Origin of the sequence: Actinoallomurus oryzae, assembly GCF_039541955.1 — a bacterium.
GTDB lineage: Bacteria > Actinomycetota > Actinomycetes > Streptosporangiales > Streptosporangiaceae > Actinoallomurus > Actinoallomurus oryzae.
The window spans coordinates 170,565-284,854 of the sequence record NZ_BAABHF010000015.1 but is presented as its reverse complement, the minus strand read 5'-3'; the positions used below and the strand labels follow the sequence as shown (position 1 = coordinate 284,854).

The 114,290-nt window shown below is 71.6% G+C and carries 106 protein-coding genes (2 of these 106 cut by a window edge); 58 read left to right on the top strand and 48 right to left on the bottom strand.

Annotated features, from left to right (window positions below; translation table 11 throughout):
* The 6 genes from ABEA10_RS10315 to ABEA10_RS10290 all read right to left on the bottom strand — a co-directional run.
* Positions 1-808 carry the beginning of a bifunctional sugar phosphate isomerase/epimerase/4-hydroxyphenylpyruvate dioxygenase family protein gene (locus tag ABEA10_RS10315; RefSeq protein WP_345460773.1) on the bottom strand. Its footprint begins 1,016 nt before the window's first position, so only the first 808 of its 1,824 coding nucleotides appear in the window; its start codon is at positions 806-808; its stop codon lies beyond the left edge, outside the window.
* 158 nt (positions 809-966) lie between these two features.
* On the bottom strand, positions 967-1,137 hold the full coding sequence (locus ABEA10_RS10310; RefSeq protein ID WP_345460770.1) for a hypothetical protein: 171 nt from the start codon (positions 1,135-1,137) through the stop codon (positions 967-969).
* Complete coding sequence (locus tag ABEA10_RS10305) at positions 1,134-2,129, bottom strand: D-ribose ABC transporter substrate-binding protein (RefSeq protein WP_345460767.1); 996 nt, start codon at positions 2,127-2,129, stop codon at positions 1,134-1,136. Before ABEA10_RS10305 ends, ABEA10_RS10310 begins: the two co-directional genes overlap by 4 nt.
* A gap of 70 nt (positions 2,130-2,199) precedes the next feature.
* The gene (locus ABEA10_RS10300; RefSeq protein WP_345460764.1) at positions 2,200-3,279 is read right to left on the bottom strand and encodes an ABC transporter permease; all 1,080 of its coding nucleotides are present in this window, start codon (positions 3,277-3,279) and stop codon (positions 2,200-2,202) included.
* A gap of 117 nt (positions 3,280-3,396) precedes the next feature.
* Positions 3,397-4,989, bottom strand: a complete 1,593-nt coding sequence (locus ABEA10_RS10295) for a sugar ABC transporter ATP-binding protein (protein WP_345460761.1) — start codon at positions 4,987-4,989, stop codon at positions 3,397-3,399.
* Positions 4,986-5,636 carry a DUF2291 family protein gene (locus tag ABEA10_RS10290; RefSeq protein ID WP_345460758.1) on the bottom strand — a complete coding sequence of 217 codons (651 nt, stop codon included), beginning with the start codon at positions 5,634-5,636 and terminating at the stop codon, positions 4,986-4,988. Before ABEA10_RS10290 ends, ABEA10_RS10295 begins: the two co-directional genes overlap by 4 nt.
* Positions 5,637-6,045: 409 nt before the next feature.
* On the opposite strand from ABEA10_RS10290, the gene ABEA10_RS10285 reads away from it, so the two are divergent.
* The 5 genes from ABEA10_RS10285 (at position 6,046) to ABEA10_RS10265 (ending at position 11,796) form a co-directional block, all read left to right on the top strand.
* Positions 6,046-7,065 (top strand): sugar-binding transcriptional regulator, encoded by a 1,020-nt coding sequence (locus tag ABEA10_RS10285; protein WP_345460755.1) that lies wholly within the window; start codon positions 6,046-6,048, stop codon positions 7,063-7,065.
* A gap of 424 nt (positions 7,066-7,489) precedes the next feature.
* Positions 7,490-8,371, top strand: coding sequence for a transketolase (locus tag ABEA10_RS10280; protein ID WP_345460752.1), 882 nt, complete (start codon positions 7,490-7,492; stop codon positions 8,369-8,371).
* The gene (locus tag ABEA10_RS10275; RefSeq protein ID WP_345460749.1) at positions 8,368-9,330 is read left to right on the top strand and encodes a transketolase family protein; all 963 of its coding nucleotides are present in this window, start codon (positions 8,368-8,370) and stop codon (positions 9,328-9,330) included. The genes ABEA10_RS10280 and ABEA10_RS10275 overlap by 4 nt, the downstream gene beginning before the upstream one ends.
* On the top strand, positions 9,317-10,798 hold the full coding sequence (locus ABEA10_RS10270; protein ID WP_345460746.1) for an FGGY family carbohydrate kinase: 1,482 nt from the start codon (positions 9,317-9,319) through the stop codon (positions 10,796-10,798). Before ABEA10_RS10275 ends, ABEA10_RS10270 begins: the two co-directional genes overlap by 14 nt.
* Positions 10,795-11,796, top strand: coding sequence for a sugar phosphate isomerase/epimerase family protein (locus ABEA10_RS10265; protein ID WP_345460743.1), 1,002 nt, complete (start codon positions 10,795-10,797; stop codon positions 11,794-11,796). The genes ABEA10_RS10270 and ABEA10_RS10265 overlap by 4 nt, the downstream gene beginning before the upstream one ends.
* Positions 11,797-11,855: 59 nt before the next feature.
* Here the strand turns inward: ABEA10_RS10265 and ABEA10_RS10260 are convergent, their stop codons facing one another.
* From ABEA10_RS10260 to ABEA10_RS10250, 3 genes are all read right to left on the bottom strand, one after another.
* Positions 11,856-13,433 carry a DUF1593 domain-containing protein gene (locus ABEA10_RS10260; protein WP_345460740.1) on the bottom strand — a complete coding sequence of 526 codons (1,578 nt, stop codon included), beginning with the start codon at positions 13,431-13,433 and terminating at the stop codon, positions 11,856-11,858.
* A 148-nt stretch (positions 13,434-13,581) separates the two neighbouring features.
* A complete protein-coding gene (locus ABEA10_RS10255; RefSeq protein ID WP_345460737.1) occupies positions 13,582-15,117 on the bottom strand; it encodes an MFS transporter in 1,536 nt (511 codons plus the stop codon).
* 506 nt (positions 15,118-15,623) lie between these two features.
* Positions 15,624-16,601 carry a helix-turn-helix transcriptional regulator gene (locus ABEA10_RS10250; RefSeq protein ID WP_345460734.1) on the bottom strand — a complete coding sequence of 326 codons (978 nt, stop codon included), beginning with the start codon at positions 16,599-16,601 and terminating at the stop codon, positions 15,624-15,626.
* Here ABEA10_RS10250 and ABEA10_RS10245 point away from each other — a divergent pair.
* Together ABEA10_RS10245 and ABEA10_RS10240 are read left to right on the top strand one after the other, a co-directional pair.
* Positions 16,591-17,031: a VOC family protein gene (locus ABEA10_RS10245; protein WP_345460731.1), complete on the top strand. Its 441-nt coding sequence runs from the start codon at positions 16,591-16,593 to the stop codon at positions 17,029-17,031. The genes ABEA10_RS10250 and ABEA10_RS10245 overlap by 11 nt on opposite strands.
* Positions 17,031-18,131, top strand: a complete 1,101-nt coding sequence (locus ABEA10_RS10240) for a hypothetical protein (protein WP_345460728.1) — start codon at positions 17,031-17,033, stop codon at positions 18,129-18,131. The genes ABEA10_RS10245 and ABEA10_RS10240 overlap by 1 nt, the downstream gene beginning before the upstream one ends.
* Positions 18,132-18,355: 224 nt before the next feature.
* Here the strand turns inward: ABEA10_RS10240 and ABEA10_RS10235 are convergent, their stop codons facing one another.
* The gene (locus tag ABEA10_RS10235) at positions 18,356-18,778 is read right to left on the bottom strand and encodes an STAS domain-containing protein (RefSeq protein ID WP_345460725.1); all 423 of its coding nucleotides are present in this window, start codon (positions 18,776-18,778) and stop codon (positions 18,356-18,358) included.
* Positions 18,779-19,087: 309 nt separating this feature from the next.
* Entirely contained in the window at positions 19,088-19,534 is a 447-nt protein-coding gene (locus ABEA10_RS10230) for an alpha/beta fold hydrolase (protein ID WP_345460722.1), read from the bottom strand.
* Between the two features lie 377 nt (positions 19,535-19,911).
* On the opposite strand from ABEA10_RS10230, the gene ABEA10_RS10225 reads away from it, so the two are divergent.
* Complete coding sequence (locus ABEA10_RS10225) at positions 19,912-20,127, top strand: hypothetical protein (RefSeq protein ID WP_345460719.1); 216 nt, start codon at positions 19,912-19,914, stop codon at positions 20,125-20,127.
* Between the two features lie 217 nt (positions 20,128-20,344).
* On the opposite strand, the gene ABEA10_RS10220 is transcribed toward ABEA10_RS10225, so the two are convergent.
* Complete coding sequence (locus ABEA10_RS10220) at positions 20,345-21,163, bottom strand: ABC transporter permease (protein ID WP_345460716.1); 819 nt, start codon at positions 21,161-21,163, stop codon at positions 20,345-20,347.
* Positions 21,160-22,101 (bottom strand): ATP-binding cassette domain-containing protein, encoded by a 942-nt coding sequence (locus ABEA10_RS10215; protein ID WP_345460713.1) that lies wholly within the window; start codon positions 22,099-22,101, stop codon positions 21,160-21,162. Before ABEA10_RS10215 ends, ABEA10_RS10220 begins: the two co-directional genes overlap by 4 nt.
* Positions 22,102-22,201: 100 nt before the next feature.
* Between ABEA10_RS10215 and ABEA10_RS10210 the strand changes: the two genes are divergently transcribed.
* Both ABEA10_RS10210 and ABEA10_RS10205 read left to right on the top strand, forming a co-directional pair.
* Positions 22,202-22,981, top strand: a complete 780-nt coding sequence (locus tag ABEA10_RS10210; RefSeq protein WP_345460710.1) for a TetR/AcrR family transcriptional regulator — start codon at positions 22,202-22,204, stop codon at positions 22,979-22,981.
* Between the two features lie 96 nt (positions 22,982-23,077).
* Positions 23,078-24,121, top strand: coding sequence for a helix-turn-helix transcriptional regulator (locus ABEA10_RS10205; protein ID WP_345460707.1), 1,044 nt, complete (start codon positions 23,078-23,080; stop codon positions 24,119-24,121).
* Positions 24,122-24,253: 132 nt separating this feature from the next.
* Here the strand turns inward: ABEA10_RS10205 and ABEA10_RS10200 are convergent, their stop codons facing one another.
* Positions 24,254-24,670 carry a hypothetical protein gene (locus ABEA10_RS10200; RefSeq protein WP_345460704.1) on the bottom strand — a complete coding sequence of 139 codons (417 nt, stop codon included), beginning with the start codon at positions 24,668-24,670 and terminating at the stop codon, positions 24,254-24,256.
* Between the two features lie 80 nt (positions 24,671-24,750).
* On the opposite strand from ABEA10_RS10200, the gene ABEA10_RS10195 reads away from it, so the two are divergent.
* The 3 genes from ABEA10_RS10195 (at position 24,751) to ABEA10_RS10185 (ending at position 27,837) form a co-directional block, all read left to right on the top strand.
* A complete protein-coding gene (locus ABEA10_RS10195) occupies positions 24,751-25,347 on the top strand; it encodes a class I SAM-dependent methyltransferase (protein ID WP_345460701.1) in 597 nt (198 codons plus the stop codon).
* A 66-nt stretch (positions 25,348-25,413) separates the two neighbouring features.
* The gene (locus tag ABEA10_RS10190) at positions 25,414-26,346 is read left to right on the top strand and encodes an aminotransferase class I/II-fold pyridoxal phosphate-dependent enzyme (RefSeq protein ID WP_345460698.1); all 933 of its coding nucleotides are present in this window, start codon (positions 25,414-25,416) and stop codon (positions 26,344-26,346) included.
* A 24-nt stretch (positions 26,347-26,370) separates the two neighbouring features.
* Positions 26,371-27,837 (top strand): MFS transporter, encoded by a 1,467-nt coding sequence (locus tag ABEA10_RS10185; RefSeq protein WP_345460695.1) that lies wholly within the window; start codon positions 26,371-26,373, stop codon positions 27,835-27,837.
* Here ABEA10_RS10185 and ABEA10_RS10180 read toward each other — a convergent pair.
* From ABEA10_RS10180 to ABEA10_RS10150, 7 genes are all read right to left on the bottom strand, one after another.
* Complete coding sequence (locus ABEA10_RS10180; protein ID WP_345460692.1) at positions 27,816-28,502, bottom strand: DUF917 domain-containing protein; 687 nt, start codon at positions 28,500-28,502, stop codon at positions 27,816-27,818. The two genes, ABEA10_RS10185 and ABEA10_RS10180, sit on opposite strands and share 22 nt — an antisense overlap.
* Positions 28,495-29,289 (bottom strand): phosphopantetheine-binding protein, encoded by a 795-nt coding sequence (locus ABEA10_RS10175; RefSeq protein WP_345460999.1) that lies wholly within the window; start codon positions 29,287-29,289, stop codon positions 28,495-28,497. Before ABEA10_RS10175 ends, ABEA10_RS10180 begins: the two co-directional genes overlap by 8 nt.
* The gene (locus tag ABEA10_RS10170) at positions 29,279-30,178 is read right to left on the bottom strand and encodes a condensation domain-containing protein (protein WP_345460689.1); all 900 of its coding nucleotides are present in this window, start codon (positions 30,176-30,178) and stop codon (positions 29,279-29,281) included. Before ABEA10_RS10170 ends, ABEA10_RS10175 begins: the two co-directional genes overlap by 11 nt.
* Positions 30,179-30,189: 11 nt before the next feature.
* Entirely contained in the window at positions 30,190-30,378 is a 189-nt protein-coding gene (locus ABEA10_RS10165; RefSeq protein WP_345460686.1) for an MbtH family protein, read from the bottom strand.
* Between the two features lie 189 nt (positions 30,379-30,567).
* Positions 30,568-30,945, bottom strand: a complete 378-nt coding sequence (gene crcB / locus ABEA10_RS10160; RefSeq protein WP_329236533.1) for a fluoride efflux transporter CrcB — start codon at positions 30,943-30,945, stop codon at positions 30,568-30,570.
* The gene (locus ABEA10_RS10155) at positions 30,942-31,289 is read right to left on the bottom strand and encodes a DUF190 domain-containing protein (RefSeq protein ID WP_329236534.1); all 348 of its coding nucleotides are present in this window, start codon (positions 31,287-31,289) and stop codon (positions 30,942-30,944) included. The genes crcB and ABEA10_RS10155 overlap by 4 nt, the downstream gene beginning before the upstream one ends.
* Positions 31,286-31,768, bottom strand: coding sequence for a fluoride efflux transporter FluC (locus ABEA10_RS10150; protein ID WP_345460679.1), 483 nt, complete (start codon positions 31,766-31,768; stop codon positions 31,286-31,288). Before ABEA10_RS10150 ends, ABEA10_RS10155 begins: the two co-directional genes overlap by 4 nt.
* 275 nt (positions 31,769-32,043) lie before the next feature.
* Between ABEA10_RS10150 and ABEA10_RS10145 the strand changes: the two genes are divergently transcribed.
* Complete coding sequence (locus tag ABEA10_RS10145; RefSeq protein WP_345460676.1) at positions 32,044-33,249, top strand: cytochrome P450; 1,206 nt, start codon at positions 32,044-32,046, stop codon at positions 33,247-33,249.
* Positions 33,250-33,252: 3 nt separating this feature from the next.
* Here ABEA10_RS10145 and ABEA10_RS10140 read toward each other — a convergent pair whose 3' ends face one another.
* Positions 33,253-34,206, bottom strand: coding sequence for an aldo/keto reductase (locus tag ABEA10_RS10140; protein ID WP_345460673.1), 954 nt, complete (start codon positions 34,204-34,206; stop codon positions 33,253-33,255).
* An 8-nt stretch (positions 34,207-34,214) separates the two neighbouring features.
* A complete protein-coding gene (locus tag ABEA10_RS10135) occupies positions 34,215-35,432 on the bottom strand; it encodes a cytochrome P450 (RefSeq protein ID WP_345460670.1) in 1,218 nt (405 codons plus the stop codon).
* A 244-nt stretch (positions 35,433-35,676) separates the two neighbouring features.
* Between ABEA10_RS10135 and ABEA10_RS10130 the strand changes: the two genes are divergently transcribed.
* The 11 genes from ABEA10_RS10130 (at position 35,677) to ABEA10_RS10080 (ending at position 49,504) form a co-directional block, all read left to right on the top strand.
* Positions 35,677-37,206, top strand: coding sequence for an FAD-dependent monooxygenase (locus ABEA10_RS10130; protein WP_345460667.1), 1,530 nt, complete (start codon positions 35,677-35,679; stop codon positions 37,204-37,206).
* A gap of 35 nt (positions 37,207-37,241) precedes the next feature.
* Positions 37,242-38,114, top strand: coding sequence for a phytanoyl-CoA dioxygenase family protein (locus ABEA10_RS10125; protein ID WP_345460664.1), 873 nt, complete (start codon positions 37,242-37,244; stop codon positions 38,112-38,114).
* Positions 38,115-38,192: 78 nt separating this feature from the next.
* Positions 38,193-39,242, top strand: coding sequence for a ketoacyl-ACP synthase III family protein (locus tag ABEA10_RS10120; protein ID WP_345460661.1), 1,050 nt, complete (start codon positions 38,193-38,195; stop codon positions 39,240-39,242).
* Between the two features lie 87 nt (positions 39,243-39,329).
* Positions 39,330-40,391, top strand: a complete 1,062-nt coding sequence (locus ABEA10_RS10115; RefSeq protein ID WP_345460658.1) for a ketoacyl-ACP synthase III family protein — start codon at positions 39,330-39,332, stop codon at positions 40,389-40,391.
* Positions 40,391-44,149, top strand: a complete 3,759-nt coding sequence (locus ABEA10_RS10110) for a type I polyketide synthase (protein ID WP_345460655.1) — start codon at positions 40,391-40,393, stop codon at positions 44,147-44,149. The genes ABEA10_RS10115 and ABEA10_RS10110 overlap by 1 nt, the downstream gene beginning before the upstream one ends.
* Complete coding sequence (locus ABEA10_RS10105; RefSeq protein WP_345460652.1) at positions 44,139-44,996, top strand: transketolase; 858 nt, start codon at positions 44,139-44,141, stop codon at positions 44,994-44,996. Before ABEA10_RS10110 ends, ABEA10_RS10105 begins: the two co-directional genes overlap by 11 nt.
* Positions 44,989-45,936 carry a transketolase family protein gene (locus tag ABEA10_RS10100; protein WP_345460649.1) on the top strand — a complete coding sequence of 316 codons (948 nt, stop codon included), beginning with the start codon at positions 44,989-44,991 and terminating at the stop codon, positions 45,934-45,936. Before ABEA10_RS10105 ends, ABEA10_RS10100 begins: the two co-directional genes overlap by 8 nt.
* Before the next feature lie 28 nt (positions 45,937-45,964).
* Complete coding sequence (locus ABEA10_RS10095; protein ID WP_345460646.1) at positions 45,965-47,368, top strand: trehalose-6-phosphate synthase; 1,404 nt, start codon at positions 45,965-45,967, stop codon at positions 47,366-47,368.
* Positions 47,365-48,156 carry a cupin domain-containing protein gene (locus ABEA10_RS10090; protein WP_345460643.1) on the top strand — a complete coding sequence of 264 codons (792 nt, stop codon included), beginning with the start codon at positions 47,365-47,367 and terminating at the stop codon, positions 48,154-48,156. The genes ABEA10_RS10095 and ABEA10_RS10090 overlap by 4 nt, the downstream gene beginning before the upstream one ends.
* A complete protein-coding gene (locus ABEA10_RS10085; protein WP_345460640.1) occupies positions 48,153-48,794 on the top strand; it encodes a D-sedoheptulose-7-phosphate isomerase in 642 nt (213 codons plus the stop codon). The genes ABEA10_RS10090 and ABEA10_RS10085 overlap by 4 nt, the downstream gene beginning before the upstream one ends.
* Positions 48,795-48,832: 38 nt before the next feature.
* Positions 48,833-49,504 (top strand): TetR/AcrR family transcriptional regulator, encoded by a 672-nt coding sequence (locus tag ABEA10_RS10080; RefSeq protein WP_345460637.1) that lies wholly within the window; start codon positions 48,833-48,835, stop codon positions 49,502-49,504.
* On the opposite strand, the gene paaE is transcribed toward ABEA10_RS10080, so the two are convergent.
* The 6 genes from paaE to ABEA10_RS10050 all read right to left on the bottom strand — a co-directional run bounded on the left by paaE (position 49,492) and on the right by ABEA10_RS10050 (position 55,103).
* Positions 49,492-50,583 (bottom strand): 1,2-phenylacetyl-CoA epoxidase subunit PaaE, encoded by a 1,092-nt coding sequence (gene paaE, locus ABEA10_RS10075; RefSeq protein WP_345460634.1) that lies wholly within the window; start codon positions 50,581-50,583, stop codon positions 49,492-49,494. The two genes, ABEA10_RS10080 and paaE, sit on opposite strands and share 13 nt — an antisense overlap.
* Before the next feature lie 137 nt (positions 50,584-50,720).
* Positions 50,721-51,218 carry a 1,2-phenylacetyl-CoA epoxidase subunit PaaD gene (gene paaD / locus ABEA10_RS10070; RefSeq protein WP_345460631.1) on the bottom strand — a complete coding sequence of 166 codons (498 nt, stop codon included), beginning with the start codon at positions 51,216-51,218 and terminating at the stop codon, positions 50,721-50,723.
* The gene (gene paaC, locus ABEA10_RS10065) at positions 51,215-52,132 is read right to left on the bottom strand and encodes a 1,2-phenylacetyl-CoA epoxidase subunit PaaC (protein WP_345460628.1); all 918 of its coding nucleotides are present in this window, start codon (positions 52,130-52,132) and stop codon (positions 51,215-51,217) included. The genes paaD and paaC overlap by 4 nt, the downstream gene beginning before the upstream one ends.
* 10 nt (positions 52,133-52,142) lie before the next feature.
* A complete protein-coding gene (paaB, locus tag ABEA10_RS10060) occupies positions 52,143-52,436 on the bottom strand; it encodes a 1,2-phenylacetyl-CoA epoxidase subunit PaaB (protein WP_285622867.1) in 294 nt (97 codons plus the stop codon).
* Entirely contained in the window at positions 52,433-53,392 is a 960-nt protein-coding gene (gene paaA / locus ABEA10_RS10055) for a 1,2-phenylacetyl-CoA epoxidase subunit PaaA (RefSeq protein ID WP_345460621.1), read from the bottom strand. Before paaA ends, paaB begins: the two co-directional genes overlap by 4 nt.
* A gap of 154 nt (positions 53,393-53,546) precedes the next feature.
* Positions 53,547-55,103: a GMC family oxidoreductase gene (locus ABEA10_RS10050; protein ID WP_345460618.1), complete on the bottom strand. Its 1,557-nt coding sequence runs from the start codon at positions 55,101-55,103 to the stop codon at positions 53,547-53,549.
* A 136-nt stretch (positions 55,104-55,239) separates the two neighbouring features.
* Here ABEA10_RS10050 and ABEA10_RS10045 point away from each other — a divergent pair, with 136 nt between their 5' ends.
* A complete protein-coding gene (locus tag ABEA10_RS10045) occupies positions 55,240-55,707 on the top strand; it encodes a GbsR/MarR family transcriptional regulator (protein ID WP_345460615.1) in 468 nt (155 codons plus the stop codon).
* A 7-nt stretch (positions 55,708-55,714) separates the two neighbouring features.
* Here ABEA10_RS10045 and ABEA10_RS10040 read toward each other — a convergent pair whose 3' ends face one another.
* Positions 55,715-56,224 (bottom strand): Lrp/AsnC family transcriptional regulator, encoded by a 510-nt coding sequence (locus tag ABEA10_RS10040; protein ID WP_329236589.1) that lies wholly within the window; start codon positions 56,222-56,224, stop codon positions 55,715-55,717.
* Positions 56,225-56,344: 120 nt separating this feature from the next.
* Here ABEA10_RS10040 and ABEA10_RS10035 point away from each other — a divergent pair, with 120 nt between their 5' ends.
* The 3 genes from ABEA10_RS10035 to ABEA10_RS10025 are packed head-to-tail and all read left to right on the top strand — an operon-like array spanning position 56,345 to position 59,926.
* Positions 56,345-57,475, top strand: a complete 1,131-nt coding sequence (locus ABEA10_RS10035) for a thiamine pyrophosphate-dependent dehydrogenase E1 component subunit alpha (protein WP_345460610.1) — start codon at positions 56,345-56,347, stop codon at positions 57,473-57,475.
* A gap of 1 nt (position 57,476) precedes the next feature.
* A complete protein-coding gene (locus ABEA10_RS10030; RefSeq protein ID WP_345460607.1) occupies positions 57,477-58,493 on the top strand; it encodes an alpha-ketoacid dehydrogenase subunit beta in 1,017 nt (338 codons plus the stop codon).
* Positions 58,490-59,926 carry a dihydrolipoamide acetyltransferase family protein gene (locus tag ABEA10_RS10025; protein ID WP_345460604.1) on the top strand — a complete coding sequence of 479 codons (1,437 nt, stop codon included), beginning with the start codon at positions 58,490-58,492 and terminating at the stop codon, positions 59,924-59,926. Before ABEA10_RS10030 ends, ABEA10_RS10025 begins: the two co-directional genes overlap by 4 nt.
* Before the next feature lie 6 nt (positions 59,927-59,932).
* On the opposite strand, the gene ABEA10_RS10020 is transcribed toward ABEA10_RS10025, so the two are convergent.
* Positions 59,933-61,084 (bottom strand): sensor histidine kinase, encoded by a 1,152-nt coding sequence (locus ABEA10_RS10020; protein WP_345460601.1) that lies wholly within the window; start codon positions 61,082-61,084, stop codon positions 59,933-59,935.
* 23 nt (positions 61,085-61,107) lie between these two features.
* Positions 61,108-61,764: a response regulator transcription factor gene (locus tag ABEA10_RS10015; protein WP_345460598.1), complete on the bottom strand. Its 657-nt coding sequence runs from the start codon at positions 61,762-61,764 to the stop codon at positions 61,108-61,110.
* A gap of 159 nt (positions 61,765-61,923) precedes the next feature.
* On the opposite strand from ABEA10_RS10015, the gene ABEA10_RS10010 reads away from it, so the two are divergent.
* The 6 genes from ABEA10_RS10010 (at position 61,924) to ABEA10_RS09985 (ending at position 67,252) form a co-directional block, all read left to right on the top strand.
* The gene (locus tag ABEA10_RS10010) at positions 61,924-62,469 is read left to right on the top strand and encodes a hypothetical protein (RefSeq protein ID WP_345460595.1); all 546 of its coding nucleotides are present in this window, start codon (positions 61,924-61,926) and stop codon (positions 62,467-62,469) included.
* Positions 62,466-63,599, top strand: a complete 1,134-nt coding sequence (locus tag ABEA10_RS10005) for a peptidoglycan-binding protein (protein WP_345460592.1) — start codon at positions 62,466-62,468, stop codon at positions 63,597-63,599. The genes ABEA10_RS10010 and ABEA10_RS10005 overlap by 4 nt, the downstream gene beginning before the upstream one ends.
* Positions 63,596-64,261 (top strand): ABC transporter ATP-binding protein, encoded by a 666-nt coding sequence (locus ABEA10_RS10000; protein ID WP_345460589.1) that lies wholly within the window; start codon positions 63,596-63,598, stop codon positions 64,259-64,261. Before ABEA10_RS10005 ends, ABEA10_RS10000 begins: the two co-directional genes overlap by 4 nt.
* Positions 64,258-65,469 (top strand): ABC transporter permease, encoded by a 1,212-nt coding sequence (locus tag ABEA10_RS09995; protein ID WP_345460586.1) that lies wholly within the window; start codon positions 64,258-64,260, stop codon positions 65,467-65,469. Before ABEA10_RS10000 ends, ABEA10_RS09995 begins: the two co-directional genes overlap by 4 nt.
* A gap of 381 nt (positions 65,470-65,850) precedes the next feature.
* Positions 65,851-66,528: a class I SAM-dependent DNA methyltransferase gene (locus ABEA10_RS09990; RefSeq protein WP_345460996.1), complete on the top strand. Its 678-nt coding sequence runs from the start codon at positions 65,851-65,853 to the stop codon at positions 66,526-66,528.
* A gap of 145 nt (positions 66,529-66,673) precedes the next feature.
* Positions 66,674-67,252: a phosphotransferase family protein gene (locus ABEA10_RS09985; RefSeq protein WP_345460583.1), complete on the top strand. Its 579-nt coding sequence runs from the start codon at positions 66,674-66,676 to the stop codon at positions 67,250-67,252.
* A 78-nt stretch (positions 67,253-67,330) separates the two neighbouring features.
* On the opposite strand, the gene ABEA10_RS09980 is transcribed toward ABEA10_RS09985, so the two are convergent.
* From ABEA10_RS09980 to ABEA10_RS09940, 9 genes are all read right to left on the bottom strand, one after another.
* Positions 67,331-68,350, bottom strand: coding sequence for an ABC transporter ATP-binding protein (locus tag ABEA10_RS09980; protein ID WP_345460580.1), 1,020 nt, complete (start codon positions 68,348-68,350; stop codon positions 67,331-67,333).
* The gene (locus ABEA10_RS09975) at positions 68,347-69,381 is read right to left on the bottom strand and encodes an ABC transporter ATP-binding protein (protein ID WP_345460577.1); all 1,035 of its coding nucleotides are present in this window, start codon (positions 69,379-69,381) and stop codon (positions 68,347-68,349) included. The genes ABEA10_RS09980 and ABEA10_RS09975 overlap by 4 nt, the downstream gene beginning before the upstream one ends.
* A gap of 16 nt (positions 69,382-69,397) precedes the next feature.
* A complete protein-coding gene (locus ABEA10_RS09970) occupies positions 69,398-70,279 on the bottom strand; it encodes an ABC transporter permease (protein ID WP_345460574.1) in 882 nt (293 codons plus the stop codon).
* A 64-nt stretch (positions 70,280-70,343) separates the two neighbouring features.
* A complete protein-coding gene (locus ABEA10_RS09965; RefSeq protein ID WP_345460571.1) occupies positions 70,344-71,270 on the bottom strand; it encodes an ABC transporter permease in 927 nt (308 codons plus the stop codon).
* Positions 71,270-72,346, bottom strand: a complete 1,077-nt coding sequence (locus ABEA10_RS09960; RefSeq protein ID WP_345460568.1) for a LacI family DNA-binding transcriptional regulator — start codon at positions 72,344-72,346, stop codon at positions 71,270-71,272. The genes ABEA10_RS09965 and ABEA10_RS09960 overlap by 1 nt, the downstream gene beginning before the upstream one ends.
* A gap of 19 nt (positions 72,347-72,365) precedes the next feature.
* Positions 72,366-73,910 carry an ABC transporter substrate-binding protein gene (locus ABEA10_RS09955; protein ID WP_345460565.1) on the bottom strand — a complete coding sequence of 515 codons (1,545 nt, stop codon included), beginning with the start codon at positions 73,908-73,910 and terminating at the stop codon, positions 72,366-72,368.
* A gap of 13 nt (positions 73,911-73,923) precedes the next feature.
* Positions 73,924-74,283: a hypothetical protein gene (locus ABEA10_RS09950; RefSeq protein WP_345460562.1), complete on the bottom strand. Its 360-nt coding sequence runs from the start codon at positions 74,281-74,283 to the stop codon at positions 73,924-73,926.
* Between the two features lie 11 nt (positions 74,284-74,294).
* On the bottom strand, positions 74,295-75,230 hold the full coding sequence (locus ABEA10_RS09945) for a DUF6772 family protein (protein ID WP_345460559.1): 936 nt from the start codon (positions 75,228-75,230) through the stop codon (positions 74,295-74,297).
* Positions 75,227-76,336, bottom strand: a complete 1,110-nt coding sequence (locus ABEA10_RS09940) for an endonuclease/exonuclease/phosphatase family protein (protein ID WP_345460556.1) — start codon at positions 76,334-76,336, stop codon at positions 75,227-75,229. Before ABEA10_RS09940 ends, ABEA10_RS09945 begins: the two co-directional genes overlap by 4 nt.
* 254 nt (positions 76,337-76,590) lie before the next feature.
* Between ABEA10_RS09940 and ABEA10_RS09935 the strand changes: the two genes are divergently transcribed.
* Both ABEA10_RS09935 and ABEA10_RS09930 read left to right on the top strand, forming a co-directional pair.
* Positions 76,591-77,472 (top strand): helix-turn-helix domain-containing protein, encoded by an 882-nt coding sequence (locus ABEA10_RS09935; RefSeq protein ID WP_345460553.1) that lies wholly within the window; start codon positions 76,591-76,593, stop codon positions 77,470-77,472.
* Positions 77,469-77,603: a DUF397 domain-containing protein gene (locus ABEA10_RS09930; RefSeq protein ID WP_345460550.1), complete on the top strand. Its 135-nt coding sequence runs from the start codon at positions 77,469-77,471 to the stop codon at positions 77,601-77,603. Before ABEA10_RS09935 ends, ABEA10_RS09930 begins: the two co-directional genes overlap by 4 nt.
* Before the next feature lie 83 nt (positions 77,604-77,686).
* On the opposite strand, the gene ABEA10_RS09925 is transcribed toward ABEA10_RS09930, so the two are convergent.
* The 3 genes from ABEA10_RS09925 to ABEA10_RS09915 form a co-directional block, all read right to left on the bottom strand.
* The gene (locus tag ABEA10_RS09925) at positions 77,687-78,616 is read right to left on the bottom strand and encodes a sugar phosphate isomerase/epimerase family protein (protein ID WP_345460547.1); all 930 of its coding nucleotides are present in this window, start codon (positions 78,614-78,616) and stop codon (positions 77,687-77,689) included.
* A 24-nt stretch (positions 78,617-78,640) separates the two neighbouring features.
* Positions 78,641-80,257, bottom strand: a complete 1,617-nt coding sequence (locus tag ABEA10_RS09920) for an OmpL47-type beta-barrel domain-containing protein (protein ID WP_345460544.1) — start codon at positions 80,255-80,257, stop codon at positions 78,641-78,643.
* Positions 80,258-80,348: 91 nt separating this feature from the next.
* Positions 80,349-84,332, bottom strand: a complete 3,984-nt coding sequence (locus tag ABEA10_RS09915) for a ThuA domain-containing protein (protein ID WP_345460541.1) — start codon at positions 84,330-84,332, stop codon at positions 80,349-80,351.
* A gap of 585 nt (positions 84,333-84,917) precedes the next feature.
* On the opposite strand from ABEA10_RS09915, the gene ABEA10_RS09910 reads away from it, so the two are divergent.
* From ABEA10_RS09910 to ABEA10_RS09900, 3 genes are all read left to right on the top strand, one after another.
* Positions 84,918-85,883, top strand: a complete 966-nt coding sequence (locus tag ABEA10_RS09910) for a multicopper oxidase domain-containing protein (RefSeq protein WP_345460538.1) — start codon at positions 84,918-84,920, stop codon at positions 85,881-85,883.
* A gap of 149 nt (positions 85,884-86,032) precedes the next feature.
* Positions 86,033-87,220, top strand: coding sequence for an ROK family transcriptional regulator (locus tag ABEA10_RS09905; RefSeq protein WP_345460535.1), 1,188 nt, complete (start codon positions 86,033-86,035; stop codon positions 87,218-87,220).
* Between the two features lie 28 nt (positions 87,221-87,248).
* Positions 87,249-88,766: a sugar ABC transporter ATP-binding protein gene (locus ABEA10_RS09900; RefSeq protein ID WP_345460532.1), complete on the top strand. Its 1,518-nt coding sequence runs from the start codon at positions 87,249-87,251 to the stop codon at positions 88,764-88,766.
* A gap of 45 nt (positions 88,767-88,811) precedes the next feature.
* Here the strand turns inward: ABEA10_RS09900 and ABEA10_RS09895 are convergent, their stop codons facing one another.
* Entirely contained in the window at positions 88,812-89,222 is a 411-nt protein-coding gene (locus tag ABEA10_RS09895) for a zinc ribbon domain-containing protein (RefSeq protein ID WP_345460529.1), read from the bottom strand.
* Between the two features lie 3 nt (positions 89,223-89,225).
* On the bottom strand, positions 89,226-89,447 hold the full coding sequence (locus ABEA10_RS51060; protein ID WP_425550888.1) for a helix-turn-helix domain-containing protein: 222 nt from the start codon (positions 89,445-89,447) through the stop codon (positions 89,226-89,228).
* Between the two features lie 191 nt (positions 89,448-89,638).
* On the opposite strand from ABEA10_RS51060, the gene ABEA10_RS09890 reads away from it, so the two are divergent.
* The 13 genes from ABEA10_RS09890 to ABEA10_RS09830 all read left to right on the top strand — a co-directional run bounded on the left by ABEA10_RS09890 (position 89,639) and on the right by ABEA10_RS09830 (position 104,662).
* On the top strand, positions 89,639-90,751 hold the full coding sequence (locus tag ABEA10_RS09890; RefSeq protein ID WP_345460526.1) for an ABC transporter permease: 1,113 nt from the start codon (positions 89,639-89,641) through the stop codon (positions 90,749-90,751).
* A gap of 40 nt (positions 90,752-90,791) precedes the next feature.
* A complete protein-coding gene (locus tag ABEA10_RS09885) occupies positions 90,792-91,841 on the top strand; it encodes a substrate-binding domain-containing protein (RefSeq protein ID WP_345460523.1) in 1,050 nt (349 codons plus the stop codon).
* Between the two features lie 85 nt (positions 91,842-91,926).
* Positions 91,927-93,159, top strand: a complete 1,233-nt coding sequence (locus ABEA10_RS09880) for a Gfo/Idh/MocA family protein (RefSeq protein WP_345460520.1) — start codon at positions 91,927-91,929, stop codon at positions 93,157-93,159.
* Positions 93,160-93,249: 90 nt separating this feature from the next.
* Positions 93,250-94,026 carry a ThuA domain-containing protein gene (locus ABEA10_RS09875; RefSeq protein WP_345460517.1) on the top strand — a complete coding sequence of 259 codons (777 nt, stop codon included), beginning with the start codon at positions 93,250-93,252 and terminating at the stop codon, positions 94,024-94,026.
* Between the two features lie 100 nt (positions 94,027-94,126).
* Complete coding sequence (locus tag ABEA10_RS09870; RefSeq protein ID WP_345460514.1) at positions 94,127-96,589, top strand: PQQ-dependent sugar dehydrogenase; 2,463 nt, start codon at positions 94,127-94,129, stop codon at positions 96,587-96,589.
* Between the two features lie 134 nt (positions 96,590-96,723).
* Positions 96,724-97,890, top strand: a complete 1,167-nt coding sequence (locus ABEA10_RS09865) for an inositol-3-phosphate synthase (RefSeq protein ID WP_345460511.1) — start codon at positions 96,724-96,726, stop codon at positions 97,888-97,890.
* Positions 97,887-98,792, top strand: coding sequence for an SCO3242 family prenyltransferase (locus ABEA10_RS09860; protein WP_345460508.1), 906 nt, complete (start codon positions 97,887-97,889; stop codon positions 98,790-98,792). Before ABEA10_RS09865 ends, ABEA10_RS09860 begins: the two co-directional genes overlap by 4 nt.
* A complete protein-coding gene (locus ABEA10_RS09855) occupies positions 98,789-99,637 on the top strand; it encodes a sugar phosphate isomerase/epimerase family protein (RefSeq protein WP_345460505.1) in 849 nt (282 codons plus the stop codon). Before ABEA10_RS09860 ends, ABEA10_RS09855 begins: the two co-directional genes overlap by 4 nt.
* Positions 99,634-100,248, top strand: coding sequence for an EboA domain-containing protein (locus tag ABEA10_RS09850; protein ID WP_345460502.1), 615 nt, complete (start codon positions 99,634-99,636; stop codon positions 100,246-100,248). The genes ABEA10_RS09855 and ABEA10_RS09850 overlap by 4 nt, the downstream gene beginning before the upstream one ends.
* Before the next feature lies 1 nt (position 100,249).
* The gene (locus ABEA10_RS09845) at positions 100,250-101,107 is read left to right on the top strand and encodes a TatD family hydrolase (protein WP_345460499.1); all 858 of its coding nucleotides are present in this window, start codon (positions 100,250-100,252) and stop codon (positions 101,105-101,107) included.
* Position 101,108: 1 nt separating this feature from the next.
* Positions 101,109-102,236, top strand: coding sequence for a metabolite traffic protein EboE (eboE, locus tag ABEA10_RS09840; RefSeq protein WP_345460496.1), 1,128 nt, complete (start codon positions 101,109-101,111; stop codon positions 102,234-102,236).
* Positions 102,233-103,630 (top strand): alkaline phosphatase family protein, encoded by a 1,398-nt coding sequence (locus tag ABEA10_RS09835; protein WP_345460493.1) that lies wholly within the window; start codon positions 102,233-102,235, stop codon positions 103,628-103,630. Before eboE ends, ABEA10_RS09835 begins: the two co-directional genes overlap by 4 nt.
* A 21-nt stretch (positions 103,631-103,651) precedes the next feature.
* A complete protein-coding gene (locus ABEA10_RS09830) occupies positions 103,652-104,662 on the top strand; it encodes a sugar phosphate isomerase/epimerase family protein (RefSeq protein WP_329236668.1) in 1,011 nt (336 codons plus the stop codon).
* Between the two features lie 70 nt (positions 104,663-104,732).
* Here ABEA10_RS09830 and ABEA10_RS09825 read toward each other — a convergent pair whose 3' ends face one another.
* Positions 104,733-106,241 (bottom strand): alpha/beta hydrolase, encoded by a 1,509-nt coding sequence (locus ABEA10_RS09825; protein ID WP_345460490.1) that lies wholly within the window; start codon positions 106,239-106,241, stop codon positions 104,733-104,735.
* 141 nt (positions 106,242-106,382) lie between these two features.
* A complete protein-coding gene (locus ABEA10_RS09820; protein ID WP_345460487.1) occupies positions 106,383-108,572 on the bottom strand; it encodes an ATP-binding cassette domain-containing protein in 2,190 nt (729 codons plus the stop codon).
* Between the two features lie 132 nt (positions 108,573-108,704).
* Between ABEA10_RS09820 and ABEA10_RS09815 the strand changes: the two genes are divergently transcribed.
* The 5 genes from ABEA10_RS09815 to ABEA10_RS09795 form a co-directional block, all read left to right on the top strand.
* The gene (locus ABEA10_RS09815) at positions 108,705-109,667 is read left to right on the top strand and encodes a helix-turn-helix transcriptional regulator (protein WP_345460993.1); all 963 of its coding nucleotides are present in this window, start codon (positions 108,705-108,707) and stop codon (positions 109,665-109,667) included.
* A gap of 56 nt (positions 109,668-109,723) precedes the next feature.
* Positions 109,724-110,269, top strand: a complete 546-nt coding sequence (locus tag ABEA10_RS09810) for a nitroreductase family deazaflavin-dependent oxidoreductase (protein ID WP_345460485.1) — start codon at positions 109,724-109,726, stop codon at positions 110,267-110,269.
* A gap of 84 nt (positions 110,270-110,353) precedes the next feature.
* Positions 110,354-111,991 (top strand): IclR family transcriptional regulator domain-containing protein, encoded by a 1,638-nt coding sequence (locus ABEA10_RS09805; RefSeq protein WP_345460483.1) that lies wholly within the window; start codon positions 110,354-110,356, stop codon positions 111,989-111,991.
* Between the two features lie 69 nt (positions 111,992-112,060).
* On the top strand, positions 112,061-113,866 hold the full coding sequence (locus ABEA10_RS09800; protein ID WP_345460481.1) for a sensor histidine kinase: 1,806 nt from the start codon (positions 112,061-112,063) through the stop codon (positions 113,864-113,866).
* Positions 113,867-113,955: 89 nt separating this feature from the next.
* Positions 113,956-114,290, top strand: partial view of a lactonase family protein gene (locus ABEA10_RS09795; RefSeq protein WP_345460478.1) — the 5' portion only. It continues 289 nt past the right edge of the window; 335 of the gene's 624 nt are visible here — the first part of the coding sequence; the start codon lies at positions 113,956-113,958; the stop codon falls past the right edge of the window.

The following is a 114,290-nucleotide window of genomic DNA, read 5'->3' as shown; positions in this document are numbered from 1 at the left end:
CGGAGACGGACTCCTCCAGTGCGACCAGGGAACGCATGGCGTCACGAGCGGTACGGCCGGCGTCGGCCTGGCGGAAGACGTCGTTGAAGACCTCCAGCGACAGGGGTCCCCGGTAGCCGGCCCGCAGGACGTGGCCTACCAGGCCGGCCACGTCGAAGGCGCCCTGCCCGGGGAAACAGCGGTAGTGGCGGCTCCACTGCAGGACGTCCATGGACAGGTGCGGTGCGTCGGCGAGCTGAAGGAAGAAGATCTTCTCCGCCGGGATCTCCTCGATGCCGGCGGGGTCCGAGCCTCGCGACAGGATGTGGAAGCTGTCCAGGCAGAGGCCCAGGGCCGGGTGGTCGGCCAGCTCCACGATCCGCCAGGCGTGCCGGTAGTCGCCGACCTGCCGGCCCCACGCGAGGGCTTCGTAGGCGACGCGGATGCCGTGCCCGGCGGCCCGGCCGGCGAGGAGACGCAGCTGTTCCGCGGCGAGCAAGTCGTCGGCGATCGCGGCGGGCGAGACGTTCGAGCACACCAGGAGCAGGTCCGCGCCGAGGCGTTCCATCACCGCGAACTTGTGCTCGGCGCGGCGCAGGTTGCCGCCGAGGACGTCGTCCGGCACCGCCTCGAAGTCCCGGAACGGCTGGAACAGGTCGATGCCCAGACCGAGGTCGGCCGCTCTGGCCCGTATCTCCTCGGGCGCCAGCGGGCTGGAGAGCAGATCGGGCTCGAAGATCTCCACACCGTCGAACCCGGCATCGGCGGCGGCGGTGAGCTTGCCGGCCAGCGGCCCGCTGAGCGACACCGTGGCGATGGATTTGCGCATGCCCGCTCCTCCGCGGCGCCCGCGTCTCTGTCCGTGTCCAATGTACGGACTAGTACGTTATATCACCGCTCGCGGCTACGGCCATGCGATGACCACGACCCGGCCGGGTCCAGGGCGGCGCCCTGGACGTCATCGGCGCGACGGTCTCATCACGGCGATCATCGCGCCGATGTCGTCTCCCAGCCGAGGGTCGTCGGCGATTCTGTTGGGTCGGTGAAGCCGCAGGCGACGCAGCCGTGGACGATCACCGGGCCCTCGTCGCTGGACGTGGCCGAGGACCCGGCGACCATGTGGACGCGGTGACACTCATCCGCGTCCGCGTCTCTCATGAGGTCAGCGAGAAGTTCTTGAGCTTGTCCGCGTTGTCGGCGTTGATGAGGACGCAGTCGACCGACTGCTTCTCCGGCTGGCCGGTGGAGCCCGACTTGATGTACTTGTCGGCCTGGTCGACGGCCATCTGGGAGATCTTCGCCGCCGGCTGCAGGACGGTGGCCTTGATGCCGCCCTTGAGGATGGACGCGGCCACGTCCGGGCTGCCGTCGAGGCCGGTGACGATCACGTTGGTCTTCTTGGCGGCCTGCAGCGCCGACCACGCGCCCAGCGCCATGGTGTCGTTGCCCGCGATGATGCCCTTGACGTGGGGGTGGGCCTGCAGCATGGTCTGCACCTTCTGCAGCGCCTCGGTCTGGTCCCAGTTGGCGCTCTGCTGGGCGACCATCTTCATCTTGGGGAACTGGTCCAGGACCGAGTGGTAACCCTTGGAGCGCACACCGGCGTTGGTGTCCGTCTCCTTGCCGGTCAGCTCGAAGTACTCCCCCGACTGGCCCATGTCCTTGGCGAACTCCTGCGCGCCGAGCGTGGCGCCCTGGGAGTTGTTGGCGACGATCTGCGCCTTGGCGACTCCGGTCGAGTTGATCTCCCGGTCGATGAGGAAGCTGGGGATCTTGGCGTTGTTGGCCTTCTGCAGCGCGGTGACGGTGACGTCCGCGCCCGCGTTGTCGAGGATGATGGCCGCGGCCTTGCGGGAGATCGCCGTGTCGATCTCCTGGCTCTGCTTGGTCGGGTCGTCGTCGTGGCTCAGCACCAGCGTGGTGTAGCCGAGCTTCTTGGCCTCGGCGTCGGCGGCCTGCTGTTCGGCCTTGAAGAACACGTTGTCCGGCGACGGCGTGATGATCACGATCAGCTTGGATCCGCCCGCGGCCGCGGTTCCACCGCCGGAGGAGGACTTCGAGTCGTCGCCGCAGGCGCTCAGGGTGAGTGCGGCGGCGACGGTGACGGCGGCGAAGCCGATGATGGGGTTACGGCTAGAGGGACGACGCACGGCCGGTCTTCCTTTCGGGCGGAGATACTCCAGGCAGGGAATGGGGCTTTCAGGGGTGCGGCACGGGCCGCTAGGTGGTCATACGGGTCTTGACGCGTTCCTGCGTCTGCTCCATGACGACGGCCAGCACGATGACGGTCCCCTTGACGACGAGCTGCCAGAAGCTGGAGACGCCGACCAGGACGAGGCCGTCGCTGAGGAACCCGATGACGAGCGCGCCGACGATCGTGCCGATGATGGTGCCCTTGCCGCCCGTCAGGGACGTCCCGCCCAGCACCGCCGCGGCGATGGCGTTGAGCTCGTAGGTCGTCGCGGTGTCGGGGTAGGCGGCGCCGAGCTCGGAGGTGAGCACCAGCCCGGCCAGCGCGGCGCACGCCCCCGAGATGACGTACGTCGCGATCTTCACGCGTGAGGTGCGGATGCCGGCCAGCTCGGCGGCGCGTTCGTTGCCGCCGACCGCGTAGATGCGGCGGCCGAACGGCGTACGCGTGGTGACGATGATCGCCACCACCGCGACCAGCACCATGATCCAGATCGCGACGGGCACGCCGAGCCAGCTCTTGATGCCGAGGGTGGAGAAACCGGTGTTGTGCCGTGCGGGTGTCCCGGCGAGGTTGGGGTAGGTGGCGCCGTTGCTCCGCAGGTCGGCCAGGCCGCGGGCGGCGTACAGGACGCCGAGGGTGGCGATGAAGGGTGCCACCTTGAGCTTGGTGACCAGCAGACCGTTGATCGCTCCGACCACGGCACCGACCAGGACGGCGATGACGATCACCATGATGGCGGAGAACCACAGGGTGTCCCCGCCGGGCAGTTTCAGGCCCTCGTACAGCAGCCCACCCGCGATCATCCCGGCCAGGCCGGCGACGGAGCCGACCGACAGGTCGATGCCGCCGGTGAGGATGACGAAGGTGACGCCGATGGCCATCAGCCCGGTGATGGACACGTGCTTGCTCATCAGCAGCAGGTTGCTCGTGGTCAGATAGTCGCCGGAGATCAGGCTGAACATGATCACCAGGACGATCAGGACGATGAGCGTGCGGCCCCGCAGGAAGAGCATCGCCAGTTGCGCGCCACGGCCCGCTCGCGACGCCGGCGCGGCCGTCTCGGCGGGTGCGCTGTCGGTGACGTCGTGTTCAGCGCTGGTGCTCATGAGCCCTCCTTCGCCCCGCCCCACGAAAACGCTCCGCAGGCTCGCGTTTCCGCGGGAACCCCGGGAAGGGGGGAGAGACCATGGGCGCTGTGTCATCGATTCGCTCACTACGTTCGCTCATGGGTTCACCTTCATGACGGTCGTGGAGGCGGAGGCGCCGACGAGCCGTTCCTCGGTCGCTTCGGCGCGGGGCAGGTCGGCGGTGATGCGGCCACGGGCCATGACGAGGATCCGGTCGGACATGCCCATCACCTCGGCCAGTTCCGAGCTGACGAACAGCACGCCCAGACCGTTGTCGGCCAGGCCGCTCATGATGCGGAAGATCTCGGTCTTGGCGCCGACGTCGATGCCGCGGGTGGGCTCGTCCAGCAGCAGGACCTTGGGATCGGTCAGCAGCGCGCGGGCCAGCACCACTTTCTGCTGGTTGCCACCGCTGAGCTGGGTGACCTGGGCGTCGACCCCCGGCACCTTGATCTGCAGATCCTTGACCTGCTCCGTGGCGACCCGCCGCTCACGCGCCGGGGACAGGAACAGGTGCCGGGTGAGCCTGCTCAGGGTGGACAACAGCACGTTCGCGCGGACCGACAGCGGCTGGACGAGGCCGTCGCGTTGCCGGTCTTCGGGGACCAGCGCGAGGCCGAGCGCCAGCCGGCCGGAGACCCGGTCGTCGCCGGCCTGCCCGCCGTCCACCCGGATCGCGGTGGCGGTGTGGCGGCGCAGGCCCATCAGGGCCTCCATCAGCTCGGTCCGCCCGGCGCCCATGAGCCCGTAGATGCCGACGATCTCTCCGGCCTTGACGTGGAAGCTGACGTCGTCGACCAGCGGCGTCGGGTTGCCCGGGACCGTCAGACCCTCGACCTCCAGCAGTACGCCTTCGGCCTCGCTCTCCGGGCGGGTGAACAGGCTCTCCTGGGACCGGCCGACCATCTGCTGGACGATCCAGGCGGTGTCGGTCCGGCTCATCGGCGCCTCGGCCACCAGCCCGCCGTCGCGCAGGACGGTCACGTAGTCGCCGATCCGGCGGAACTCATCCAGCTTGTGGGAGATGTAGATGATCGTGACGTTCTGCGTTCGCAGGTCGTCCATCACGTCGAACAGCACGTCGACCTCGGCGTTGCTCAGCGCCGAGGTCGGCTCGTCCATGATCAGGATGCGGACGTCCTGGGACAGCACCCGGGCGATCTCCACCAGCTGCTGGGTACCGATCGGCAGGTCGCCCACGAGCGTGTCCGGGTCGATGTCCTGCCGCAGCCGGGCCAGCGCGGCCCTGGCCTGGCGGCGCTGCTCGGCGACGCTGGTCAGGTGCGCCCGGTTGTGCAGCTCACGGCCCGCGAAGATGTTGTCGGTCACGCTCAGGTTCGGAAAGAGGCTGAGCTCCTGGTGGATGATCCCGATCCCGTACGCCATGGCCTCGCGGGGGGTACGGAACTCGACCGGCTCCCCGTCCAGCAGGATCCGGCCGCTCGTGGGCTGCTCCGCACCGCTGAGGATCTTCATCAGCGTCGACTTGCCCGCGCCGTTCTCACCCACCAGCACGTTCACGGCACCGGTGCGGGCCTTGAACGTCACGCCGCGCAGCGCGCGCACCCCGCCGTAGGACTTGGAGATCTCCTCGGCCACCAGCACCGCCGGCGGTCCCTCGGCCGGGTCCGCGCCGGACGCGTCGGCGGATCCGGGCACGCCGGGGCCGTCGTTCGCGTCGCGTGTCACGAGGCCACCGCCAGCGTGATGGGAGTGATCATGACGCTGGAGGGCGCCAGGAGCTGGAACGCTCCGGTGAAGGTGACCTTCTTCCCCTTGATCGACTTCAGGTCCACGCCGCCCACGACCGTGGCCTTCACCTTGGCGTTGAGCGCGGTCGCGGCGTCGGCGTAGTCGATCTGGTTGGTGAACTGGCCGAACTTGATGAAGCCGACCGCGTCACGGATGGCCGTCCCGACGAAGGCCGGACCGACGGCCAGGTTCACATCGGTCTTTCCCACGCCCGGGACGTGCACCTGGATGCTGCCGACCGCGTTGCCGGTGCTGGTGCCGGTGACCGTGCCCGTACCCTTGACCAGGAAGGAGTACGGCGATCCGGTGCCGGCCTGCTTGCCGTAGCGGGCGCTGGCCCCCTGCTGGTCGGCGCGGAGGGCGGGGAGAAGGGTGGCGGCGTCGACCGCACCCTGCTGGGCGGCCGGAACGACCTTGGAGTTCCAGATACCGTCGGCGTACGAGGCGGCGTCGAACTTCTTCGCGCCGCCGGCGCCGGAGCCCGCGCTGCCGGGCTTCTCGACAACATAGATGCCGGGCACTCTCGAGCAGGCGGCGAGCGCGAGCACGAGCACGACGATCGGTATCACGAGTCTGCGGTTCACTGCCCCGCGCCGGACTCTCGTTGTGTGAGCCATCGCCTCGCCCTCGAGATGTGATGCATGTATATTCAGGCTCCGTTGATTATGCCGAGAAATTAACGCAGCCGAAATTCGGTGTCAACCATGCGAACGTTACGACCTGATCTCGGGCTAACCAGGTCAAAGACGGCGTTCTGCCGTCGTCGGCGGCCTTCGCGTCACCCGTGGGCCGATACGCGCCTCCGGCGCGCGGAGTACGGCCCCGCGCGCCGTGCGCCTGAGCAGCCTGGTGTGAATGGGTATTCTTTGCCCAGGCGCGGGCGCCATGGTCGAGCGTCCGCACGTGCCTGGCCCGAGGCGCGCCGGAGCATGCGGTCGATCCCTCATCACCGCAGGTCTGCGACGATGAGATACGGACGGAGGGGCGCTGGGCATGGTTGAGGGTCCCGAGGTGATGGGCCTGAGCAACGTCCCATCGGATCAGATCCGGCTGTTGACCAAGGTCGCGCGGATGTACCACGAGCGTGGCATGCGCCAGCCGCAGATCGCCGAGCAGCTCCACATCTCCCAGCCGCGGGTGTCCCGGCTGCTCAAGCGGGCGGTCGATCTCGGCATCGTGCGCACCACCGTCGTCACCCCGCGCGGCGTCCACGCCGACATCGAGGAGCAGATCGAGCAGAGCTACGGCCTCAGCGAGATCGTCGTCGTCGACACGGGCGACCACGCCGACGAGCACCAGGTGATGCGCGCACTCGGCTCGGCGGCGGCGGTCTATCTGGAGACCACGCTCATGGGCGGCGAGCGCATCGGGGTGTCATCGTGGAGTTCGACGCTGCTCGCGACCGTCGAGTCGATGAGCCCGCGGCCGACGCCGGTGGCCGACAAGGTCGTCCAGATGATCGGCGGCGTCGGGAACGTCACGGCCCAGACCCAGGCCACCCGCATCACCGGCCGGCTGGCCGCGCTGACCGGCGCGACGCCGGTGTACCTGCCCGCGCCGGGGCTGCTCGCCTCCGGCGACATGCGCCAGATGATCGTCACCGATCCCAACATCCAGTCGGCGCTGGCGGCCTGCGAAGACCTGACCATGGCGCTGGTCGGCATCGGCAGCATCGAGCCGTCTCCCCTGCTGCGCGAGAGCGGCAACGCCTTCGCCGAGAGCGAGATCCCGGATCTGCAGGCCGCCGGGGCCATCGGCGACGTGTGCATGCGCTTCTTCGATGAGCGCGGCGAGCACCTGAAGACCAAGCTCGACGAGCGGGTGCTGGGCATCGAGGCCGAGACGCTGCGCCTGGTCCCCCGCCGGGTCGGCGTCGCCGGCGGCACCCGCAAGCAGACCGCCGTACAGGCCGCGCTGCTCGGCGGCTGGGTGAACGTCCTGATCACCGACCTGCAGACGGCGCAGTGGCTGGCCGCGCCGTCGGCCCTGACCGACCTCCAAGCCGCGGACTGACCCGGCGGCGCGAGCGAGCGTACGCCGCCCGGGCGGCACCGTACACCGGCGCCCGCCGTCCATCCCTCGCCCACCTTCAACCTGCGGACCGACCCGGCGCCGCCGCGCACCGGCCCGACCTCGCCGGCCGACCCGGCGGCACCGTCCGCCCTCCCCCACCCTCAGCCCGCCGACCGGCCCGGTGGCGCGGGCCGTCGCCGCCGGTCGCGCCACCGGCCGCTCCTCGCCCCTCCCCGGCCACCGTCTCGGCGTCCCATCACCGGGTTCCGGCCCCGTCGCAGCACGTTGACACGTCTCGACCTGTCGCCGTACCGTATTGCTAATCGCAGCTGAATAAATAACACTGATCAACGACGGAAGCGCTCCGGCGACACGGCGCGCCGATCCACGCGCCCGCACGGCACCTGAACGGGGAAAGGACCACATGCTGACTACCGACGGCGCCCAGGCGGAGCGCTATCTGCGGCTCCGGCGACGGCTCGCCGGCAGCGATGCCGACGAGGTCGCCGCGACGCTCGCCGACCTGGCCCGCAAGGTCCGCGAGACCGACCTGGCCATGATCCGGCGGGCCGGGCTCGGGCACATCGGCAGCGACTTCTCGGTCACCGACATCCTGGTCACGCTGTACGGGGCGGTGCTGTCGATCGATCCGCGCGACCCGCTGGCGGCCGACCGGGACCGGTTCATCCTCAGCAAGGGCCACACCGCGGGCGCGCTGTACGCGGTGCTGGCCCAGTGCGGTTTCTTCCCGGAGTCGGCGCTGGAGACGTTCGCCGGGCCGTTGTCGCCGCTCAACGGCCACCCCAACCGCACCAAGGTCCCGGGGGTGGAGACCAACACCGGCCCGCTCGGCCACGGCTTCCCCGTCGCGGTCGGCGTGGCGCTGGCCGCGAAGCTGAGCGGCTCCCCCCGCCGCACGTTCGTGGTCCTGGGCGACGGGGAGCTGCAGGAGGGCAGTAACTGGGAGGCGGCGATGACCGCCGGCCACCACGGGCTGTCGGCGCTCACCGCGGTGGTCGACCGCAACAGGCTGCAGCAGGGTGCCCGCACCGAGGACACCAAGCGGCTGGAGCCGCTGGCCGACAAGTGGGTCAGCTTCGGGTGGGAGGTCCGCGAGTGCGACGGGCACGACCACCGGCGGTTGCTGGCCGCGTTCGCCCCGGCCACCGGCGACCGGCCGGTCTGCGTCATCGCCCACACCACGAAAGGCAAAGGCGTGTCGTTCATGGAGGACCGCGTCGAGTGGCACCACAAGGTGCCGACGGCCGAGCAGGCCACCGCGGCGTTCGAGGAGCTGGCCCGATGACCGGCACCGTCGCCGCCGCGCCGCTGTTCGACTGCCGGAAGGCCTTCGCCGACGAGCTGATCGCCATGGCCCGCGCGGACGAGCGGGTCGTGGTGGTCTGCAACGACTCCGTCGGCTCCAGCAACCTGGTGAGGTTCCGTGAGGAGTTCCCCGACCGGCTGATCAACGTCGGCATCGCCGAACAGGATCTGGTCGGTGTCGGCGCCGGCCTCGCCAACGGCGGCATGCTGCCCTTCGTCAGCGCCGCCGCGCCGTTCCTGACCGGGCGCGCCCTGGAGCAGATCAAGGCCGACGTCGCGTACAGCCACGCCCACGTCGTGCTGTGCGGCCAGAGCCCCGGCATGGCGTACGGCGAGCTCGGCCCGACCCACCACTCCATCGAGGACCTGTCGTGGATCCGGGCCGTCGCCGACCTGCCCGTGATCGTCCCCGCCGATCCCGCCGAGACACGCGCCGCCCTGCGGTGGGCGGCCTCGTACGACGGCCCCAGCTACCTGCGGATCGGCCGGTTCGCCGTTCCGTCGGTCAACCCCGACGACCTAGTCTTCGAACCCGGGCGATCCCGGCAACTCGCCGATGGCGATGATGTGACCGTGATCGCCGTGGGAGCGATCGTGTCACGCGCGCTGGACGCCGCCGCGCGTCTGCGAGAGGAGGGGATCCGGTTGCGTGTGATCAACATGGCCTCCATCGAGCCGCTCGACGAGGAGGCCGTCCTGCGGGCCGCCCGCGAGACGCGCGGGGTCGTCACCGCCGAGGAGGCCACCGTCACCGGCGGGCTCGGCGCGGCCGTGGCGAGCCTGCTCGCCCAGCATCGGCCCACCCCGATGAGGATCCTGGGGGTCCCCCGCACCTTCGCGCCGACCGGCAGCACCGAGTTCCTGCTGGGCCACTTCGGACTCACCGCGGACGGCATCGCCGCCGCCGCCCGGCAGCTGGCCGGCGATGGCCCGCGATGAGGTGATCCTCGCCATCGACCAGGGCACCAGCTCCACCAAGGCGCTCCTGGTCGATCGGCACGGGCGGGTCGTCGCGCGGGCGTCCGAGCCGCTCGGCCAGGTGCAGCCGCGCCCGGGATGGGTCGAGCAGTCGCCGGCCGAGGTCTGGGCCGGCGTGGTCGCCGCGACCCGCCGGTGCCTCGACGGGCACGACCCCCGGTCCGTCGCCGCCGTGGGCATCAGCAACCAGCGTGAGTCGATGGTGCTGTGGGACCGCGCCACCGGCGAACCGGTCACCCCCATCCTCGGCTGGCAGGACCAGCGCACCGCCGGGCGGTGCGCGAGCCTGGCCGCCGAAGGCTTCGGGGACCTGGTACGGGAGGTCACCGGGCTGCCCCTCGACCCGATGTTCTCCGCGGCCAAGGGCGGCTGGCTGCTCGACCACGCCGACCCCGACCGGACCCGCTCCGGCCGTGGAGAGCTGTGCCTCGGCACCGTCGACTCGTGGTTGCTCAGCCGGTTCGGCGGTGAGCACGTCATCGAGATCGGCAACGCCGCCCGCACCCAGCTGATGGACGTGCGCACCGGCCGGTGGGATCCCCGGCTGCTGAAGATCTTCGGAATCCCTCCCGAGGTCCTCCCCCGCATCGTGCCCTCCACCGGCGCCTTCCCCGCCGTACGCGGCCTGCCGCCGCTGCCGGACGGCGTCCCGGTCACCGCCGTCCTCGGCGACTCGCACGCCGCGCTGTTCGCCCACGCCGGATGGCGGCCGGGCCGGGTCAAGGCGACCTACGGCACCGGCTCCTCGATCATGGCTCTGTGCCCCGACACCACGGTCGCCGGTACGGCCCTGTGCCTGACCGTCGCGTGGGCCACCGGCCCGGACGCCGTCGCGCACGCGGTGGAGGGCAACATCCGCTCCAGCGGATCCACGCTGCGCTGGCTCGCCGACGTCGTCGGCCGTACTCCCGAGGAGCTGGCCGATCTCGCCGCGTCGGCGAGCAGCGACGGCGTGCATCTCGTCCCGGCCTTCGGCGGGCTGTCCGCCCCCTGGTGGGACAGCGACGCCGAGGCCGTCCTGTCTGGCATGACACTGGGCACCCGGCTGCCGCAGATCGCCCGCGCGGCGCTGGAGTCGATCGCCTTCCAGGTGGAGGACGTCGTCGCCACGGCAGGCCCCCACCAGGTGCTCCTGGCTGACGGCGGTGCCGCCGCCAACCCCACCCTCATGCAGATCCAGGCCGACGTCAGCGGCCGTGAGGTCCGCCAGTCCCTGGTCGCCGACCTGTCGGCGCTGGGCGCGGCGCACCTGGCGGGCCTCGGCGCCGCGCTGTGGTCCTGGCCCGAGCTCGAGGACTTCGACCGGACCGTGCGCGTCTTCTCTCCTCGCAACGACGCCGCCGAACGCCGGCGCATGCTCGGCGCGTGGCATCAGGCGGTGTCGCGGGCCCGTTCATCCGACCCGTCGATTCCAGGAGGCACACCATGACCGACCAGTCTGCGACCGAACCGCTGTACGGCGCCGGGCTGTGGCACTTCGGGCAGTTCCGCGACCGCTACGCCACCGACGGCTACGGGCCGCCGGTCTCCACCCTGGAGGCCATCGACGCCGCCGGCCAGGTCGGCAGCCTGTCGGTCGTCGACATCAACTACCCCTTCAACCCGGCCGACCTGGACATCGCCGCGGTCGAGGACGCGCTCAAGGCCAACAACCTGCGGGCCATCGCCCTGACTCCGGAGATCTACACGCGTACGTTCTGCCGGGGCGGCTTCACCAACCCCGACCCGAAGGTGCGCCGCGAAGCCATCGAGCTGGTCAGTCAGGCCGCCGACCTCACGCGGCGGCTCGGCGGCGACTACGTCAAACTCTGGCCGGGCCAGGACGGATGGGACTACCCGTTCCAGGCCGACTACAAGGCGTTGTGGACGATGTCCGTGGAGGCGGTGCGCGAGCTCGCCCAGCGGCACCCCGACCTGAGATTCGCGATCGAGTACAAGCCCCGCGAGCCCCGCAACCGCATGACCTTCTCCTCCGCGGCCCGCACGCTGCTGGCCATCGAGGAGATGGACGTGCCCAACGTCGGCATCCTGCTGGACTTCGGGCACTCGCTGTACGGGCTGGAGTCCCCCGCGGACGCCGCCCAAATGATCATGGCCCGGGACCGGCTGTACGCCATCGACGTCAACGACAACTTCCGTGGCTGGGACGACGACATGGTCGTCGGCTCGGTCCACCTGGTGGAGACCTTCGAGTTCTTCCACACGCTCGACCAGGCCGGCTGGCAGGGCGTCTGGCAGCTCGACCAGTTCCCCTTCCGCGAGAACTCCGTCGAGGCGGCGCGGGCCGGCATCGAGGTGATGCGCACGATCTGGCGCGCCCTGCGGATCCTCGACACCGAGGCCCTCGCCGACGCCCAGGCCCGCCAGGACGCGCTCGCCGCACAGCGCATCGCCCGCGCGGCGCTGCTCGGCGCCCAGCGCGCCTGAGTTTCGACCGCACGATGGCCCGCGCGCTCGCGCGCGCGGGCCATCGGTCGTTTCCCGGGTCAGCGGACGGTGAGGACGACGCGCGCGTAGTGCGTCAGCGGTGTGCGCGCGCTACCGGTCGCGGTGAGGATGAGGTGGATGGTCCGGCCGCTTCGCGCTCCGACCGGGACGGCCACCTGCGCGCACCGGCGGTCGGCGCCCCTGATCGTGACCGCTCCGGGGAACGTGCCCGCGTCCTGGTACTGCCACCACCGTACGGCGACGGGCCCGCCGTCCGGGTCGTACGCGAGCCCGCACACGGTGACGGTCGTCCCTGCTTGGACCTGACCGTCCCGGGTGAGCGGCCGGACCACCGGCTGGTGATCGACCGGCCGTCCCGGCGGGGTGACGCTCCACTTCAGGCGAGTGGCGAAGTCGTTCTGCGCGGCGGGGATCCACCGGGTCCAGCCGTACGAGCCGATCGCCTTTCCGTCGGGGCCGAGGTCGGAGGGCGCGGAGGTCCACAGGTTCGGCGTGGTGGTCTGCCGGACCAGGCGTCCACCCCAGCCGCCCCAGGTCGGGTCGGGTTCGCTGCGCAGACCGGTGTCGATCAGGTTCATGAAGGCGACGGTGTCGCCCTCCGACAGGAAGTCGTACTTCTTGCGGGCCGGCAGCCACTTCGGCGGGTTGCTCAGGTCGCCGAACGTGTCGAGCGGGTCGCCGGGCGTCGACCGGCCGTCGCCCCACACGAAGTACTGCGCGCCCAGCGGCCCGACGTCCAGGATGTTCTTCTTGGTCCAGTCCGCACCGAAGTAGTACTGCCACTGCTGCGGCACGGGACTCCGGCCCTCGAAGTAGTAGCCCCAGGCGCCATAACCGCCGCTGACGTCGCGCACCTGAAGCTTCGGCCAGTTGGGCGCGATGTAGCCGGTGTAGGTCAGGTCCTGGAAGCCGCTGGCCACGATGACCGCCTTGGCCGAGACCTTGTCGTAGACGCGTTGCCACTGCGGGGTCCCGGCGTACTGGTCGTGGATCGAGCGCAGCGCACGCGCGATCGTGTTGGTACCGCCCCAGGCCTGCAGGTAGAGCGGGCGCGGGTCGTCGTCGAGCAGCAGCCTCTTGATCAGATCCGAGCCGGCCGTGTCATTGGACATCTCGCCCTCGAAGTCGACGTTGCCGAGCTTGGTCCTGCTCAGCAGCTCCCGGGGAGAGGGGTATCCCGGGTCGTGTGCGCGGAGGTTGCGGTAGACCCGTGCGTACTGTCCGAGCAGCCCCTGAATGATCGTGTCGCCGGTCCACCGCCACGAGGTCTGCGGCGTGTCGTACTCACGGCGGGGGTTGGGCGAGAGGAACAGCGTCCCCTTGCCGTCGCCCGCCCAGTGGTAAACCGACGACGAGTAGACGATGCCCTCGGTGTCGAACTCGTCGGAGTAGAGCAGGTAGCGGATCAGCGAGTCGTAGTCGTCCTGCTCCATGTCGGTGGTGATCACCGTACGGGGCTTCTCCCGGTCGGGGCCGGGCGTGCCATGCGTGACGGCCGCGGACGCGGGGCCGCCCAGCCCGATCGCGTCAGCGCACAGGATCATCATCACGCTCGCCACGGCCACGCGGATCCGCGACCGCCGCCCGCCACCGCCGCACCATCTCCGTCTGGGCACCTTCACCCACCTCTTTGAATGGATATTCACTTGTGAATGAATCGACGCATGGAGGTTTACTCCTCGCCACCGCGGACTTCAAGCTCTTGAAAGCGCGCGCGAGCCGTGCTAACCCGGCGGGATGCGGTCCGCCGCTTCCGATCGAGGCTCAGCCTCTGCCCGTGGAAGAGGCTTCCGGGACCGCCGCTCCGGCGTGCCCGGCGGCCTTGGCCCCCGAGACGAACACCAGAGTCAGGACGAGTCCGCCGAGCGCGATACCGGCCGTGACCACCAGCGAGACGTCCAGGCCGTAGGCGAACGCGTCGCGGATCTCGCGTACGAGCGAGAGCGAACCGAGCCGGTCGGCGATGGCCAGTCCGCTGAAGACGCTATGGCGGATCTCCGCGGCGACGTCGGCCGGAAGCCCGGTATGGCCGAGATGCGCCTTGTAGGACGCGGCGAGCACACTTCCCATGACCGCGCTGCCCAGGGGAGCGCAGGTCTTCTGGAACGTCTGGACCACCGCGGAGCCGATCCCACTGCGCTCGACGGACAGCTCGGACAGCGCGACCGACGTCGTCGCGGTCAGGGCCAGCCCGACGCCCGCGCACAGGATCGCCATCCAGACCGCGACGAACGCGGTGTCCGAGACGGAACCGGTGACGGAGCCGATCCCGGCGCCCGCGCCGGCCAGTACGAAGCCCAGTGCGATGGTGAGCCTGGCACCGACCGCCTTCGCGAGCGCGCCGGCGGGCAGCGCGCCGGCGATGAGGCCGATGACGAACGGAAGCATCTTCAGGCCCGACTCCATGGCGTCGGCTCCCTGCACCGCCTGGAAGTACTGCGGCATGCTGAACAGCAGTCCCGCGATGCACAGTCCCGCCGTGCCGCTCAGGATGGCCCCCCAGGTGAAGGCCCTGGCCTTGAACAGAGCGGCGTCGACCATCGGCCGGCCACCACGGTTGCCGAGGCGACGCTCCCAGGAGAAGAAGCCGGCCAGTATCGCGAGGCCGCCCACGGTCGCCGTCAGCGTGATGGGCGCGCTCCAGCCACGGTCGCCCGCTTCGATCAGGCCGTAGGTCAGCACCACGAGCCCGACGACCGACGAGATCGTCCCGATCAGGTCGAGGTCGGGACGCCGGGAGGCGCGCGATTCCGGCACCAGGACGATGCCGACGGCCAGTCCGACGGCGACGACCGGAACGTTGATCAGGAATACCCAGCCCCACCACAGATGCGACAGCATCCAACCGCCGAGAATCGGCCCGACCGGCAGCGCCAGGAAGTTCGCGATCTCGTAGACGCCCACCGCCGCGGCCCGCTCACGATCGTTGAACAGAACGGTGAGAGCCGACATCGCCATGACCGTGATGCCGGAGCCCGCGAAGCCCAGGAGCAACCGCGCGGCCAGGAAGGTGCCCGGTGAGGGCGCGTAGGCGCACAGCACGGATCCGGCCCCGAAGGCCGCCAGCGACACCAGCATGACCTTCTTCCGGCCCCACCTGTCTCCGGCCAGGCCGGCCGGCAGCACGCCGGCCGCGAGGGTCAGCAGGTAGCCGGACAGGAACCACTGCAGGTCCGACTCCGTCGCCGACAGCGCCTTCGCCAGCTCCGGCAGGGCCACCGAGAGGATCGTGCCGTCCAGGGTCACGGCGAGGACGCACAGGTTGACGGCGCCCAGAGCCCACCATTTTCGCGAATCCACAAGGGGAGGTTACCATCTAATGTGGGTAACCCCCACTTTCCAGGCTGACGACGCCATACTCGGTAAGGAACGGCCCTTGACCAACAACCGAACGGCCAACGGCGATAGCGCGCCGGTTCGGGCGGAGTTACCGCCGTCCACCGTCCGGATGCGGGTGGCCCATCTCTCGATCAGGACCGAGGGGGCGGGTCCTTGGGCCGGGCAGCAGGTCGGACAGTGCGATGCGGACGGCGACTCGGCTCACCCCGTGCTCGCGCGAGAGACTCGCGATCGAGGCGCCCTGGCGATGGAACGCCGCCCGCACTTCCTCGAGCTGGTCGCCGGTGAGTGCGGATGCCCGGCCCCTGGAGCCCCCGTTCGATCTGTCGGGAAATCCCCTCGTCAATTAGTGCCCAGATCGGACCGCCCAGAGGGGTGCTTCCGGACCGAGACAGGGCTGACCTTGCAACCACCCTGATCAACGATCACAACCCTGCGCATGCGACCTGAGCACCGGGTTGTTCCGCTCAGCCGCGAGCCGGGGAAGAAATGCCCGATACCATCGCCAGGCGGAACTTGGTCTCGTCCTCGGTATCGGGGGCAGCGGTGAGAACGACGATCTTGCGTTCCGCGTCACCGTCGGTCAGGACGTCGCAGTCCACGGCGATCGGCCCTGTCGCGGGGTGCTGGACGATCTTGTGGTCTTCCCGGTGCGCGCCGACCACGCCGGAAGCCCACAGTTCGGCGAAGCGCCGGTTTCCCGTCGTGAGGTCCCGGATCAGGCCGGCCAGGCGGTCGCTGCCCGGGAATCGCCCCGTGGCGCGGCGCAGGTCGGACACGACCGAGGCCTCGACCTCCGGCCGGCTGAGCGAGGTCACCGGCCAGTGCGACAGGCGGGGGCCGGCCCCGTCGGCCGGGAAGGTGTCTCGAGCGAAGTTGCGCAGCGCCGACGGCGTCGGCGACGGGTCGCCCAGCAACGCCGCCCAGGAACGGTTCCACCAGATGAGCTGCCAGTCCGCGGCGAACACGGCGGCTGCGGCATTGCCGAGCCGGTTCAGCATGCGGTGCAGGCCGGGCGGGATGTGGTCGGAGATCTCCCCGCCGGCCGGAGGGGCAAGCCCGGCCAGCCGGTAGAGGTGGTCACGTTCGGCGTCGGTGAGCTGCAGGGCGCGGGCCAGCGCCGCGGTCACCTGCGCCGACGGGCTCACATAGCGTCCCTGCTCCAAGCGGACCACATAATCGACCGAGATCCCCGCGAGATCGGCAAGGTCCTCCCGGCGCAGGCCCGGGACCCGGCGCCTGTGGCCGCCGGGCAGTCCCGCTGTGCCCGGCGAGACACGGCCGCGCCAGGCTCGCAGCATCGGGCCAAGTTTCGCGATGTCAGCGGTCATGAGACTGATTGTCGCACCCGGCGCCGGCCCGAAGGTGGTAGCGGTTTTCCTACCGAATTCCTCTCTCTGGTCACCGGCCCGGCGGCCGGTGATTCTTACGGCCATGACCTTCATGTTCTCCCACGACCACGTGGGTATCACTGTTACGCAAGAGGACCTTGACGCCACGATCGCGTGGTACTCGCGCAACCTTGGCTTCACCGTCGAGCAGCGGTTCGAGGCCCACGCCACGACGTTCGTCTTCCTCACCGCCGGTGACGTCAAGATCGAGCTCCTCGCCGGCGCGTCCGGCCGGGGAGGAGCACCGACCGACAACGTCCTCACGAGCATGGACCCGTCGCGCCTGCACCACTTCTGCCTCGCCGTGGCGGATCTCGACGCGGCAGTGTCACGGCTGCTCGAACTTGATGTGCCGCTGATCGGCGGCCCCATGGAGATACCGGACACCGGCCAGCGCATCGCCTTCGTCACCGACAACGTCGGCACCATCATCGAACTCAGCGCCCCCGGCACGTGGGTCTCCGGCCGGAAAGCACAGGCCTAATGCCGAACCGCGCAGACTTCACCGGACCCCAAGGCGCCGGGCAGGCCCGCTGGCAGCCCGCCGAGGTGGCGAGTCCGCACCTCGATCGTCCCATCCCGGTCATCGCCGCCAAGGACATCCCCTACATCCCGCACGCGAACCAGCTCCAGAACCTCAGCATCTACCTGCCGCGGACGCCGCAAACCGCCGGGCTCATCGGCACCCCTGTCACGTCCCTCCCAGGGACTGACTCTCCGTCGCGGCACCCGCGGTACCTCGTGCACATCCACGGCGGTGCCTGGCGCGACCCGCGGCTCACCTCCGCCTCGATCGAACCCGCCGTCGCCCACGCTTTCTCCGGCGGCGTGCTCCCCGGTGAGGGACCGCCCCCGGTCACCGCCATCGCCTCCCTCAACTACACCGTTTCCCAGATCGACTACCCCGTTCCCCCCGTCATGGCGGATCCCCCCGTTCCTTACGACGCCATCAAGGACAATCACACCAACCTGGCCCGCGAGGCCGTCCATCCGCAGCACGTCAGCGATGTGCTGCACGGCCTGGCCCTGCTCGGTTCCCTCGGCCTCGCCGACGGGTCCTACGTCCTGTCCGGCCACAGCTGCGGCGCCTGCCTGGCGTTGCAGTCCGTCCTCCAGCCTCCGCGGCACTATGGTCTCGGCCACCTTCCCGAGCCGCCGTGCCCTGCCGCGCTGCTCGGCCTGAACGGCCTGTATGACCTGCCCGCGCTCGCGACAGCGGACGGGCTGGGCACCTCTCACGCCCACCTCCGCGACGACTACGAGAAGTTCTTGTCCAGGGCGTTCGGGACGGACAAGGACGCCTGGCCGGACGCAAGCCCGGCCAGCTTCGACCCGGCGTCCATCGTCAGGCGGATCCGCGAGGGCAACGCGCCCCATCTGGTCGTGCTGGACCAGAGCACCGATGACCAGCTCGTACCGATGAACCAGCAAGAGCGGCTGACCGTCACCCTGGCCAAGGTCGCCGGGCTCCGGGTCACCCGGGGACAGCGGGTCACCGGCAAGCACGCGGCCCCATGGGAGGAAGGCATCATGATCTACCAGAGCCTCCTCGACACCCTCCAGCTCCTGCGCGAAGACCAATGAGCGTCGGCCCAGCCCGTCCGCCCGCATCCCGTACTTGGCCAAGTCCGCGAGGAACCTGACCGTTACAAGAACGAACCATCGGCGACACGATCCACATCGGACCGGTGGACGGCGGTAACACCATCCGAGCCGGCTCGTTATCGCCGTTGGCCGTTCGGTTGCTGCTCACGAGCCGGAACCGAACCGACGCGGCGACGATCAGGGACGGTCAGGCGCCGGGATGCTCATCCGGCGCGGGTACGCAGGGCCGGCGACCGGCTGTACGACGGCGTGCCGCACGGCGCGCACTCGTCGGCGAGGGCGTCTTCCATGGTCGGGTGGACCGACAGCAGCCGGGTCAGTGTGGTGATGCGCAGGATGCGCAGCAGCCGGCCTTCGGGGCAGATCACGCGGAGCCGTCCCCCGCGCCGCTGGATCCATCGCTGGGCGCGCACCAGGACACGCAGGCCGCTGGCGTCACAGAACTCCACCTTCGTCATGTCCACGATGAGATCGGCCGACTGGTGGGCGTTGATGGCCTCGATCAGGTGGTCCTGCAGCCGGGGCGCGGTGGCCAGATCGATCTCGCCGGTCACCTCCAGCACCGGCCATGGGCCGGTGTGACGCGATGACGCCGAGAACAGCAGTGGAGTGTAGTCCGCGACCATGAGGTTCCCCCTTCCTCGTCGATGCCGGCGGCTGCCTGCCCGGGGCCGGGACATCGCGGTGGGGGAAAGGGTTACCGTCGATGCGATCACGCACGGCGTTCCACGCGGGAAGCGCCGGCCGATCATTGGCCCAGAGAGACTTTTGGTGATGTACGGACCGCGGAGCCTCCGTGATCGGACCCGCGGCGGGTTTCGCTCGATGACGTGGTGTCGATACCACCGGCTCACCACTGTCTATCGCTCCCGAGGGCATGTTGACAAGTCACGGAAGACGGCCCCTGCGAGCAGTGAAATGCCCTGTGACCTGTGCTAACGCAAGAGGCATCGTCTCTGCGAAGCGGCGGCGAAGTGGCGGCGCAGGTGGCCGGCGACGGCGTCGGGGTCCTCCAGCGCGACGGAGTGCCCGGCACCGGCGACGGTGACGTTGCGTCCGGTCGGCGCGGCCGCGGCCAGGCGTACGGACGACAGCGGGGGCGGGTAGGCGTGGTCCTGCGCGCCGGCGATCGCCAGGACCGGCACGGTGGTCTCGGTGAGTTCCTTGGCGATGCTCTGACGGTGGATGACCTGGTAGGCGGCGTCGCCGATGCTCGTGGGCAGGGTGAGCATGTAGCCGCGCCATTCGTCGCGGATCGCGGCGCGAGAGGGAGCGCTCAGCGTGAGGTCGCCCAACATGATGTGCATGAGAATGGCGAAGTGACACGGCCCCAGCTCCAGGTGCTCGTTGAGCGCGGCGGCGTCCTCGGCGAGGGTGTCCATGTCGAGCGAGTCCCGGTCCGCGGGCGCGCTCTCACGCGGTGGTCGTAGACGACGACCCGGTGGTCGGCGGAGAAACGCTCCACCAGATCGCCGAACATGCCGCGGTTGAAGAACAGCGAGTGGCTGAACACCAGCCCCACTCCGTCCTTGGGCCCGTACTCGTCGTAGGCGAGTGTCGTGCCGTTGATCGCCGCGGTGGGCATCGCAGCCTCCAGCAAAGAAAGTGGGGTGATTGTGACGGTGCACCAGGATCGGGGCCACAGTGACGGTTTCGTAGGCTAGGACGACCGGCCCTCCCGGCACCGCCGCCCGCCCGCACGAAACCCGACACCACGCGCAAGACGACGACAGCGCCGCCTCCGGGCCGGGGGAACTCGATGGACACGAGGCAAGCCGTGGAAACGGTCACCACGGACGAGGTCGCGGCGCGATGGCGCACCGACTTCTGGAGCGAGCACGTCCGTGGCTACCACTGCCGCATGGACTTCCGCTTTCCGCACCCCGGCGACTTCCACGGCAGGAGCATCCGGCGGCACACCGGCACCATGAAACTACGCCAGGGCTCCCGAGACCACCGTCACCGTGCCACCTGACGATCGACGAGCTGGCCCACCGCACCGGATTTCCCTCGGCCGGCGCACTGAGCGCCGCGCTCCGCAGATACTGCGGGCTCACCCCCCGCGAACTCAGGCAGAGCGGCGCCGCCCCGGCGTCCTGACCTTTGAGGGTCGCCCATCCGGATCCGTACGCGCCGAGGGCACCGTCCGACGGATGACCGGACGGGCCACCGTACGGGAGCCCATCGGACCGTCACCGGCCCCAGCGCATGTAGGTACGGACCGACAGCGGCACGAACACCACCAGCAGCGCGGCCGACCAGAGCAGGACGGCGGCCACCGGATGCGCGAGCGGCCAGGCCCCATGCCCGGGCGTCACCTCCGGATTGCCGAACAGCTTCCGGGAGGCGGCGGTGATCGCGCTCACCGGGTTCCAGTCGGCCAGGAACCGCAGCCAGCCCGGCATGCCGCCGGTCGGGACGAACGCGTTGGACACCATCGTGAACGGCAGGAGCAGCGGCACCAGCTGGTCCACAAGCCGCTCGTCCTTCGCCACCAGGCCGATGTAGACGCCCGCCCAGCTCAGCGCGTATCGCAGCAGCACCATCAGCAGGAACGCCTCGACCGTGTGGGCCACGCCGCGGTGCGGCTCCCAGCCCACCAGCAGGCCCGTCGCCGCCATGATGGCCACGACCAGCAGGCCACCCAGCAGGTCGGCGCCGGTCTGCCCGAACGGCACCGCCAGGCGCGCCGCCGGCATGGACCGGAACCGGTCCATCACACCGCGGGAGGCGTCGGCGGCCATCCTCCCCATGACTCCCTGCACCGCCGTGAAGGTCACCATCGCGAACAGGCCCGGCATGAGGTACTCGCGGTAGTCGCCGCCGCCCGGCACCTTGATGGCGCTGCCGAACACGTATCCGAACAGCACCACCATGAAGACGGGGAAGAACAGAATGGCGACGATCTGCCCGGGCTCTTGCCGCAGGCGTCCCAGCTCGCGGCCGACCAGGGTCAACCCGTCGGTGAACGTCCAGCGCAGGCGTGCCAACGGCGAGGCGATGGCGGTCATCGGATGGGCTCCTTGCGGTCGGTGAGGCGCAGGAACACCTCGTCGAGGGTGGGGCGGCGCAGCCGTACGTCGGCCGCGGCGACCTCGGCGCGGTCGAGCTCGCGAACGACGTCGGCGAGACGCAGGCCGCCCCGAAGGGCGACGCTGAGCCGGCCGGCGTCCATCGTCGTGGGGTCGGTCCCGGCCAGGGCGCTCAGCACGGCCGCCGCGGGCTCCAGCGCGGCGGGGTCCTCGACGGTGACGTCGAGGCGGTCCCCGATGGTGGCCTTCAGCTCGTCGGAGGTGCCCGTGGCGATGACCCGTCCGTGGTCGATGACCGCGATGTGGTCGGCCAGCCGGTCGGCCTCGTCCAGGTACTGCGTGGTGAGCAGCACCGTGGTGCCGTCGGCGACCAGCTCGCGGACGCCGTCCCAGATCTCGCCGCGGCCGCGCGGGTCCAGGCCGGCGGTCGGCTCGTCCAGGAAGAGCACCTCGGGGCGTTGGATGAGGCAGGTGATCAGGTCGAGGCGGCGTCGCGTACCGCCGGAGTAACCGGCCACCGGACGATCGGCGGCTTCGGCCAGGCCGAAGCGTTCGAGCAGCTCGTCGGCCCGGCGACGCGCCTCGCTCCGCGACAGGTGATAGAGACGTCCGAACATGCGCAGGTTGCCGCGGCCGGTGAGCTTCTCGTCCACCGCGGCGTACTGGCCCGCCAGGCCGATCTTGGTCCGAACCTTGCCGGCCTCGCGGACGACGTCGTACCCGGCGACGCGGGCGTGCCCGGCATCGAGGTCGGAGAGGGTGGCCAGGATGCGAACCGTGGTCGTCTTTCCCGCGCCGTTCGGCCCCAGCACGCCGCAGACCGTGCCTCTCGGAACGCTCAGGTCCAGCCCCTGGAGCGCGTGCGTTTCACCGAAGGACTTGTGCAGCCCCTCGGCGACTATGACCGGATCCGCCATGATCTCCCCACTGGGTATGGTGTACGCATATTGCCAGACTAGATTCCGGGTACGCTGTACGCAAGTAGTTGCGGCAGATTACTGGGTATGGCGTACGCACGTGGGGGGAACGGTGACCGACGCCGAGCAGGTGAACATCTGGATGCGGCCCGAGCGCCCGGCCCGCGGGCCCAAGCCGGCCTACAGCCGCGCGCAGATCACCGAGGCCGCCGTCCGGATCGCCGACGCCGAGGGCCTGGAGGCCGCCACCATGCGGCGGATCGCCGCCGAGATCGGCGCCGGCGCGATGTCCCTCTACCGGTACGTCCCGAGCCGCGACGACCTCATCATGCTCATGGCCGACCGGCTGATGGGCGAGATCGACGTCGAGGGCATGCCCTCCGGCGACTGGCGCGCGGACCTGACGCGCTACGCCGGCGAGTTGCGGGCCATGTGGTTGCGGCACCCGTGGATCGCCACCGCGCAGCGGGCGCTCGTCGTCTTCGGCCCCAACCAGCTGCGCCTGATCGAACGCGTGATGGGCTCCCTCGACGCACACGTTCCGATCGACGAGAACCTCGCCCTCATGGCCATCCTGAACGGCTACGTCGAGAGCGCCGCCCGCGACGAGGTCAGCTGGACCCAGGAGATCCGCCGCAGCGGGCTCACCGAGTCCGAATGGATGGCCCGGAGCTACCCGTACATCCAGCGGCTGGTCGAGAGCGGGGAATACCCGATCTTCACCAAGATCGTGACGGGGTCACGCCAGCCGCACCTGAGCCGCGACGACCAGTTCCGGTACGGCCTGGAGCGCATCCTCGACTGCATCGCCGCGGCGCTCCCCGCCGACGACGGAATCTCCGATGGTGACGCACCCGCAGGGGCGGCCGGACCGCGATGAACCAGTGCCAAACCGCCGGACGTTGTTGACACCGGGCACTATGGCATAGGCATCTTCGCGCCCTGACATTACAGTCACTAAACTGTCACCCATCGGGTGGCCGACGACCAGGGGGCAATGGTGAGCCTCGACCGTTTACCGCACGCCGGGCGATTGACTCCCTCATCGAGCCAGCTGTACAAGCACGCCGCGGGTATGGGCGTTTGCCCGCGGCCCGCGGAGGCCGCCACACAACTCGGCATTGCGACGGACGAAGCCGAACGCGCCATTGAGCACCTCATCGATCTGAAACTTCTTCGGCCTGATCCCTGCGACGCGGACCGTCTCGTTCCCATCAGCCCGGACACCGCCGCGACGGTGCTGGTCGCCGAGGAACAGGCGGCCCTGATCCGTCAGCACGAGGCCCTGGAGGCGGTTCGCGCGGACCTTCAGGCACTTATGCCGACATATATAGAAAACGCGCGCAACAACCAGCAAGAACAGAATCTGGAGATTCTGCCGACGGCCGACGAGGCGCGAAGCGCCCTTACGGGTCTCATCGCCGGGGACGCCCGCGAGGTGCTGTCCATTCAACGCGGCGGGGCCCGCGACGCCCGGCTTCTCGAGACGAAACTCCCCCACGACCTCGCCGCACTGAGATCCGGCACCGGAATCCGGCTTCTCTACCAGCACACCGTCCGGGCACATCTGCCGACCTATTCCTACATCGGGAAGATGACCAAGGCCGGTGCCCTCGTCCGCACCACCGATCAGCTCCAGATCTGCACGGTCATCCTCGACCGCCGCACCGCGTTCCTGCCCATCGGCGGGCACGAGGACTGGTCGTCCGGAGCCGTGCTCATCCGCGAACCCACGATCGTCCACTTCCTGATCCAGACGTTCGAGCAGGCGTGGAGCGCGGCGACGCCGGTGCGCGCGGAGATCCTCGGCTATCGCGACATCGACGACGACATCAAGCTCTCGATCGCGAAGCTCCTCGCCGAGGGCCACACCGACGAAGTGGTCGCCCGCCGGATGGGGATGGGCGTCCGCACGTGCCGCCGGCACATCGCCGAGCTCATGGACGAACTCGGTGTGAAGAGCCGCTTTCAGGCGGGCGTCGCCGCCGCACACCGGGGACTGATCTCCAACCATTCTTGAGCGCCGTCCCGGCCGCCGCGCGGGCTTCGGGTCACGCGCGTCCGCGCGGGGGTGACCAGATCCTGCGCGCAACATCCTGCCACCGGCGAGGACATCGACGGCCGTAGCGGCCCGTTGCACACTGGCCACGTTTCAACCCTCCGCCGGGCCGCGCACCCGGCGTATCCGATCACGACCCACACGTGTTCGACAGAACGGAGTGAAGAACGTGACCGTCTCCGCCTCCACCGGAAACGCCACGAAGAACGGCGCACTACCGTTTGCCCCGGCGACGTCCGCCGCCGCCTCCGCCGCCCTCTCCAGATCGGCGACCGTCTGGGCGTCCTGCCCCATATCGACGCCGGCCAGAGCGTGAGCGTCGAGCAGTTCGCCGATGCCGCCGGGCTTCCCGAAGAAGGCATCGCCGATTACCTCGAGGCGCTGACGGCCGCCGGAATCGTCGAAGAGTCCTCGGGCCGGTTCCGCGTCGTCGACGACTTCCCGCAGATTCGGTACGAGGCCGGCTACGCGTCCTGGACGATGAACGCCAACCGGCCCTTCATCGAGCACGCGCGCGAATTCCTGGAGTCACCGGACAAGGCACGCAAGACCTACCAACGTGACGGCCGCCAGGTGGCGGTGAGTTCGCAGTGGGTGGGATCCATGGGCTTCTATCCCGCCGCGCTGGGCACCATTCTCGGGCAGCGCCGCAGCACGTCGTCGACCTCGGCGCCGGCACCGCCCGTCTCCTGGTCAACATCCTCCGGGAGTTCCCCGGCTCGACCGCCGTCGCACTCGAGATCGACGCGCCGTCGTGCGAGGAGGCCCGTCGCGCGGCCGAGCGCGCGGGAGTCGGCGACCGCCTCACCGTGATGGTCCGCTCCGTCCAGTCGGTCGCGACCGATCCCTCGCCGGTCGCCGACGCCGACGTCATCCATGCGGGGTTCGTCTTCCACGACATGATGCCGGACGAGGAGGACCTCGCGGACGGGGTGCTGAGGCAGTGCCGCGACGCGCTGAACCCGGGCGGCCTGCTGGCCATCACGGACGCCGCGCCGTACGTGACCAACGAGCGGGAGCGTCGCTTCAGCGCGGCCGTCACGTACTTCCACAAGGAGTTCATGGGCCGGCGACTCCTCACGGACGAGGAGTGGCAGGCGAAGCTGACCGCCGCGGGGTTCAGCAGCGTGGAGACCGTGCCCCTGAGGTTCCCCACCGGCCGGCTGCACATCGCGCGGAAGATCTGACCCGTGTCTCCTCCTACGCAGCGCTCGGCTTGAGGCGGCGCTCGGCTCAAGAACGCGGAGGTGCGCGTGGAACACGGCGATCTGCACGGTGCGCTCGCCGACCCGATTCTCGATTCGATCAAGCTCCTGAACGAAGTCGTGCTGCGCTGTCCGGAGGCCGTCTCCTTCGCCCCCGGGTGGCCGGTGGAACTTTTTTTCGAGGTCGCGGACGTCCACCGCCTGTTGAACGTCTACACGCACCATCTGCGTGACCATCTCGGTCATCCACCGGAACAGATCCGGCGCACGCTCTTCCAGTACGGCGACGCGGGCGGGCAGATCCGGGAGCTCGTGGCCCGGACGCTCGCCAACGACGAGGGGATCCGGGTCGCCCCGGAGGCCGTGGTCGTCACCGTCGGCTGCCAGGAGGGGATCTTCGGCGCGGAGCCTCGGCCGACGCTCAAGTCGATCGACCGCGACCACCGGGTGATCTACTTCGGCTCGTTCTCGAAGTCGTGCCTTCCCGGGGTGCGCACCGGGTACGTGGTGGCCGACCAGCCGGTCGGCCACGGCGGCCTGCTGGCGACCGAGATCGCCAAGATCAAGAGCATTCTGACCGTGAACACCTCCCCGATCGACCAGGCGATCGTGGGCGGCATGCTCATCGAGTGCGGCTTCCGCCTGCGCGAGTCCGCGAGCGGCAGGATCGAGTTCTACCGCGCCAACATGCGGACCCTCCTCGCGGAGCTCGGCAGGAACTTCGGCGCCGTGCCCGGCGTCCGCTGGAACGCGCCGGACGGCGGATTCTTCGTCACCGTCGAACTGCCGTTCCCGGTGGACCTCAAGCTGCTCGACGAGTCGGGCCGCGACTACGGCGTGATCTGGTCGCCGATGAGCTACTTCTACCCCGCGGGCGGCGGCGAGTGCTCGATCAGGCTGTCCAGCAGTTACCTGAGCCCGGAGAAGATCACCGAAGGGGTCCGGCGCCTGCGCGCATTCGTCGGGAACCACATCGCCTGAGCAGAAAGAGCAAGAAGAAACCCCGTGAGCACCGCAGCAGAGAGAACAGCCGAAGACCGGCAGCGCGACGAACAGCCGGACCCGCGTCAGAGGATCGCGTTGTGGAGCCTGCTCCTCGCGACCTTCATGGGCATGCTCGACCTGTTCATCGTGAACGTCGCCGCGCCGGCCGTGCAGGGCGACCTGCACGCGTCCTTCGGCGACATCCAGTTCGTCATCGCCGGCTACACCCTGGCGTACGCGATGGGCCTGGTCACCAGCGGCCGCCTCGGCGACGCGTACGGCCGCAGGCGCGTCTTCGTGATCGGGGTCGTCGTCTTCGGCGCCGCGTCGGTCGCCTGCGCGGCCGCACCCGGGGCCGGCGCTCTCGTCGCCGCGCGGGTGGTCCAGGGCCTGGGCGCCGCGCTCATGCTGCCGCAGGTGCTCGCGCTCATCCAGGTGATGTTCACCGGAACCGAGCGGGCCCGCGCGATCGGCCTGTACGGCGCCGTCCTGCCCGTCGGCGCGATCGCCGGACAGATCGCCGGTGGGAGCCTCGTCCGCCTGGACCTGTTCGGCCTCGGATGGCGAATGATCTTCGTCGTCAACGTGCCGCTCTGCGTCCTCGCCGCCATCGGCGCGCTGCTGACGGTGACGAAGGTCGACGGCTCGGGCCGCTCCACGTTCGACGTTCCCGCGGTCGGCATGCTGAGCCTCGCGCTCCTGCTGCTGCTCTATCCGCTGATCGTCGGGCCGGAACGCGGCTGGTCGTCGACGGCCACGATCGAACTCGTGGCGTCCGCGGTGCTCTTCGCGGCCTTCGGGCTGTGGGAGCGCCGGGTGGACGCGCGGGGCGCCGCCGCCCTGCTGCCGCTCCGCCTGTTCGGCGAGCGCGGCTTCGCCCGCGGGCTGCCCACGGCGCTGTTCTTCTACAGCGGCAACTCCGGGCTGGTCCTCATCCTGTCCTACTTCCTGCAGAAGGGCGTGCACCTGGCTCCGCTGAGCTCGGGCCTGGTGTTCGTCCCGATGGGGATCGCCTCCGCGGTCGCGGCGCTGGCCGCCCGGCGCCTCGTGGAGCGTTACGGGCACCGGATCACCGTCTCCGGCACCGGCTTCATGCTGGTCGGCCTGCTGCTGACCTGGGCGGCGATCGGCGCGGCGCACGGCGGCGCACAGGCGCTGGCACTCCTGCCCGGTCTGGTGGTCGCCTCGTTCGGTCAGGGGCTCATCGCACCCGCGCTCATCGGACTGGTGCTCGCCGAGGTCGTGCCCGAGGACAGCGGCGCGGCCTCCGGCGGGCTGCTCACCGCGACCCAGGTCGCCAACGCCCTCGGCGTCGCCGTGATCGGCTCCGCGTTCACCGTGCTCGTCGGCGATCACGGCTACCGCACGGCGTTCGGCACCTGCCTGTTCGTGCTCGGCGCCCTCGCCCTGGCGACGTTCGTCTTCCTGATGCTGCTGCGTCCACGGCCGGCCGGCGCCGTGACCGGTCAGGCGCCGACCCGTACGTAGTCGTGGTCGTAACCGAAGTAGCGGGGACCGACCAGCTCCAGGCCGTCCGGCGCGTGCCACCGCGGGTCGCACGGCGCGCCGACGACATCGACGCGGAAGCCGTACCGCAGGGCCTCGGTGGTGACCGGCTCGTCCGTCTCGCTCTCCGGCACGCAGATCAGGTCCGGCACACTGGCGACCACCGCGCCCTCCCGGTACGCGACGAGGTTCTCGTTCTGGAAGTCGATCCGCAGCTCGGTTCCGGCGAACTCCCCCATGCCGTCGAGCCGCGCCGACCCGCGGGCGAAGCCGCTTCCGGTGCGCCGGACGACATCGACGATCTTCCCGGTGAACACCCGCTGCCACACTTCGTCTTCCGTGCCGTGGATTGACGTACGGAGCGCCTCGTGCCGGTCCACGAGCCGCTGAAAGGCCGTGGCCAGCGCGGCGGTGTCGAGGTCTCCGGCGATCCGCCGGGCGAGGGCGATGTTGTACGCGGGGTTGCCGGGGTCCAGCCGGTCCATGAACCAGATCTGTTCCTGGGCCGAGGACAGCGGTGCGTGCTCGGGAGAGGTGTCTCCCGGCCGGAGCGCGTCCGGCGCCGCCCGCCTCCCGGCCAGCGCCCGTTCGAGCCGGGCGCGCCGGGCCGGGTCGAGGCCGGCGATGCGCCGGGCCAGGTCACTCATCGTCGGCCTCCGCTCCGGCGGACTCGGCGAGCGTCGCCTCCAGGTCGCCTCCGGCCGCCCTGAGCTGCTCCTCGAGCACCGCGATCGCCAGGCCCTCGATCGTCGAGCTCTCCAGGCACCAGCTCAGCGGTACGGTGACGCCCAGCCGCTCGCGGATACGCACCGTGACGTGCGCGGCCGGCAGAGAGTGCCCGCCGAGCGCGAAGAAGTCATCGTCGCGGCCGATGTCGGACCGCCCCAGCAGCTCCCGCCAGATCTGGCGCAGTGTCTCCTCGACCCCCGTGAAGGCCGGTCCCGGCCCGGAATCGGCGCCGCCGTCGCCGGCGGCCGAGCCGGACGGGGCCGGTGTCGCGGGCCGTTCGCCCACCGCGGCGCGGGCCAGCACCGCGACCGTGGCATCGGGGCCCTCCTCCGCCAGGCCGAGCAGCCGGGCGAAGGACTCGCCGATGGCCCCGGCGGCCGGTGCCTCGATCAGATCCCGGCGGTATTCGACCTCTCCACAGAATTGCCCGTCCGCCTTTTCGAACAGTACCGCCAGGTCGAATTTCGCGGTGTCGGTCGTCATGGGCTCGGGGATGAAGGTCAGGTCTCCGCCGACGACGGGCCTGCGTTCGCTTTTCATCGCGAGGATGACGTTGACGAGAGGCGTCTCGAACGGCTTGCGCCGCGGGCGGAGTTCCTCGACGAGAAGGTCGAAAGGGATGTCCTGGTTGCGGTAGGCCTCGTCGAGGACGTCGCGTACGTGCTCCAAGTGCCGGCGGAACGGCGCGCCCTTCTCAACATTGATCCGGGCGATGACCGTATTGCCGAAAAAGCCGATGGTATTTTCCCCATTCGGGCCCGGGACGCGCCGCGACGGCGATTCCGACGAGGACGTCGGAGGTGTCCGCGCGTTCGGACAGCAGCGCCGCGTAGCCGGCGAGCAGCACGGTGAACAGGTTCGCGCCCCCGGTCTCGGCCAGGGAGCGGAGCGCGGCCACGGTGGGCTCCGGCACGGTGAACGGCACGTGCCCGCCGGCGTGGCTCCCGGGCGTCCACCCCGCATGCTCCGGGAGGGCCAGGCGCTCCGGCGCTCCTTCCAGCTTCGCCCGCCAGAAGTCGCGCCGGCGGTTCCACCGCTCGCTCCCGCGCATCCGCCGCTGGTGGCGCGCGTAGTCGGCGTACGACGCCCCCGGCTCCGCCTCGCGGCCGGGCGATCCGCCGGTGAGGAGGGCGATGAGCTCGCTCTCGAGCGACCGGACCGACCGGTTGTCGACCATCGCGTGGTGCATCGTGAGGAGCACCCGGTGCTCGGTCTCGCTCAGCCGTACGTGCAGGCCGCGCAGCGGCGCGTCCTCCGCCAGGTCGAACCCGTGCGCGGCGTGCGCGGCCACCGTCTTCCGCGCCTGCTCGTCGCGGACCGGCCCCGTCTCATCGGACAGGTCGACGCCGGTCCACGCCGCGGGCGCCGGAGGATCGACCACCTGGAGCACGTCTCCGTCCCGTAGGACGACGCGCGTGCGGAGCGTCTCGTGGCGCCGGACGAGCTCGTCGACCGACCGCCGTAAGAGGGCGGAGTCGAGCGGTCCGGTCACGCGCAGGTGGAGATGGATGTTGTACAGGGAGCTCGTCGTGTCCAGCTGGTTGAGGAACCAGAGCCGCCGCCGGCCGTACGACGCCGGGACACCGGTGGCCATCGGCCGGCGGCTCAATTCTCCACCACCGCCCACAGCGACTTCGGCCGCGGATCCGTCCAGACGCCCTCGATGTATTCGAGGCGCTCTTCCCGGGCGCCGGAGAATCCTGCGTCCCTCCACCCCGCGGGAATGGCCGTTTCCTGCGACCAGATCGAGTATTGGTCTTCGTCGTTGACCACGACGCGGAATTGTTCACTCACCGTGATTCCTTCGGTCGACTACGGCGAACGGACCCAGCACAGGTCTGTGAAGGAAAATGACCTCGGATCTCCGTCGGCCGAACTGCTCAGCGGGCGGAAACGAGATCGCCGGGCGAGGAATCGGACCCGTTCAATACCGGGCGGCGTTCCCTGGACGGGGCGCCGGGCGGCCCCGTCCGGTGGCCGGGGTCAGTGGGCCCAGAGCGCCCCGGCGATGGCGGTGCCGACGAAGGCGGCTCCCAGGCCGGCGACCACACTGGCGACGACGTTGACGGCGGCGAAGAACCTCGCTCCGGTCTCGGCCAGCCGCAGCGTCTCGTAGGAGAAGGTGGAGTAGGTGGTCAGGGCCCCGCACAGGCCGGTGCCGAGGAGCAGCTGCACACCGGCCGAAGCCGCGTGGTACGTCACCGCGCCGGTCAGCAGCCCCAGGATCAGGCAGCCGGTGATGTTGATGGTGAAGGTCCCCCAGGGGAAGACCGAGTCGTGCCGGGCCTGGACCGCCCGGTCGGTGAGATAGCGCAAAGGCGCCCCGACCATGGCGCCGGCGATGACGAGCAGCCAGTTCACGGCGCCTCCTGGCGCCCGGTGTAGCGCAGCACCTCGACCTCGTCCAGGACCACCAGGCCCTCGGTCACCAGTTCGTCCAGCTCGGGGAGGAACGCCCGGATGCGCGGCTCGGCGTCGATGATGATGACGACGATGGGCAGGTCCTCACTCAGCGACAGCAGCCGGCTGGTGTGGATCAGGGACGAGGCCCCGAAACCCTCGTACCCCCGGATGACGGTCGCGCCGGCCAGACCGGCCTTGTGCGCACGGTGCACGATCTCGGTGAACAGGGGCTTGTGATGCCACTGGTCGCTCTCCCCGATGAAGATCGTCAACCGGAGTGCCGTGCCGTGAAGGCGTGTCATGACCGTCTCCCTGCGATCAGACGACGTGTGGTGGCCGCCGCCGCCCACACCGCGCCGAGCGCCACGAGCAGCGTCAAGGCGAGGTAGCCCAGCGCCGTACGGGCGCGGCCGGCGTCGATGAGGCGGACGATGTCGACGGCGTAGGTGGAGAAGGTGGTGAAGCCGCCGAGTATCCCGGTGCCGACGAACGGGCGTACCAGCCGGTGCACCGCCCATCCGTCGGTGATGACCACCATGAACACACCGATGATCGCGCAACCGATCGCGTTGATCGCCAGTGTCGTCCACGGAAAGGCCCCCGGCGCGGTCGGCCAGATGAGGCCGGCGCCGTAGCGGGCCGCCGCCCCGAGCGCGCCGCCGGCGGCGACGACCGCCACCACCGGCGCCTGCCCGCGGGTCGCCTCACGTCGTCGCGTGCGCATCGTCGAATCGAGGTCGGGGTCGATGGGTTCGTGAACCCGGTTGCCGGGCGCCGTCATGTGTCTCGGTCTCCCTACTCGTGAGACGCCCACCTGGGTGCGCGGGCGTACGCCGTCACAAGCAGGGACCGTTGGCGACACAAGTGCCGCGGTTCGGGTACGGCAGGCCCCACCGCCGCGCGGGGGTCGTCCGGCCCCGCAGTGACTCCAGGATACCGGCACCCGGCTCTGACGGCATGAGAGCACCCCCGGCCATCGCCCCGGCGGCCCCAGAGACCTCTGGACACGCCCACGCCACGGCGGCATCCTGGAGCGCGCGCCGAGGGAGAACCGCGATGAGCACAGCCGAGCACGACATGGTCACCGCACCGGCCTTCCCGATGGAGCGGACCTGCCCGTTCGCTCCGCCGGCCGAATATCGCCGGATGCGCGCCGAGGGGCCGCTCGTCCGGGCCGCGCTTCCCAACGGCGCGCCGGTCTGGGCGGTCACGCGTCACGCCGAGGCGCGGCAGATCCTCAGCGACCCGCGGATCAGCTCGAACACCGGGCGGCCCGAACGCCCGCGGGGGCCCGACGACGATCGGCCCGACGAGGGCTTCTTCATCGACCTGGACCCGCCCGAGCACAGCCGGTACCGGCGATTGCTGATCTCGGAGCTGGGGGCCCGCCCCGTGGCCGCCATGCGGCCGCGCATCCAGCGCATCGTCGATACGGCGATCGACACGATGCTGGAGACCGGATCGCCCGCCGACCTCGTCGAGTCGTTCGCGCGCCCGGTCGCGGCGCGCGTCGTCTGCGAGTTGCTCGGCGTCCCGGACGGCGACCGCGAGTTCTTCGAGTCCCGGCTCCGCATGCTGACCGTGATGAGCCTCGACACTCGGGCGCCCCAGGGGTCCCGGGAGCTGCGCGGCCATCTCCGCGACCTCATCCGCCGCGCCGAGCGAGAGCCGTGCGACGGCGTCATCGGACGGCTGGCCGCCCGGCACCTGCCCACCGGCGAGCTGACCGCCGACGCCCTGATCAACATGGGCTTCCTGCTGCTGCTCGCGGGCTACGAGTCGCCGGCGAACATGATCTCTCTGGGGGTGGTGACGCTCCTGGAGCATCCGGCGCAGCTCGCCGCGCTGCGCGCCGATCCGGGCCTGCTGCCGGGGGCGGCCGACGAACTGCTGCGGTTCCACTCGGTGCAGGACTGGGTCAGCTTCGACCGGGCGGCAGCGGACGACCTCGACATCGGCGGTGTGCGGGTCCGCGCCGGTGACCGCCTGACGGTGCTGGCCGCGTCCGCCAACCGCGACGAGCGGGCGTTCGAGAACCCCGACGAGTTCGACATCCGCCGGTCCGCGCACCACCACCTGGCCTTCGGCCACGGGGTCCACCAGTGCATCGGCCACAACCTGGCCCGCGCCGAGCTGGAGATCGCCTACGGCACGCTGCTGACCCGGATACCGACGCTGCGCCTGGCGGCCGGGCTCGACACGCTGCCCTTCGCCTACGACGCCGGGCTGTTCGGGCTGCACGCGCTGCCCCTCACCTGGTGAACGTCACGCGAGCGGCACCAGCGCGGTGATCTCGGCCAGCTCCTCGGCCGTCGGTTCCCAGTCGCCGGCGGCCACGTTGGCCCGCACCTGCTCCGGACGGGTCGCGCCGGCGATCACCGAACCGCAGCCGGGCAGCGCGGCCAGCGCGCCGATGGCCACGTCCAGCACCGACCGGCCGTGCTCCCCTGCACAGGACGTCAGCGCCTCGACGCGGTCCAGCCTCTCCGGCGTGATGAGGTGGGAGCGCTCCGCCAGCCGGCTTCCGGCCGGGGGTTCCTGCCCGCGCCGCACCTTTCCCGTCAGCAGCCCGTGGGCCAGCGGGAAGTACGGCAGCACGCCGACCCCGTAGTGCAGGGCCGCCGGCACCACCTCCCGCTCGGCGCTCCGGTCCAGCAGCGACCAGTGGTTCTGCGCCGACACGAACGACGCGCACCCTCGCTCGCGGGCCACGTGCGCGGCCTCGGCGATCTGCCAGCCGGCAAAGTTCGAACTGCCGATATAACCCACCTTGCCCTCGCGCACCAGCTCGGTCAGCGCGTCGAGGGTCTCCTCGATCGGGGTGACGCCGTCGGGAAAGTGGTACTGGTACAGGTCGATGTGGTCGGTACGCAGCCGGCGCAGCGACCCCTCCACCGCCCGCCGGATGTACGACCGGCCGCCGAGCGCTCCGCGCGCCTCGCCCCTCCCGTCGTCGGGGCGGTTGCCGCGGCTGCCGAACTTGGTGGCCAGCACCACCTTGTCACGCCGCCCGGCCAGCGCCTCGCCGAGCAGTTCCTCGGAGGCTCCCGGCGGCGCGCCGTACGACTCGGCGGTGTCGAAGAGCGTGACCCCCTCGTCGATCGCCGCGTCCACCACCTCCCTCGTACGGGCCGCACCGATACGCCCGCCGATGTTGTTGCAGCCCAGCCCGACCACCGACACCCGAAGGCCCGAGTCGCCCAAGGTCCTGTAACGCATGATCCTCCCTATCCCTCGGCCGGAACGGCGCCCCAGGCGACCGGCAGCCGGTCCACTCCGTACACCGCCATGCGTTCGCGGGTCGGCACCTCGGCCGCCGGAACGGCCAGGCGCAGGTCCGGAAAGCGCTCCAGGAGCGCGGTCAGCGCGATGCGGAGCTCGGCACGTGCGAGGTGCTGCCCGAGACACTGATGGACACCATGCCCGAACGCCAGGTGCCCGACCGCGGAACGCTCCAGGTTCAGCGTGTCCGGGGCGGGGAAGCGTGCGGGATCCCGGTTCGCCACCGGCAGCGCCAGCACCACCGTCTCGCCCTCCGCGATGACCTGGCCGTCGATCTCGACGTCGGCCAGCGCGGTGCGCCGTACGTCGAACTGGAGGATCGACAGGTACCGCAGCAGCTCCTCGACCGCCCGCTCGGCGAGTTCGGGGCCCGCGGCCAGGCGGGCGCGCTCGCCCGGGTCGGTCAGCAGCACGAACGTCCCGAGCGCGAGCATGCTCGACGTGGGCAGGTGCCCGGTGGCGAGCAGCACCATCCCGAGGTTGGTGAGCTCCTCGTCGCTCAGGTCGCCGGCCGCCACGGCGTGCGCCAGCAGCCCGTCCTGCGGCGCAGCGGGACCGGCGCGCAGGCGCGCGAGGAGTCCGCGCACCGTCCCTGTGATCGACATCACGGCCTCGACCGCCCGCTCCGGCGTCGATTCCAGGTCGTTCATCACCGCGGTCGCGGCCTGGATCGCGTGCCGGTCCTCCGCGGGTACGCCCAGCAGCTCGCAGATCACCAGCGCCGGCACCGGCACGGCGAAGGAGGTCACGAGGTCGGCGGGCGACCCGCCGGCCGCCATCCGGTCGAGCGCCTCCGCGGTGTACCGCCGGATCGCGGGCGTCAGCCCGGCGACGCGGCGGGGCCCGAAGTGGCTGCTCAGCAGGCGGCGGTACCGGGTGTGCTCCGGCGGGTCCATGTGCGGGAAGATGCCCGGCTCCGCGGGTGTCGGCCGCTCGTGCGCGCGCTCGTTGCCGACCGGCTGGTGCAGCAGCTCACGCCGGGTGCTGAAACGCGGATCGGCCAGGATGGCCCGGGTGACGGCGTAGCCGGTGGCCACCCAGCCGACGTGCCCGTCGGGGTAGGCGAGCCGGCTGAGCGGAGCTCGCCTCCGCAGCTCGACGGGTGGGTCGAAGGGGGTGGGCCGGTCGGTCTCCAACGGCTGGGCCATTCGACCGTCGCTCATCCGCAACCTCCCCGCCCGGGCGCCGGGCGGCACCCGGCACGGCGATGATCATCAGCGCCGAAGATTATGCATGACGCATGAGAAAAATGACACCACTAGTCATTTCTGCACCATCCGATTAGCATCGGCGCTGACCGAACGGACACCCGGTCAACGCGCAGGGTGCGCAAATGCTGCCGGTCTGTGATTGGCAAGCCGACGACTCTTCCAGCAGTCTCATTGTTCATTCCCAGCAGAGGTGTTAATGGCTTTTCGGGATGCGCAGGTCGCCGTTGTCGGTGGTGGGCCGGTGGGCCTCATGCTCGCGTGCGAGGTGGCACTCCACGACGTTCCGGTGGTGGTGCTCGAACGGCTGCCCGAGATCGAATGGCGTCCGAAGGCCGAGGGCATCACCGGGCGGGCCGTCGACATCATGGATCGCCGCGGTCTCATGGTGGGGGTCGCCGAGACTCCCATCACGCCCCCGACGGCCGAGCAGCGGGCCCGCATCGCCGCAGGTGAGCGGAGGCCCGACAGCCTGCACCCCAAGGCGTTCCCCGGCGCGCGGCACTTCGCGAGCATGTTCCTGCTCCGCCCGGAGTCCCCCGACCTGCTGGTGCCCCAGCAACTGCTGGAGGAGGACCTGGCGCGGCACGCGGAGGAGCTCGGCGTCGAGGTCCGGCGCGGTCACACCGTCACCGGGTTCACGCAGGACGACGACCGGGTCCGTCTCGACGTCGACGGCCCGGACGGGCCGTACCGGCTGGAGGCGGAATGGCTCGCCGGCTGCGACGGCGGCCGGAGCATGGTCCGTAAGCTGTCCGGTATCGCCTTTCCGGGAACGGATGGCATCACCACCGGCTACCGCGCCTTCGCCGAGATCGACGACCCCGACTTTCACCTGCCCGGGTGGTTCCGCAAGGACCGCGGGCTCCTGGTGTACGAGGAGGGGCCGCCCCGGTTCATCACCCTGGAATTCGACGGGCCACCGGAGAATCGGGACGCGCCCATCACGGCCGAGGAGTTCCAGGAGTCGCTGCGCCGCCTCAGCGGCACCAAGGTGACGGTCACCGAGGTCAAGAAGATCACCCGGTTCACCGACAACGCGCGGCAGGCCGAGACGTACCGCAGCGGGCGGGTGCTGCTCGTCGGCGACGCGGCGCACGTGCACTCGCATTGGAGCGGTCCGGGGCTGCGGCTCGGCCTGGGCGACGCCGTCAACGTCGGCTGGAAGCTCGCCGCGGTCGCGCGCGGCTGGTGCGGCGAGGATCTGCTCGACACGTACACCTCCGAGCGGCACCCGATCGGCGTGCAGACGCTGGAGATCCAGCGCGCCTCCATCGCGTTGATGCGGCCCGGACCGCACGTCGACGCGCTGCGCCGGCTGCTCAAGGAGCTGCTGCTCCGCGACGAGGCGAACCGGCAGCTCACCGCCCTGGTCGACGACCTGCACATCAGCTACGACATGGGCGACCCGTCGCCGGCCGGCCCACTGGTCGGGCGCTACAGCCCGGACCTGCGGCTACGGCGCTCCGACGGCACCGTACGGGTCGCGGAACTGCAACGCACCGGGCGGGCCCTGCTGCTCGACCTCGCCGCCGACCCCGGGCTGCGGGCGCTCGCCGAGCCCTGGTCCGACCGGGTCGACGTGATCACCGCAGATTGCGACGACGCCCCCGCGGACGCCCTGCTGATCCGGCCGGACGGCTTCGTCGCCTGGAGCACGCCCGCCGACCCGGCGTCGCTCACCGGCGCCCTCACCCGCTGGTTCGGCCCGCCGGCCGGTACCGCCTGAGAGACCACGAAACCCACACGCTCCTGGAGGCCGGAGTGAGCGACTCCATGCTGACGACGCTGCCCGCGACAAGCTCGGTGGACGAGGCGATCGACGTGGTCGACCGCGACGGGGCAGTGATCATCGAGGACTTCGCCGACGCCGGCACGCTCCGCGGCCTGTGGGAGGACCTGGGTCCGGACCTCGAACGCCAGGCGGACGGCGACGGACGCCTGGTCGGCGAGAAGACCCGCATCCTGCCGGGGCTGGTACGCCGGAGTGCGCGGTCGGTCACGATCATGCGGCAGCCGCACTTCCTCGGCACGGCGCGGCACTTCCTGCAGCGGCCGGTGAAGGCCTGGCTGGGCGAGCAGCGTGTCGAGCTCGTCCCGACGATCCAGCTGGGCATATCGCGGGTGATCCAGACCTGGCCCGGGGTGGCCCTCCAGGGGCTGCACCGGGACGACACGGCCCACCTCCGTACCCACCCGGGCCCGGAGAGCCGGGTGCAGGTCATGGTCGCCGCGAGCGAGTTCACCGCGCGCAACGGCGCCACCCGTGTGATCCCCGGCAGCCACCGGTGGGACGACGAGCGGGCGCCCCGCGACGACGAGGCGGTCCCCGCCGAGATGCGGGCCGGCTCCGCCCTGCTGTGGCTCGGCAGCACGTACCACGGCGCCGGCGTCAACGCCTCCGACGGCCCTCGCACCGGCCTGTCGTACGCCTACGACCTCGGCAACCTCCGGCAGGAGGAGAACCAGTACCTGTCCATACCGCTGGAGGTGGTCCGCGGCCTCCCCGAGGACATCCAGCGGCTCCTCGGCTACGAGGCCTGCCCGCCGATGTGCGGGCTGTACGAGCTGAACGATCCGATGCTGCTGCTCCGCGACGGGTCCGCGGACCCGGCCGCGGTCTCCGGCACCCGATGAGAGCCCGGTGAGACCCGGGCCTTCGGCCCCATCGTGCCCCGCGCCGCGACGTTTCCGCGCCGGAGGAGGGACAGACAGATGCGCACACCCGACATGTACCTGCGCAGTATCGGCGTCCATCTGCCACCGGTGATCGGCATCGAGACGGCCGTCGCCGAGGGCCGCTACCCGGCCGACGAGGTGGAGTACTTCCGGCTGGGCGGCGCGGCCGTGGCCGGTGACGTGCCGGCTCCGGAGCTGGCGCTGCGCGCCGCCCGGCAGGCGTTCGAGCGTTCCGGCGGCCTGTCCCCGCGCGAGCTGGACCTCATGCTGTACTCCGACGTCTGGCACCAGGGGCCGGAGGGCTGGGAGCCGCAGTACTACCTGCAGCAGCACCTGGTCGGCGGCGACGTCCTGGCCGTCGAGCTGCGGCAGGGATGCTGCGGGCTGTTCAGCGCGCTGCAGCTCACCGCCGGGTACCTGCGGCCCGGCGGCACCGCGCTGCTCGTCGGCGCCGACAACCACGGCACCCCGCTGGTCGACCGGTGGCGGATGATCGAGGGCGCCGTGATGGGCGACGCCGGATGCGCGCTGCTGGTCACCACCGACACCGGGTTCGCCGAGCTGCGGTCGATCAACGTCACCGTGCTGCCGGAGGCCGAGGCGGTCAACGACGGCGGCGTGCCGATGTTCCCGCCGGACGCGACCGTGGGGCGCCCGCTGGACTTCGCCGCGCGCAACCGGGAGTTCCGCAAGCGGTTGATCGCCGGGGACGGCGCCCAGGTCATGCTGGCGATCCAGAAGACGCTGCTGGAGCTGGTCGACCGCACACTCCTGGAGGCGGAGATCACGCTCGACGAGGTCGCGCGCGTGGCCTTCCCCCACGGCCGCTGGGACGACCTGGAGCACCGCGGGGTCAACTGGCTCGGGCTGACCATGGCCGACACCACCTGGGACTACGGCGCCCGGATCGGCCACCTCGGGGTCAGCGACCAGTTCGTCGCCCTCGACCACCTGCTGGCGTCCGGGGCGCTGGCCGCCGGCGACCACGTGCTGCTCGTCGGGCTCGGCGCCGGCACCACCATGGCCTGCGCCGTACTGCGGATCCTCGACGTCCCGCGGGAGTACGCCTCCGGCGGGTCCGGCTGAGCGCGCGGAGCGGGTGCACCGGCGAACACGCGCCTCCGGTCGGGACCGGGCGTGGGCGCATCGACTTCGAACGGTCCGGGAGGCGGCATGGAGACGGCGGACATGTACATCAGCGGCGTCGGGTCGTACGTGCCCGCGACGGTGGGCGTGGACCACGCCGTGGCGGCGGGCTGGTACCCGGCCGAGGAGGTCGAGCTGCACGGGCTCGCCTCGGTCGCGGTGGCCGGTGACGTTCCGGCGCCGGAGATGGCGTTGCGCGCGGCACGGAGCGCGGTGGCCCGCAGCGGGCGCTCCCCCACCGAGCTGGACCTGCTGCTGTACACCTCGACCTGGCACCAGGGCCCGGAGGGCTGGCCGCCGCAGGCGTACGTGCAACGCCATCTGGTCGGCGACGGGGTCCTGTCCACGCAGCTCAAGCAGGGCTGCAACGGCATGTTCACCGCGCTGGAGCTGGCCGCGAGCTACCTGCGGGCCGGACTCGGGCGCCGGGCCGCGCTGCTGGTCGCCGCCGACAACTACGGCACTCCGCTGGTGGACCGGTGGCGGATGCTGCCCGGGGCGGTCGCCGGTGACGCCGCCAGCGCCGTCGTGCTCGACACCGAGCCGGGGTTCGCCCGGCTGGCGTCGGTGTGCTCGGTGTCGGTCTCGCAGGCCGAGGAGATGCACCGCTGCGCCGAGCCGCTCTTCCCGCCCGGCGTCACCGAGGGCCGCACGGTCGACTTCGCCGCGCACAACGACGAGTTCCGGCGGCGGGCGGTCGTCGAGGGCGACGGGACCGAGGTGCTGGTGACCCTGGACGAGCGGATGGCCGAGGTGATCGACCAGGCGCTGTCCGAAGCCGGGATCAAGGCGGGCGACGTGACCCGGGTGGCGTGCATGAACACCTCCCAGGAGATCGCCGACCAGATCTGCGAGCACCGGCTGGGCATCCCGGGATCCCGGTCGACCTGGGAGTTCGGCCGGACCCTCGGCCACTGCGGGGCCAGCGACCAGATCATCGCGCTGGAACACCTGGTCCGCGGTGGCGGACTGGGACCCGGTGACCACCTGCTGATGTTCGCCTACGGACCCGGCGTGACCATCTCGGCCGCCGTCGTGGAGATTCTCGAGGCGCCCGTGTGGGCGCGGACCCGGGGAGGTGACCTGTGATGGACCGGCCGGCGATCGCGGTGATCGGGATCGGCTGCCGCCTGCCCGGCGGCGCCGACTCGGCGGACACGTACTGGAGACTGCTGCGCGAGGGGCGGGACGCCAGCGGACCGGCGCCCGCCGACCGCTGGCGGGACTACGCCGACCGCGGCCCGTCGTACGCGGCGGCGGTCCGCCGTACCGTGCCGCGCGGAAGCTTCCTGGACGGGGTGGCCGACTTCGACGCGGAGTTCTTCGGGCTCTCGCCGCGCGAGGCCGAGCTGATGGACCCGCAGCAGCGCCTCGTGATGGAGACCGCCTGGGAGGCGCTGGAGCACGCCGGGGTGTCGCCGGACGCGCTGGCCGGCACGGACGCGGGCGTGTACGTGGGCGTGTGCACCGGCGACTACGGGCACCGGCTGCTGGAGGACCTGCCCGACATCGAGGCCTGGACCGGCATCGGCTCCGCCACCTGCGCCGTGGCCAACCGCGTGTCGTACGCCCTGGACCTGCGCGGCCCGAGCATGGCGGTGGACACCGCGTGCTCGGCGTCGCTGGTCGCGGTCCACCTGGCCGTGCAGGCGCTGCGGTCCGGGGAGACCGACGTGGCGCTGGCCGGCGGGGTCAACCTCATCCTGTCCCCCGGCGAGACGCTGACCCTGGACGCCGCGGGCACGCTGGCGCCGGACGGGCGGAGCAAGTCCTTCGACGCCGCCGCCGACGGGTACGGGCGGGGCGAGGGCGCCGCGGTCGTGGTGCTCAAGCGGCTCACCGACGCCGTGCGCGACGGGGACCGGGTCCTCGCGACCGTCCTCGGCAGCGCGGTCAACCAGGACGGCCGCACCGTGGGCATCATGGCGCCGTGCGGCCAGGCGCAGGAGCACGTGATGCGCCGCGCGCTGCGGCAGGCGGGCGTCGAGCCCGGCACGGTCGGCTACGTCGAGGCGCACGGCACCGGCACCGCGGTCGGCGACCCTCTCGAGGCCGCCGCGCTGGGCGCCGTGTACGGGGCTGGCCGGCCGGCGGAGCGGCCGTGCCTGATCGGTTCGGCCAAGTCGAACATCGGCCATCTCGAGGGTGCCGCCGGCATCGCCGGCCTGGTCAAGGCCGTCCTGGCGCTCGACCGCGGCGAGCTGCCGCCGAGCCGGCTCGACACGCCCACTCCGGCCGTCGACTGGGCGGGCGCGGGGCTGCGGGTGGTCGACGCGCCGACGCCGTGGCCCGGCTCGGAGCACCCGCGCCGTGCCGCGGTCTCCGCCTTCGGCTACGGCGGCACCGTCGCCCACATCGTCCTCGAACAGGCGCCGGAGCAGGCGCCGCCCGCCGAAGGAACCGCCGGCCGCCTGTACCCGGTGTCCGCCGCGTCGCGGGCGGCGTTGCGGCAGGCCGCCGGCCACCTCGCCGGCGTCGTCGGGGACCTGCCGGCGGCGAGTGTCGGGCACACGCTCGCGCTGCGCCGGGCGCACCTGTCGCACCGGGCGGTGGTGGCGGCCGAGGATCCCGCCGCGCTGACCGGTGGGCTGCGCGCGCTGGCGGCCGGCACGCCGAACGACGCGGTGACCACCGGGCGGGTGCTCGGCGACCGTGGTCCCGGCCCGGTGTTCGTGTTCTCCGGGCACGGCTCGCAGTGGGCCGGGATGGGCCGGGAGCTGCTGGCCTCCGAGCCGGCGTTCGCCGCCGTGATCGACGAGCTGGAGCCGGTGTTCGCCGCCGAGATCGGCTTCTCGCCGCGGGAGGCGCTCAGCGAGGGCGCGCTGACCGACGTGGACCGGATCCAGACCATGATCTTCGCGATGCAGCTCGGGCTGGTCGAGCTGTGGCGCGAGTACGGGGTGCGTCCGCACGCGGTGATCGGCCATTCGGTCGGCGAGATCGCCGCCGCCGTGACGGCCGGGGCGCTGAGCCGCCTGGACGGCGCCCGGCTGATCTGCCGGCGGTCCCGGCTGCTGCGGCGGGTCGCCGGGCACGGCTCGATGGCCATGGTGCAGCTGCCGTTCGCCGAGGCGGCACGGCTGCTGGCGGACCGTACCGACGTGGTCGCCGCGATCGAGTCCTCGCCCGGCTCGACGGTCGTCTCCGGCGACCCGGACGCGGTGGCCGAGGTGCTGCTCGGCTGGCTCGACGAGGGCATCCCGGCCCGCCGGGTCGCCTCCGACGTGGCGTTCCACGGGCCGCAGATGGACCCGCTGCTGGCCGAGCTGACCGCCGCCGCGGCCGACCTGGCCCCGGCCGCCCCCGGCGTCCGCGTCTACTCGACGGCGCTGGAGGATCCGCGGGAGGCCGCCGCGTTCGACGGCGCCTACTGGGCGGCCAACCTGCGCCGGCCGGTGCGCCTGGCCGGCGCGGTCGCGGCGGCGGCGGCCGACGGGTACCGCGCGTTCGTCGAGATCTCCCCGCACCCGGTCGTCACGCACTCGGTGCTGGAGACGCTGAGCGCGCACGGGCACGAGGACGTGTTCGTCGGCTCCTCGCTGCGCCGGAACCGGCCCACGCGGGCCGCCCTGCTCACCGGTGTGGCGGCGGCGCACTGCGCCGGCCTCGGCGTCGACTGGCGGCGGTTGCAGCCGGCCGGCGGGCCGGTCGTGCTCCCCGCCTACCCCTGGCAGCGCCGCCGGCACTGGCGTGCGCCGTCGGCGCCGGACGCCGGCGGCCGTGGCCACGACCCGGACGCGCACACGCTGCTCGGTGACGACGTCGACCTCGCGGGCACCGACGTCCGGCTCTGGCGGACCGCCCTGGACGACCAGACCCGGCCCTATCCCGGCAGCCACGCGATCGAGGGGGTGGAGATCGTGCCGGCCGCGGTGCTGGCGGCGACGTTCTTCGCCGCCTCCGGCGGGCAGGTGCTCGGCGAGGTGACGATGTCGGCGCCGCTGCTGACCGCCGACCGCCGTGAGGTCCAGGTCGTCCGGCAGGGGGCGGCGCTGCGGCTGGCCGCCCGTCTCGCCGGCGAGGCCGGCGCCGCCTGGCAGATGATCGCCACGGCGACGGTCCCCGCCACTCCGGGAGAGGCGCCGGCGCCGCCGGCGCGGCCGCTCACGCCGGCCGAGCCCGGCACGGTCACGCGGCGGCTGGCCGCCGTCGGCGTGCCCGGCACCGGGTTCGACTGGACGGTCGAGGAGTTGCTGCTCGGTCACGGCGCGCTGCGGGCCCGCGTCCGGTGCGGGCCGGCCGGCGGCGCCTGGGCGTCCGTGCTGGACGCGGCGATGTCGGTGGCGCCGAGCGCGTTCCCCGGCGACCCGCTGCTGCGCATGGTGACGCACGTCGATCGGCTCGTCACCGTGGGAGAGCCGCCGGGCGCGGTGGACATCGAGGTGTGGCTCGACCCCGAGCGCGCCGACACGGTGCAGGTCCGGGTCACCGACCACGGCGGCGCCGTCGTCGCGTGGCTGTCCGGGCTGCGGTACCCGGTGATCGACGCGCCGGCCGCCGGGGAGAACGGCGCCGCCGAGGGCGAGCGGCCCGCCGAATCGTTCGCCGACCTGCCGCCGGAGGAGCTGCGCGCGTTCCTGATCGAGGAGGTCGGCGCGCAGGTCGCCCGGGAGATGCGGCTGGCACCCGCCGACCTGTCGCCGAACCGCCCGCTGGTCGAACAGGGGCTGGACTCGGTGCTCACCGTCGTGGTCCGGCGCAGGCTGGAGAAACGGTTCCGGTGCTCGCTGCCGACGACGCTGCTGTGGCGGCAGCCGACCATCGTCGCCGTCTCCGACTACATCGCGAGGCTGCTGGCCGGCCCGGTGCCCGCCGTGAACGGCAACGGGAGCGCCGATGCGGGGTGAGGGGGTGGTCGCCGGCCGGGCCGAGCGCGCCGACCCGGCCCGGATCGCGGGGCTCGCGACGCGATGCCGGCTCGTGCTGCTGGAGATGATCCACCGCGCGGGTTCCGGGCACGCCGGCTCGTCGCTGTCGTGCACCGACATCATCAGCGTGCTGAGGTTCGGCGAGATGGACTGGAGCGCGGACCGGTCGGCCGGCGACGTGTTCGTGCTGTCGAAGGGCCACGCCGCTCCGGCCTGGTACGCCGCCCTCATCGTCGGCGGCGACCTGCCCGCCGAGGAGATCGGCACGCTGCGGGCGCTGGACAGCCGGTTGCAGGGGCACCCGGACCGCACGCGGCTCGGGCTGGTGGACGTCAGCACCGGCGCGCTCGGCCAGGGCCTGTCGGTGGCCGTCGGCCGGGCCGTGGCCCGCCGGCTCCACGGCCGCGACTCCACGGTGTACTGCCTGCTCGGCGACGGCGAGTGCCAGGAGGGACAGGTGTGGGAGGCGTTCCTGTACGCCGGTGCGAACCGGGTCTCCGGCCTGGTGGCGATCATCGACCACAACGACAGCCAGAGCGACGGGGCGGTCGGCGACATCCTGCCGCTGTGCCCGCTGCCGGACAAACTGCGCGCGTTCGGCTGGCACGTCGCCCAGGTGGACGGCCACGACCACGGGGAGCTGCGCGACGCCCTGCGGCGGCGCGAACCCGGCCGGCCGTCGGCGATCATCGCCCACACGCGCAAGGGCCGGCTCGGCCCCGGACGGGTCCTGCTGGACGGCAGCCACAGCGACCTCCCGTCGGCGGCGGAGTACGCGGCCGCGGTCGACTACCTGGAGACCCTTCTGGACACGCCCCATGACTGAACGCCAGGGCCTCGCCGCGAAGGCGACCTCGACGCGGGACTGGTTCGGCGCGGCGCTGGTCGAGATCGCCCGGGAGTACGACCACGTGGTCGTGGTGAACTGCGATCTGGGCAAGGCGACGCGGACGCTGCCGTTCAAGGAGGAGTTCCCGGACCGGTTCTTCGAGTGCGGCATCGCGGAGGCCAACGCCATCGGCGTCGCCGCCGGGCTGGCGCAGGAGGGGTTCCGGCCGTTCGTCGCGAGCTTCGGCCACTTTCTCACCGGGAAGTTCCTGGAGATCTTCCAGACGGTCGGGCTCAACGACGCGGGCGTGGTGCTGGTCGGCACGCACGCCGGGCTGGCGATCGGGCGGGACGGGCCGACCCAGATGGGGCTGCGGGACGTGGCGCTGATGCGCACCCTGCCGAACGTCGGCGTGTTCCAGCCCGCCGACGGGGCCGAGGTCTGGCAGATGATGGCGCACCTGGCCACCGACCGGCGCCCGGCCTACCTGCGGCTGTGCCGGCAGCCGCAGCCGGAGGTGCACGCGGAGGGATACCGGTTCCGGTTCGGGATGCCGCACGTGGTCCGCGAGGGCGCCGGCGTGGTCGTCTTCGCGATGGGCGGCACGGTGCCGGTCGCGGTGGAGGCGGCCGGCCGGCTCGCCGCGGACGGGATCACTCCCACCGTGGTCAACGTGTCGTCGCTGCCGGTGGACCGCACGGCGGTCGCGCGGCTGGCCGGGACGCATCGCCGGGCGGTCGTCGTCGAGGACCACTACGTCGTCGGCGGCCTCGCCGACGAGCTGGGCCGCATCGTGCTGAGCCTGCCGGACCGGCCCCGCTTCGACGTGCTGGCCGTGCCCGACTACGGACAGGCGGGCCCGCCCGAGGACCTCTACCGCCGGTACGGGCTGGACGCGGCGGGGATCGCCGCCTTCGTACGGGAAACCGCGGAGTGAGCATGCCGACCCGAGGATGGCGACCGGTTTGAAACTGATCGTTTGCAGCAACAGCGCACCGCGGTGGGAGGAGGGTGCCGGTCTGCTCCCCCGCTCGCCGGGCGGGCTGGTGCCGCTGCTGGCCACGCTGCTCGGCCGGCACGGGGGCGACTGGGTGTGCACGATGCCGCTGGACGACGCCGCCGCGTCCGGCGACGGCTCCGCCGAGGTGACCGCGCTGCCCGGCGGCGTGACCCTGCACCGGCTGCGCCTGCCCCGGGCGACGGCCGACCGGCACTACGAGACGATCGGCGTACGGCTGCTGCTGTGGCTGTTCCACTATCTGCTCGACACCGCACGGCAGCCCGAGGGCCGTCTCGCGGAGGCGTGGTCGGCCTACGAGACGGTCAACCGGGCGTACGCCGACCGGCTCACGACCCTCATGACGGGGTCGCCGGAGGAGTTCGTGCTGGTCAACGACCATCACCTGTTCCTGGTGCCGGAGATGCTCGGGCCGCGGGCGGAAGGCCGTGGCCGGGTCGCGTTCTTCCAGGGGCTGCCCTGGTGCGAACCCGACTACTTCGGCGTCCTCCCCGCGCACATCCGCGATCGGATCCTCACCGGCCTGCTGTGCGCCGACGTGATCGGCTTCCACTGCACCCGGTGGGCGCGCGCGTTCCTGGGCTGCTGCGCGCGCTTCCTGCCCGGCTGCGCGGTCGACGACCGGGGCGTGACGTACGACGGGCGCCGGACCCGGGTCATCGTCGCCCCGTTCCCGCTGGACGTCGCGATGGTGGAGCGGCTGCGCGACGAGCCGGCCACCGCGCGGTGGCGGGAGCGACTGGACCGCGACGCCCGCGGGCGGCGGGTGATCGCCCGCGCCGACCGCATCGACCTGTGGAAGAACCTGCCGCGGGGCTTCGCCGCGTACCGGAGCCTGCTGGAGCGCGAGCCCGGGCTGGCCGGCGAGTGGTGGTTCTGCGCGGTGGCCACGCCGCCGGGCCGCCCGACCGAGCGCACCCGGGCGCTCCAGCGCGAGTGCGAGGACCTGGTGGCCGACATCAACGAACGGTTCGGCGCCCCCGGCCGGCCGGCCGTCTCGCTGATCTATCCGGACCTGCCCACCACGCGCAACTGCGTGGTGGCCGCCCTGTCCGGAGCCGACCTGGTGCTGGTGAATCCGACGTTCGACGGGATGAACCTGGTCGCCAAGGAGGCCCTCTACCTCGGCGAGCACGCCCGGCTGCTGCTCTCGGTCAACGCGGGCGCGTACGAGCAGCTGGCCGGCCACGTGACGCCGGTGGACCCGTTCGACGTCGAGGGCACCGCCTCGGTCATGCGCGAGGCGATGGCCTCCGGCGTGGTCCCGGAGGAGCGGGCGGCCGCACGACGGCTGCTGCGCGAGCAGGACGCGAACCGCTGGCTGGACCGGATGATGGGAGTGCAACGATGAGAACGACCGAGGTCACCACCGATTACGGGTGCACGAGCCGGCTCGCCGATCCGGCCGCCGCCGGCGCCTATATGTTCGCGGAGCACACGATCGAGGCCGGACGGGCGACCCCGTTCGTCACCCATCCCCGCGACCACCGCAGCTTCGTGGTCATCGCGGGCCGGGTGCGGCTGGAGACTCCGCACGGCGACGGACCGCCGAGGACGTTCGGTCACCTGGACGGCTGGCACGCCCTGCCGGGATGCGCCCACCGGATCGTCAACGACGGCGCCGAACCGGCGATCGTCATCGAGGCCGGCTCCGTCCTGGGAGAGACGGTGACCGGCGCCGGCCTCCGGGCGGCGACCTGCCGCTGCCCGGACGTGTCGGACTACACGGTGGACAAGCCCTGGGGCGGCGAGGTCTGGTACACCCGCAACCTGCCCGACGTCCCGTACGCCCTGAAACGCATCCGGATGACCGAGGGACACCAGTCGTCGCTGCAGTCCCACCGGCAGAAGCTGGAGACGAACTACGTCATCGAGGGCGAGGCCACGGTGCTGAGCGGAGCGACCGCGCCGGACGACCTCGACGCGGTGATCGACATGGAACGGCTGACGACCACCGTCCACCGCCCTCGCTCGGGCTGGACCAACCCGCCGAACGACCTCCATCGGGTGATCGCGCGGACCGACTACACCTCCATCGAGGTCTCCACCCCCGAACTGGACGACGTCATCCGGTGGCAGGACGACGCGGGGCGCGGGCACGGCCGGATCGAGTCCGAGCACGCGGGAGGCCGGTCGTGACCCTCGCCGAGACCATCGGGCTCTACCTCGCCGAGAAGCGCCGCATCGTGGATGACTTCCCGGTGGAGGTCCTGGAGCGGGCCGCCGAAATGCTGTTCGCGACCTACGACGAGGGCGGCACCGTCTACGCCATGGCCAACGGCGGCAACGCCGGCACCCTCGACCACTTCTACTGCGACTTCAAGCACCACCCGTTCGTGACCGAGGACAAGACCCGGCCGCTTCCGCCGGACGTGAAACGCCTGTCGTTCGTCAACCTGTGCTCGTCGGCCGCCGAGCTGACCGGGCTCGTCAACGACATCGGCGCCGAGGACATGTTCGCGGCGTCCCTGGCGCCCGTCGTCGGCCCCGGGGACCTGGTGATGGCCTACTCCGGCAGCGGCAACTCGGCGAACGTGACCAAGGCGCTGCGGGTCGCGGTCGACGCGGGCGCGAGGACGTTCGCGATGACCAAGGGAGACGGCGGCCGGTGCAGGGAGCTGGCCGAGGTCTGCCTGGTGGTGCCCGGAACCTCCCAGTTCCCCGGCCAGGTCGGCAAGAACGACAACAACTTCCACTTCGAGGACCTCATGCTGTCGGTCAACCACATGCTCGTCGGCATCCTGAAGCAGCGCGTCGCCGAGCGTCACCTGGCCTGACCGGATCCGGCGGCACCGGACGGACCTATGCTGCGTACGTGACGACAACCGGGCCCGCCGCACCGACGCCGCGCCGCCGCCGGGGCCGTCCGGGGTATGACCAGCCGGCGATCCTGCGCGCCGCGGTCGAGCTGTTCAACCGCAAGGGGTACGACGCGACGAGCGTGGGAGACCTGGCCAAGGAGCTGGGCCTGACGAAACCGGCGATCTACCACCACGTCACGAGCAAGGAGCAGCTGCTCGGCCAGGCGCTCGACGACGCTCTCGACGAGCTCACCGCGGCCGTGACCGAGGCCTCCCACGAGCGGGCGGGGACGACCGCCTACGAACGCCTGCGCGCGATGGTGCGGCGCAGCGTCGAGGTCCTCGTGGCGCACCAGCCCTCCGTCACGCTCCTGCTGCGCGTGCGGGGCAACAGCGAGGTCGAGCTGGCCGCCCTCGAACGGCGCCGCTGGCTCGACGACCGCCTCGCCGCGCTCGTCGCGGACGCGGTCGCCGAGGGCGCCCTGCGCGACGACGTGCCGCCGATGCTGGTCGGCCGGCTGCTGTTCGGCATGGTGAACTCGCTGGTCGAGTGGTACCGCCCGGACGGGGCGTACGATCCCGCGACGGTCGCCGACGCGATCATCGCCATCGCCTTCGACGGCCTGGCCCGCTACGAACGCCGGCCGGCCCGCCGGAGCGGCGGTGGCGGGCCTCAGGCGTCGTAGTCGACGGTCACGCTCTCCCCGACCGGGAACGTCTGGCAGGTGAGGACGAAGCCGGCGTCCACCTCGGATGGCTCGAGGGCGTAGTTGCGGCGCATGTCGACCTCTCCCTCACGGACGACGGCACGGCAGGTACCGCAGACGCCGCCCTTGCAGGCGAACGGCAGGTCGGCGCGCGTGGCCTGGGCGCCGTCGAGGATCGTCGTCTCGCGCGAGACGGTGGAGGTGGTGCGCAGGCCGTCCAGCACCGTGGTGAGCTCGGTCGTCGCGCCCGGGGGGATGCCGTGCTCCTCCCGCCGCGGGCGCGGTGGGGGCGCGTCCACGTAGAAGAGCTCGACGTGCACACGGTCCGCGGGGACGCCGAGGCCGGTGAGCACCGGCCGCGCGTCCTGGATCATCTCCAGCGGGCCGCACAGCCAGACGTGGTCGAACACCTCGACCGGGATGAGGCCGGTGAGAATACGGCGGAGCCGGTCGGCGTCGAGCCGGCCGGAGAAGAGCTCGACGTCGCGCGGCTCGCGGGAGAGCACGTGGGCGATCTGGAGGCGCGGGCCGTAGCGGTTCTTCAGGTCGCCGAGCTCCTCGGCGAACATGACGGTACGACTCGTCCGGTTGCCGTAGAGGAGCGAGACCTGGGCCGCGGGATGGGTGAGCACCGTCGAGGCGACCGACAGCATCGGGGTGATGCCCGATCCGGCGGCGACGCACAGATGCCGTTCGCCCAGGGCCGGGTCGGCGTGCCACGAGCCGGTCGGGGGCAGCACCTCGATGCGGGTTCCGGGCACCACCTCGCGCACGAGCCAGGAGGAGAAGAGCCCGCCGGGGATCTCGCGGACGCCGATCCGCGGCGCGGCGCCGGCGGGCGCGCAGATGGAGTACGACCGGCGGTGCTCCCGCCCGTCGATGACGCGGCGCAGGGTGAGCGACTGCCCCGCTCGGAACGCGTACGCCTCGCGCAGCTCGCCGGGCACGGCGAAGGTGATCGCCACGGCGTCCTCGCACAGGTGGTCCACCGCCGCCACGGTCAGCGGATGGAAGGCCGTGTGCCGGGCCGGCGCCGGAACGGGCGCGAGCGTGGTCATGAGTCCTCCTTCGTCGGAAGGCGTGACCACAGGGGCGCGTCTTCGGTTCCCTCGCTCCGCTCGGTCACGAGTCCTCCTTCGTCGGTGAGAGTGACCACGGGGACGCGCCTTCGATTCCCTCGCTTCGCTCGGTCATGTCAGATCTCCTTGACGTGCTCGAACGGCTCGAGGCAGTCGGTGCAGCGGTAGAGGGCCTTGCAGGCGGTGGCGCCGAACTCCGACGTCAGCCGGGTGGCCGCCGAGCCGCAGCGCGGGCAGGGCGGGGCGGGCCGGGGCGGCCCGAGCGTGAGCATCACCGGCCCGGCCGGCCGGGCGGCGGGTCCCGGCGGCGACAGCCCGGCCTCCCGCAGCGCGGCGCGCCCGCGCTCGGAGATCCAGTCGCTCGTCCAGGGCGGGTCGAGGACCACCCGCACCTCGACGTGGGGGAACCCGGCGTCGTTCAGCCGATGGACGAGGTCGTCGCGCATGGTCGCCATGGCCGGGCAGCCGGTGTACGTCGGCGTGATCGAGACGACGACGGCGTCCGGTTCCACCTCCACGCCACGGAGCACGCCGAGGTCGGCGAGGGTGAGCATCGGCATCTCGGGGTCGCGCACCTGCCCGGCGACCTCGGCGGCGCGTTCGCGGACGCTCACCAGCGCCCGCTCGGGTGTGCGCGGGCGACCACCTGCATCTCGGCGAGCAGCCGGCTGAGAGCCTCGGTGTGCGTGCCGTGACGGCCGGTCCGGCCGCCGACTCCGGCGAGCGGCGCGCGGTCCGGGCGGTCGACGCCGCTCACGGCGAGCACCTGGTCGAGGACGGCGTCCACCTCGTCGCGGGTGGACGCCGGGTCAACGCCGACGCCCGCATCGGCGAGGGAGCGTTCGAGGGGGTGCGTGGAGACCAGCTCGTCCTGGAGGGGCCACAGGGCGTCGAGGGCCGCGACGAGCCTGCGGTGCGACTCGTCGGTGCCCTGCGCGAGCGTGAGGAACCATCGCCCCGCCCAGTCACGGTGGTAGGTGACCTCTTTGACGCCCTTGGCCGCCACCGCGGCCAGCACCTTGTCATCGCTCGCGCGCAGCCGTTCGAGCAGCGCGAGCCGGGCCACCGAGAACAGCAGCAGGCGGACGACCACGTGCGCGAAGTCGCCGTTCGCCACTTCGGCGAGCCGCACGTTGCGGAACTGCCCGGCCTCGCGGAAGAAGGCGAGCGCGTCCTCCGCGGGCACCGGCGAGCCCTCGGGAAGGACGGGCACGACACCCGGGTCCGCGGCGGCCGCCCGCGCCAGCAGCAGGCGCGCCTGGCCGAGGAGGTCGAGGGCCATGTTCGCCAGCGCGATGTCCTCTTCGAGGTCGGGCGCGCGGCTGCACCACTCCGACAGGCGCTGCGACATGATCAGGGCGTCGTCGCCGAGCATGAGGCAGTAGGCGGCGAGGTCGGCGCGGTCGACGCCGTCCGGCACCGTCGTGTCCACCCCGGCCAGCGGATCCTCAAAGTCGGTCCCGAAGGCCCACTGGGAGGAGTCACCCCCGATCAGGCCGTCGAAGATGCTGCCCTGTTCGTCGGTCATGAGTTCGCTCTCACATATGCGGCACGTCGCCGGGGATCTCGTAGAAGGTCGGGTGGCGGTAGACCTTGTCGCCGTTCGGCGCGAAGAGGGGGTCCTTCTCGTCCGGGCTGGACGCGGTGATGGCGTCGGCCCGTACGACCCAGATGCTCACGCCCTCGTTGCGCCGGGTGTAGACGTCGCGCGCGTGCCGCAGGGCCATCGCGTCGTCCGGGGCGTGCAGCGATCCGACGTGCACGTGGTTCAGCCCGCGCTTGCCGCGGACGAACACCTCATAGAGCGGCCACTCCCGCCGGTCGCCGCTCACCGGGCACCCGCCTCGGACCGCTCGGCGAACGCCGACGCGGCCTCGCGCACCCAGGCGCCGTCCTCGTGCGCCGCCCGCCGGTGGGCCAGCCGCTGGGCGTTGCACGGCCCGTTCCCGGCGATGACCGCGGCCAGCTCCTCCCAGTCCGGCTCGCCGAAGTCGTAGTGACCCCGCTCCTCGTTCCAGCGCAGGGCGGGGTCGGGCAGGGTCACCCCGAGCGCCTCCGCCTGCGGAACCGTCATGTCGACGAACTTCTGCCGCAACTCGTCGTTGGAGTTGCGCTTGACGCCCCAGGCCATCGACCGCGCGCTGTTGGGCGACTGCGCGTCCGGCGGGCCGAACATCATCAGGCTCGGCCACCAGAACCGGTCGACCGACTCCTGGACCATGGCGCGCTGCGCGTCGGTGCCGCGCATCATCGTCATGAGCAGCTCATACCCCTGCCGCTGGTGGAAGGACTCCTCCTTGCAGATGCGGATCATGGCGCGGCCGTACGGTCCGTAGGAGGTGCGGCAGAGCGGCACCTGGTTGCAGATCGCCGCTCCGTCGACGAGCCAGCCGATCGTGCCGACGTCGGCGTAGGACAGCGTCGGGTAGTTGAAGATCGATGAGTACTTCTGCCGGCCGGCGAGCAGCAGCTCGGTCAGCTCGGCGCGGGAGACGCCGAGGGTCTCGCACGCCGAGTAGAGGTAGAGGCCGTGCCCGGCCTCGTCCTGCACCTTGGCCAGCAGGATCGCCTTGCGGCGCAGCGACGGGGCGCGGCCGATCCAGTTGCCCTCGGGCTGCATGCCGATGATCTCCGAGTGGGCGTGCTGGGCGATCTGGCGCACGAGCGTCCTGCGGTAGGCCTCCGGCATCCAGTCGCGGGGCTCGATGCGGTCGTGGCGCGCGATGGTCGCGTCGAACGCGGCCTGCAGCCGCTCCTCCGGATCGCGCTCCGCGGAAGTCGTCGTCATCTGCCCTCCCGAGGCAATTACTTATCGCTCGGTCAGTAATAAGGTCGCACGGACCGGGCCGTCCGCGCAACCGTCACGGCGCACGCGTCCGCGCGACCGTCACGGCCCACGCGTTCACGCGACCGTCAGAGCGCACGCGTTCCGCGGGGACGGCTCAGGCGAGACGGTCGGCCATGAGCTCGCCGACCATGATCGAGGTCAGGTTGGTGTTGGCCCGCGGTACGGACGGGAAGATCGACGCGTCGACCACGCGAAGGCCGTCGACTCCGAGGACGCGGCACGACGGGTCGACCACCGTGGAGGCGTCACCGGGCGCGCCCATCCGGCACGTGCTCGTGCCGTGCTGGGCGTCCACCACGGTGGCGAGCAGATGGTCGTCGAGCCCGGCGTCGTCGTCCAGCACCGCGAACAGCTCGCCGTTCCGCGCCTCGATCGAGCCCTCGACGATCGGGGCGACCTCGGCTCCGCGGGCCAGCTCGACCAGCGCGCGGACTCCCTCTCGCAGCCGCTCGCGGTCACGGGCATCCGACAGCATCCGCTCCCGCACCTCCGGCTGGGCCTCGGGGTCGGCGGAGGTCAGCGTCAGCACGCCGCGCGAGTGGTTGTGGTTCAGCCACACACCCAGGCCGCCCGCGGGCCACCGCGTGTCGGCGGCCTGCATGGACAGCACGTTCTGGTTCATCGAGACGAACATCAGGTCATACGGCACGGCACCGCCGGCGTGGCGAACGCAGACGTTGGTGTGCCGGTCGTCCGCCGTCCGGATGGCCGCCTCCTCGGTCAGCGGCAGGTCGACGACGACCATCGGGTGGTCCTGCATGCCGAGGCCGACCGGGAGGTCCTGCCGCACCGTGATGCCGAGCCGCCGCAGGACGTCCGCCGGGCCCACGCCCGACCGCATCAGGATCGCCGGAGAGTGGATCACTCCCGCGCTGAGCACCACCTCGTCCGCGTACTCGGTCACCGCCGCGCCGGCCACGACGAAACGGACGCCGACCGCGCGGTCACCGGCGAACACGACCCGGTCGACCAGGGCGTCGCCGCGGATGGTGAGGCCGGGCAGGGACCGGGCCGGTTCGAGGTAGGCGTCGTTGACCGAGACCCTGCGCCCGGAGCGCGAGTTGATCGGGTACGGCGAGACCCCGCTCGCCCCGGGCGCGTTCACGTCCGGCGCCCAGGGGTGGCCCGCCGCCAGCGCGGCGGCGCACAGGGCGGCGTCCACCGTCCCCCATCGCTCCCGCGGCGTACGGAAGATCGGGGCCGGCCCGCCCCGCCCGTGGTACGCCTCGTCGCCGAACTCCTCGTCGTCCTCCAGCTTCGCGAAGTAGGGCAGCACGTCCTCGGCCGACCAGCCGGCGCATCCCGCCGCGGCCCAGTCGTCGAAGTCCTCCATCGGCGGGCGGATCGCGATCTGCCCGTTGATCGACGAACTGCCGCCCACGCCCCGGCCGCGCCAGTACGGGGCCGGCGCCTGACCGTCGGTACGCGAGGAGTCGACGCCCGCCCACACGAGGTGCTCCCCGGCGCCGGGGTCGAGCAGCGCGCGGGCCGGGTTCGGCGACCGCCACACCTCCGGCATCTCCGCCGACCGGTAGTCGGGCCCGGCCTCCAGGAGCAGGACGCGCCTTCCCCGCTCGGCGGAGCGGACGGCGAGCGCCGCTCCGGCGGAGCCCGCACCGACGACGATGAGGTCCCAGCCCGGGTCCGTCATGGCGAGCCTCCTGTGTCCGGCCGGGGAACGCGGCTGCGGAGACGTCCGAGCCGCCGTTGGCGGTAGACTCTGCCCTCGCGGGAAAGTTCAGTCAAGAGTGAAAGTTCATTTTTCTCTGAGCGATTGGAGCCCGACCGTGGCCAGCCCGGCCGGCGGCGTGAACGGACTGATCGACGACTTCGGCCTGCACATCGGCCGCGCGATGGGGTGGCCCCCGATGGCCGGACGGGCCGCGGGCGTCCTGATGCTCAGCGAGACGCCGATGACGATGGCGGAGCTGCAGGCGGCTCTCGACGCGAGCAAGGGCTCGATGTCGGAGACGACACGCCTGCTGATGGTGAGCGGGACCGTACGGCGGTTCAAGGAGCCGGGTTCGCGGCAGTACGTCTACGAGTGGCGCGACGACGCGTGGACCGGCTGCCTCCAGCACCAGCTGGAGCAGACGACCGAGCTGCTGGCCCTGGCCGAGCACGCACGGGCGCGCGGGGCGGACCTGCCCGAACGCCAGCGCGGCCGTCTCCGGGAGATGCACGAGTACTACACCTTCATGACGCGGAGCCTCGAAGCGCTCCTCGGCGAGTACGCGGCCTCGCGGGACGGATGACCCGCCCTCACCTCGTCTCCTTCCCCCAGTCCGCGCCCCGGCCCCGGGCCTCGTCGAACACCAGCCACGTACGGGTCGCGCGGACGCCGGGGACGTCCTGGATGCGTTCGAGCACGACGTGCCGGAGCGCCGCGTTGTCCGGCGCCCGGACCAGGACCAGCACGTCGTAGTCACCGCCGACCATCGCGAAGTGCTCGACGTAGGGGATGTCCTGGAGCCCGGCCGACACCGCGCGCCAGGCGTTCTGCTCGATGGTGACCGAGACGTACGCGCTGGTGCCCAGGCCCGCCTTGTGCGGCGCGAGCTCGATCGTGAAACCGGTGATCACTCCCTCGTCCGTCAGCCGGGAGAGCCGCGCGTAGGCGTTGGCGCGGGAGATGTGGACGTGCTCGGCGAGCGCCCGCACCGAGATCCGGCCGTCGCGCAGCAGCGCGGCGATGATCGCGCGATCCACCTCGTCCAGCGGCCCGGCAGAACGTCCCGCCAAGCCCCCGCCGATGCCCTCTTCGGACGACATTCGGTCCACTCCAAGCCCGCTTGAGACCTATTTGTCGCTAATTGTGCCTGATGTCTTGAACGGATGATGCGTGAAGCGGACGCTGCTCCTGTCAAACGTCCAGAGAAAGGGAGCGTCGCCATGTCCGTGACACATCGCCAAGTGGTCGACGGCCTTCTTCCTTCACCCGTTCCGGTGCGGTTCGTCGCCGAGAACGGCACGGCCGTCGAGCCGCCCACCGGTTACTCGGCGCCCGGGGACGAGCAGTTGCTGGAGGCGTACCGCCGCATGGTGCTGGGCCGCCGCTTCGACCGTCAGGCGACCGCGCTGACCAAGCAGGGCCGGCTCGCGGTCTACCCGTCGAGCCGCGGCCAGGAGGCGTGCCAGATCGCCGGCGTGCTCGCGCTCCGCGCGGACGACTGGCTGTTCCCGACCTACCGCGACTCGGTCGCTCTGATCGCCCGGGGCATCGATCCGGTCGAGGCGCTCACCCTGCTGCGGGGCGACTGGCACTGCGGGTACGACCCCGTGGCCACGCGCGTCGCGCCCCAGTGCACGCCGCTGGCCACCCAGACCCTCCACGCGGTCGGCATGGCCGAGGCCCTCCGCCGCAAGGGTGAGGACGGCGTCGCGATGGTCTTCGTCGGTGACGGCGGCACCAGCGAGGGCGACTTCCACGAGGCGCTCAACTACGCCTCGGTCCTGCGCTCCCCCGTCGTGTTCTTCGTGCAGAACAACCAGTACGCGATCTCGGTACCGCTGGCCCGGCAGACCGCCGCCCCCGCGCTCGCGTACAAGGGGATCGGGTACGGCATGCGGTCCGAGCAGGTGGACGGCAACGACCTCGTCGCGACGCTGTCCGTCCTGACCACGGCGGTGCGCCACGCGCGGGCGGGAGACGGCCCGTTCCTGGTGGAGGCGCACACGTACCGCATGGACCCGCACACCAACGCCGACGACGCCGGGCGCTACCGCGATCCGGAGGAGGTCGACCGCTGGGAGTCGGCCGATCCGGTCGCCCGCCTGGAGACCTACCTGCGCGACCGGGGGCTGCTCGACGCCGACGGCGTCGCCTCGGCGCAGGAGGCCGCCGAGGAGTTCGCCGCCCGCGTCCGGGACCGGATGAACGCTGACACGGAGCCGGGAGGTAGGTCGGGGTCGGTTGGTCGGGGAAAGCCCGACCCGTACGAACTGTTCGACCACGTCTTCGCCGATCCCACGCCCCAGTTGCGCGAGCAGCGGGCGTCGCTCGCGGCCGAACTGGAGGGCTGACATGGCCACGATGACGATGGCGCAGGCGCTGAACACCGCGCTGCGGGACGCGCTGGGTGAGGACGAGCGCGTCCTCGTCTTCGGCGAGGACGTGGGCCCGCTGGGCGGGGTCTTCCGCATCACCGACGGGCTGACCAAGGAGTTCGGCGAGGACCGGTGCTTCGACACCCCGCTGGCCGAGGCGGGCATCGTCGGCCTCGCCGTGGGCATGGCCATGGGCGGGCTCCGGCCCGTGGTGGAGATGCAGTTCGACGCCTTCGCCTACCCGGCCTTCGAGCAGATCACCTCGCACGTGGCCAAGACGCGCAACCGCACCCGCGGCAAACTGTCGCTGCCGATGGTGATCCGCATCCCGTACGCGGGCGGCATCGGCGGCGTCGAGCACCACTGCGACTCCAGCGAGGCCTACTACGCCCACACGCCGGGCCTGAAGGTGGTCACGCCCGCTACCCCGGACGACGCGTACTGGCTGCTGCGCGACGCCATCGCCGACCCCGACCCGGTCATCTTCATGGAGCCCAAGCGGCTGTACTGGGCCAAGGGCGAGACCGAGCCCGGCGATCGCCGCGCCGCGGGATTCGGCCGGGCGGCCGTACGGCGCGCGGGGCGCGACGCGACGCTCGTCGCCTACGGCCCCGCCGTCCCGGTGGCGCTCCAGGCGGCCGAGGCCGCGGCCCGGGACGGCGTCGACCTGGAGGTGGTGGACCTTCGCACGCTCGTCCCGTTCGACGACGAGACCGTCGTGTCCTCGGTGCGCAGGACGGGCCGCTGCGTGGTGGTCCAGGAGGCCCAGGGGTTCGCCGGAGTCGGCGCGGAGATCGCGGCACGCGTGCAGGAACGCTGCTTCCACTCGCTGGCCGCCCCCGTACTGCGGGTCACGGGCTTCGACATCCCCTACCCGCCGCCGAAACTCGAGCACGCCCATCTGCCGGACGCCGACCGGATCCTCGACGCGGTGGACCGGCTGCAGTTCGACGACGAGCCCGACGTCCTCCACCTGGACCGGGAGGCGTCATGACGACCGTTCTCACGCGGCAGGTGTTCCGCCTGCCCGACCTCGGCGAGGGCCTGACCGAGGCCGAGATCGTCGAGTGGAAGGTCGCCGTCGGCGACACGGTCGAGGTCGACCAGATCGTGGTGGAGGTCGAGACCGCCAAGGCGGCCGTGGAGGTGCCGGTCCCCTACGCCGGAGTCGTACGGCGGCTGTGCGCGGAGGCGGGCGCCGTCCTGGCGGTGGGCGAACCTCTCATCGAGGTCGGCCCGGCGGACGCCACGGACGAGACGCCACCTCCCTCCGACGCCACGGACGAGAGGGCACCCCTCTCCGACACCACGGGCCGGACGGCGTCTCCCTCCGGCGCCACGGGCGAGGGCGCATCCTCCACGGACGCGGGTCCGGGCGCGCACCCCGACGCCGTCCGCTACCGGGAGGAGGAACAGGCCGGCTCCGGCAACGTCCTGATCGGCTACGGCACCGGACATGCCTCCGGGACGCGCGGGCGGCGCCGCGGCTCCCGGCTCGCCGGCCGGAAGGCCGCCGGAACCCTGCCGCCGGCGCCCGCCCCCGAACGGCGGCGCGCGCTCCGCGTGATCTCCCCGCTCGTCCGCAGGATGGCCCGCGAACACGGACTGGACCTCGCCTCCGTCGCCCCCACCGGCCCGCACGGAGTGATCCTCCGCCGCGACGTCGAGCAGGCCATCGCGGGCGCCCGAGCGGAATCCGGCGCCTGGTCCGCGTCCGCACCGGCGAGAGGGCTCACGGCCGAGCGCATCCCGCTGCGCGGGCTGCGCCGGGCCGTGGCCGACAAGCTGAGCCGCAGCCGCCGCGAGATCCCCGACGCCACGACCTGGGTGGACGTGGACGCCACCGGCCTGCTCGAGGCGAAGAACGCGCTCGCGCGGGTCCGCCCCGAGCTCGGCATCGGGCTGCTCGCGCTGCTGGCCCGCATCTGCGTGGACGGCCTGACGCGGTTCCCCGAGCTGAACTCCTCGGTCGACACCGACCGCGCCGAGATCGTCCGGCACGGGCACGTCAACCTCGGCTTCGCCGCGCAGACCGACCGCGGTCTCGTCGTGCCGGTGGTCCGGGACGCACACCTGATGTCGACCGCGCGGCTCGCCGCGGAGCTGACCCGGCTCACCGGCCTGGCCCGCTCAGGAGAACTGCCGCCCCGGGCGCTGACCGGAGGGACTTTCACGCTCAACAACTACGGGGTCTTCGGCGTCGACGGATCCACCCCGATCATCAACCATCCCGAGGCCGCGATCCTCGGCGTCGGCCGCATCATCGACCGGTCCTGGGTGGTCGACGGCGCGGTCACGGCGCGCAAGGTCGCCCAGCTGTCCCTCACCTTCGACCACCGGGTCTGCGACGGGGGCGCCGCCGGCGGTTTCCTGCGCTACGTGGCCGACTGCGTGGAGAACCCGGCGATCCTGCTCGCCCACGCCTAGCATCGCTCACCCCGGGCCGGGCAGGACCACGGTGACGTCGAGGCCGCCCTTCTCCCGTGGTTCGGCCCGTACGTCACCGCCGTGCGCGCGGGCGACCGACCGGACGATCGACAGGCCGAGCCCCGCACCGGGCGCGGTCGCGGAGAACCGCTCGGCGCGGAGGCGGCGGAACGGCTCGAACAGGGCCGGCACCTCGTACGGCCGGACGACCGGCCCGGTGTTGCTCACCACGACCCGGGCCGAGCCGTCCGCCAGCGTGCCGCTGGTGACGCGCACCCAGCCGCCGTCGGGGACGTTGTGGCGTACGCCGTTCTCCACGAGGTTCTGCACGAGGCGTTCGAGCAGGACCGGGTCGCCGGCGGCCGGCGCCTCGCCGGGGTCGGCGTGCACGGCGACCGCTCCGGACTCGAGCCGGGAGATCGCGTGCTCGACGACGTCCGCCAGGTCGACGTAGGAGCGCTCGGTCACCTCGGGCTCCGCACGCGCCAGCATGAGCAGGCCGTCGATGAGGCGCTCGTGACGGGCGTTGATCTCCAGCAGCGTCTCCCCGAGCTGGCGTACCTCCGGGGGCGCGGCCCGGCGGTGGACCGCGACCTCCACCAGGGCCCGGTTGAGCGTGAGCGGGGTGCGCAGCTCATGCGAGGCGTTCGCGATGAACCGGCGCTGCCCGTCGAAGGACCGGTCGAGACGCTCCAGCATGAGGTCGAACGTGTCGGCGAGCCGTTTGAGCTCGTCGTGCGGTCCGGACAGCCCGATGCGTTCGTGCAGTCCGCGGTCGGCCGCCGGTGCGTCGGCGATCCGGCGGGCCGTCTCGGTCATCCGGTCCAGGGGCTGGAGCAGCCGGCCGGCGATCAGCCAGCCGAGGGCGATCGCGGCGGCGCCGACCACGGCCAGCGCGATCGTGCCCTGGGCGAGCAGCGAGCCGAGAACGTCGTGCCGGGCCACGCGCGTGACGTGGTCGACCAGTTGCCGGTCTCCGAGGGGCGGCGGCGTCACGGACGGCGTCTGCCCTTCCACCGTGCCTCCGGAACCGAAAATGGTATTGGTCCCGCCGGACAGCCGGCCGGCGGTGAGGGCGTAGGTCACACCGAGCAGCACCGTGCCGGCGAGCAGGAACAGCCCGCCGTACACGAGCGTGAGCCGGGCCCGGATGGTCATCCTCGACGACCGGACGCCGCCGGTCACGGGATCCGGTACCCCACTCCCGGCTCGGTCACGACGACGGGCGGCTCGCCGAGCTTGCGGCGCAGCTTGAGGATCGCGATCCGTACCGCGCCCGTGAACGGATCGGCGTATTCGTCCCATGCCTTCTCCAGGAGATGCTCCGCGGACACCGCCGCGCCGTCCGCGCGCAGCAACTCGGCCAGCACCGCGAACTCCTTGCGTGACAGCGGAACGTACCGGCCGTCGCGGTGGACCTCGCGGCGGTGCGGGTCCAGGCGGATGCCGGCGCGCTCCAGAACGGGCGGCGAGGCGGGCCGCGAGCGGCGCCCCAGCGCGACCACCCTGGCGGCGAGCTCGGGAAACGCGAACGGCTTGGGCAGGTAGTCGTCCGCGCCGAGGCTGAGCCCCGCGACCCGGTCGTCGATCTCCGCCGCGGCCGTCAGCATCAGCACCCGGGCCGCGGAGCCGCTCTCGGCGACGGCCCGGCAGACGTCGTCGCCGTGCACGACCGGCAGGTCGCGGTCCAGTACCACCACGTCGTACCCGTGCACGCCGATCCGCTCGAGCGCGGCGTCGCCGTCGCCCACCACGTCCACCGCGTGCGCGTCACCGCGCAGCCACTCGGCCACCGCGTCGGCGAGCAGCGGCTCGTCCTCCACCACCAGGATGCGCATCCGCCCAGGGTGACGGCCAGGGCGTTTCCCCGGCGTTAAGAGCCCGGACAGGGACCGCGCTACGCGGGGCTCCCACGGCCGGCGGAAACGGCCGGGAAACACGCTTGCGGCTGAGCTTCTCCCGTGCCCGGGAACCGCCCGGCACGGGAGGAGAAGAACATGCGCGTCAGGACTGGCATCGTCCTCGGCCTGCTGGTGACAGTGACGGCCGCCGGATGCGGCGGGTCGGGGAAGGACCACGGGGTGGCCACGGCCGGCGGTACCAGGACGGCCACCGCCAGGGCGGGGTCCGGCAGCGGTACCGAGCAGGACCAGACGCTGGAATTCGCCCAGTGCATGCGGCAGCACGGCATCGACGTGCCGGACCCGAAGAGCGGCGGCGGGCTCGACATCACGCTGCCGAAGGGGACGGATCCGCACAAGGCCAACGCGGCGACGCAGCAGTGCAAGCAGTACCTGCCCAATGGGGGCCGGCCGCAGAAGACGAGTCCCGAGATGGTGGAACGGCAGCGGAAGCTCGCCGCGTGCATGCGGGCGAACGGCGTGCCGAAGTTCCCGGACCCCGACGCGAACGGCAGCATCTCGATCAAGGGCGGACCCGGGCTCGACCCGACGAGCGCGGGGTTCAAGGCGGCCGAGAAGAAGTGCTCGAAGTACCGGCCGGGGGGCGGCGCGACGACGACCGACTCCGGGGGAAGCGAGTGATCCGGACCGGCCGGCGGCCCGTGGCCACCCGGCCGGTCGGCACGCCGGCCGCGCCCAGGGCGCGGCGCCGCAGGGCCGGCCGGGTCGTGGCCGTGGCCGCCGTGCTGCTCGTCGCCGGGACGGCGGCCGTCACCGCCACCGGCCTCGGCCTGGGAGGCGATGACCCGCCCGCCGCCCGCGGCGGCGGCCTGCCACCCGCGACCGCGAAGGTGACGCGGCAGAACCTCATCGACACCCAGACCGAGTCCGGCCGGCTGGCCTACGGCGGCGAGCGTACGGTGACCGCCCGGCTCACCGGCACGCTGACCGCGCTGCCGGTGACCGGGGCCACGGTAGGACGCGGAAAGACGCTCTACCGGGTGGACGACAGGCCGGTCGTGCTCCTGTACGGCTCGCTTCCCGCCTACCGCACGCTGGCGCCGGGGACGAAGGGCAAGGACGTCCGGCAGTTCGAGAAGAACCTGTGGGCGCTGGGGTACCGGGGCTTCACCGTGGACCGCGAGTTCACCGCGGACACGGCCGCGGCGGTGAAGGACTGGCAGGACGACCTCGGCCTGCCGAAGACCGGCACGGTCGAGCCCGGCCGCGTGGTCTACGCCCCGGACGCCGTACGGGTGTCCGCCCGCAAGGCCGCCGCGGGCGACGCCCTCCGGCCGGGCGCCGCGGTGCTCACCTGCACGGGCCGGACGCGGGTGATCACGGTGGAACTCGGCCTGGACGACGAGCGGCTGGCGCGTCAGGGCACCGCGGTGAGCGTCCGGCTGCCGAACGGGACGACCGTGTCCGGGAAGGTCTCCGGCGCCCGGACCGTGATCGACACCGGAGGCGACGAGAACAGCGAGCCCACCACGAAGATCAAGGTCACCATCGCGGTCGGGCGCGTGACGGCCCTGGCCGGTCTCGACCAGGCGTCCGTGGACGTCGACTTCGCGGCCTCCGAGCGCGAGAACGTCCTGACGGTGCCGGTGGGTGCGCTGCTCGCCCTGTCCGAGGGCGGCTACGGCGTGCAGGTGGTGACCGGCGCGACCACCCGGATCGTGGCCGTGGAGACCGGCCTGTTCGCCGCGGGCCGGGTCGAGGTCTCCGGCGGCGGCCTCACGGAGGGGATGACCGTGGGGGTGCCGTCATGACGGCCGTGGTCGAGCTGGACGCGGTCACCAAGGAGTACCCCGGCGGGGTCGCCGCCCTGCGCGGCGTCACGCTGTCCATCGACGCGGGCGAGATGCTCGCCATCGTCGGGCCGTCCGGCTCGGGAAAGTCCACCATGTTGCATCTCATCGGCACGCTCGACCGGCCGTCGGCGGGCACGGTCCGCGTCGACGGGCACGACGTGGCGGCGCTGTCGGACCGCCGGCTCTCGGCGCTGCGGGCGTACCGCATCGGGTTCGTGTTCCAGCGGTTCCATCTCGCTCCGGGCCGGCCCGCGGTGGACAACGTCGCGGACGGGCTGCTCTACGCCGGCGTGCCGGTACGAGAACGCCGGGCCAGGGCGGCGGACGCCCTTGTCCTCGTCGGCCTCGGCGACCGGCTGGGCCATCCGCCCCATGAGCTGTCCGGCGGCGAACGGCAACGGGTGGCCATCGCCCGCGCCGTCGTCGGCGAGCCGGCCCTGCTGCTGGCCGACGAACCGACCGGCAGCCTCGACACGGCGTCCGGCGCCGGAGTGCTGGAGATCCTGCGTGACCTGCACGCCGCGGGGACGACCGTCGTCGTGATCACCCATGACCGGGACATCGCGGCGAGTCTGCCCCGGCAGGTGGCCGTGCGTGACGGCGAGGTGGTGGGACCATGACCGAGGCGACCACCGGGCCACCGGCCGCGCGGCTGCGGGCCGGCGACGTGCTGCGCGTCGGCGGCGCCGGCCTGCGAACCCGGCGTGTGCGGGTGGTCCTGTCGGCGCTGGGCATCGCGATCGGCATCGCCGCGATGGTCTCCGTGGTCGGCATCTCCTCGTCCAGCCGCGCCGACCTGAACCACCGGCTCGCGGCGCTCGGCACGAACCTGCTGACCGTCGCCCCCGGCGACACCCTGACCGGCGGAACGGCCACGCTGCCCACCGAGTCCGTCGCGATGATCCGCCGGATCGGACCGGTTCGGCAGGCCTGCGCGACCGGCACGGTCCCGGACGCCAAGGTGTACCGCAGCGACCGGATCCCCGCCGAGGAGAGCGGCGGCCTGTCGGTGCAGGCGACCTCGCTGGACCTCCCGCAGGCCCTCCGCGCGACCCTGGCGGACGGCGCCTGGCTCAACGCCGCCACCGCGCGGTACCCGGCCGTGGTCCTCGGCGCCACAGCGGCCAAGCGGCTGGGCATCGGCGCGGTGGGTCCGGACGTGCAGGTGTACGTCGGCGGCCGATGGTTCACCGTCGTCGGCATCCTCGCCCCGGTGCCCCTCGCCCCCGAGCTGGACACCGCGGCGCTGGTCGGCTGGTCCGCCGCCACGACGTACCTGGGGTTCGACGGGCATCCGACGACCGTCTACACCCGTACGGACGACTCCGCCGTGGAGGCCGTTCAGGCGGTCCTCGCGGCGACGGCGAACCCCGCGGCGCCGAACGAGGTGAAGGTGTCCCGGCCGTCGGACGCGCTGACCGCACGGCAGGCGACCGACCGCGCCTTCACCGGCCTGCTGCTGGGTCTCGGAGCGGTGGCCCTGCTGGTCGGCGGGGTCGGCGTGGCCAACACGATGGTCATCTCGGTGCTGGAGCGCCGGGCGGAGATCGGGCTGCGCCGTTCCCTGGGCGCCACCCGCCGCCACGTCCTGCTGCAGTTCCTCGCCGAGTCCCTGCTTCTGTCGGCGCTCGGCGGCGCGGGCGGCGTCCTCATCGGCATCGTCGTGACGACCGGGTACGCCACCGCGCAGTCGTGGGAGACCGTGGTGCCCGCCTGGTCGACCGGCGGCGGGATGGCCTCGACGCTGCTCATCGGCGCGGCGGCGGGCCTGTATCCGGCGGTCCGCGCGGCCCGCCTGTCCCCCACCACCGCCCTCGCCACCGCCTGACGTGAGCACCGGACGCGTGCGGGGCTGCGGATGGTGAGGGGCACTTTGACCCGGCCAGAGCCTGGTGAAGGCGAGAAGTCCATCGCGCAGTCGCTCCCTCGATCCCCACCTCATCGCGAGAGGGTCGCCGACCTGGCGCCATATCTCCCCAGAGCGAGCCGATCGGAGGCACTCAAAAGGTCGATGAAGCGGGTATCGAGGTGCTCGGGTGTTCGCCGCCCCGAACAAGCGCCGGATGGGAATCGGGCCAGCCGGAGAGGCATGGAACAGTCAAAATACGTGGACAGCTCCCCGCCGTACTCGGCACAGTGGCCGACCGTGACGAGTAGCGAGCTATGGACCCGTGCGACCGCCGACCGCTACGACGCCGAGGAGAGCGAGATGTCCTCGGCCGCCGTCCTCGAACCGACCCTGGCCTTCCTCTCTGAACTCGCCGGAGATGGCCGGGCACTGGAGTTCGCGATCGGAACCGGACGTGTGGGCGTCCCGCTCCGGGAACGCGGCGTGCCCGTTGTGGGCATCGAACTGTCCGAGCACATGGCAGCGGTTCTGCGGCGCAAGGTCGACGAGGACATGCTTCCGGTCGCCATCGGAGACATGGCCACGACCGTCGTCTCCGGCGAGTTCACCCTGGTCTATCTCGTCTACAACACGATCACGAACTTGCTCACGCAGGACGAGCAGGTCGAGTGCTTCCGCAACGCCGCACGTCACTTGACGCCCGGCGGCCGATTCGTCATCGAGCTGGGCGTGCCGCCACTGCGGTTCCTGCCGCCAGGGCAGGTCGCGGTGCCGTTCGACGTCTCCGAGCGGCATCTCGGCTTCGACACCTTCGACCTGGTCGAGCAGATGCTCGTCTCGCACCATCTCACCCGCGACGGCGAAGACGGCCGCTATCGCCGCGGCTCCTCCCGGCACCGGTACGCGTGGCCGGCGGAGCTCGACCTGATGGCACGGATCGCGGGGCTTGAGCTGGAACGGCGCGTCGCGGACTGGGACGGGGCGCCGTTCACCCCGGACTCCGCCAAGCACGTCTCCGTGTGGCGCAAGCCGGCCTGAGGCAACCCCTCCTGGTCCCGCCCCTAGGCCAGGCCGGCGCACGATGAAAAAGTCGACGACGGTGGGAGGCACCCCGTCGTCGTAGGTGCGCCGACCCGCCCACCCGCCGGCCACCACGTGAGAGCTCTGACCAGGAGAACCGCACATGCGACCGTCACCCGGTGAAGTTCCGCTGACCGGAGGACGGATCACGCCAGGCGTCGTCCGCGTCGCCGATACGGTTCGACGACCTACCACGGACTCATCGGCCTTCGTCGCTCGGCTCCTCATACACCTGCACGAACGCCGGTTCGGCGGAGCGCAACACCCCGTCGTCTGCCACCACGACCCCGGCCCCAACAACACCGTCTTCCGGGCCGGGCTGCCGGTCGCCTTCATCGACTTCGACACCGCCGCCGGCGGCGAACCGCTCGAAGACCTCGGATACATGGCTTGGACGTGGTGCATCTCTTCGAAGGCCGACGCACCGCCCGCCGCCGCTCAGGCCGCCCAGGTGCGGATCCTCATCGACGCCTACGGGCTCACCGCCACACGCCGCGCTGACCTGCTGGACGCGATCCTGGACCGGCAGTCCCGCAACGCCCGCTGGTGGACCGAACGGCTGAACGATCCCCGCCCCGGTGTGGCCGGTCCCGAACAGATCAATTCCAGCATCGAATGGTCCGACCGCGAGCACACCTTCACCAGGACCAACGGCCGCGTCTTCGCAGCGGCGCTGCGCTGAGACCCGAGTCCGACCGCTCGACGGCGCACCTTCGCATCGAATCCGCGGCGGGGACCGGGCCGCCGGGCGTACTCGTGGTCAGGTGACGGTCGAGTGGCCCTCCCCGGCGAAGTGGCACGCCGCGGCGTGGTCGCCGCCGTCGTGGATGCGCAGCTCGGGTACCTCGGTGGCGCAGGCGTCGGCCGCTATCGGGCAGCGGGTCCGGAACCGGCATCCCGACGGCGGTGCCGCCGGGGACGGGACCTCGCCGGTCAGCGCGGACTCGGTCGTGCTGCCCGGACGGTCGTGAATCGACGGGGCCGCCGACAGCAGCGCCCGGGTGTAGGGGTGCCGGGGGTTTCCGAAGACCTGCTCGGCGGTGCCGTGCTCGACGATCGTGCCGAGGTACATCACGGCCACCTCGTCCGCGATGTGGCGCACGACGTCGAGGTCGTGGGAGATGAACAGGTAGGCGACCCCCAGCTCCTTCCGTAGGTCCATCAGGAGGTTGAGAACCTGCGCGCGGACCGACACGTCGAGGGCGGAGACGGCCTCGTCGCACACGATCAGCTTCGGCCTCAGGGCCAGCGCCCGCGCGATGCTCACCCGCTGGCACTGTCCTCCCGACAGCTCGTGCAACCGGCGTCCGGCGTAGGAGGAGTCCAGTTCGACGAGGGAGAGCAGGCGGTCGACCTCGGCCGCGTGCTCGCGCGCGGGGAGCACGCCCCGGTGCACGTGCCAGCCCTCGGCGATGACGTCGGCGACGCGCATCCGCGGATTCAGGGAGGTGTACGGGTCCTGGAAGACCATCTGCAGGTCGCGGGCGACCCGGTGCCGCTCGCGCCGTCCCGCTGAGGACAGGTCGACGTCCCCGAAGGAGATCGACCCGGCGAACGGGTCCAGCAGCCCCACGACCGATCGGGCCAGAGTCGACTTGCCGCAGCCGGACTCGCCCACGACGCAGAGGGTCTGGCCGGCGTGGACCGTCAGGTCGACACCGGCGACCGCGTCGACGCGGCGCCGGCCGAACCCGGAGCGGCCCCGGGTGGCATATCCGGCACGCAGACCCTGGATCCGCAGGAGAGCGGTGCCGGGAGCGCCGGCCTGTGCGGTGTTCACGAACGCGCCTCCAGAACGCGGGCACTGTGGTGACATGCGGCGATGTGGCCGGTGGAGACGCCGTGGCCGGGTACGGGAAGCGCCTCGGGGTCGTCGGTCCGGCACACCTCGGTGGCGAAGCGGCAGCGTGGCGCGAAGGCACACCCCGCCGGCAGCCGGCCGGGGGCCGGGGGCTGGCCGTCGATGGGCACGAGCCGGCCGGGGCGGCCGGGGTCGGGCATCGCGTCGAGCAGCCCGCGCGTGTAGGGGTGCGCCGGGCTGGTGTAGACCTCGTCCAGGGTCCCGGCCTCGACGATCCGCCCGGCGTACATCACCGCCACGTGCTGCGCGACGCGGGCAACGACCCCCAGGTCGTGCGAGACGAGCAGCATCGCCATGCGCGCCTCGGCCTGCCGGGCCGTGAGCAGGCGCAGGATCTGGGCCTGCACCGTCACGTCGAGGGCCGTGGTGGGCTCGTCCGCCAGCAGCACCTCCGGTTCGAGGGCCAGCGCCATGGCGATCATCGCGCGCTGGCGCATCCCTCCGGAGAACTCGTGCGGATAGGCGTGGTACTTGCGTTCGGCGTCGGGGATGCCGACGGTGCGCATGAGCTCGATCGCCCGCGTCCGCGCGGTGCGGTGCGAGGCGCCCTGGTGGCGGCGGAACGTCTCGGCCACCTGCCACCCGACCGTGAAGGACGGGTTCAGGGCGGCCATCGGGTCCTGGAAGACCATCGCGATCTTCGGGCCCCGGAGCCGTCTCCACTGCGCGTCGGTGAAGCCGGCCGTGTCCTGCCCGTCGATCTCGATCGACCCGGCGCTGACGCGCGCGCCGCTGGGCAGCAGGCCCATGAGGGCGAGTGTCGTCAGCGACTTGCCGCTGCCGGACTCCCCGACCAGGGCGGTGACCCGGCCCGGCACGAGGTCGAGTTCGACGCCCCGGACGACGGGGCGTTCGCTCCCCCGGGCGCCGAAGCCGATGTGGACTCCGCGCAGCCGCGCGACCGGGGTGGCCTCGGTGGCCCCGGCGACCTCCTCGATGGTGGAAGGCATCGGTCGCTCCTCTCGTTCAGATCTGGGACCGGGGATCGGACAGGTCACGGAATCCGTCGCCGACCACGCCGACCGCGGTGACGACGAGCGCGAGCGCGGCGGCCGGCACCGTGGAGATCCACCACGCCGACCCCAGGTAGTCGCGCCCGATCGAGACCGTGGCGCCCCAGGAGGCCGTGTCGACCGGTACGCCGAGGCCGAGGAAGCTCAGCGACGCCTCGGCCACCATCACCAGGCCGACCTGGACCGTCGCCGCGACGAGCAGCGGCTGCCAGCAGGACGGCAGCACGTGCCGGAACAGGATGCGCAGGTGCCCGCAGCCCAGGACCCGGGCGGAGTCGACGAACTCCAGCCGTCGCGTCGACATGGCCGACGCGCGGACGACACGGGCGAAGATGACCCAGCGGGTGATCGCCAGCGTGATGACGATGTTGGTGATGCTCGGGCCGAGGACCCCGGCCAGCAGGATCGCCAGCAGGATCGAGGGGAACGCGAGCTGTATGTCGCCGACGCGCGAGAGGACGGTGTCCAGCGGGCCGCCGAAGTAGCCGGAGACCAGCCCGACGACGAGACCGACGACGCCCCCGACGACGACCGTCGCGCCGGCGACGAGGAGCGTGATCCGCGCCCCGGCGAGCAGGTCGGCGAGCAGGTCACGGCCCACCTGGTCGGTGCCGAGCCAGGCGATCGACCCGCTGCCGGTACGGCTGCCGGGCGCGAGGAGCCGGTCGGGCAGATGCGTCGCCACCGGATCGTACGGCCGCAGCAGCGGACCCAGGAGCGCGGCGAGCACGAACAACGCCAGCACCCCGACGCCGACCCACACACGTACGGGGACACGCCGCCGGCCGGTCTCGGTGCGTGCCGCTACTCCTTCAGGCACGGTAATGGCAGTCATGAGCCCTCCTTCGTCGGGAGAGGGACCGGGCAGGCTGTGTTCTCGATTCGCTCGCTTCGCTCACTCATGCGTTCTCCGGGGTGAGGCGCGGGTCGAGGGCGAAGTAGACGACGTCCACGAGCAGGTTCAGGGCGATGTAGGAGACGGTCATCGTGAGGACCGCGGCCTCGACGACGGCGTAGTCGCGGTTCGTGATCGCGTCCACCATCAGCGACCCGATGCCGGGCCAGGAGAAGACGACCTCGATGATGACCGCGTTGGCGATGAAGTTGCCCATCAGGAGGCCGAGCACGGTGACGACCGGCACCGCGATGTTCCGGCCCACGTGGACGTACTGGACCAGGCCCTCCGGCACGCCCTTGGCGCGGGCCGTGCGCACGTAGTCCTTCGCCCCCTCCTCCAGCGCGCCGCCCCGCACCAGGCGGGCGAGCCAGCCGATGAACGGCAGCGCGAGGGTGAAGGCCGGCAGCAGGACCCCGGCGAACGACCCGTCCGCGGTGGCGGGCAGCCAGCCGAGCTCGCGGGCGAACAGCAGGATCAAGACGATGCCGAGCCAGAACGACGGAACGGCCTGCCCGACCAGCGACCCGGTGGACACCAGCAGGTCGAGCACCTTCCCTGGCCGGCGCGCGCACAGCATGCCGAGCGGGAAGCCGAGCAGGATGGTCAGCACGAGCGCGACCACCGACAGGGTGAGGGTGGCGGGGAAGCGTTCGAGCGTGTCGCCGAGCGCGGAGCCGCCGAGCCGCCACGAGTCACCGAGGTCGCCGTGCAGGACGCCGCCGAGGTGCTCCAGGTACTGCCGCCACAGCGGATGATCGAGGCCGAAGTCCGCCCGTACGTGCTTGAGCTGGTCGGCCGAGGCGTCCGGGCCGAGGATGAGCTTCGCGGGGTCCCCGGGCACGACGCGGACGATGATGAACACCAGGGTCAGCGCTCCCCAGGCGACCACCACGGCCTGCCCGAGCCGCTTCGCGACGAACGCTCCCATCAGCCCTCGCCTCCGGCGGTCTCGGGCACGGACGCGCGCACGATGAGTTCGGGCGGCAAGAGCGTGTGCGCCGGGCCGGCCGCATCGCCGCCGGATCCTCCGGCGGTCTCGACGTGTTCGAGCAGCCGGTCGATGCCGGCCCGCCCCACCTCGGGGGCGGGCAGCCGCACCGTGGTCAGCGGAGGGGCGAGGTAGGCCGAGAAGGGGTGGTCGCCGTGGCCGATGACGCCGACGTCCACGCCGACCCGCAGTCCCTGCTCGGCGAAGGCACGGCACAGGCCCAGCGCGTGGTAGTCGTTGCCGGCGAGCACGACCGCGCCGGGTCCGGCTCTGCGCGCGAGACCGGCGCCGAGCTCGTACGCGGGGCCGGGGTCGAACGGGACCGACACGGAGACGTCCTCCGGCGAGGCCACGCGGACGACCGCGTCGTCGGGGGCGCCGAGCCCATGGGTCGCGAGCGTGTCGCGGAACCCGCGAATGCGCTCGGCGACCGGTGAGATGTCCAGGTCCTCCTCGACCAGGTACAGCTCGGTGGCGCCGGTGCTCAGCGCGTGCTCGGTCGCCGCCCGGGAACCGGCGTAGTAGTCGACGCCGACGAGGTCGACGTCGAGGCCGGGCAGGTCGCGGTTGAGCAGGACCAGGGGGACGCCGGACTTGCGCAGGCGCTCCCAGTGCTCGGCGCCGTGCTGGACCGGGATCGCCAGCACGCCGTCGACGCCCCAGCGCATCAGCTCCTCGGCGGCGCGGCGTTCGTTGTCGACCGAGTCCTCGGTGACCATCAGCATGAGCGAGTAGCCGCGGGTGCGTCCGCGCTCCTCGATCGCGGAGATGAGGCGGGCGTAGAACGGGTTGGACGGGTTCGTGATGACCAGCCCCAGGGTCATCGCGTTCTGCAGGACGAGAGAGCGGGCCATCGTGTTGGGCACGTAGCCCAGGCGCTCGGCCTCGGCCTTGACGCGCCTCCGCGTCTCCACGCCGACCGCGTCCTTGTCGGCGAGCGCCCGTGAGACGGTGTTGACCGACAGGTCGAGCGACTCGGCGATGTCACGCAGCGTCGTACGGCGTCGTGGGCTCATCGGATCCTCCGGCACGGTGTCATCGGCGCCTCACCGCCGCGAGGTCGGGCTGGTTGTTCGGAGCAGGCGTGAAACCGGTGAGCCGGCGCGAACGCCCGTACCCGGTGACGAGGGTGAGCGGGAACAGTCCGACGGCGTCGGACCAGATGATCTTGCACGCCTCACCGTAGAGGGCGTCGCGGTCCGATCCGTAGGGTGCCGCCGCGGCGCTCGCGAGGATCTTGTCGAGGGCCGGGTTCCTGTAGCCCATCCGGTGGGCCTTGGAGGTGTACAGGCGGCCGACGGTGAACGCCGCGTCGCCCGTGGTCACGGTGTTCGTCTGGAGGTTCATGTCCCAGTCGAGGCTGTTCAGGCGTTCGAGCCACTGGGCCTTCTCGATGCTCTGCGGGCGGACCGTGACTCCGATGTCGGCCCACGAGGAGATCATCGCCTCGGCGAGCTCACGTGCGAGCGGGCCGGTGGCGTCGAACCACATCATCGAGGTGGTGAAGCCCCGGCCGAGCCCGGCGGCGGCGAGCAGGCGCTTCGCCGCGGCCGGGTCGTAGGTCCAGGGCTCCTGCGCGGCGTACCCGGCGACCGTCGAGGGGATCGGCGCGCGCATCTGCTGTCCCCCACGGCCGAAGAGCCGGTCCACGATCTGCGGCAGGTCGACGGCCTGGCACATGGCGCGGCGGACGTTCGGATCCGTGAACGGCCTCCGCGAGCAGTTGAACCAGTTGAGGTAGTACGTCCACGAGGGGATGCTCTCGACGCCGACGCCTTTCACCCCGGTGACCTCCGGCAGCTGGTCCGGTGGGATCGGCCACAGCAGGTCGATGTCCCCGCTGCGGAGCGCGGTGATCGCCGATGAGGTCTCGGCGATGTACGGCATCGAGATCCCGGGCAGGTCGGCCCGGCCGCCCCAGTAGTCGTCGAAGCGCGCCAGCTCGACCGAGGTCGACGGCGTGAACCCGGTGACGCGGAACGGCCCGGACCCGATCGGACGGCGCTTCTGCTCCGGGTCGGCGACCCGGGCGGCCGGGACGACGAAGAGCAGCGTGAGGTTGACCGGGAGCGAACCGAGCGGGCCGTCGGTGGTGAAGACCACCGTGTGGTCGTCCCGGGCCTCCGCCTTGGTGACCGAGGCCCACAGCGGCGTCTGTGCGGAGGCGACCGCCCGCGTGCGCTTCAGGCAGGCCGCGACGTCGGCCGCGGTGACGGGGGTGCCGTCGTGGAACCGGGCGCCGCGGCGCAGCGTGAACACCCAGGTGGTGTCGTTCGTACGTTCCCAGCCGGTCGCCAGCCCCGGGACCAGCCGGTCGCCCTGGCGTCGTACGAGGGTGTCGAACACCAGGCGCTTGACGATCAGGGACGCCTCGTCGACCGCCGTCGCGGCGTTGTACGGGTCCAGGTCGGTGACCGGCTGGCCGAACGCGGCGCGCAGCGCGCCCTGGGGAGCGCCGCCCCCGCCACCGAAGCCGCAGCCGGCCAGGAGCACGCTCGCGGATCCGAGCCCGGCCATGGCGAGGAAGTCCCGCCGCCCGACGTGCGCGCCGCCGGTGTCCGGCCTGCCTGTCGTCCTCATGCCGCCGCCCCGGTCATGCCTTCAGCGCCAGGTAGATGAGGACCTTGATCCCCGCGGCGTCGTCCGGCGCCTCGTCGACGACGGTGCCGCGCAGCCTGAGCCAGCCGCCGAAACCGGTCGCCGGCCAGCTGTGCACGGGGCCGTCGCCGGGCGTGACGGTCTGGTCGACCCCGTCCAGGTCACACCAGTGCAGGCCGTCCGGCGAGATCTGCGTGCGCGCGATGAGGCGGGGTGCGCGCCCGGTGGCGTCGAGGACGCGGACGAACCAGCGGGCCTCGCCGGCCCAGGCGGCCTCGTACGGCTCGGTGGTGAACTCGCCGGTCAGCGTCGTGTTGCGCTCGATGACGGCGGTGAGCGACTGTCGCATGTTCATCGGGGCCTTTCTCACCAGTCCACCGAGATCAGCACCGAGTCGAGGTACAGGAAGTTCCGTACATCGGTGTGCGTGCGGACGGAGACGTAGAAGTTGAGCAGGTTCTGCAGCGACCCGTAGTGCTCGTCGTACGGCGGGACCGGGACATCGGACATGTCGTGGACGACGTCGTTGAGCTGGAGCTCGACGTTCTTCCGGGTGCTGGTGTCGATCACCCAGCGCAGGTAGTGCCAGTTGACCTTGGTGGGGACCTCGTTGAAGCACATCTCCTGCGGCTCGCCGAACGGCTTCCAGTCCTCGGGGTTCGGCGCGGTGAAGTCCGCCGTCCGCGGCAGCTTGACCTTGCCCTCGAAATGCTCGCGCGGCGTCGGCTCCGGGACGGTGGGATACACCCACTGGTGCCGTACCTGGTGGTCCAGGTCGGTGTTCAGGTACCGCGCCACGGTGTGGTAGCGGACGCCGTCGCAGATGTCGGTCGCGACGGTGAACGCGCCGAACTGCTGCTCCGACGGGTGGTTGTTCGCGTCCCACCGCCCGCCGCCGGCCGCCGTCGCGGCGCCGTTCTCGGCCGAGGCCGCCTCCGCCTTGTACGCCAGGTAGGTCTCGAACTGGACCCGGCCGCGGCCCGACATGGTGAGCCGGCGGATCGCGACGCCCGTGTGCCCGGCGACCGGGCGGGTGGCGACCTTCAGCGCGTACGTGCCCGACATGGTGCCGTGGGTGCCGACGTCGAAGAAGCTGCAGGAGCTGAGCTGCGGGGGCCGGAAGTCGGACATGTGCTCATCGACGGTGTCGAGGTCGCCATGCTCATCGTGGTTGCCGATCAGTTCGACCCACCCGTGGGTGCCGTCGTTGAAGTCGTCGTGCACGAGGATCCGGCGCAGCGGGTTGAACTTGGCCAGCTTCGGATCGAGCAGGCGCGGATCGACGTGCGGCGTGGTCGTCAACGGGACGTTCCTTTCAGGCGGACGTTCGCGTAGGAGAGGTTGTGGTCGGAACGGAGCAGCTCCGCCGGCGCTCCGGACGTCTCGGTCGTCTGCGGAACCAGCACCCAGTCGCGGACCGGAGTGCCCTTCCGGACGAAGATGTGGTCGATCTTCTCCCCCGACGGGAGCGGGATCTTCCCGCCGTTGAAGGAGGCGTACTCGTCGCCGACGCGACGGGCGGCGACGGCGTGCGCGTCGACGAAGCCCACGTCGGAGAAGGCGTCGACCGCGCTCGCGCCGTCCGCGGTCGAACCGGAGTTCATGTCCCCGGCGAACACGATCGGCAGGTCCCTCGTCCGCGGGTCGTGCAGGGTGAGCTCCTCGGCGGTCCGCCGCGCGTCGCCGTACCGGACCTGATCCCAGTTCTTGGTCCAGCCGTTGGGGTCGGTCGCGCCGTTCTTGCGGTACTCCAGGTGCATGTCGACCACGACGAAGCGGACACCGGTCGCCCGCTCGCGTAGGACGTTCCAGGTCATGGTCTTGCCGTAGATCTCGGTGGAGTCGGGCAGCCAGAACAGGTCGTGGGGCAGCTCGCGCCCGCGCTCGTCGAGGTGGGAGTAGCGCGAGGCGTCGTAGTAGGTGAACCGGCCGGCGCCGGACTTGAGTGGGTAGCCGTACCAGGGGTGACGGGCGCCCGCGTAGTCCGCGGGTGCCTCCGCGTACCCGTGCTCGGCGAGCGCCGCGGTCAGCGGGGCGCGGAAGGACTCGACGTCGACGCCGGTCTGCGTCGGGGTCGGGTTGTTGCCGATCTCCTGGGTCGCGACGACCCCCAGCCCGGCGGCGTCGATGTCCTCGGCCACCGCCGCCGCCCGGCCGTCGGCCCAGGGCTTGAGCTTGGTCGCGCAGTCACGGCCGATGACCCGCTCGCACTCCTCCTTGGTCGGCAGACAGCCCTGGCCGCAGACGTTGTAGCTGCCGATGCGGACGTCGATGGATCGCGCCCGGCCGCCCGGCCCGTTCCCGTTCCCGGCGGCCACGGCGGCGGATGCGTTCGTGAGCGCCAGGAGGGCCGCGGCGGCGGACACCGCGACCTTCGTCCACCTGCGGGAGAGCCGTCTCTGTGCCATCGCGCATCCTCACATTAACGTTCACGTGATCGTTGAGGCGGTACGCTACACCCGGTCTCAGGGATGTCAATGGCGTGTTACGCGAAGATGTCCGGCGAACGTTCACGAGCCGGATGTCCGCCGTCCGAACGCGCGATCTCCTGGACGCGACGCCCGATCAGGGGACATGCGGAGCAGTGACCGCATAACGTCACGATTACCGACTCTGCGTAATGGGTCGGCCGCCCGTCAGCCCAGCCACACGAGGTCTCCCTATGACCAGCCCTTATCTCCGGCGCCGCCGCCTCGGGGACGAGCTCCGCAAACTGCGCGAGGAGCACGGCCTGACCACTGACGAACTGGCGCGGCTCATCTACCAGTCACGCTCGAAGATCTCCAAAATGGAGAACGCGCAGATCCGTCCCGATCTCGCCGAGATCGTCTCCATTCTCAACGTCTTGGAGGTAACCGGTCGGCGGTATGACAAGATCCACGAACTGGCCCACGCGGCCGCGCGTAAGGGCTGGTGGGACAGGTACGGCAATGCCATGGGCCCTCGCCAGCGTTTGTACGCCGACCTGGAATCAGGGGCCGCGTCCATTCACAGCTACAACCAGACGGCCTTCCCGGCCGTACTACAGATCCCTGAGTTCATCGACGCGATGGTCACGCTGGACCGTTGCCAGGGGTCGCTCGACTATCGACCGGAACGCATGGCCGACGCCCGGACCCGCCGCCAGCAGCACCTCCTCGGCCCGGACGGCCCGACGTACGAAGCCGTGCTCGACGAGTGCATGATTCACCGATTGGCCGTGCCACCTGCGGTGAAGGCCGCCCAGCTCCGACACCTGATAAAGATTGTCTCCACCGACGAACGCATCACCATGCGGGTGTTGCCATCGGACGTCCCGATCCCAGGCGGTTTCCTGCCGAAGGCATCGTTCTTCCTCTACACGTTCCCCGACCCGAGCGATCCCCCCATGGGTGTCGTCGACACCGTCACCGCCGATGTCGTACTCGCACAAGAAGACGAACTGTCCCGCTATACGGGGTTGTACGACCGCCTGCGGCAGGCCGCACTTTCCGTCGACGACACCTTGGCCTTCCTCGAAGGGCTGGCTAACCGGCTGGCTTACCAGACAGAATCGGACGCATGACCGACCATTACATCGACTGGCGCAAGTCAGGACACAGCGAGCCGAACGGCGAGTGCGTCGAGGTAGCCCGCACCACCGACGTCGCTATCGGCATTCTCGGTTCCGAGGCCGAGACGCCCGACGCGGTTTAAGACCTTATCGGCGGAGCGTCTCCCGCGCGGTCCCGCCTGCGGCCGGACCGGCGGGAGACGCTCCGCTGGGGGATGGCGCGATCTCAGAGCTTGAGCGTGGCCAGGTAGTCGTGCATGTTCGCTGCCCGGGAGTCGGTCAGCGGGTTGCTCTGGTCGTCGTTCTCGATGATGAACTCCCGCATGCCGAGCCGGGTCGCCCCGCTCAGGATCGTCTTGTAATCGACGATGCCGGTGCCGAGGTCGGCGAGGCTGCCGTCCGGGTGCAGGTCCTTGACGTGGGCCAGGAGCATCCGTCCCTTGTTCGCGGCCATGAGGTTGAGGTTGTCCTGGGCGCTGAGCCCGGCGGCGCTCGACCAGCCCATGTCGAGTTCCATGTGGAGCAGATGGGGGTCGGAGCTGTCGAGCAGGATCTGATAGAAGGTCCGGCCGTCCGAGCCGTGGCCCTGGAACTCGCCGGTGTGGTTGTGGTAGCCGAGCTTCATCCCGGCGGCGCGGATCTTCTCCCCCGCCCGGTTGAACGCGGGGCCGGCCTGGGCGAAGCCGTCGGCGGTGTCGGGCACGCCGCCCGGGCACACGATGTACTTCTGGCCGAGGATCCTCGCCATCTCGATGAGCTGCTTCAGCCGGGTCTCGTCGGTGAACTCGCTGTAGTTGTGGTGGCTGGAGATCGCCACCAGGCGGTACTTGTCGAGCAGGGCACGGATCGCCGGGGCGTGCGCGGGATCGGTGCCGCCCGGCAACCCCGCGAACTCCACCTTGCGGTAGCCGGCTCTGGACAGGGCGCGCAGGACCGGCTCCGGCTGGGCCATGAACGCGTCGCGTACGGAGTAGAGCTGAAGGCCGATCTTGCCGTTCGGGATGTGCCTGCCGTGGCCACGGGAACCGGTCGTGTCGGCGAAGGCGCTCGACGCCAGCCCGCCCGTCGCGCCGACCGCGGTGACACCCGCCGCGGTGGCGGCCAGCCCCCTGAGGAATTTCCGCCGGTCGAACGTCACGCGCTCGTTACCACACATGGGCAATCGCTCCTTCTGTTGGTACTACGACCCGCTCTTGACGACCCGGAACTTCGCCGTGCCGACGTCGGAGGTGTTTCCGGCCTTGTCCGTGGCGCGGAACCGCACCGTGTGCCCGCCGGGCTGGCCGACCGCGAACGGCTTGGTGTACGCCGTGAACGGCCCGCCGTCGAGCGCGTACTCCACCGTGGCCACCCCGGAGTCATCGTCGCTCGCCGAGATCCTCACCGTGGCCGAGCCGACGTAGTTCCAGGCCCAGTCCTGGTCACCGGTGGCCTGCACCGACACCTGGGGCGGGGTGGTGTCGCCGCTCGGCGGCGGAGCCACCGTGAACGACACCGAACCCTCCGGCGAGGTGTTGCCCGCCTTGTCCGTCGCCCGGTACTTCACCGTATGATCACCGGCGTCATTAACCGAGACCGGAGCCGAGTACGCCGTGTACGGCCCGCCGTCCAGCGCGTACTCCACCGTGGCCACCCCGGACTCGGTGTCACTCGCCGACACCGTCACCGTGGCCGAACCCACGTAGTTCCCGTCCGCGTCCTTGTCCCCCGACACCGACGCCGACACCTCCGGGGGCGTCGTGTCCTTCCCCGGCGGCGCGGCCACCGTGAACGACACCGAGCCCGCGGGCGAGGTGTTCCCCGCCTTGTCCGTCGCTCGGAACTGGACCGTGTGGGCACCCGGCTGGTCGACCACGACGGGATTCGCGTACGCCGTGAACGGCTGGCCGTCGAGCGCGTACTCCACCGTGGACACCCCGGACTCGGTGTCACTCGCCACGACGGTGACGGTGGCCGGGCCCGCGTAGGTGCCGTCCGGGTTCTTGTCTCCCGACACGGTCGCCGACACCTGCGGCGGGGTGGTGTCGCCGCTCGGCGGCGGAGCCACCGTGAACGACACCGAACCCTCCGGCGAGGTGTTGCCCGCCTTGTCCGTCGCCCGGTACTTCACCGTGTGATCACCGGCGTCATTAACCGAGACCGGAGCCGAGTACGCCGTGTACGGCGCACCGTCCAGCGCGTACTCCACCGTGGCCACCCCGGACTCGGTGTCACTCGCCGACACCGTCACCGTGGCCGAACCCACGTAGTTCCCGTCCGCGTCCTTGTCCCCCGACACCGACGCCGACACCTGCGGCGGCGTCGTGTCCGTGCCACCGCCGGCGGTGACCACGAGCTCGCCGCTCATCTGGTGGCCCGGCATGGCGCAGTAGTAGCGGTACTTGCCGGGAGTGAGGTTGGCCTGGACCTCGTGATGGCCGCCGTTGGAGTCGAACGGGCTGGAGATGATGTTGACGTTGACGTCGTGGTTGTAGCCGGCAGTGGACGTGTCGAAGGTCAGGGTGTGCGTCATCCCGGTGGTGTTGCCGCTGGCCGTGCTGTTGTCGAAGACGATCGTCACGGGGCCGGCGGTCGCCGTGGACGGCGCGGACTTGTAGGCGGTCATGCTGTCGTCGGCGGTCCAGGTGAGCACCTGGTCCGCCGCCGCATGGAGCTTGTGGTCGTACGCTCCCGCCGCCGCACTCGGCGTCAGCCACAGCGCCGAGATCACCGCGCTCAGTATCGCCACGGCCACCGCGGCCCGGGCACGGGGCGTTCTGCGCCGGGCCGGCAGGGTGGGAAGGGGTCTGGGTCTCATCTGTCGCTCTGCCTCTCACGCTCAGCGAGGTGGGCCGCCGGAGGGGTGCCGGGACGCGGGGCGATGCCCGCCTCCCGGCACCGGCCGGCCACTAGAGCTGCCGCACCCGGATGTTGCGGAACTCGGCCAGGTCGTTGTCGCTGTGGTTCTGCAGCCCGACGAACCCGCTGATGAACTGGCGCAGGTCCGTGGGCGGGTCACCGTCGCGCGTCGACTGCTTGCCCGGGGTGTTGTCGAACTCGTTGATCACCACACCGTTGCGAATGATCGTGTAGTGCTGGCCGACCACGCGGACCTCGTAGTCGTTCCACTTGCCCTTCGGAGTCACCCGCGCCTGGCTCAGGTCGTTGGCCTTGAAGTTGTAGACCGAGCCGGTTTTCTGCGGCTCTCCGGTGTCCCCGTCGTAGATCTGGATCTCCTGGCCGCAGTAGACCGCGACCCACGTGGTGGACGTACGGGCCGAGCCGACGGTCCCGCAGCTTCCGGGCGGCCGCTGTTCGAGCGGGGTCCGGAGGTCGGGGAACCGTACGAACACCCCGGTGTTGGCGCGGTACCCGTCGGGTGCGACGTCACGGAACTGCAGTCGCACGGAGAAGTCGGCGTAGGCCTTCTTGGAGTACCACAGCAGACCCATGCCGCCGGAGCTGCGGATCGTGCCGTCGCTTTGCAGGTTGAACCGGCCGGACGGGGATTGGGACCAGCCGCCGAGGGACTGCGCCGTCCCGTCGAAGATGGGCTCGTACCCGTTCGTCTTGCCGATCGGCGACTGCGCACCCGCCTTCTTCAGCGTCTGCGCCTCGGCGAGGGTGAGGACTCCGTCCCGCTGGAACTGGTTCACCAGGTTGTTCAGGTAGCTGACGAACTGGGCGTGGTTCGGCCAGGTCCGCTCGTCGTCGATCATGTCGTTGATCGTGCAGCCGCCCCCGACGGCGCGGTTGGCCACGCCCGTGTCGGTGTCCAGAAGCCGGACCGTCTTCCGCGCGTCGGGCGCGGAGCAGCCGACCTTCACGTTGATCTTTCCGGTGGTCACCTCACCGTCCGCGTACTTGACCTTCAGCGTGGCGTGGTAGGTGCCGAAGCCGAGGTAGGTGTGCGTGGGGTTCGCCGCGTGCGACGGCTTGCTGCCGTCACCGAAGTCCCAGGTCCACGACACGCCGCCGGCCTTACGGCTGGAGAAGGCGATCGTGTTCGGCGTGCTCTGCTGGACCGCCCGCGTCGTGGCCTCGCTCGGGTTCGGCGTCGCCGCCCCACCGTGGTAGGTGATGCGGATCAGCTTCTGGTTCGGGTCGAGGCTGAAGAAGCCGTTCGCGTAGTCGAGCATGTAGAGCGCGCCGTCCGGGCCGAACTTGGCGTCCATCCAGGACTGGAGCTGGTTGTCACCGCCACCGGGCTGGATGATGCTGCGCAGGTCCTCGGCGAAGGCCGGCGCACCGTGCTTGGCGACGGTCTTCGGGTCGACGGTGACCGCGACGCGGTTCTGGGCGTTGGACTCATCCCCGATGAACCACTTGTTCTCCCAGTACGCCGGCCAGGCCACACCGCTGTTGGTGTTCACCTCGGAGCGGTGGTAGGTCGGGCCGTCCATGATGGCCTGGCCGCCGCCCTTGAGGTACGGCTCGGTGAAGGTCTCGTCGCCCAGCTTGTACGTCGGCAGGCCGCTGCCGTCGGTGCGCTGGGGATAGACCGGGCCACCGCCCTGCGGGGAGTACCAGATCATGTTGTCGCGCGCCGCCGGGATGTCGGTCCGGCCGGTGTTGCGCGGCGACTGGTTCTTCAGGTGGGCGCAGTCGTACCAGCCCGCGGGCTGACTGGCGTCGGTGTTGCTGCGGTCGCGGTAGGGCTGCCGGTTGCCCATGCAGTACGGCCAGCCCTGGTTGCCCGCGTCCTGGATGATGGTCGCGGTCTCGTACTTGGCCGGGCCCCAGGTCGGGTCCGGGACTCCGGCGTCCGGTCCGACCCATCCGGCGGTGAGCCAGTTGTTCTGCTTGTCCCAGGCGATCCGGGCGATGTTTCGGACGCCCATGACGTAGATCTCCGGGCGGGTCTTCGGGGTGCCCGGCTTGAACAGGTTGCCCTTGGGGATCGTGTACGTGCCGTCCGCCTCCGGGTGAATCCGGATGATCTTGCCGTTCAGGTTGTTGGTGTTGCCGGCGGTGCGGCGGGCGTCCTGGAACGAGACCCCCTTGTAGTCCTGGGTCCAGTTGTTGCCGGAGTACCCCGCCCCGGCGCCGCCGGAGGAGTTGTTGTCACCGGAGCCGACGTACAGGTTGCCCTGCTTGTCGAAGGCCATGCCGCCACCCGCGTGGCAGCAGCTGTGGATCTGCGCGGTCCAGTGCAGCAGGTCCTTGCGCGTCGCCTGGTCGATCGTCTGGGTCGTGCCGTCGTAGGTGAAACGGGAGACGGTCCGCTGGCCGAGCTGCTTGTCACGGTCGATCGACTCGTGCGGCATCCAGTAGACGTAGATCCAGCCGTTCTTCTCGAACTTCGGGTCGAGCGTGATGCCGACGAGGCCCTCTTCGTTCTTGACCAGCTCGTCACCGCTGCCGCGGTTGCCCATCACGTCGAGAGTGGTGAGCAGCTTGACCTGCTTCGTCTTCGGATCCCACTGGTGGATCGTGCCGCAGCCGAGGCCGACCTTGGGGTCGTTCCAGTCGACGATCGGACCGCTCGGGCAGGCGGCCTTGCCGATGTAGAAGACCTTCCCGTCCGGGGCGATCGTCAGGCCGTGCGGCTCGCCGATCTGGTCGAGCTGGCCCGTCTTGTTCTTCCCGGTCAGCCGCTCGATCGTGTAGTTCGACGCGATGGTCGCCTTGCAGTCGCCGCGGACCATTCCGGTCGCCCACTCGATCGCGCCGAGCAGGTGGCTGCGGAACTTCTTGTCCGTCGTGTAGCTGTCCGCGGTACGGCCCATGCCGGTGTAGAAGGACCGGCCGCCGTCGTAGTCCCGGCACCAGGAGATCGGGTGGAACGCTCCGTTGCCGTTCGGGCCCGGGTCGTAGGTCCGCTCCTCGACCTGGGCGATCGTCTGCACCGTGCCCTGCGGGCTCGGGCTCCAGTTCATCCACTGGTCCGACCTCGTCCAGGTGAGCGGCAGCTTCTTGTTCGCCGGGTGCTGGCGATCGGTGACGTCGACGGTCGCCTTCTGGACCTTCTCCTCCGGGGGAGGCCCGGTGGTGGGGCCGAACAGCCGCAGCTCCGCCAGCTGGGTCAGCGGCTCGCCGCCATTCGCGGTGACGTCCAGCCGGTAGTACGCGTACGCCGTGGTGTTCTTGAAGGTGTACTGCTTGGTCTGGAACCGTTGGTCGAAGCTCTCTCCGGTCCGCTTGTCCAGGTCGGTCCAGCTCTTGCCGTCCTGCGAGCCCTGCAGCGTCCAGTCCTTCGGGTCACGTCCGGGGTAGTCGTTCGCCGAGGTCAACGCGTAGTGGGCCACCGCGACCGGCTTCTCGGCCTTCCCCTGCACCCAGCCGGTCTTCGCGTGGGCCAGCCACTTGGTGTCGTTCTTGCCGTCGAAGAGCTTGTCCTTGGTCTCGTTCGGCGGGTTCTCGTCGCTGGCCGAGACGTCGGTGAGCTTCTCGGCGTTCGGCAGGCTGTCCGCGGGGCGGGTGCCGATCAGCCCGGTGAACCAGGAGGAGTCGGCCTGCGCGCGGGCGGCGTCGTGGACGCCGACGAAGCCGCCGCCCTGCTCGATGTAGGTCTGGAACGCCGACTGCTGGTCGGCGGTCAGCGTGACGCCGTTGGCCGACAGGAACACCACGGCGCGGTAGCGCGCCAGCGTCGCGGCGGTGAAGACCCGCGGGTCATCGAACTCGTCGACGGAGAAGTGGTTCTTCTTCCCGAGCTTCTCCATCGCTCCGGCCGCGCTCGCGACCGGGTCGTCCTGCTTGTCGGCCGGCCCGTGGAAGACCAGCACGCGGACCGCACCGGCGCCGGCCGATGCCGCGTCGTCGGCCTCGGCCTGCGCCTGCGCCGCGGGGAGAGCGGCCAGTCCCAGCATCAGCGCGACGCTCGACACGACGGTCAGCACGCGGCGCCAGGCGGGTGGGCGGGGCGGGGGGAAAAGGTCTCTTCGACCCATCGTTGCTCCTTAGTCGGAGAGCTTCAACGGCACCTGCGGAAGAGCCATGGGGTCATTCGCGGCGGTCACCGCGCTTGCCGATGTCGGCACCTGCGTGCGGAGTCATGGATGGTCGGCCGCCGCCGCCCGGGGGCTCGGCCGGGCGGGCAGTGGACGTGGATGCCGACCGGGTACTGGTGAGGGCATGCGGCACTCCAGAACGGTCGGCGATGTTCACCACGCACGGTTGGCGCGGAGGAGCTTTGTCCGGATGCATCCGAACTCTGGGCGGAGCTTCCGGCTCTTTCGCCCCCGCGTCAAGAAGTAGCGCCGCAAATGGCCGGACTTTGTCATCTGACTAGAAAAAGTCCGACCGCACAGTTACGGTGAGGCCGGTTTTGAGTGGTATGAGCCGTTTTTCGCAGGTCCGATGCCCCGACTCACCCGGACTCCACGTCCTTCCGGCCGACCTTGTCGGCAGCACGGACAGCCGCAGGTCGCCTCACGCCGGTGGGGCGCCGCCATCGATTGGGGAACCATGACCGAGCGCAGCGAGGGAATCGAGAACGCGCCCCTGTGGTCACGCCCTCCGACGAAGGAGGGCTCATGACCGAGGTCGGCAGAGGTGTTTCGCGAGGCGCGCTTTCCCGCCGTGCCTTCGCCACGGCCGCCGCGCTGACTCCGCTGGCCGTCCCGGGCCAGGCGTCCGCCGCGACGGCGGCCAAGGCCGGCGACAAGCCGCGTCCCATCCGCCGGATGACGCTGTACGCGGAGAAGCTGCCGAACGGCCAGATGGGCTATGGCCTCAAACCCGGCAAGGCCACGATCCCCGGCCCGCTCATCGAGATGATCGAGGGCGAGACCCTCGAGATCACGATGGTCAACAACCTCGACGTGACCGCGAGCCTGCATGTGCACGGCGTGGACTACGACACGGCCAGCGACGGCACGAAGATGAACGACAGCGTGGTCGAGCCGGGCGGCAGCCGCACCTACGTCTGGCGCACCCACGCCCCCGGCCGCCGTACCAGCGGCGTCTACGAGCACGGGAGCGCCGGCTACTGGCACTACCACGACCACACCGTGGGCACCACCCACGGCACGGGCGGCATCCGGGCGGGGCTGTACGGGCCACTGGTCGTCCGGCGGAAGGGCGACGTGCGGCCGCACCAGCAGTTCACCGTCGTCTTCAACGACATGACGATCAACAACCGCTCGGGTGACGACACGCCGCAGTTCGTCGCGAAGCTCGGCGAGCGGGTGGAGTTCATCGTGATCACCCACGGGGACTTCTTCCACACGTTCCACGTCCACGGGCACCGGTGGGCCGACAACCGCACCGGCCTGCTGGAGAGCCCGACCGACCCGACCCGGATCATCGACACCCGGACCGTCGGGCCGGGCGACTCGTTCGGCTTCCAGGTCGTCGCCGGCGACCGCGTCGGGACCGGGATGTGGATGTACCACTGCCACGTGCAGAGCCATGCCGACATGGGGATGGCCGGGATGTTCGTGGTGACCGACAAGGACGGGACCATGCCGGGTGCCCCTCCGGGAGGCATGCGGCACTGACGCGTGCGCCTCCTTCCGGTTGCCCGTTATTCGCTGTTGTGAGCCTTTGTCTTCTCCGAGGGGAAAGTTTGGCCGTATCAGGACATAGCACTCGCCGGTCCCAACAAAGTCGGATACTTTCGCGCCGTACCCCCTGGGAGGACGGCGTGATGCGGATGACGGCGCGGCCGGAGAACGTGCACCAGGCACGGCTGTTGCGGCTGCTGCGCGACGAGGGGGCGCGGTCGCGGGCCGAGCTCGGTGACGTCGTGCACCTCTCCCGCTCCAAGCTCGCCGTGGAGCTCGACCGGCTCGTCGAGCTCGGCCTCGTCGAGCCGGCCGGCCTCGCGGCGTCCCGCGGCGGGCGGCGGTCGAACATCGTGCGCCTGTCGCGCCGCCTCAGGCTGATCGGCGTCGACATCGGCGCCACCTCGATCGACGTCGCGGTCACCGACGGCGGGCTGGAGATCCTGGGCCACGTCTCCATGCCGTGCAACGTGCGCGAGGGACCCGACGTCGTTCTCGACCACGTCCTCGACCTGCTGGGCAAGCTGCGCGGCCAGGGACTGGTCGAGGAGATCCACGGCGCCGGGATCGGCGTCCCCGGCCCGGTGAGCTTCCGCGAGGGCGTACCGGTGGTGCCCCCGATCATGCCCGGGTGGGACCGCTTCCCGGTGCGTGAGGTGATCAGCCAGAAGCTCGGCTGCCCCGTGCTCGTCGACAACGACGTGAACCTCATGGCGCTGGGCGAGGTGCACGCCGGCCTGGCCCGGTCGGCGGAGGACTTCCTGCTGGTCAAGATCGGCACGGGCGTCGGCTGCGGGATCGTGGTCGACGGCCGGATCTACCGCGGGATGTCCGGCAGCGCCGGCGACATCGGGCACATCCGCGTCGACGACAACGGGCCGACGTGCGTGTGCGGCAACACCGGATGCCTGGAGGCGTACTTCAGCGGTGCCGCGCTCGCGCGCGACGCCCTCGCGGCGGCGCGGTCGGGGCGCTCGGCGTTCTTCGCGCAGCGCCTGGAGCAGGCGGGCACGCTGACCGCGCTCGACGTCGCGGACGCCGTGGCGGCCGGCGACCCGGTCGGCGTGCGCATGGTCCGCGAGGGCGGCCGGCGCGTCGGGCAGGTGCTCGCCGGGCTCATCAGTTTCTTCAACCCCGGCCTGGTCGTCATCGGCGGTGGCGTCGCGGGCCTCGGCCACGTCCTGCTCGCGGAGATCCGCGGCGTCGTCTACCGCCGCTCGCCGCCCCTGGCGACGGGCAACCTTCCGATCGTGCTTTCCGAACTCGGGGACACCGCCGGGGTTCTCGGGGCGACCCGGCTCATCAGCGACCACATCTTCTCGGCCACATAGGCGGTCCCCCGCCGGTACAGGAGAGCCGATGCCCGAACCGCGGCTGCTCGTCATGCGCGGCATCGTGAAGGAGTTCCCCGGCGTCCGGGCGCTCGACGGAGTCGACCTGGAGGTCCACGAGGGCGAGGTCCACTGCCTTCTGGGCCAGAACGGCGCCGGCAAGTCGACCCTCGTGAAGGTGCTGTCGGGCGCCCACCGGCCCGACGCCGGCGAGATCCTCTGGCGCGGCGCCGATGCGGCCGAGCTCACCGGGCCCACCGCGGCCCTGCGGCTCGGCATCGCGACGATCTACCAGGAGCTCGACCTCGTCGACGGCCTCTCGGTCGCGATGAACATCTTCCTCGGCCACGAGCAGGCGACGCTCGGCTTCACCCGCCGCGGCGAGATGAACCGCGCCGCGCGCGCCCTGCTCGCCCGGCTCGGGCACGGCGAGATCTCCCCGTCCGCCGAGGTCGGCCGGCTGTCCGCGGCGGCCCGTCAGATCGTCAGCATGGCGCGCGCCCTGTCCTACGACGCCCGGCTCATCGTCATGGACGAGCCGTCGGCGGCACTCGCGCACGACGAGGTCAAGAACCTCTTTCGCGTCATCCGCCAGCTCACCGCGGCCGGCGTCGCGGTCATCTACATCTCGCACCGGCTGGATGAGATCCGCGAGATCGGCGACCGCGTCACCGTCCTGAAGGACGGCCGGACGGTGGCGGTCGGCCTGCCCGCCCGTACGACGCCGACGGACACGCTGGTGGCGCACATGACCGGGCGCCGGTATGAGTACGTGTTCCCGCCGCGGCCGGAGCCCGGCGCGCGCGAGAACGCGCCGGAGGTGCTGCGCGTCGAGGATCTGGCCCTGCCCGGGGTGTTCTCCGGCCTGTCGTTCTCGGTACGCGCCGGGGAGATCCTCGGCCTCGCCGGGCTGGTGGGCGCGGGCCGGTCGGAGATCCTGGAGACGGTGTACGGCGCGCGCCGTCCCTCGGCGGGCCGGGTGATCCTCGACGGCCGGCCGGTGCGCACGGGCAGCGTCGTCTCCGCGGTCCGCGCCGGCATGGGACTCGCCCCCGAGGAGCGCAAGTCGCAGGGGCTGCTGATGCTCGACACCGTCGCGGGCAACGTCAGCATCGCCTCCCTGCGCCGCTACTCGCGCCTGGGCTGGCTGGACCGGCGGCGCGAGATCTCGGACGCCGAACGCGAGGTGGGCGGGCTGGACATCCGCCCCCGCGACCCGCGCCGCCCGGTCCGGACGCTGTCCGGCGGCAACCAGCAGAAGGCCCTCCTCGCCCGGTGGCTGCTCAAGGACTGCCGGCTGCTGCTGCTCGACGAGCCGACGCGCGGCGTCGACGTGGGAGCCCGCGCCGAGCTGTACGCGCTGATCCGGCGGCTCGCCGACTCGGGCGTGGGGATCCTCCTGGTCTCCAGCGAGATCCCCGAGGTGCTCGGCCTGGCCGACCGCGTACTGGTGATCCGGAAGGGACAGGCTCTGCGCGACTGCGACGCGACGGAACTCGACGAACACCAGGTCCTCGACCTCGTCATGGAAGGAAGCGACCTTTGACGTCCTCTCCCGCCTCAAGGCGGGAGATTCCCACCCCACTCTTCTCTAGGCGGAGGTGAGCACAGGTTGAGGTTCGCGGTTCACAGCCCCGCCCAACGGCTGGAGGGCTCCCCGCCCGGGAGGTCGGCCGGGGTCGGTTGGTCGGGGCAGGAACGTCACGGCACGCCCTGCCGCGATGTTCTCGGCTGCGTTCACATCCGCGTGGTCGCCTTGCCCGCAGGCGCGACAGCGAAAAACCGCTTGGCTCTCGCGGTTTCTCGAGTCGCGATGCCCACAGGCATGACAAGTCTGCGAGGTGAGGGCGGGATCGATTCGCTCCACCCGGCCCGCAGCCTTCTCCTCCAGGCGCCTCACGAGCCGGCCCCAACGGGCCGCGTGGACGGACCGGTTCAGCCCGGCCTTGGCCCGCACGTTCACGCCCGGCGTGGCGACGGTGCCCCGCGCGGTACGGACCATGTTCTACGCCTGCTGCTGCACTGCCTGCGAACCCGCCGCCAACCAGGCGAACTCTTCTCTGGCCTCGGTCAACTGGCGGGACTGCTCCCCATGGCTCGGCGCGCTCTCGCGGCCTGGCCGCCAATGCCGGCGTTGCTCGCACGCGGGATTCCACACAAAGCGGGCATGTGCGCAGTGCTCGAGCACCGCCTCTTGGGCGGGCGTGGGCGCAAGCCGGAACCGCATCCGAAGACGCCAACCGCCACCACCGACATTCCAAGGAGGAAGCGGCGTTTCCTCCCCGCAGTCGAAGACCGGGATCTCCACGCCGCGCAACCGATGAGCAAGCGAATCAATGGCACAGCGCGCGGTCACGGGGCTCCCGAAGAGACACGGAACCCGCAGAGTGCTTTCGCAGACACGGCGGAGGAGGGCTCATGACCGGTCCGGAAGGTGTGCGCGCGGAGGAGACCGGCGCGACCGCGAGCCCGCCGGCGGACTCCGCCGCCGCGCCGCCGCCCGCCGACGAGCAGGGGCGGGTGGAGGCGGCCGCCGCTGCCACGGGGGCCCGCGGGCGCTCCCGGCTCCGCCTCGGTGAGCTGCGCAACGTCGGCCTGATCGGCGTGCTGGTGGTGCTGGTCCTGGTGGGCGCGCTGACCCGGCCGGCGGAGTTCCTGACCTACGACAACATCGTCGTCATCCTCACTCTGGCCTCGGTCATCGGGGTGATCACCGTCGGGATGACCTTCGTCATCATCGGCGGCGGGATCGACCTGTCGGTGGGGGCCCTCGTGGCGCTCGCGACCGTGTGGGCGACGACCAAGGCCACCCAGGTCTACGGCACCGGGGGCGTGATCTTCTGTGCGCTCGCGGTGGGCGTCGGATGCGGCCTGGTCAACGGCCTGATCATCGCGTACGGCCGGATCGTCGCGTTCATCGTGACGATCGCGATGCTCGCCTCCGCCCGCGGCCTGGCGATCAACATCTCCGGTGGCCACACGCAGACGCTGAACTCCGACAACCAGGCGCTCGTGAACCTGGGCTACAAGGACCACTTCCTCTTCGGCAGGATCCCGCCCCTCGTGATCATCTTCGCGGTGGTCGTCGCGCTGGGCTGGATCGTGCTGAACCGCACGACGTTCGGCCGCCGCACGTTCGCGATCGGCGGCAACCCGGAGGCCTCCCGGCTCGCCGGCCTCAACGTGCGGCTGCACACGCTGCTGCTGTACGTCGTGTCCGGCCTGTGCTGCGGGATCGCCAGCATCATGTTGATCATCATGACCAGCAGCGGGACCTCCGCCAACGGCAACCTGTACGAGCTCGATGCCATCGCCGCGGTGATCATCGGGGGGACGCTCCTCAGCGGCGGGCGCGGCACGCTGATCGGCTCGGTGCTCGGCGTGCTCGTCTTCACCACGATCAACGACATCTTCACCCTGAACAACCTCACGACCGCGACCCAGCAGATCGCCAAGGGCGTGATCATCGTGATCGCGGTGCTGTTCCAGCGGCTGCTCGCCGAACGACGAGCCGGGTCGAGTGCCTCCTGACCGTCTCCTCCCCCCATGCCCCGGTGCCGAAAGGACTGACATGACTTCGAGCCAAGCGAGAGACGTTCGCCGCCGCGGTTTCCTGCTGAGCGGCGGCCTGGTCGGGGCGGGCGCGCTCGCCGCCGCCTGCACCAGCAACGCCGAGCCGGAGGCCAAGGCGCCGACCGCAGCGGCGGCAGGCGGCGCCAACGACAAGCCCGGAAAGAAGGTCACCGTCGGGTTCGCCGGCCCGCAGGCCGACCACGGCTGGCTGAACGCCATCAACGAACAGGCCAAGAAGGAGGCCGGGAGATACTCCGACGTCGACCTGAAGATCACCGAAGGCTCGAACGACGCCGCCCAGCAGGCGAGTCAGATCCAGACGCTGATCAACCAGAAGGTCGACGTCCTGATCATCCTGCCCGCGGACGGCAAGCAGATGACGCCGACCGCCCGGAAGGCGATGGACGCCGGCATTCCGGTCATCAACCTCGACCGCGTCTTCGACACCGCCCAGGCGTACCGGACGTGGATCGGCGGCGACAACTACCGCATGGGTCTGAACGCCGGGAACTACATCGGCAAGCGACTCGGCGGCAAGGGCACCGTGGTGGAGCTGGCGGGGATCGACACGCTCCCGCTGACGCAGGAGCGCTCCAAGGGCTTCGACGACGCGCTGAAGAACTATCCGCAGATCAAGAAGGTCGGCCGGGCGGCGGCGGAGTTCAACGTGCAGACCGGCCAGGCACGGATGGCGGAGTTGCTCCAGGCGCATCCGAAGTTCGACGCGCTCTGGAACCACGACGACGACCAGGGCGTCGGCGCGCTCCAGGCGATCCGGCAGGCCGGCCGCAAGGACTTCTTCATGGTCGGCGGTGCGGGGGCCAAGAGCGCGATGGATGCGATCAAGAAGGACGACAGCGTGCTCAAGGCCACGGTGCTCTATCCGCCGACGATGGCCGCGTCCGCGGTCCGGGTGGCCCGCCTGCTAGGACAGAGCAAGATCATGAGCGACCTCGCCGAGCAGGAGTTGCCCTCCTCGATCACCCTGTTCTCCGCGGTCGTCACCAAAGAGAACGTCGACACGTACCTCCCGTTCGCATTCGAGTGAGACGAACGTCCCGCCCGTACGACGCGGGCGGCGCCACAGGGGGGAGCGGCTCGGCAATGACCAACGGAAGAGGACGGCGATGTCCATGACGCACGCAAGCAGGCCGACGCTCGGGGTCGGCATGATCGGCTACGCCTTCATGGGGCGTGCGCACTCCCAGGCCTGGCGGAACACCGCGGCGTTCTTCGACCTGCCGTGCACGCCCGCGATGGTGGCGCTCGCCGGCCGGTCGCACGAGCAGGTCACCGCGGCCGCGGAGCGGCTCGGATGGGCATCGGCCGTGACCGAATGGCGTGAGCTGATCCGCCGTGACGACGTGCACGTCGTGGACATCTGCACTCCCGGTGACACGCACGCCGAGATCGCGATCGCGGCGCTCGACGCCGGCAAGCACGTGCTGTGCGAGAAGCCGCTCGCCAACACGGTCGCCGAGGCGACCGCGATGGCGGAGGCCGCCGAGCGGGCCGCCGCGAACGGCGTGCGGGCCATGGTGGGCTTCAACTACCGCAGGGTCCCGGCCCTGGCGCTGGCCCGCAGCCTCGTCCTCGACGGGCGGCTCGGCACGATCCGTCACGTCCGCGCCCAGTACCTGCAGGACTGGATCGTCGATCCGGACTTCCCCCTGGTCTGGCGGCTGGAGGCCGACAAGGCCGGATCGGGCGCGCTCGGCGACATCGGCGCCCACATCATCGACGCCGCCCAGTACGTCACCGGCGACCGGCTCGTCGGTGTCAGCGCGCTGCTGGAGACCTTCATCAAGGAGCGCCCCATCGCGCAGGCGTCGGCGGGGCTCGACGCCACCGTGGACGGCGACCACCGGCGCGGAAGGGTGACCGTCGACGACGCCGCGCTGTTCTCCGGCCGGATGTCCGGCGGCGCCCTCGCGTCCTTCGAGGCCACCCGCTTCGCGACGGGGCGCAAGAACGTGCTGCGCCTGGAGATCAACGGGTCGGCGGGCAGCCTGGCCTTCGACCTGGAGTCGATGAACGAACTGTCGTTCTACGACCACACCGAGGACGCCGGCACCGCGGGCTTCCGCCGGATCCTGGTGACCGAGCCCAGCCACCCGTACGCCGGTGCCTGGTGGCCGCCGGGCCACGTGCTCGGGTACGAGCACACCTTCACCCACGAGGTGAAGGACTTCGTGGAGGCGATCGCCTCCGGCACCGATCCCGAACCGTCGTTCGCGGACGGCCTCCAGGTGCAGCGGGTGCTCTCCGCCGTGGCGCGGAGCGCCGCCGACCGTGGCGCCTGGACCGTCGTGGAGGGTGCCGACGCCGCCGCGCACCGCCCCTCCCCCACCGCGACGACCGGCTGACCGCGAGAGGAGGCCATCACCGCGGCGGTGGCCCGGCCACCGCCCCACACCCCCTGCCATTGACCCGGACGCTCCGCATGGAGGACTGTCATGTCAGGCAAACGGCTATCGATCCTCGGCGCGCTCGTCGCGCTGCTCGTCCTCGCCGGGAACGCCGCGCGCGCGGAGACCCCGTCGTTCCGCGTGCTGGTCTTCTCCAAGACCACCGGATTCCGGCACGACTCGATCCCGGACGGCATCGCGGCGATCCAGAAGCTCGGCCGCGAGCACGGCTTCGCCGTGGACACGACCGAGGACGCCACCCAGTTCACCGATCAGAACCTCGCCCGGTACCGGACCGTCGTCTTCCTCTCCACCACCGGTGACCCACTGGACCAACCGGAGGAGAAGGCGGCGTTCCAGCGTTACATCGGCCACGGCGGCGGCTACGCCGGCGTGCACGCCGCGGCCGACTCCGGCTACACGTGGCCCTGGTACCGCGACCTCGTCGGGGCCTACTTCCGCAGCCACCCCGCACAGCAGAACGCGACGGTCGACCTCGTCGGCCAGGGCGCGCCCTCCAACCGGGGCCTGCCGAGGCACTGGACCCGTTTCGACGAGTGGTACAACTACCAGACCAACCCGCGGGACGCCGGCGTACGCGTACTGATGACGCTGGACGAGCAATCCTACGATCCCGGCCCCGACGCCATGGGCGACCACCCGATCAGCTGGTGCCACCGCTACGACGGCGGGCGTGCCTGGTACACGGGCATGGGCCACACCAAGGAGAGCTACACGGACCCGCTCTTCGTCCAGCACCTGCTCGGCGGCATCGAGATGTCCGCCGGCGTGACCAGGTTCCCGTGCGACCCGGGAGGCGCATGACGCACCGAGCCGCACGAAGAACGGTCGGGCACGCGTCGCACCGCGCGCCCGACCGGAAACGGTCAGCCCACTCCCCGATTTCGCAGAACGGAGACCAATCGTGGACCGACCACGGTCAAGACTACTGCGAGCGACATGTGCGTTGGCGGTCGGCGCCGGGCTCGCGCTGAGCGCCGGCACCGCCGGCGCCACACCGGCGCCACACGCGACCAACCCGCTGCCGAAGGCCGCCACGGCCGACTTCCAGCAGGTCACCCTCGCCAAGGGACCGGACGCGATGGGTGAGCCGATGGCCATGGCCATCCTGCCGGACGGCAGCGTCCTGCACGACTCGCGCGACGGCACCGTCTACTACAGCCAGGACGGCGTGACGAGCGTCGTCGCGCACCTCGACGTCTACACCCACGACGAGGACGGCCTGCAGGGCATCGCCGTCGACCCGCAGTTCGCCCAGAACCACTGGGTGTACATGTACTACGCCCCGAAGCTGGACACGCCGACGACCGACGCGCCGGAGGACGGCACGGCGGCCGACTTCCAGCCGTACTACGGCTACAACCAGCTCTCCCGGTTCAAGTTCACCGGCGGCAAGATCGACCTGAGCAGCGAGCAGAAGATCCTCAAGGTCGGTCCTACCAACCGCGGCATGTGCTGCCACGTCGCGGGCAACATCGATTTCGACGGCAAGGGCAACCTCTACCTGACCGCCGGAGACGACTCGAACCCGTTCGAGTCCGACGGGTACGCCCCGATCGACCGGCGGTCCACCCGTAACCCCGCCTTCGACGCCGAACGGTCCGCGGCCAACACCAACGACCTGCGCGGCAAGCTGCTGCGGATCCACGTGAAGAAGGACGGGTCGTACTCGATCCCGCGCGGCAACCTGTTCCCGAAGGGCACCGCCAAGACTCGCCCCGAGATCTACGCGATGGGCTTCCGCAACCCGTTCCGGTTCACCGTGGACCGCAAGACCGGCGTGGTGTACCTGGCCGACTACGGCCCGGACGCGCAGAACGCGGACCCGAACCGCGGGCCGGAGAACACGGTCGAGTTCAACCGGATCGCGAAGCCCGGCAACTTCGGGTGGCCGCTGTGCATCGGCGAGAACACGCCGTACCGGCAGTACGACTTCGCCACCGGCACCTCAGGGCCGCCGTTCGACTGCGCGCACCCGAAGAACGACTCGCCCAACAACACCGGGCTGCAGGACCTGCCGCCCGCACAGCCCGCCTGGATCGCCAACCACTACGCGGGCAACCCGACGTATCCGCAGCTGGGCGGCGAGGGCGCACCGATGGGCGGCCCCGTCTACCACTTCGACAATAATCTGAACTCCCCGGCGAAGTTCCCCGCCTCCTACGACGGGAAGTTCTTCCCCTACGAGTTCGGCGCGCACTGGATCAAGCCGATCACGATGGACGGCAAGGGCGCGATCCAGTCCATCGAGACCCTCACCAACGGCCAGGACTGGGCGCAGCTGAAGGAGCCGATCGACGCCGACTTCGGCCCGGACGGTTCCCTGTACGTCCTGGACTACGGCAGCAACTGGTTCGGCGGGTCACTCGACGCGGCTCTGTACAAGCTGGAGTACGCACCGGGTGACAAGTCCCCCACGGCGAACATCACCGTGGACAAGACCTCCGGGCACAGCCCGCTGGCGGTCCAGTTCGACGGCACCGGCTCGACCGATCCGGAGAATGACGCGCTGACCTACGCCTGGGACTTCGACGGCAACGGAACCACCGACTCGACCGAGGCCAAGCCGTCTCACACCTACTCCGACAACGGGCAGTACCACGCGAAACTCACGGTCACCGACCCGAGCGGCCGATCGGGGACCGCGGCGATCCTGGTGACCGCCGGGAACACCGCGCCGACGATCACGTTCACCGAACCCCCGAACGGGCTGACCTTCGGCGACGGCCAGCAGCAGGCGTGGAAGGTCCAGGTCGACGACCCGGACGGCACCGTCGACTGCTCCAAGGTCCAGGTCGAGTACTCCCTCGGCCACGACCAGCACGCGCACAACCTGTCCCAGGCGACCGGATGCAGCGGAACGTTCACACTGACGACCGCAGGGCACACCGACGCCGACAACTTCTACGGCATCTTCAGCGCGAGCTACACCGACACCTCACCGGCCTCCGGGGTGCCGGACCTCACGTCGAAGACGCAGATCGTCCTGCAGCCTGAGGACAAGCAGGGAGAGTTCTTCCAGTCCAGCTCCGGCGTCCAGGTCACCGCGGTGAGCGGCGCCCAGGGCAACGCCGTCACCTCGATCAACGACGGTGACTGGACCGAGTACGACCCCTATGACCTGCGGGGCGTGAGCTCCATCGGCTTCCGGGTCGCCTCGAGCGGGTCCGGCGGCACGATCGAGGTCCACGCCGACTCGCCGACCGGAACCCTCGTCGGCTCGGCGAAGGTGGCGGACACCTCCGGCGCCTTCACCACCGTGAGCGCGCCGGTGACCGATCCCGGTGGCACGCACAAGCTGTTCCTGGTGTTCAAGGGCGGCGACGGTGACCTGTTCACCTTCGACGCCTTCACCATGAACGGCTAGCCGTTCACCGGCGGCCGGCCGGGCGCCCCCCGGCCGGCCGCCTCCGTCCCTGCGGAAAGGGGAGACATGAGCGAGCGGAGCGAGCGAATCGACAACACAGCACGCCGGGTCTCTCGACCGACGAAGGAGGGCTCATGAGCACGGGAGTATGGCTGGTCGGGGCGCGTGGCTCCGTCGCGACCACCGCGGTGGTGGGGGCGGCGGCGGTCGCCGCCGGGCTCACCCCGCCGACGGGCTGTGTCACCGAGTCGCCGGACTTCGCCGGGACACGGCTGCCCGAGCTCGGCGACCTCGTCTTCGGCGGCCACGACGTCGCCGGCACGGGCCTGGCCAAACGCGCCGAGCAGCTCGTACGGTCCGGAGTGGTTCCCGCGGGGCTGCCCGGGCTGGTCGCGGACGACCTGGCAGCGGCCGACGCGGAGATCCGGCCGGGCGTCCACGTTCCGGTGGACGCGCGCGACCAGGCCACGGCGGCGGCCGCCCTGGTCTCGGACATCGCCGCGTTCCGCGAACGCCGCGGTCTCGACCGCGTCGTCGTCATCAACGTGGCGTCCACCGAGCCGCCGGCCGGTGAGCACCCGGCGCACAGGTCCCTGGACGCCCTGTCCGCCGCCCTCGCGTCAGGGACCGACGTGCTTCCGGCGAGCTCCCTGTACGCTTACGCGGCGCTGACCGCCGGCTGCCCGTACGTGGACTTCACCCCCTCGACGGGCGCCCGCCTGCCCGCGCTCGACGAGCTCGCCCGCCGGCGCGGCGTGCCGTACGCCGGCCGGGACGGCAAGACCGGCGAGACGCTGCTGAAGTCGGTGCTGGCACCGATGTTCGCCCAGCGGGCCCTGCGCGTACGGGCGTGGTCGGGCACGAACCTGCTCGGCGGCGGCGACGGCGCCACCCTGGCCGACCCGGCCGCGGCGGCGGCGAAGAACGCCTCCAAGAGCCTCGTCGTCGGGCGGACCCTCGGCTATCCGGTCGACGGCGAGGTGCACATCGACTACGTCGCCGATCTCGGCGACTGGAAGACCGCGTGGGACCACGTCGTCTTCGACGGGTTCCTCGGCGCGCGCATGAGCCTGCAGTTCACCTGGCAGGGCTGCGACTCGGCCCTCGCCGCCCCGCTGGTGCTCGACCTCGTCCGGCTGATGGCGCTGGCCCACGCGTCCGGGGTGGCGGGACCGGTGAGCGAGCTCGCCTTCTTCTTCAAGGACCCCGTCGGCGCCGACGGCACGACCGGCGGGCCCGGTGTGGACCACGCGCTCGCCACGCAGTACGAGACGCTCCGCTCCTGGGCGGCGTCCCGATGAGCGGCGCCGGCGGGCTGCCCTCGCCGCGCGCGGTGGCGGAGCTCGTCCGCGCACCGGCGGCCCTGACCGTTCCCGGGGACGCGCTGGCCGGCGCGGCGGCGGCCGGCTGGCCGTTCGGCGCGGCGACTCCCGCGCTGGCGCTCTCCTCGACCCTTCTGTACTGGGCCGGGATGGCCCTCAACGACTACGCCGACCGCGACCTCGACGCGGTCGAACGGCCGGAGCGCCCGATCCCGTCCGGGCGGGTCCGGCCGGGTTTCGCGCTGGGGCTGTCGGCGGGGCTCACCGCCGCCGCGCTCGGCGCCGCCGGCCTCGCGGGCGGCCGGCGGGCCCTCGGCGTCGCCGTACCGCTCGCGGCGACCGTGTGGGCGTACGACCTGGCGCTCAAGGCGACCCCGGCCGGTCCGGCCGCGATGGCCGCGGCCCGCGCCCTCGACGTGCTGCTCGGCGCGGGCACCGGGCGGCTGCGGGAGGCGCTGCCGCCCGCAGCGCTGGTCGGGACGCACACGCTGGCGGTGACCGCGCTCAGCCGGCGCGAGGTCAGCGGCGGCGGCCCCGCGCTGCCCGCCACGACGCTCGCCGCGACCGGCGCCGTCGCGCTGTCGGCGGCGACCTGGCCGGTGCCCCGGCGGGAGCCGGGCCGTACGCCGCGCCTGCTGCGGCGGGTCGCGGGTGCCGGCCTGCTGGGCTCGTACCTGTCCACGGCGGGCGGTGCGCAGCTGGCCGCCGTCAAGGACCCCGGTGCCGACCGTATCCGCCGGGCGGTCGGCGCCGGGATCCTCGGGCTGATCCCCCTGCAGGCGTCGCTGGCGGCCCGGAGGGGCGCGCTGCCGGCCGCGCTGGCGGTGGCGGCGGGCTTCCCGCTCGCTCGCCGGCTCTCGAGAAAGGTGTCCCCGACGTGACGCTCAGGTACGGCTACGGCACCAACGGATTCGCCAACCACCGGCTCGACGACGCGCTGACGGTCATCGCCGGCCTCGGCTACCAGGGCGTCGCCCTCACGCTCGACCACAGCCATCTCGACCCGTACGCGGACGACGTGTCACAGCAGGTGGCGGCGGTGGCGCGCCGGCTGGACCGGCTCGGGCTCGGCGTCGTCATCGAGACCGGCGCGCGGTACCTGCTCGATCCCTGGCACAAACACGCGCCGACGCTGATGAGCGACGAAGGCCAGGAGCGGCGGATCGGCCTGCTCGTACGGGCGGTGCGGATCGCGGCCGACCTCGGCGCCGAGGCCGTGTCGTTCTGGAGCGGAGTCAAGCCGGCCGGGGTGCCGGACGCCGTCGCCGCCGACCGCCTCCTGTCCGGCTGCGCGAAGGTCGTCGCCGCGGCCGACGAGGCGGGCGTGCCGCTCGGCTTCGAACCGGAGCCCGGCATGTTCGTCGAGGACCTCGACGGCTACGACCGGCTGTTCGAGCGGCTCGGCCGGCCACCGTGCTTCGGCCTCACCCTGGACATCGGCCACTGCCGCTGCCTGGAGCGCGCGTCCGTGCCCGACTGCGTGCGCCGGGCCGGGTCCCGCCTGGTCAACGTGCAGATCGACGACATGCGCCGGGGCGTGCACGAGCATCTGGAGTTCGGTGAGGGCGAGATCGACTTCCCGCCGGTGCTGGCCGCGCTCGGCGAGATCGGCTACGCGGGACTGGTCGCGGTGGAGCTCCCCCGCCACAGCCACGCCGCCCCGGACGTCTGCCGGAGATCCCTGGACTTCCTTCGCCGGGCCGAGTCCACCGAGGGGGCGGCGTGAACGACCTGCGCAGAACCCTGGACGCGCGGCTGACCGAGAGCGGCGCGCAGTGGCTGGACGCCGCCGCCGAACGGATCGCCGCCGACGCCGCCGCGATCCGGCCGCTGTTCCCCGCCGTCGGACGGCACTGCGGGCGTGCCCCGCTCGACCCGGCGGCGGACGGGCACGGCTGGACGGTCGACGACGCCGCGCGTGCGCTGCTGCTGACGCGCCTGCCGCTCACCGGCCCGGCCCTGGCCCAGGAGGTCGCCGACCTGTACCGGTACGGGGACGCGGCGGAGAAGCGCGGCGTCCTGCGCGGACTGCACCTTCTCGACCTGGGAGACGAGGCGCTGCCGCTCGTCCACGACGCGCTGCGGACCAACGACACCCGGCTGGTCGCCGCCGCCCTCGGCCCGTACGGCGCGGCGCACCTCGACGCGCACGCGTACCGGCACGGGGTGCTCAAGTGCGTCTTCACCGGGGTGCCGCTGGCCGCGGTGGCCGGGTTGCGCGAGCGCCGCGACGCCGAACTCTCCCGCATGTTCACCGCCTTCGCACGGGAGCGGGTCGCGGCCGGGCGGCCCGTACCGGCCGACGTGTGGCTCGTCACCGACCCAGAGGAGGACTGAGGTGCGCATCTTCGACCCGCACATCCACATGACCTCACGGACCACCGACGACTACGAGGCGATGTACGCGGCGGGCGTCCGCGCCCTGGTCGAGCCGGCGTTCTGGCTGGGTCAGCCGCGGACGTCGGTCGGCAGCTTCACCGACTACTTCGACGGGCTCGTCGGCTGGGAGCCGTTCCGCGCCGGGCAGTTCGGCATCCGCCACCACTGCACGATCGCGCTCAACCCCAAGGAGGCCGGCGACCCACGGTGCCGCGGCGTGCTGGACGTGCTGCCGCGCTACCTGGCCAAGGACGGCGTGGTCGCGGTCGGCGAGATCGGCTACGACGCGATGACGCCCGATGAGGACTCGGCGTTCGCCGCGCAGCTGCGGCTCGCCATCGAGCACGACCTGCCGGTCCTGGTGCACACGCCGCACCGCGACAAGGCCATGGGCACGCGGCGCTCGCTCGAGATGGTGGCCGAGTCCGGCATCCCGCCCGGACGCGTGGTCATCGACCACCTGAACGAGGTGACGGTCGGGCTGGTGCGCGACTCCGGATGCTGGATGGGCTTCTCGATCTACCCGGACACGAAGATGGACGAGGAGCGCATGGTCCGTCTTCTCGCCGAGTACGGCACCGACCGGATGCTGGTCAACTCCGCGGCCGACTGGGGGCGCAGCGATCCGCTGAAGACGGCCAGGACCGGCGCGGCGATGCTGGCCGCGGGCTTCACCGAGGACGACGTCGACAAGGTGCTGTGGCGCAACCCGGTCGCGTTCTACGGTCAGAGCGGCCGGCTCGACCTCGGCGACCTGGAACCCGCCGAACCCGCCGCGACCTATGCCGGCAACTCGGTGCTGCGCGGGGAGCGCTGAGATGCGCTTCCGCCATCCCGACGGCACGCTCGTGCACCTGGCGTACTGCACGAACGTCCATCCCGCCGAGGACCTCGACGGCGTGCTCGCCCAGCTCGCCCGCTACGCCGAGCCCGTACGCGAGCGGCTCGGCGCCGGCACGCTCGGCGTGGGACTGTGGCTGGCGGCCGACGTCGCGCGGGCGCTGGCCGACGAGACGGCCCTCGCCCGCCTGCGCCGCGAGCTGGACGCCCGCGGGCTCGAGGTCGTCACGCTGAACGGCTTCCCGTACCGCGCCTTCCACGCCCCGGTGGTGAAGCGCGCCGTGTACGTACCGGACTGGACCGAGCGGGCGCGGCTCGACTACACGCTGGACCTCGCCCGCATCCTCCAGCGGCTCCTGCCGGACGACGTGGCGCGCGGCAGCATCTCGACGCTGCCGCTCGGCTGGCGCACCCCGTGGCCTTCCGAGCGCGACGACGCCGCCCGGCGGCGGCTCGACCTGCTGGCGCGGGAGCTGGCGCGGCTGGACCGGCCGGTGCGCGCCGCGATCGAACCCGAGCCCGGCTGCGTCATCGAGACGACCGGCCGGCTGCGACGTACGCTCGACCAGGCCGATCCCGAGTGGATCGGGAGCTGTCTGGACCTGTGCCACCTCGCGGTCGGGTTCGAGGACCCGGCCGCCGCCGTGGCCGCGGCGGCGCCCGTGGTCAAGGCGCAGGTGTCCGCCGCGCTCCAGGCCGACGATCCGGCGGATCCGGAGACCCGCCGGGCGCTCGCGGCCTTCGCCGAGCCGCGTTTCCTGCACCAGACGCGGGCGGCCGACGGCCGGAGCTGGGACGACCTGGACGAGGCGCTGGCCGCCGGCGGGCCGGGCCCGTGGCGGGTGCACTTCCACATCCCGCTGCACGCCAAGCCCGAGCCGCCCCTCGCGACCGCGCACGACACCCTGGTCGACACGCTCGGCGTCCTGCTCGGCGGCCCGGCCGCCCTCGTCGACCACCTGGAGGTGGAGACGTACACGTGGGACGTCCTGCCCGCCGAGCTGCGGCCGGGCGAGGCGCGCACGCTCGTCGACGGCATCGCCGACGAGCTCGCCTGGACTCGTGACCGGCTCCTCGCCCTCGGACTCCATGAGGTGATCTCGTGAACGACACGGACCGCCGGCCGACCCTCGTCCTCGACGTCGTCGGCCTGACCCCCCGGCTGCTCGCCCACATGCCGAACGTCGCGGCGGTGGGGACGGCCGGCTTCTCCGCCGGGCTCGACCCGGTCTTCCCCGCCGTCACCTGCTCGGTGCAGGCCAGCCTGCTCACCGGCACGCCACCGCGCGACCACGGGATCGTGGGCAACGGCTGGTACTTCCGCGACCTCGGCGAGGTGTTCCTGTGGCGCCAGCACAACGCGCTGGTCCAGGGCGAGAAGGTCTGGGACGCGGCGCGCCGCCGGTACCCCGGATACCAGGTGGCCAACGTGTGCTGGTGGTACGCCATGGGCGCCGACACCGAGCACCTGGTCACGCCCCGCCCGATCTACCACGCCGACGGCCGCAAGGCGCCGGACTGTTACACCCGCCCGCCGGAGCTGCACGACGAGCTGACCGCCGAGCTGGGCCCGTTCCCGCTGTTCTCCTACTGGGGGCCGACCGCGTCGATCACCTCCTCACGCTGGATCATCGCGGCCGCGCGGCGGATCCTCACCGCCAAGAACCCCGACCTCACGCTCGTCTACGTGCCGCACCTCGACTACGACCTGCAGCGGTACGGGCCGGACGGTCCCGAGGCGATCGCCGCCGCGCGCGAGGTGGACACCGCGCTCGGCCCGCTGCTCGACGCCGCGCGGGACCGCGGCGCCGCCGTTGTCGTGCTGAGCGAGTACGGCATCACCGCCGCGCACCGGCCCGTGGACGTCAACCGCGCGCTGCGGCGCGAGGGACTGCTGGAGGTGCACACCCAGGCCGGGATGGAGTACCTGGACCCGTGGGCGTCGCGGGCCTTCGCCGTCGCCGACCACCAGGCCGCGCACCTCTATGTCCGCGACCCCGCCGACGTGCCGCGCGTCCGCGACATCGTCGCCGCGCTGCCGGGAGTCGCCGAGGTCCTCGACGAGGCGGGCAAGGCGGCGTACGCCGTCGACCATCCGCGCGCCGGCGAGCTGGTCGCGGTGGCCGAGCCGGACGCCTGGTTCACCTACTACTACTGGCTCGACGACGCGCGGGCGCCGGACTTCGCGCGGACCGTGGAGATCCACCGCAAGCCCGGCTACGACCCGGCCGAGCTGTTCTTCGACCCCGGTGACCGGGCGGTGAAACTGCGCGCGGCCGCGGCGCTGGGCAGGAAGAAGCTCGGCCTGCGCTCGACGCTGTCGGTCGTCTCCCTGGACCCGTCGTGCGTCCGCGGCAGCCACGGCCGGCTCCCCGACACCCGCGCCGACGGCCCCGTGCTGCTCTGCTCCGACCCCGATCACGGACGCGAGACGTACGCGGCGGCCGAGGTGAAGGACCTGCTCCTGCGGCTGAGCGGACTGCCCAGCCTGACCCCGTGACGACGACTCCCGGAGGGAAACATGGCGCGACCGATCACCCTGTTCACCGGCCAGTGGGCCGACCTGCCGTTCGAGGAGGTGTGCCGGCTCGCCTCCGGCTGGGGCTATGACGGCCTGGAGATCGCCTGCTGGGGCGACCACTTCGAGGTCGCCAAGGCACTGGAGGACGACACGTACGTCCAGGGCCGGCTCGAGATCCTGGACAAGTACGGTCTGAAGGTCTGGGCGATCTCCAACCACCTCGTCGGGCAGGCCGTCTGCGACCACCCGATCGACCAGCGCCACCAGGCGATCCTGCCGTCGCGCGTCTGGGGTGACGGTGAACCCGAGGGTGTGCGGCGCCGTGCCGCCGAGGAGATGAAGAACACCGCGCGGGCCGCCGCCGCGCTGGGCGTCCGTACGGTCGTGGGCTTCACGGGCTCGTCGATCTGGCACACCGTCGCGATGTTCCCGCCGGTGCCCGAGTCGATGATCGAGGCCGGGTACCGCGACTTCGCCGACCGCTGGAACCCGATCCTCGACGTGTTCGACGAGGTCGGCGTGGGCTTCGCGCACGAGGTGCATCCCAGCGAGATCGCCTACGACTACTGGACCACCGTGCGGACGTTGGAGGCGATCGGGCACCGGGAGGCGTTCGGGCTTAACTGGGACCCGTCGCACTTCGTCTGGCAGGAGCTGGACCCGGTGAACTTCCTGCTCGACTTCGCCGACCGCATCCGGCACGTCGACTGCAAGGACGCCAAGGTCCGCACCGGCGACGGCCGCCGTGGCCGCCTGTCGTCCCACCTGCCCTGGGCCGACCTGCGCCGCGGCTGGGACTTCATCTCCACCGGCCGCGGCGACGTGCCCTGGGAGGACTGCTTCCGCGCGCTGAACGCCATCGGCTACGACGGGCCGATCTCCATCGAGTGGGAGGACGCCGGCATGGACCGGCTGGCCGGCGCTCCCGACGCCCTCGCCTACGTCCGGCGGCTCGCCGAGATCGAACCTCCGGCCGCCGCGTTCGACGCCGCCTTCGGCTCCGGCGACTGAGCCCGGTTCCCCGGCCGCAGAGGTACGGCCCGGCGGAGGTCACCAGGCGACCTCCGCCGGCCGCGCCGTCTCATTCGGCGTTGCAGCGGGTCCCCGGTGCGGGGGCCCGGCCGGTGAGCAGATAGTTCACCTCGTCGTGACGGGCGCAGGAGGAGTGGTACAGGGCGGTGTGCCCGTCACCGTCGTAGGTGAGGAGGCGGCTGCCGCTGATCTGGCGCGCGAGGCTCCGCGCCCATGCGTACGGGGTCGACGGGTCGTAGGTGTTGCCGACCACCAGGACGGTGGGGACGCCGGTGATCCGCTGGGGGGCCGGCGGGTCGGCGGCCTTGACCGGCCAGCCGGAACAGCCGGTGGTCCAGTCCCAGAATTCGGAGTACCGCCACATGTGCGGGGCCGCCTTGCGGACGGCCGCCATGCGGGCCCGCAGGTCGGCGTAGCCGTGGATGTCCGGCGGGAAGTCCTGGCAGCCGATCGCGCGGTAGGCCGGGTAGGTGGGGTCGGCGCCGACGAGCGCCTGCCCCAGCGCGGAGGCGTCGGACGGCGTCTTCTCGGCGGCGGCCAGCGCGGTGCCGAGCTGCGGCCACATCGAGCGCATCGTCAGGTAGGCGTACGTCGCGGAGGTGACCTCGGCGGCGGACAGGGACCGTTTCAGGGCGGGATCCTCGACCTCGCCGCGTCCGGCGCGCGCGATGAGGGCGTCGAAGTCCTTGACGACGTCGCGGCCGTGCAGGGCGCAGTCGCCGGTCGCGGCGCACCAGGCGGCGAAACGGCGGAACTCCCGTTCGATCGCCGTGGACTCGTCGATCGCGTCGCGGGCCACCGAGCGGGTGTGGTCCACGGCGCCGTCCAGCACCATCGCCCGTACGCGGCCGGGGAACAGGCGCGCGTACGCGGCGCCGAGCTCCGTGCCGTACGAGACGCCGAGCCAGGTGATCCGCGACTCACCGAGCGCGGCGCGGACCGCGTCGACGTCGCGCGCCGCGCTGACGGTGTCCACCCGGCCGATCAGCGGGCCGGTCGCCTTCGCGCAGTCGAGCCCGTGGCGGCGGCTACTGGCGACCAGCCGCCGGTACTGTGCCTCGTTCGCCGGGAATGTCGGCGCGGCCGGGTCGTACACCGGCGTGGAGCAGCGGACCGGCGTGCTGTCCCCGACACCGCGCGGGTCGAGGCCGACCAGGTCGAAGCGTTCGCGCAACGGTTTCAGGTCGGCGCTGCCCAGGAACATCCCGCCCTGACCGACCGTCGCGGTCCCCGAGCCACCCGGGCCGCCGGGATTGACCAGGAGCGAGCCGATCCGGTGCGACGTATCGGTCGCGCGCAGCCGGTCCACCGCAAGGCTGATCTTCTTCCCGTCCGGGTGGGACCAGTCCAGGGGGACGGTGACGGTGGCGCACTCCAGCTGCGGGGCGGTGTTCGCCGTGTGGCAGTCGCGCCAGTCGAGCGACGACGTGACGTGGCCGGACGTGACCTGGCCGTCCGAGGCACGGGTGCCCGCGTTCACGGCCGGGGACGAGCACGCCCCGGTGGCCAGGACGGCGGCGAGGGCCACGGCCGTCGCGGGCGCGCATCGATATCTCAACGGCTCTCCAGTGGTCGAGGGGACGGCAGCGCACCGCGCATGCCGGGCTCGGGGATGATCGCATTCGGCGACGCCGCCCCACATCACACCGCGGGTGGACTTCGTCGCCGTCCGTGTGCGACTCCGGGCCGACCTGCCGCCCTACCTCGGGCGGACCGCCAGCGCCCTCCCGGTCGCCGACTCGGAGCATCGGGCGAGCCGTTCGGGGATCCCTTCGTAGAGGATCCGGCCACCGCGCCGGCCGGGTCCCGGGCCGAGGTCGATCACCCAGTCGGCCCGGCGGACGACCTCCAGGTGGTGTTCGATGACGACCACCGTGTTGCCCTTGTCGACCAGCCTGCCGAGCACGTCCAGCAGGGTGTCGATGTCGGACAGGTGCAGCCCGGTCGTCGGTTCGTCCAGAACGTAGAGGGCGTGCTCGTCCGGGCGTGCGAGCTCTCTGGCGATCTTCAGACGCTGGCATTCGCCACCCGACATCGTCGTCAGCGGCTGGCCGAGCCGGACGTACCCGAGGCCGACGTCGGCGACGTGACGCAGCGCACGGACGATCCCCGGATCGCGGAGCCGCCGGGTCGCCTCGCCGACGGTGAGATCGTCCACGTCCGCGATCGTCAGGCCGTCGACCGTGTGGGTGAGGACCTCGTCGGTGAACCGCCTGCCCCCGCACGCCTCGCAGACGACCTCCTGCCCGTCCATGAAGGCCAGGTCGGTGTGGACGACGCCCGCGCCGTCGCACGCCGGGCAGGCACCGGCGGAGTTGGCGCTGAACAGCGCGGCGCTCACCCCGTTGCGCCGCGCGAACAGCTTCCGGATCGCGGGCGCGACACCGGAGTAGGTGAGCAGGGTCGAACGGCGGTTGGTGGTCACCGGGCGCTGGTCGACGGCCGTGGCCGGGTGCCGGTCCACGAGCTCGGCGACCAGGCTGGACTTGCCCGACCCGGCGACACCGGTGATCACCGTCAGCACTCCCTTCGGGATGTCCACGCTGACGTCCCGCAGGTTGTTGCGTCCGGCCTTCTCGACCCGCAGCCTCCCGGTCGCCGCGCGCGGTCGCCGCGGAGCGGGAGACCCGCGCAGCCCGCGCCCGGTCGGGGTGCCCGCGGCCGGCAGATCGCCGAACCCACCCTCGAACACGACGCGCCCGCCATCGGCGCCGGCACCCGGACCGATCTCCACGATCCGGTCGGCGACACGCATGACGTCGGGGTCGTGCTCGACGACGAGCACGGTGTTCCCCCTGTCCCGCAGCAGCTTCAGCAGGCCGGTCATCGACCGGACGTCGTGCGGGTGCAGGCCCACGGTCGGCTCGTCGAAGACGTACAGCATCTCGGTGAGGCTGCTGCCGAGGTGCCGCACCGTCTTGATGCGCTGGGACTCTCCGCCGGACAGCGTGGTCGTCGGCCGGGCGAGCGACAGGTATCCCAGCCCGATCGCGGTCAACGCCGCGAGCTTCTCGCCGAGCGCCTCGACGACCGGGGCGACGTTCGGTTCCCGTATCCCGGCGGTGACGTCGGCCAGCTCGCCGATCTCCAGCCGGCTCATCTCGGCGATGGTCCGGCCGAGCACACGCGCCGTACGGGCCGCGGCGTTCAGCCGTTCGCCGTGGCAGTCCGGGCAGGTCTCCGACCGGGTGAACCGGTCGAGCACGGCCTGTTTGCGCTCCGAAAGGCTGTCCGCCGTGCGCAGATAGATCCGTTCGAAGACCTCGACCAGGCCCTCGTAGTCCTTCGGCGGCCGGGGCGTGAGCCGGGCCGCCGCGTCGCCGCCGTACAGCAGGGCCCGGCGCTCGCCCGCGGTCCACTCTCGCAGCGGTTTCGACGGGTCGAAGGAGCCGATCTCGGCGTACCGCCGGTACCGGTACTGGCCGATGTCGAACCCCGGCAGCAGGATCGCGCCGTGATCGAGCGATCTGTCCGGATCGAGCATCCGCTCCGCGTCGGGGGTGAGCGTCTCGCCGAGGCCCGCGCAGGCCGGGCACATACCGGCGGGGTCGTTGAACGAGAAGTGGTTCGACTCCCCCACGTGCGGATCACTCACCCGGGAGAAGATCAACCGCAGGTAGGTGTAGGCGTCGGTGATCGTTCCGACCGTCGAGCGCGCGTTGCCGCCCAAGCGTCTCTGGTCGATGACCACCACCGGCGAGAGCCCGTCGATCAGGTCCACCTCCGGGCGGCTCCACCGGGGCAGACGGTTGCGGACGAACGGCGGATAGGTCTCGTTCAGCTGATGGCCGGCCTCGGCCGCGATGGTGTCGAACACGAGCGACGACTTGCCCGACCCCGAGACACCGGCGAACACCACCAGTGCGCCACGCGGCACATCGAGGCTCACGGACCTCAGATTGTTGGTTCGCGCACCACGGATGCGGATCACGCGCTGCGTCTGCTGGAAAACGGCCACGTCGCCACCGTAGGAGCAGACGCGGTCAGACCATGACCGCAATAGAGTGGGGGTGTGCTCGACATGACGCACCGCACCCTCCAGCTCCTGGCCCACCTGCAGACGGGCCGGCGGTTCAGCGGTGAAGAACTCGCCGCGCGTCTGGACATCAGCCCGCGAACGTTGCGCCGCGACGTCGAGCGGCTCCGCGAGTACGGCTATCCGGTCACCACCCGGCCCGGTCCCAGCGGCTTCTACCAGTTGTCGGCGGGCCGGACGCTTCCGCCGCTCATGCTCGACGACGACGAAGTGGTCGCGACGCTCGCCGGACTCGCGCTGATCGGCTCCACCACGGCTCCGGATCCCTTCGCCGACTCGCGAGGCGGCATCGGGACCGCCGCCGACCGCGCGTACGGAAAGATCGACCAGTTCCTGCCGAAACGCCTCCGGCCGCGTGTCACCGCCTTCCGGGCGACCGTCGAAGCCGCTCCCCAGCCGGCGCCCGAGGTCGAGGCCGACGTGCTGGCGATCCTCGGGTCCGTCTCGGCCCGGCACGAGCTCGTCACCTTCGCGTACACGAGCCGGACCGGCGACACGACCACACGCCGGGTCGAGCCGTACCGCCAGGTCCATTTCCACCTGCGCTGGTACCTGCTCGCCTGGGACCTCGGCCGTGCCGATTGGCGTACCTTCCGGCTCGACCGCATCAGCGGGATCTCGCCCACCGGAACGCCGTTCACGCCCCGGCCGCTGCCGGCGCGGTCCGCTGCCGCGTATCTCCGCGAGGAGGTGTCCGCAGGCCGTCACCAGGCCGTGGTCATCATCGACGCCCCGCCCGCCGTGGTCGGCGACGCGCTGAGATTCCAGGACTTCGACGTCGTACCGCTGCCCGGGGACCGGAGCCGGGTCACCGCCTGGGTCGACTCCTTCGAGTGGTTCGCCCTCAACCTCCTCCCCATCGGAGCGGACTTCCGCATCGAGGAACCGGCCGAATTCCGCGATCGCTGCGGAGAACTCGCCTCCCGGCTGGAGCGGGCCGCGCGTTGAGCGGGTTACGCTCGTCACTCGTCATCGTCGACCGGACAGAGCGCGGTGAGGCCGACATGGGTGATCACAACGAGGACGCGGCGGCCCGGCGCCCGCCGAATGAGCAGTTTCAGGCCTACCTCGAGGGTCACCGGCGCAACCCGCTGACGACGACGCTCACCGGAGCCCGCGTCCTCAACGCCTTCCAGGTGCCCTGGTTCAGGATCGCTCCCCCGCGCGGTTTCGGCGTGCTCACCACCGTCGGCCGCAAGACCGGGAAGAAACGGCGCACGTGCGTGCGGGCGATCCGGAACGGTGACAAGGCCTATCTGGTCTCGCTGACCGGGTCGGGCGCGGCGTGGTTTCTCAACGCGAAGGCGAATCCGCGGGTGAGGCTCCGCATCAGGGGAGGGAGCCTCGACGGCCTGGCCCAGGAGATCACCGATCCGGCCGCGATCGAGGAGGGCCGGCGGATCTATTCGGGCACGGTGAATCCCTTCGACCGCCTCGAGTACCGCATGCACCGCTCCGGCGCTCCGGCCGACGAGAAGATCCGTGCGATGCACGAGAAGTGGTACGCGGACGGGACACCGGTCGTGATCGAGCTGTCCACCGGGCGGTAGCGAGGACTCCGCGGGCGAGGGCTCCGGACTGTCGCGCCCCTGCCGGTACGGTTTCGGCGAGGGCCTGCGCGCTGGGGAGAGCGGATGACGCACATGACCACCGAGGTGGCACGCCCGCGGGAGGCGGTCGGGCCGCTGATCCGGGGGCTGTCCGTGCTGCGCGAGCTGGCCGCGGCCGGCGGGCGCGGGAGCGCCAGCGGGCTCGTGCGTGCGACGGGGCTGGCGCGCTCCACGGTCGACCGGAGCCTCAGCACCCTCGCGCGTCTCGGCTACGTACGGCCGGAGGGCCGGGACACGGTGCTCGCGCCCCGGCTGATGGAACTCGGCAACTCCTACCTGGCGGCCTGCGGACTCCCCGATCTCCTCGGAGTGGTCGCCGAGCGGCTCGCCGGCGACCTGGACGAGCCGGTCTGGATCACCGTTCCGGACCGGGACGGCGTGCGTTTCGTCCACCAGGCCTCGCGGCGGCGCGCGCTGTCGGTGGCGTTCCGCGTCGGCGATCTCCTTCCCGCGGAGTGCGGCGTGGGAGGGGCGCTCTTCGCCGCCGAGTGGTCCGACGACGAGTGGCGGCGGCGCGGGGAGGCCGGCTTCGCGGACGTGCCCGGCGGGGTGGGAAAGGCCGCCGCGTCCTTCGGGGAACGGATCGCCCGCGCGCGCCAGGACGGCTGGGCGCTGGACGATCGGCTGCTCGAACCGGAACTGGTCGCCCTCGCGATGCCGGTGCGCGACCGTACGGCGCGGCAGGCGTGCGCCGTGAGCGTGGTCAGCCACACCAGCCGGCACAGCGCCGGATCGCTGCGGGAGGCGGTGCTGCCCCGGCTTCGCGAGGCCGTCGCGGCGATGGAGGGGGCGCTGGCGGCCCCCGTCCCGCCGGCCGCGAACGCTCCGGTCCAGCGTGTGCCGGCCGCGCCGTGGGTGCGCTCGTCAAAGCAGGAGCTGGGCGCGGAGTTCGTGGAGTCCTTCGCCCGGGGCCTCAGCGTCATCACCGCGCTCGGCGAGCCGCGGGCCGCGCTGCCGCTCACCGCCGTCGCCGAGGCCACCGGCCTGGCCCGCGCCACCGTACGGCGCTCGCTGATCACGCTGGCACACCTCGGCTACGTGGCCTGCGAAGACGGACTGTTCCGGCTGACACCGCGCGTGCTGGACCTGGGCTTCGCCCGCCTGTCGGCCCTGACGTTGCCGGAGATCGCCCAGCCGCACCTGGCCTCCCTGGTCGCGAGGGTGAACGACTCGGCGTCCATGGCGGTTCTCGTGGGCGAGGACATCCAGTACGTGGCCCGCGTCCCCACCGTCCGCATCATGAGCGTCGACATCACGCTGGGGACGAGGTTCCCCGCGCACGCGACGTCGATGGGGCGTGTGCTGCTCGCCGGACTGCCGGCGCACGAGCGCGGGGAGTTCCTGCGGCGGGCGGACCTCAGGCCGCTCACCCCCCGTACCGTCACCTCGGCCGGGCGGCTCGACGCGATCCTCGGCCGGACCGAGCGAGACGGTTACGCCCTGGTGGAAGAGGAGCTGGAGGAGGGGCTGCGGTCCATCGCCGTCCCGGTCCGCGACCGCGCCGGCCGGGTGGTGGCCGCCATCAACGTATCGATGCACGCCGGCCGGCTCACGGCCGGGCAGGCCCGCGAGTCCGTCCTCCCGCCCCTGCGCGACACGGCGGCGCGCATCGAGCAGGACCTGCACGTGGCCGGGCGCTACATCAAGATCCGTACCTCCTGAGATAGACCCGTTCCGGCGCCGCCGTACCCGCGGGACGATCGAATCGCGGGACGGTGAGTACATTGAGTTATGCGCTCGGGCACGGCCGCGATCGTGGGCCGTTGGAGCCGCCGCCCTCCCCTGCTGGTGGGGATCGTGGTCGCGCTCGCGTGCGTCGCCGCCGAGACGTTCCTCGCCCGGCTGCTCAGCCAGATCACGCCCGCGCGGTCGCTGGAAGTCGTGTATCTGCTGGGCATCGTCGCGGTGGCCGCCATCTGGGGCCTGTGGCTCGGGCTGGCGACCGCGGCCATCAGCACCCTGGCTCTGGACTACTTCCTCACGCCGCCGCTGGGGAGCCTGTCCCTCGAGATGGCCGAGGACTGGACGGTGCTCGCGATCTTCTTCGCGGTCACGGTGCTGGCCGGTTCGATCTCCAGGCTGGCCCGGTCGCTGGCGATCGAGATCGACGCTCGCGGGGAGGCCGATCTGGCCGCCGAGCTGGCGCGTGTCCTCCTGCAGACGCCGGATCTCAAGACCGCGGAACCGGCGGCGACGCGCCTCCTCTCGGACGCGCTCGAACTTCCGTACGCGGCGATCGAGCGCGGCGCCGTCTCCGGTGACGGCCGGCGCGTGGCGTTCCCGCTGCACGACCGTGGCGTCCCGGCGGCCTCGCTCATCGTCCCCGCCGGTCTGCCGAGGTCGACGCTGCGGCGCCTCCGGGACCGGGTGGTGCCGTCCCTTGAGATCACGCTACGGGCGGCGCGGGAACGGGAGCGGGTCGCGAACCAGCAGGTCGCGCTGCGGCGCCTGGCCACGCTCGTCGCCCAGGAGGCCCCGCCGGAGCAGGTGTTCGGCGCGGTCGCCCGCGAGGTGGGACGGCTCCTGGAGGCGCCCCACGCCGCGGTGATCCGGTACGAACCGGACAGGACCGCCGCCTCCAATGTCGGCATCTGGGACCGGAATGCGCCCGCCGCGACACCGCCGAAAGGCCGCTGGCCGCTGGAGCCGGGCAGTGCCGCGGAACGCGTGGCACGGACGGGCGAGGCGGGACGGGTGGAGCCCGTCCGCGTGCCGGCGCTCGCCGGCGAGTTCCGCGCCTCGCTGCGGGCGCAGGCCGCCTCCGCCGTCGGCTGTCCCGTCACCGTCGGCGGGCGGCTGTGGGGCGCGGTGATCGTCGTCTCGCCGTCCGAGCCGCTGCCCGATGACATCGAGAAGCGCCTGCGCGACTTCATCGACCTGCTGGTCACCGCCATCATGAACGCCGAGAGCCGCGCGGAGCTGGAGGCCTCACGGGCCCGGGTGATCGCCGCGGCCGACGCCACCCGGCGGCTGATCGAACGGGATCTTCACGACGGGGTCCAGCAACACCTGGTCGCGCTCCTGCTCGAGCTGCGCGCCGCGACGGCCACGCCGCCGGCCCACCCGGGCGACGTACGAAGAATGCTGCGCCACACGGCGCGTGCCCTGGACGAGGTGCTGGAGGACCTGCGGGGACTCGCCCGGGGCCTTCATCCGGCGCTGTTGTCCAGGCAGGGTCTCGAACCGGCGATCAGAGCCCTCGCGCGCTGCTCCCCGGTGCCGGTGAAGTTGAACATCCACGCCGGCCGCGTCGCCGAACGGAGCGAGGTGACCGCCTACCACGTCGTGTCGGAGGCGTTGACGAACGTCGCCAAGCACGCCGACGCGTCCGTCGCCCACGTCGACCTGACGGTCCGGGACGGCGCCATCCGGCTGTCGATCCGCGACGACGGCGCGGGAGGGGCCGACGCCGCCCGCGGGTCGGGACTCCTCAGCGTCAGAGACCGTGTCGAGGCCATCGGCGGCAGGTTCGAGATCAGCAGCCCGGCCGACGGCGGGACGGTGCTGTTCGCCGAGATACCGATCACGGGCGACTGACCGCGAGCCGATTGTCTGACAACTTCGCGCCGGCCCGCAAGGGGGTCAACTCCCGAAACTGTCGATTTGCTGGCGAGTCTTGTCGTCATGTGTCCGCGGCGTTACGTTCCTCGCACTCGCTTGTCGGACAACCTTTCGGATCGCCCGTCAATGTCGGATCCGACGCGCGGAGTGGCCGGCGTCCCGTCCCGCAGAGGAGTCCTCGGGGCGGTGGCAGCCGCGGCCACCGTCCCGCTGCTCGGCGACCTGCCGGGCGCCGAGGCGGCGGAGAGGAGAAAGGAGCCGGAGCTCCTCTTCGTCAGCACCTGGAAGGGCACCCGGATCCACGCGGCAGGCTCGGCTCGCCGGTGTCCGTCGTCCGGGACACCGGTTCCGGCCCCAACCCGCGGCAGGCGGGCCCGCACGTCCACGACGTGGTCATCGC

Coding starts and splice junctions, on each gene's coding strand:
- ABEA10_RS09965 (WP_345460571.1), bottom strand. CDS start 71,270: ATGGGAGCGTTCGTCGCGAAGCGGCTCGGGCAGGCCGTGGTGGTCGCC.
- ABEA10_RS09915 (WP_345460541.1), bottom strand. CDS start 84,332: ATGGGTCGAAGAGACCTTTTCCCCCCGCCCCGCCCACCCGCCTGGCGC.
- ABEA10_RS09910 (WP_345460538.1), top strand. CDS start 84,918: ATGACCGAGGTCGGCAGAGGTGTTTCGCGAGGCGCGCTTTCCCGCCGT.
- ABEA10_RS10140 (WP_345460673.1), bottom strand. CDS start 34,206: ATGCGTTACAGGACCTTGGGCGACTCGGGCCTTCGGGTGTCGGTGGTC.
- ABEA10_RS10145 (WP_345460676.1), top strand. CDS start 32,044: ATGAGCACAGCCGAGCACGACATGGTCACCGCACCGGCCTTCCCGATG.
- ABEA10_RS51060 (WP_425550888.1), bottom strand. CDS start 89,447: ATGCGGTTCCGGCTTGCGCCCACGCCCGCCCAAGAGGCGGTGCTCGAG.
- ABEA10_RS09955 (WP_345460565.1), bottom strand. CDS start 73,910: ATGAGGACGACAGGCAGGCCGGACACCGGCGGCGCGCACGTCGGGCGG.
- ABEA10_RS10215 (WP_345460713.1), bottom strand. CDS start 22,101: ATGGCGGATCCGGTCATAGTCGCCGAGGGGCTGCACAAGTCCTTCGGT.
- ABEA10_RS10250 (WP_345460734.1), bottom strand. CDS start 16,601: ATGAAGGTCATGGCCGTAAGAATCACCGGCCGCCGGGCCGGTGACCAG.
- ABEA10_RS09940 (WP_345460556.1), bottom strand. CDS start 76,336: ATGGCACAGAGACGGCTCTCCCGCAGGTGGACGAAGGTCGCGGTGTCC.
- ABEA10_RS10220 (WP_345460716.1), bottom strand. CDS start 21,163: ATGACCGCCATCGCCTCGCCGTTGGCACGCCTGCGCTGGACGTTCACC.
- ABEA10_RS09960 (WP_345460568.1), bottom strand. CDS start 72,346: ATGAGCCCACGACGCCGTACGACGCTGCGTGACATCGCCGAGTCGCTC.
- ABEA10_RS10110 (WP_345460655.1), top strand. CDS start 40,391: ATGGACCGGCCGGCGATCGCGGTGATCGGGATCGGCTGCCGCCTGCCC.
- ABEA10_RS10270 (WP_345460746.1), top strand. CDS start 9,317: ATGGCCCGCGATGAGGTGATCCTCGCCATCGACCAGGGCACCAGCTCC.
- ABEA10_RS09895 (WP_345460529.1), bottom strand. CDS start 89,222: ATGGTCCGTACCGCGCGGGGCACCGTCGCCACGCCGGGCGTGAACGTG.
- paaA (WP_345460621.1), bottom strand. CDS start 53,392: ATGACGACGACTTCCGCGGAGCGCGATCCGGAGGAGCGGCTGCAGGCC.
- ABEA10_RS09800 (WP_345460481.1), top strand. CDS start 112,061: ATGCGCTCGGGCACGGCCGCGATCGTGGGCCGTTGGAGCCGCCGCCCT.
- ABEA10_RS10090 (WP_345460643.1), top strand. CDS start 47,365: ATGAGAACGACCGAGGTCACCACCGATTACGGGTGCACGAGCCGGCTC.
- ABEA10_RS09920 (WP_345460544.1), bottom strand. CDS start 80,257: ATGAGACCCAGACCCCTTCCCACCCTGCCGGCCCGGCGCAGAACGCCC.
- ABEA10_RS10120 (WP_345460661.1), top strand. CDS start 38,193: ATGCGCACACCCGACATGTACCTGCGCAGTATCGGCGTCCATCTGCCA.
- ABEA10_RS10100 (WP_345460649.1), top strand. CDS start 44,989: ATGACTGAACGCCAGGGCCTCGCCGCGAAGGCGACCTCGACGCGGGAC.
- ABEA10_RS10300 (WP_345460764.1), bottom strand. CDS start 3,279: ATGAGCACCAGCGCTGAACACGACGTCACCGACAGCGCACCCGCCGAG.
- ABEA10_RS10265 (WP_345460743.1), top strand. CDS start 10,795: ATGACCGACCAGTCTGCGACCGAACCGCTGTACGGCGCCGGGCTGTGG.
- ABEA10_RS09930 (WP_345460550.1), top strand. CDS start 77,469: ATGACCGACCATTACATCGACTGGCGCAAGTCAGGACACAGCGAGCCG.
- ABEA10_RS09985 (WP_345460583.1), top strand. CDS start 66,674: ATGCGACCGTCACCCGGTGAAGTTCCGCTGACCGGAGGACGGATCACG.
- ABEA10_RS10105 (WP_345460652.1), top strand. CDS start 44,139: ATGCGGGGTGAGGGGGTGGTCGCCGGCCGGGCCGAGCGCGCCGACCCG.
- ABEA10_RS10000 (WP_345460589.1), top strand. CDS start 63,596: ATGACGGCCGTGGTCGAGCTGGACGCGGTCACCAAGGAGTACCCCGGC.
- ABEA10_RS09830 (WP_329236668.1), top strand. CDS start 103,652: ATGGCGCGACCGATCACCCTGTTCACCGGCCAGTGGGCCGACCTGCCG.
- ABEA10_RS10280 (WP_345460752.1), top strand. CDS start 7,490: ATGCTGACTACCGACGGCGCCCAGGCGGAGCGCTATCTGCGGCTCCGG.
- ABEA10_RS10230 (WP_345460722.1), bottom strand. CDS start 19,534: ATGGACACCCTCGCCGAGGACGCCGCCGCGCTCAACGAGCACCTGGAG.
- paaE (WP_345460634.1), bottom strand. CDS start 50,583: ATGACCACGCTCGCGCCCGTTCCGGCGCCGGCCCGGCACACGGCCTTC.
- eboE (WP_345460496.1), top strand. CDS start 101,109: ATGCGCTTCCGCCATCCCGACGGCACGCTCGTGCACCTGGCGTACTGC.
- ABEA10_RS09950 (WP_345460562.1), bottom strand. CDS start 74,283: ATGAACATGCGACAGTCGCTCACCGCCGTCATCGAGCGCAACACGACG.
- ABEA10_RS09890 (WP_345460526.1), top strand. CDS start 89,639: ATGACCGGTCCGGAAGGTGTGCGCGCGGAGGAGACCGGCGCGACCGCG.
- ABEA10_RS09880 (WP_345460520.1), top strand. CDS start 91,927: ATGACGCACGCAAGCAGGCCGACGCTCGGGGTCGGCATGATCGGCTAC.
- ABEA10_RS09815 (WP_345460993.1), top strand. CDS start 108,705: ATGACGCACCGCACCCTCCAGCTCCTGGCCCACCTGCAGACGGGCCGG.
- ABEA10_RS09885 (WP_345460523.1), top strand. CDS start 90,792: ATGACTTCGAGCCAAGCGAGAGACGTTCGCCGCCGCGGTTTCCTGCTG.
- ABEA10_RS10170 (WP_345460689.1), bottom strand. CDS start 30,178: ATGGCCACCGGTGTCCCGGCGTCGTACGGCCGGCGGCGGCTCTGGTTC.
- ABEA10_RS10180 (WP_345460692.1), bottom strand. CDS start 28,502: ATGAGTGACCTGGCCCGGCGCATCGCCGGCCTCGACCCGGCCCGGCGC.
- ABEA10_RS10135 (WP_345460670.1), bottom strand. CDS start 35,432: ATGAGCGACGGTCGAATGGCCCAGCCGTTGGAGACCGACCGGCCCACC.
- ABEA10_RS09990 (WP_345460996.1), top strand. CDS start 65,851: ATGTCCTCGGCCGCCGTCCTCGAACCGACCCTGGCCTTCCTCTCTGAA.
- ABEA10_RS09900 (WP_345460532.1), top strand. CDS start 87,249: ATGCCCGAACCGCGGCTGCTCGTCATGCGCGGCATCGTGAAGGAGTTC.
- ABEA10_RS10150 (WP_345460679.1), bottom strand. CDS start 31,768: ATGACGGCGCCCGGCAACCGGGTTCACGAACCCATCGACCCCGACCTC.
- ABEA10_RS10225 (WP_345460719.1), top strand. CDS start 19,912: ATGGACACGAGGCAAGCCGTGGAAACGGTCACCACGGACGAGGTCGCG.
- ABEA10_RS09975 (WP_345460577.1), bottom strand. CDS start 69,381: ATGCCTTCCACCATCGAGGAGGTCGCCGGGGCCACCGAGGCCACCCCG.
- ABEA10_RS10010 (WP_345460595.1), top strand. CDS start 61,924: ATGCGCGTCAGGACTGGCATCGTCCTCGGCCTGCTGGTGACAGTGACG.
- ABEA10_RS09925 (WP_345460547.1), bottom strand. CDS start 78,616: ATGTGTGGTAACGAGCGCGTGACGTTCGACCGGCGGAAATTCCTCAGG.
- ABEA10_RS09995 (WP_345460586.1), top strand. CDS start 64,258: ATGACCGAGGCGACCACCGGGCCACCGGCCGCGCGGCTGCGGGCCGGC.
- ABEA10_RS10155 (WP_329236534.1), bottom strand. CDS start 31,289: ATGACACGCCTTCACGGCACGGCACTCCGGTTGACGATCTTCATCGGG.
- ABEA10_RS09865 (WP_345460511.1), top strand. CDS start 96,724: ATGAGCACGGGAGTATGGCTGGTCGGGGCGCGTGGCTCCGTCGCGACC.
- ABEA10_RS10275 (WP_345460749.1), top strand. CDS start 8,368: ATGACCGGCACCGTCGCCGCCGCGCCGCTGTTCGACTGCCGGAAGGCC.
- ABEA10_RS10020 (WP_345460601.1), bottom strand. CDS start 61,084: ATGACCATCCGGGCCCGGCTCACGCTCGTGTACGGCGGGCTGTTCCTG.
- ABEA10_RS10035 (WP_345460610.1), top strand. CDS start 56,345: ATGTCCGTGACACATCGCCAAGTGGTCGACGGCCTTCTTCCTTCACCC.
- ABEA10_RS09805 (WP_345460483.1), top strand. CDS start 110,354: ATGACGCACATGACCACCGAGGTGGCACGCCCGCGGGAGGCGGTCGGG.
- ABEA10_RS10040 (WP_329236589.1), bottom strand. CDS start 56,224: ATGTCGTCCGAAGAGGGCATCGGCGGGGGCTTGGCGGGACGTTCTGCC.
- ABEA10_RS09935 (WP_345460553.1), top strand. CDS start 76,591: ATGACCAGCCCTTATCTCCGGCGCCGCCGCCTCGGGGACGAGCTCCGC.
- ABEA10_RS09810 (WP_345460485.1), top strand. CDS start 109,724: ATGGGTGATCACAACGAGGACGCGGCGGCCCGGCGCCCGCCGAATGAG.
- ABEA10_RS10285 (WP_345460755.1), top strand. CDS start 6,046: ATGGTTGAGGGTCCCGAGGTGATGGGCCTGAGCAACGTCCCATCGGAT.
- ABEA10_RS10115 (WP_345460658.1), top strand. CDS start 39,330: ATGGAGACGGCGGACATGTACATCAGCGGCGTCGGGTCGTACGTGCCC.
- ABEA10_RS10245 (WP_345460731.1), top strand. CDS start 16,591: ATGACCTTCATGTTCTCCCACGACCACGTGGGTATCACTGTTACGCAA.
- ABEA10_RS10235 (WP_345460725.1), bottom strand. CDS start 18,778: ATGGTCGCGGACTACACTCCACTGCTGTTCTCGGCGTCATCGCGTCAC.
- ABEA10_RS10310 (WP_345460770.1), bottom strand. CDS start 1,137: ATGAGAGACGCGGACGCGGATGAGTGTCACCGCGTCCACATGGTCGCC.
- ABEA10_RS10130 (WP_345460667.1), top strand. CDS start 35,677: ATGGCTTTTCGGGATGCGCAGGTCGCCGTTGTCGGTGGTGGGCCGGTG.
- ABEA10_RS10030 (WP_345460607.1), top strand. CDS start 57,477: ATGGCCACGATGACGATGGCGCAGGCGCTGAACACCGCGCTGCGGGAC.
- paaC (WP_345460628.1), bottom strand. CDS start 52,132: ATGACCGACGAACAGGGCAGCATCTTCGACGGCCTGATCGGGGGTGAC.
- ABEA10_RS09970 (WP_345460574.1), bottom strand. CDS start 70,279: ATGACTGCCATTACCGTGCCTGAAGGAGTAGCGGCACGCACCGAGACC.
- ABEA10_RS10015 (WP_345460598.1), bottom strand. CDS start 61,764: ATGCGCATCCTGGTGGTGGAGGACGAGCCGCTGCTCGCCGACGCGGTG.
- ABEA10_RS09860 (WP_345460508.1), top strand. CDS start 97,887: ATGAGCGGCGCCGGCGGGCTGCCCTCGCCGCGCGCGGTGGCGGAGCTC.
- ABEA10_RS09905 (WP_345460535.1), top strand. CDS start 86,033: ATGCGGATGACGGCGCGGCCGGAGAACGTGCACCAGGCACGGCTGTTG.
- ABEA10_RS09875 (WP_345460517.1), top strand. CDS start 93,250: ATGTCAGGCAAACGGCTATCGATCCTCGGCGCGCTCGTCGCGCTGCTC.
- ABEA10_RS10050 (WP_345460618.1), bottom strand. CDS start 55,103: ATGACGGACCCGGGCTGGGACCTCATCGTCGTCGGTGCGGGCTCCGCC.
- ABEA10_RS10240 (WP_345460728.1), top strand. CDS start 17,031: ATGCCGAACCGCGCAGACTTCACCGGACCCCAAGGCGCCGGGCAGGCC.
- ABEA10_RS10025 (WP_345460604.1), top strand. CDS start 58,490: ATGACGACCGTTCTCACGCGGCAGGTGTTCCGCCTGCCCGACCTCGGC.